Source organism: Aquimarina sp. MMG016 (assembly GCF_018100805.1).
Lineage (GTDB): Bacteria > Bacteroidota > Bacteroidia > Flavobacteriales > Flavobacteriaceae > Aquimarina.
Window position 1 is genome coordinate 1 of record NZ_JAGJEA010000007.1, and the last position, 115,343, is coordinate 115,343.

95 protein-coding genes, 2 tRNA genes and 1 other RNA gene (1 of these 98 running past the window's edge) are annotated in these 115,343 nt (G+C 32.7%); 47 read left to right on the plus strand and 51 right to left on the minus strand.

The window, feature by feature from the left end; translation table 11 throughout:
- Positions 1–82 precede the first annotated feature (82 nt).
- Positions 83–709 carry a hemolysin III family protein gene (locus tag J8M14_RS14230; RefSeq protein WP_211075482.1) on the plus strand — a complete coding sequence of 209 codons (627 nt, stop codon included), beginning with the start codon at positions 83–85 and terminating at the stop codon, positions 707–709.
- Positions 710–724: 15 nt separating this feature from the next.
- Here J8M14_RS14230 and J8M14_RS14235 read toward each other — a convergent pair whose 3' ends face one another.
- Genes J8M14_RS14235 through J8M14_RS14245 form a run of 3 tightly spaced genes read right to left on the minus strand, consistent with a single transcriptional unit; the run spans position 725 to position 2,565 of the window.
- The gene (locus J8M14_RS14235) at positions 725–1,153 is read right to left on the minus strand and encodes a DUF4268 domain-containing protein (protein WP_211075483.1); all 429 of its coding nucleotides are present in this window, start codon (positions 1,151–1,153) and stop codon (positions 725–727) included.
- A 3-nt stretch (positions 1,154–1,156) separates the two neighbouring features.
- Positions 1,157–1,834: a ZIP family metal transporter gene (locus J8M14_RS14240; RefSeq protein WP_211075484.1), complete on the minus strand. Its 678-nt coding sequence runs from the start codon at positions 1,832–1,834 to the stop codon at positions 1,157–1,159.
- Entirely contained in the window at positions 1,834–2,565 is a 732-nt protein-coding gene (locus tag J8M14_RS14245) for a class I SAM-dependent methyltransferase (RefSeq protein ID WP_211075485.1), read from the minus strand. The genes J8M14_RS14240 and J8M14_RS14245 overlap by 1 nt, the downstream gene beginning before the upstream one ends.
- A gap of 167 nt (positions 2,566–2,732) precedes the next feature.
- On the opposite strand from J8M14_RS14245, the gene J8M14_RS14250 reads away from it, so the two are divergent.
- The 4 genes from J8M14_RS14250 (at position 2,733) to J8M14_RS14265 (ending at position 8,664) form a co-directional block, all read left to right on the plus strand.
- Entirely contained in the window at positions 2,733–3,884 is a 1,152-nt protein-coding gene (locus J8M14_RS14250) for a class I SAM-dependent RNA methyltransferase (protein ID WP_211075650.1), read from the plus strand.
- Positions 3,885–4,180: 296 nt separating this feature from the next.
- Complete coding sequence (locus J8M14_RS14255) at positions 4,181–7,453, plus strand: glycosyl hydrolase (RefSeq protein ID WP_211075486.1); 3,273 nt, start codon at positions 4,181–4,183, stop codon at positions 7,451–7,453.
- A gap of 26 nt (positions 7,454–7,479) precedes the next feature.
- Entirely contained in the window at positions 7,480–7,674 is a 195-nt protein-coding gene (locus J8M14_RS14260; protein WP_211075487.1) for an SDR family NAD(P)-dependent oxidoreductase, read from the plus strand.
- A 132-nt stretch (positions 7,675–7,806) separates the two neighbouring features.
- Entirely contained in the window at positions 7,807–8,664 is an 858-nt protein-coding gene (locus J8M14_RS14265) for a dienelactone hydrolase family protein (RefSeq protein WP_211075488.1), read from the plus strand.
- Between the two features lie 52 nt (positions 8,665–8,716).
- Here the strand turns inward: J8M14_RS14265 and J8M14_RS14270 are convergent, their stop codons facing one another.
- The 3 genes from J8M14_RS14270 to rlmD are packed head-to-tail and all read right to left on the minus strand — an operon-like array spanning position 8,717 to position 11,327.
- Positions 8,717–9,421, minus strand: coding sequence for a DUF6048 family protein (locus J8M14_RS14270; protein WP_247672650.1), 705 nt, complete (start codon positions 9,419–9,421; stop codon positions 8,717–8,719).
- On the minus strand, positions 9,393–9,914 hold the full coding sequence (locus J8M14_RS14275) for a DUF6452 family protein (protein ID WP_211075490.1): 522 nt from the start codon (positions 9,912–9,914) through the stop codon (positions 9,393–9,395). Before J8M14_RS14275 ends, J8M14_RS14270 begins: the two co-directional genes overlap by 29 nt.
- A gap of 3 nt (positions 9,915–9,917) precedes the next feature.
- Positions 9,918–11,327, minus strand: a complete 1,410-nt coding sequence (rlmD, locus tag J8M14_RS14280; protein WP_211075491.1) for a 23S rRNA (uracil(1939)-C(5))-methyltransferase RlmD — start codon at positions 11,325–11,327, stop codon at positions 9,918–9,920.
- 117 nt (positions 11,328–11,444) lie between these two features.
- Here rlmD and J8M14_RS14285 point away from each other — a divergent pair, with 117 nt between their 5' ends.
- The 3 genes from J8M14_RS14285 (at position 11,445) to rocD (ending at position 13,892) form a co-directional block, all read left to right on the plus strand.
- Positions 11,445–12,005, plus strand: coding sequence for an RNA polymerase sigma factor (locus J8M14_RS14285; protein WP_211075492.1), 561 nt, complete (start codon positions 11,445–11,447; stop codon positions 12,003–12,005).
- On the plus strand, positions 11,998–12,378 hold the full coding sequence (locus J8M14_RS14290) for a DUF6768 family protein (protein ID WP_211075493.1): 381 nt from the start codon (positions 11,998–12,000) through the stop codon (positions 12,376–12,378). The genes J8M14_RS14285 and J8M14_RS14290 overlap by 8 nt, the downstream gene beginning before the upstream one ends.
- A 236-nt stretch (positions 12,379–12,614) precedes the next feature.
- Entirely contained in the window at positions 12,615–13,892 is a 1,278-nt protein-coding gene (gene rocD / locus J8M14_RS14295) for an ornithine--oxo-acid transaminase (RefSeq protein WP_211075494.1), read from the plus strand.
- Positions 13,893–13,997: 105 nt separating this feature from the next.
- Here the strand turns inward: rocD and J8M14_RS14300 are convergent, their stop codons facing one another.
- Positions 13,998–14,906, minus strand: a complete 909-nt coding sequence (locus tag J8M14_RS14300; RefSeq protein ID WP_211075495.1) for a Brp/Blh family beta-carotene 15,15'-dioxygenase — start codon at positions 14,904–14,906, stop codon at positions 13,998–14,000.
- Between the two features lie 81 nt (positions 14,907–14,987).
- On the opposite strand from J8M14_RS14300, the gene J8M14_RS14305 reads away from it, so the two are divergent.
- Positions 14,988–15,731 carry a bacteriorhodopsin-like gene (locus J8M14_RS14305; protein ID WP_211075496.1) on the plus strand — a complete coding sequence of 248 codons (744 nt, stop codon included), beginning with the start codon at positions 14,988–14,990 and terminating at the stop codon, positions 15,729–15,731.
- 236 nt (positions 15,732–15,967) lie between these two features.
- Here the strand turns inward: J8M14_RS14305 and J8M14_RS14310 are convergent, their stop codons facing one another.
- The 3 genes from J8M14_RS14310 to J8M14_RS14325 form a co-directional block, all read right to left on the minus strand.
- Positions 15,968–16,282: a CCC motif membrane protein gene (locus J8M14_RS14310; protein WP_211075497.1), complete on the minus strand. Its 315-nt coding sequence runs from the start codon at positions 16,280–16,282 to the stop codon at positions 15,968–15,970.
- Positions 16,283–16,656: 374 nt separating this feature from the next.
- A complete protein-coding gene (locus tag J8M14_RS14320; RefSeq protein ID WP_211075499.1) occupies positions 16,657–16,995 on the minus strand; it encodes a CCC motif membrane protein in 339 nt (112 codons plus the stop codon).
- A gap of 16 nt (positions 16,996–17,011) precedes the next feature.
- Entirely contained in the window at positions 17,012–17,293 is a 282-nt protein-coding gene (locus tag J8M14_RS14325; protein WP_247672651.1) for a DUF2752 domain-containing protein, read from the minus strand.
- Between the two features lie 94 nt (positions 17,294–17,387).
- Between J8M14_RS14325 and J8M14_RS14330 the strand changes: the two genes are divergently transcribed.
- Together J8M14_RS14330 and J8M14_RS14335 are read left to right on the plus strand one after the other, a co-directional pair.
- Positions 17,388–17,600 carry a hypothetical protein gene (locus J8M14_RS14330; protein WP_211075500.1) on the plus strand — a complete coding sequence of 71 codons (213 nt, stop codon included), beginning with the start codon at positions 17,388–17,390 and terminating at the stop codon, positions 17,598–17,600.
- A complete protein-coding gene (locus tag J8M14_RS14335) occupies positions 17,597–18,145 on the plus strand; it encodes a DNA mismatch repair protein MutS (protein WP_211075501.1) in 549 nt (182 codons plus the stop codon). The genes J8M14_RS14330 and J8M14_RS14335 overlap by 4 nt, the downstream gene beginning before the upstream one ends.
- Here J8M14_RS14335 and J8M14_RS14340 read toward each other — a convergent pair whose 3' ends face one another.
- The gene (locus J8M14_RS14340; protein WP_211075502.1) at positions 18,146–18,679 is read right to left on the minus strand and encodes a hypothetical protein; all 534 of its coding nucleotides are present in this window, start codon (positions 18,677–18,679) and stop codon (positions 18,146–18,148) included.
- Positions 18,680–18,694: 15 nt separating this feature from the next.
- Positions 18,695–19,807: a hypothetical protein gene (locus J8M14_RS14345; protein WP_211075503.1), complete on the minus strand. Its 1,113-nt coding sequence runs from the start codon at positions 19,805–19,807 to the stop codon at positions 18,695–18,697.
- Positions 19,808–20,063: 256 nt separating this feature from the next.
- Here J8M14_RS14345 and J8M14_RS14350 point away from each other — a divergent pair, with 256 nt between their 5' ends.
- Complete coding sequence (locus tag J8M14_RS14350) at positions 20,064–21,212, plus strand: cysteine desulfurase family protein (RefSeq protein WP_211075504.1); 1,149 nt, start codon at positions 20,064–20,066, stop codon at positions 21,210–21,212.
- Here J8M14_RS14350 and J8M14_RS14355 read toward each other — a convergent pair whose 3' ends face one another.
- Positions 21,213–23,702 carry a carboxypeptidase-like regulatory domain-containing protein gene (locus tag J8M14_RS14355; protein WP_211075505.1) on the minus strand — a complete coding sequence of 830 codons (2,490 nt, stop codon included), beginning with the start codon at positions 23,700–23,702 and terminating at the stop codon, positions 21,213–21,215.
- 13 nt (positions 23,703–23,715) lie between these two features.
- On the minus strand, positions 23,716–25,404 hold the full coding sequence (locus tag J8M14_RS14360) for a M23 family metallopeptidase (protein WP_211075506.1): 1,689 nt from the start codon (positions 25,402–25,404) through the stop codon (positions 23,716–23,718).
- 253 nt (positions 25,405–25,657) lie between these two features.
- On the opposite strand from J8M14_RS14360, the gene J8M14_RS14365 reads away from it, so the two are divergent.
- The 4 genes from J8M14_RS14365 to rny all read left to right on the plus strand — a co-directional run bounded on the left by J8M14_RS14365 (position 25,658) and on the right by rny (position 27,960).
- The gene (locus tag J8M14_RS14365; RefSeq protein ID WP_348772849.1) at positions 25,658–25,876 is read left to right on the plus strand and encodes a hypothetical protein; all 219 of its coding nucleotides are present in this window, start codon (positions 25,658–25,660) and stop codon (positions 25,874–25,876) included.
- 7 nt (positions 25,877–25,883) lie between these two features.
- Positions 25,884–26,174, plus strand: a complete 291-nt coding sequence (locus J8M14_RS14370) for a cell division protein ZapA (RefSeq protein WP_211075508.1) — start codon at positions 25,884–25,886, stop codon at positions 26,172–26,174.
- A 52-nt stretch (positions 26,175–26,226) separates the two neighbouring features.
- A non-coding RNA gene (gene ssrS / locus J8M14_RS14375) (6S RNA) lies at positions 26,227–26,333 on the plus strand.
- A gap of 58 nt (positions 26,334–26,391) precedes the next feature.
- Positions 26,392–27,960, plus strand: coding sequence for a ribonuclease Y (rny, locus tag J8M14_RS14380; protein WP_211075509.1), 1,569 nt, complete (start codon positions 26,392–26,394; stop codon positions 27,958–27,960).
- A 38-nt stretch (positions 27,961–27,998) separates the two neighbouring features.
- Here the strand turns inward: rny and J8M14_RS14385 are convergent, their stop codons facing one another.
- The 4 genes from J8M14_RS14385 to J8M14_RS14400 form a co-directional block, all read right to left on the minus strand.
- Complete coding sequence (locus J8M14_RS14385) at positions 27,999–28,385, minus strand: hypothetical protein (protein WP_211075510.1); 387 nt, start codon at positions 28,383–28,385, stop codon at positions 27,999–28,001.
- A gap of 125 nt (positions 28,386–28,510) precedes the next feature.
- Positions 28,511–28,888, minus strand: a complete 378-nt coding sequence (locus tag J8M14_RS14390) for a hypothetical protein (RefSeq protein ID WP_211075511.1) — start codon at positions 28,886–28,888, stop codon at positions 28,511–28,513.
- A 235-nt stretch (positions 28,889–29,123) separates the two neighbouring features.
- Positions 29,124–29,501 carry a hypothetical protein gene (locus tag J8M14_RS14395; protein ID WP_211075512.1) on the minus strand — a complete coding sequence of 126 codons (378 nt, stop codon included), beginning with the start codon at positions 29,499–29,501 and terminating at the stop codon, positions 29,124–29,126.
- Between the two features lie 142 nt (positions 29,502–29,643).
- Positions 29,644–32,202, minus strand: a complete 2,559-nt coding sequence (locus J8M14_RS14400) for an ATP-dependent Clp protease ATP-binding subunit (RefSeq protein ID WP_211075513.1) — start codon at positions 32,200–32,202, stop codon at positions 29,644–29,646.
- Positions 32,203–32,579: 377 nt separating this feature from the next.
- Here J8M14_RS14400 and gyrA point away from each other — a divergent pair, with 377 nt between their 5' ends.
- Positions 32,580–35,126 carry a DNA gyrase subunit A gene (gene gyrA, locus J8M14_RS14405; RefSeq protein WP_211075514.1) on the plus strand — a complete coding sequence of 849 codons (2,547 nt, stop codon included), beginning with the start codon at positions 32,580–32,582 and terminating at the stop codon, positions 35,124–35,126.
- Positions 35,127–35,148: 22 nt separating this feature from the next.
- Positions 35,149–36,438 carry a tetratricopeptide repeat protein gene (locus J8M14_RS14410; RefSeq protein ID WP_247672652.1) on the plus strand — a complete coding sequence of 430 codons (1,290 nt, stop codon included), beginning with the start codon at positions 35,149–35,151 and terminating at the stop codon, positions 36,436–36,438.
- 75 nt (positions 36,439–36,513) lie between these two features.
- On the opposite strand, the gene J8M14_RS14415 is transcribed toward J8M14_RS14410, so the two are convergent.
- A complete protein-coding gene (locus J8M14_RS14415; RefSeq protein ID WP_211075515.1) occupies positions 36,514–36,921 on the minus strand; it encodes a glyoxalase in 408 nt (135 codons plus the stop codon).
- 279 nt (positions 36,922–37,200) lie between these two features.
- On the opposite strand from J8M14_RS14415, the gene J8M14_RS14420 reads away from it, so the two are divergent.
- The 6 genes from J8M14_RS14420 to J8M14_RS14445 all read left to right on the plus strand — a co-directional run bounded on the left by J8M14_RS14420 (position 37,201) and on the right by J8M14_RS14445 (position 44,331).
- Positions 37,201–38,091 carry a DUF72 domain-containing protein gene (locus J8M14_RS14420; protein ID WP_211075516.1) on the plus strand — a complete coding sequence of 297 codons (891 nt, stop codon included), beginning with the start codon at positions 37,201–37,203 and terminating at the stop codon, positions 38,089–38,091.
- Positions 38,092–38,286: 195 nt separating this feature from the next.
- Positions 38,287–38,664 (plus strand): hypothetical protein, encoded by a 378-nt coding sequence (locus J8M14_RS14425; protein ID WP_211075517.1) that lies wholly within the window; start codon positions 38,287–38,289, stop codon positions 38,662–38,664.
- A 67-nt stretch (positions 38,665–38,731) separates the two neighbouring features.
- On the plus strand, positions 38,732–39,841 hold the full coding sequence (locus J8M14_RS14430) for a DEAD/DEAH box helicase (RefSeq protein ID WP_211075518.1): 1,110 nt from the start codon (positions 38,732–38,734) through the stop codon (positions 39,839–39,841).
- Positions 39,842–39,963: 122 nt separating this feature from the next.
- Complete coding sequence (locus J8M14_RS14435; protein WP_247672653.1) at positions 39,964–42,444, plus strand: ATP-dependent Clp protease ATP-binding subunit; 2,481 nt, start codon at positions 39,964–39,966, stop codon at positions 42,442–42,444.
- A 63-nt stretch (positions 42,445–42,507) separates the two neighbouring features.
- Positions 42,508–42,960: a hypothetical protein gene (locus J8M14_RS14440; protein ID WP_211075519.1), complete on the plus strand. Its 453-nt coding sequence runs from the start codon at positions 42,508–42,510 to the stop codon at positions 42,958–42,960.
- Positions 42,961–42,978: 18 nt separating this feature from the next.
- On the plus strand, positions 42,979–44,331 hold the full coding sequence (locus tag J8M14_RS14445; protein ID WP_211075520.1) for a DUF5458 family protein: 1,353 nt from the start codon (positions 42,979–42,981) through the stop codon (positions 44,329–44,331).
- Positions 44,332–44,386: 55 nt separating this feature from the next.
- Here the strand turns inward: J8M14_RS14445 and J8M14_RS14450 are convergent, their stop codons facing one another.
- From J8M14_RS14450 to J8M14_RS14520, 15 genes are all read right to left on the minus strand, one after another.
- Entirely contained in the window at positions 44,387–44,761 is a 375-nt protein-coding gene (locus J8M14_RS14450; RefSeq protein ID WP_211075521.1) for a response regulator, read from the minus strand.
- Entirely contained in the window at positions 44,758–46,962 is a 2,205-nt protein-coding gene (locus J8M14_RS14455) for an ATP-binding protein (RefSeq protein ID WP_211075522.1), read from the minus strand. Before J8M14_RS14455 ends, J8M14_RS14450 begins: the two co-directional genes overlap by 4 nt.
- 450 nt (positions 46,963–47,412) lie before the next feature.
- A complete protein-coding gene (locus J8M14_RS14460) occupies positions 47,413–47,973 on the minus strand; it encodes a LemA family protein (RefSeq protein WP_211075523.1) in 561 nt (186 codons plus the stop codon).
- A 9-nt stretch (positions 47,974–47,982) separates the two neighbouring features.
- On the minus strand, positions 47,983–49,062 hold the full coding sequence (locus J8M14_RS14465; RefSeq protein WP_211075524.1) for a hypothetical protein: 1,080 nt from the start codon (positions 49,060–49,062) through the stop codon (positions 47,983–47,985).
- A gap of 67 nt (positions 49,063–49,129) precedes the next feature.
- On the minus strand, positions 49,130–49,615 hold the full coding sequence (locus J8M14_RS14470; RefSeq protein ID WP_211075525.1) for a hypothetical protein: 486 nt from the start codon (positions 49,613–49,615) through the stop codon (positions 49,130–49,132).
- A gap of 2 nt (positions 49,616–49,617) precedes the next feature.
- A complete protein-coding gene (locus tag J8M14_RS14475; protein WP_211075526.1) occupies positions 49,618–50,442 on the minus strand; it encodes a hypothetical protein in 825 nt (274 codons plus the stop codon).
- A gap of 13 nt (positions 50,443–50,455) precedes the next feature.
- A complete protein-coding gene (locus J8M14_RS14480) occupies positions 50,456–53,065 on the minus strand; it encodes an OmpA family protein (protein ID WP_211075527.1) in 2,610 nt (869 codons plus the stop codon).
- Positions 53,066–53,076: 11 nt separating this feature from the next.
- Positions 53,077–53,568 (minus strand): DUF4280 domain-containing protein, encoded by a 492-nt coding sequence (locus tag J8M14_RS14485; protein ID WP_211075528.1) that lies wholly within the window; start codon positions 53,566–53,568, stop codon positions 53,077–53,079.
- An 11-nt stretch (positions 53,569–53,579) separates the two neighbouring features.
- Entirely contained in the window at positions 53,580–54,290 is a 711-nt protein-coding gene (locus J8M14_RS14490) for a hypothetical protein (RefSeq protein WP_211075529.1), read from the minus strand.
- 271 nt (positions 54,291–54,561) lie between these two features.
- A complete protein-coding gene (locus J8M14_RS14495; RefSeq protein WP_211075530.1) occupies positions 54,562–56,343 on the minus strand; it encodes a phage baseplate assembly protein V in 1,782 nt (593 codons plus the stop codon).
- Between the two features lie 603 nt (positions 56,344–56,946).
- Positions 56,947–57,348 carry a type VI secretion system tube protein TssD gene (gene tssD / locus J8M14_RS14500; RefSeq protein ID WP_211075531.1) on the minus strand — a complete coding sequence of 134 codons (402 nt, stop codon included), beginning with the start codon at positions 57,346–57,348 and terminating at the stop codon, positions 56,947–56,949.
- Between the two features lie 175 nt (positions 57,349–57,523).
- Positions 57,524–57,910: a type VI secretion system tube protein TssD gene (gene tssD, locus J8M14_RS14505; protein ID WP_211075532.1), complete on the minus strand. Its 387-nt coding sequence runs from the start codon at positions 57,908–57,910 to the stop codon at positions 57,524–57,526.
- A 256-nt stretch (positions 57,911–58,166) separates the two neighbouring features.
- On the minus strand, positions 58,167–59,036 hold the full coding sequence (locus J8M14_RS14510; RefSeq protein ID WP_211075533.1) for a TssN family type VI secretion system protein: 870 nt from the start codon (positions 59,034–59,036) through the stop codon (positions 58,167–58,169).
- Positions 59,033–59,959, minus strand: a complete 927-nt coding sequence (locus J8M14_RS14515; RefSeq protein ID WP_211075534.1) for a hypothetical protein — start codon at positions 59,957–59,959, stop codon at positions 59,033–59,035. The genes J8M14_RS14510 and J8M14_RS14515 overlap by 4 nt, the downstream gene beginning before the upstream one ends.
- Positions 59,960–59,983: 24 nt before the next feature.
- Positions 59,984–60,616, minus strand: a complete 633-nt coding sequence (locus J8M14_RS14520) for a C40 family peptidase (protein WP_211075535.1) — start codon at positions 60,614–60,616, stop codon at positions 59,984–59,986.
- Positions 60,617–60,814: 198 nt separating this feature from the next.
- On the opposite strand from J8M14_RS14520, the gene J8M14_RS14525 reads away from it, so the two are divergent.
- The 5 genes from J8M14_RS14525 to tssO are packed head-to-tail and all read left to right on the plus strand — an operon-like array spanning position 60,815 to position 65,825.
- Positions 60,815–61,246 (plus strand): GPW/gp25 family protein, encoded by a 432-nt coding sequence (locus J8M14_RS14525; protein ID WP_211075536.1) that lies wholly within the window; start codon positions 60,815–60,817, stop codon positions 61,244–61,246.
- 9 nt (positions 61,247–61,255) lie between these two features.
- The gene (locus tag J8M14_RS14530) at positions 61,256–63,091 is read left to right on the plus strand and encodes a type VI secretion system baseplate subunit TssF (RefSeq protein WP_211075537.1); all 1,836 of its coding nucleotides are present in this window, start codon (positions 61,256–61,258) and stop codon (positions 63,089–63,091) included.
- A 31-nt stretch (positions 63,092–63,122) separates the two neighbouring features.
- Positions 63,123–64,109, plus strand: a complete 987-nt coding sequence (locus tag J8M14_RS14535; RefSeq protein ID WP_211075538.1) for a PKD domain-containing protein — start codon at positions 63,123–63,125, stop codon at positions 64,107–64,109.
- Between the two features lie 25 nt (positions 64,110–64,134).
- Positions 64,135–65,292, plus strand: coding sequence for a hypothetical protein (locus J8M14_RS14540; protein ID WP_211075539.1), 1,158 nt, complete (start codon positions 64,135–64,137; stop codon positions 65,290–65,292).
- A 29-nt stretch (positions 65,293–65,321) separates the two neighbouring features.
- Positions 65,322–65,825, plus strand: coding sequence for a type VI secretion system TssO (gene tssO, locus J8M14_RS14545; protein ID WP_211075540.1), 504 nt, complete (start codon positions 65,322–65,324; stop codon positions 65,823–65,825).
- 79 nt (positions 65,826–65,904) lie between these two features.
- Here the strand turns inward: tssO and J8M14_RS14550 are convergent, their stop codons facing one another.
- Together J8M14_RS14550 and J8M14_RS14555 are read right to left on the minus strand one after the other, a co-directional pair.
- Positions 65,905–67,707: a PDZ domain-containing protein gene (locus tag J8M14_RS14550; protein WP_211075541.1), complete on the minus strand. Its 1,803-nt coding sequence runs from the start codon at positions 67,705–67,707 to the stop codon at positions 65,905–65,907.
- A gap of 587 nt (positions 67,708–68,294) precedes the next feature.
- A tRNA-Ser gene (locus J8M14_RS14555) sits at positions 68,295–68,379 on the minus strand.
- A 171-nt stretch (positions 68,380–68,550) separates the two neighbouring features.
- Between J8M14_RS14555 and J8M14_RS14560 the strand changes: the two genes are divergently transcribed.
- The gene (locus J8M14_RS14560; RefSeq protein ID WP_211075542.1) at positions 68,551–69,624 is read left to right on the plus strand and encodes a M28 family metallopeptidase; all 1,074 of its coding nucleotides are present in this window, start codon (positions 68,551–68,553) and stop codon (positions 69,622–69,624) included.
- Positions 69,625–69,689: 65 nt separating this feature from the next.
- On the opposite strand, the gene J8M14_RS14565 is transcribed toward J8M14_RS14560, so the two are convergent.
- The 4 genes from J8M14_RS14565 to J8M14_RS14580 all read right to left on the minus strand — a co-directional run bounded on the left by J8M14_RS14565 (position 69,690) and on the right by J8M14_RS14580 (position 74,066).
- Positions 69,690–69,765 (minus strand) — tRNA-His (locus tag J8M14_RS14565).
- A gap of 58 nt (positions 69,766–69,823) precedes the next feature.
- Positions 69,824–70,540: a bacillithiol biosynthesis deacetylase BshB1 gene (gene bshB1 / locus J8M14_RS14570; protein WP_211075543.1), complete on the minus strand. Its 717-nt coding sequence runs from the start codon at positions 70,538–70,540 to the stop codon at positions 69,824–69,826.
- A gap of 4 nt (positions 70,541–70,544) precedes the next feature.
- Positions 70,545–71,714, minus strand: a complete 1,170-nt coding sequence (locus J8M14_RS14575) for a PLP-dependent aspartate aminotransferase family protein (RefSeq protein ID WP_211075544.1) — start codon at positions 71,712–71,714, stop codon at positions 70,545–70,547.
- A 117-nt stretch (positions 71,715–71,831) separates the two neighbouring features.
- A complete protein-coding gene (locus tag J8M14_RS14580) occupies positions 71,832–74,066 on the minus strand; it encodes a response regulator (protein ID WP_211075545.1) in 2,235 nt (744 codons plus the stop codon).
- A gap of 275 nt (positions 74,067–74,341) precedes the next feature.
- On the opposite strand from J8M14_RS14580, the gene J8M14_RS14585 reads away from it, so the two are divergent.
- The 5 genes from J8M14_RS14585 (at position 74,342) to J8M14_RS14605 (ending at position 76,678) form a co-directional block, all read left to right on the plus strand.
- Positions 74,342–74,980 carry a peroxiredoxin gene (locus J8M14_RS14585; RefSeq protein WP_211075546.1) on the plus strand — a complete coding sequence of 213 codons (639 nt, stop codon included), beginning with the start codon at positions 74,342–74,344 and terminating at the stop codon, positions 74,978–74,980.
- A gap of 79 nt (positions 74,981–75,059) precedes the next feature.
- Positions 75,060–75,374: a thioredoxin family protein gene (locus J8M14_RS14590; protein WP_211075547.1), complete on the plus strand. Its 315-nt coding sequence runs from the start codon at positions 75,060–75,062 to the stop codon at positions 75,372–75,374.
- Positions 75,355–75,612, plus strand: a complete 258-nt coding sequence (locus J8M14_RS14595) for a hypothetical protein (RefSeq protein WP_211075548.1) — start codon at positions 75,355–75,357, stop codon at positions 75,610–75,612. The genes J8M14_RS14590 and J8M14_RS14595 overlap by 20 nt, the downstream gene beginning before the upstream one ends.
- 190 nt (positions 75,613–75,802) lie before the next feature.
- Positions 75,803–76,303 (plus strand): thiol peroxidase, encoded by a 501-nt coding sequence (tpx, locus tag J8M14_RS14600; protein ID WP_211075549.1) that lies wholly within the window; start codon positions 75,803–75,805, stop codon positions 76,301–76,303.
- A 6-nt stretch (positions 76,304–76,309) separates the two neighbouring features.
- A complete protein-coding gene (locus tag J8M14_RS14605) occupies positions 76,310–76,678 on the plus strand; it encodes a diacylglycerol kinase family protein (protein ID WP_211075550.1) in 369 nt (122 codons plus the stop codon).
- A 52-nt stretch (positions 76,679–76,730) separates the two neighbouring features.
- Here J8M14_RS14605 and J8M14_RS14610 read toward each other — a convergent pair whose 3' ends face one another.
- Positions 76,731–77,855, minus strand: a complete 1,125-nt coding sequence (locus J8M14_RS14610) for a hypothetical protein (RefSeq protein WP_211075551.1) — start codon at positions 77,853–77,855, stop codon at positions 76,731–76,733.
- Between the two features lie 322 nt (positions 77,856–78,177).
- On the opposite strand from J8M14_RS14610, the gene J8M14_RS14615 reads away from it, so the two are divergent.
- From J8M14_RS14615 to ribB, 4 genes are all read left to right on the plus strand, one after another.
- Entirely contained in the window at positions 78,178–80,643 is a 2,466-nt protein-coding gene (locus J8M14_RS14615) for a DNA translocase FtsK (protein WP_211075552.1), read from the plus strand.
- Between the two features lie 48 nt (positions 80,644–80,691).
- Complete coding sequence (locus J8M14_RS14620; protein WP_211075553.1) at positions 80,692–81,321, plus strand: outer membrane lipoprotein carrier protein LolA; 630 nt, start codon at positions 80,692–80,694, stop codon at positions 81,319–81,321.
- A gap of 72 nt (positions 81,322–81,393) precedes the next feature.
- A complete protein-coding gene (locus tag J8M14_RS14625) occupies positions 81,394–83,226 on the plus strand; it encodes an LptF/LptG family permease (protein WP_211075554.1) in 1,833 nt (610 codons plus the stop codon).
- Positions 83,227–83,295: 69 nt separating this feature from the next.
- Positions 83,296–84,447 carry a 3,4-dihydroxy-2-butanone-4-phosphate synthase gene (gene ribB, locus J8M14_RS14630; protein ID WP_211075555.1) on the plus strand — a complete coding sequence of 384 codons (1,152 nt, stop codon included), beginning with the start codon at positions 83,296–83,298 and terminating at the stop codon, positions 84,445–84,447.
- Positions 84,448–84,457: 10 nt separating this feature from the next.
- Here ribB and J8M14_RS14635 read toward each other — a convergent pair whose 3' ends face one another.
- From J8M14_RS14635 to J8M14_RS14645, 3 genes are all read right to left on the minus strand, one after another.
- Entirely contained in the window at positions 84,458–85,648 is a 1,191-nt protein-coding gene (locus J8M14_RS14635; protein WP_211075556.1) for a DegT/DnrJ/EryC1/StrS family aminotransferase, read from the minus strand.
- 83 nt (positions 85,649–85,731) lie between these two features.
- Entirely contained in the window at positions 85,732–86,187 is a 456-nt protein-coding gene (locus J8M14_RS14640; RefSeq protein ID WP_211075557.1) for a thioredoxin family protein, read from the minus strand.
- A 159-nt stretch (positions 86,188–86,346) separates the two neighbouring features.
- Positions 86,347–86,979, minus strand: a complete 633-nt coding sequence (locus tag J8M14_RS14645) for an NAD(P)H-dependent oxidoreductase (protein ID WP_211075558.1) — start codon at positions 86,977–86,979, stop codon at positions 86,347–86,349.
- A gap of 90 nt (positions 86,980–87,069) precedes the next feature.
- Here J8M14_RS14645 and J8M14_RS14650 point away from each other — a divergent pair, with 90 nt between their 5' ends.
- Positions 87,070–87,456, plus strand: a complete 387-nt coding sequence (locus tag J8M14_RS14650) for an acyl-CoA thioesterase (RefSeq protein ID WP_211075559.1) — start codon at positions 87,070–87,072, stop codon at positions 87,454–87,456.
- A gap of 1 nt (position 87,457) precedes the next feature.
- Here the strand turns inward: J8M14_RS14650 and nhaC are convergent, their stop codons facing one another.
- A complete protein-coding gene (gene nhaC, locus J8M14_RS14655) occupies positions 87,458–88,942 on the minus strand; it encodes a Na+/H+ antiporter NhaC (RefSeq protein ID WP_211075560.1) in 1,485 nt (494 codons plus the stop codon).
- Positions 88,943–89,626: 684 nt separating this feature from the next.
- On the opposite strand from nhaC, the gene J8M14_RS14660 reads away from it, so the two are divergent.
- Positions 89,627–90,259, plus strand: coding sequence for a CPBP family intramembrane glutamic endopeptidase (locus tag J8M14_RS14660; RefSeq protein ID WP_211075561.1), 633 nt, complete (start codon positions 89,627–89,629; stop codon positions 90,257–90,259).
- On the opposite strand, the gene J8M14_RS14665 is transcribed toward J8M14_RS14660, so the two are convergent.
- The 3 genes from J8M14_RS14665 to J8M14_RS14675 are packed head-to-tail and all read right to left on the minus strand — an operon-like array spanning position 90,256 to position 92,123.
- Entirely contained in the window at positions 90,256–90,828 is a 573-nt protein-coding gene (locus tag J8M14_RS14665; protein WP_211075654.1) for a non-canonical purine NTP diphosphatase, read from the minus strand. The genes J8M14_RS14660 and J8M14_RS14665 overlap by 4 nt on opposite strands.
- Positions 90,829–90,850: 22 nt before the next feature.
- Entirely contained in the window at positions 90,851–91,375 is a 525-nt protein-coding gene (locus J8M14_RS14670) for an HAD-IIIA family hydrolase (protein ID WP_211075562.1), read from the minus strand.
- Positions 91,359–92,123 (minus strand): DUF2520 domain-containing protein, encoded by a 765-nt coding sequence (locus J8M14_RS14675; protein WP_211075563.1) that lies wholly within the window; start codon positions 92,121–92,123, stop codon positions 91,359–91,361. The genes J8M14_RS14670 and J8M14_RS14675 overlap by 17 nt, the downstream gene beginning before the upstream one ends.
- A 140-nt stretch (positions 92,124–92,263) precedes the next feature.
- On the opposite strand from J8M14_RS14675, the gene ccsA reads away from it, so the two are divergent.
- Positions 92,264–95,446, plus strand: coding sequence for a cytochrome c biogenesis protein CcsA (ccsA, locus tag J8M14_RS14680; RefSeq protein ID WP_211075564.1), 3,183 nt, complete (start codon positions 92,264–92,266; stop codon positions 95,444–95,446).
- A gap of 204 nt (positions 95,447–95,650) precedes the next feature.
- On the opposite strand, the gene J8M14_RS14685 is transcribed toward ccsA, so the two are convergent.
- A complete protein-coding gene (locus J8M14_RS14685) occupies positions 95,651–98,308 on the minus strand; it encodes a glycoside hydrolase family 3 C-terminal domain-containing protein (RefSeq protein WP_211075565.1) in 2,658 nt (885 codons plus the stop codon).
- Positions 98,309–98,721: 413 nt separating this feature from the next.
- Entirely contained in the window at positions 98,722–99,615 is an 894-nt protein-coding gene (locus J8M14_RS14690) for a hypothetical protein (protein WP_211075566.1), read from the minus strand.
- Positions 99,616–99,787: 172 nt separating this feature from the next.
- Here J8M14_RS14690 and J8M14_RS14695 point away from each other — a divergent pair, with 172 nt between their 5' ends.
- From J8M14_RS14695 to J8M14_RS14715, 5 genes are all read left to right on the plus strand, one after another.
- Positions 99,788–103,912 carry a hybrid sensor histidine kinase/response regulator transcription factor gene (locus J8M14_RS14695; RefSeq protein WP_211075567.1) on the plus strand — a complete coding sequence of 1,375 codons (4,125 nt, stop codon included), beginning with the start codon at positions 99,788–99,790 and terminating at the stop codon, positions 103,910–103,912.
- A gap of 224 nt (positions 103,913–104,136) precedes the next feature.
- Positions 104,137–107,223, plus strand: coding sequence for a SusC/RagA family TonB-linked outer membrane protein (locus tag J8M14_RS14700; RefSeq protein WP_211075568.1), 3,087 nt, complete (start codon positions 104,137–104,139; stop codon positions 107,221–107,223).
- Positions 107,224–107,240: 17 nt separating this feature from the next.
- Positions 107,241–108,785 carry a RagB/SusD family nutrient uptake outer membrane protein gene (locus J8M14_RS14705; protein WP_211075569.1) on the plus strand — a complete coding sequence of 515 codons (1,545 nt, stop codon included), beginning with the start codon at positions 107,241–107,243 and terminating at the stop codon, positions 108,783–108,785.
- A 125-nt stretch (positions 108,786–108,910) separates the two neighbouring features.
- Positions 108,911–112,237, plus strand: coding sequence for an FG-GAP-like repeat-containing protein (locus tag J8M14_RS14710; RefSeq protein WP_211075570.1), 3,327 nt, complete (start codon positions 108,911–108,913; stop codon positions 112,235–112,237).
- A 214-nt stretch (positions 112,238–112,451) separates the two neighbouring features.
- Positions 112,452–114,911 carry a glycoside hydrolase family 3 protein gene (locus J8M14_RS14715; RefSeq protein WP_211075571.1) on the plus strand — a complete coding sequence of 820 codons (2,460 nt, stop codon included), beginning with the start codon at positions 112,452–112,454 and terminating at the stop codon, positions 114,909–114,911.
- A 179-nt stretch (positions 114,912–115,090) separates the two neighbouring features.
- Here the strand turns inward: J8M14_RS14715 and J8M14_RS14720 are convergent, their stop codons facing one another.
- Positions 115,091–115,343, minus strand: the end of a protein-coding gene (locus J8M14_RS14720) for a hypothetical protein (protein ID WP_211075572.1). 350 nt of this gene lie beyond the right edge of the window; only the last 253 of its 603 coding nucleotides appear in the window; its start codon lies off the right edge, out of view; its stop codon occupies positions 115,091–115,093.

Genomic DNA, 115,343 nt, shown 5'->3' on the forward strand with positions numbered 1-115,343 from the left:
TTGAAACGACTTTTTATAATTCTTAAGTACTCGAATACCAGGGATATTTCTTTTTACATATCCTTTCCTATTTTTGTAACATATGAAAATACAAACACCAACAGAAGAACGCTGGAATTGGTTGAGTCATGGATTTGGACTTATCCTTTCTGTTTTAGGACTTTTTTTGCTACTAGCTTATGATTCAAATAAAACACCTTATAGTACTTTTGGGATAGTGTTATACTCAGTTTCATTAATTATATTATATTTTGCTTCTTCTGCATATCATTATAGTAATAATCTTAATCTTAAAAAGAAATTTAGAATTCTTGACCATGTCTGTATCTATTTATTGATAGCAGGAACATACAGTCCTGTTACACTAATAGGTTTACTACATAGTAAAGGTTGGGTACTATTCTTTACAGTATGGTCTATAGCAGCTTTTGGTACAGTTCTTAAACTTTTTTTTACAGGCAAATTTGAGATATTATCAGTTATTCTTTATTTAGTTATGGGGTGGTTAATTGTATTAGATATCAATAGATTAACTGATGTGGTAAGTTATGAAGGAATCACTTATTTAATGTTAGGAGGTGCGGCATATACTTTTGGGATTATATTTTATGCTTTTCACAAGCTTAGATTTCATCATGTGATTTGGCATATTTTTGTATTAGCAGGAAGCATTTTTCATTATATATTTATTTTTAAATATATAATTTGATAAATGACTTTTATTTTAGTCATCAATATAGTCTTTGTATTCTAAAAAAAATAATTCTAGTTTATCCATCTGTTCATATAAAAAATCCATTGTTTCTTGCCAGGTATTTTTGTTATGAATACTTACTCCTTCTAATTCTGTGTAAAGCCTGGATATGATTTTGCCATTTTCTAGCTCATAATATTGATCGTATATTACCTCTTGTAAATATTCTGTAGTAAGAATGGTTTTTAGGCTAACAAACTTGTCGAAGTAATACCCTTTTATCACTTCGTCATTAGGTTCTATGTCTATAGAAACCTGAGCTTTTTTGGTGGTAAAAGTAAATTTAAGGGTGACATCTTTAATTTTAGTATTGTAAAGCAACCATTTTCTTGGATAATCTTTTCCAAAACTGGTCCAAAACTCTTGACGTATTTTTTTTGACTCTTCTTTACTAAACATCTTTTAGATTACATAAGCTATCGCAGTAGCTGCTAGAATGACAAGTAGTTTAGAAATATTAAATTTATGCCCTTCATTACTTTCGAATAAGATCGTTGTGGAAACGTGAAGGAAAATACCTATAACTAGAGCAGTTATTTCTTTGTAGTATTCTTGAACAGCTGTAAAATTTTCGGAAATAAAAGTACCTAATGGAGTCATTAGAGCAAATACTATTAGTAAAAGAACTATGAACCGTCTTTTGATTTTGGTATTTAACAAAAAAGTAGTTAAAATCATAGCTACTGGGATTTTATGTATAATAATCCCTAATAGTATCCCATCGGTGTGATGTATAGGAAAACCTTCTAAAACTGCGTGTAAACCTAAACTTATAAAAAGTAGAGTTGGGATTTGGCTAGTTTCTTTGTCTAAATGGATATGGCCGTGTTCAGCTCCTTTAGAGAAGTATTCCAATACTTTTTGTAGCAAAATACCAATCATAATCCATACTCCAGTTCGTCTGGCAAAAAGATTATCTTCAAATACTTCTGGTAAAAGATCAAAAATTGTTATAGCAAGCAGAAAGGCACCACTAAATGCTAATAATAGTTTTAAGTTTTTTTGGTTAGAAGGGTTGAAAATGAAAACAACCAAAGCTCCAATGCAAACAGCCGATATAGATAGAATATAATTATGCACTATTTAAAAATTAATATCAGTCTTGGTGAAGTTTTTTTATTGAATTTTTGTAATTGATAGTTTCCAAAAATGTCTAGAAGATTTACTTCAGCTTTTTTAAAATAATTTTCAAAATCTGAGAGCGTTATGGCTTTAACTCGTTCAGTAAAAAAGAAATCTTCGTTATCATCTTTAAATTTAATTTCTTTTAGAATATAACCATCTTCCACGTATCTCTTTATAAAAAATGTAATCCCACCAACTTCTTTAACTTCTTCAGGAATTAAGTTATCTATGACGTAATCAACATTCATAAAGTCAATCACACCAAAACCTTGTTCATTAAGGTTAGCTTTTATAGCTTTTATAGTGCTCAGGTTATCTTCTTCTTTATCAAAGTAGCCAAAGCTAGTAAACAGATTAAAAACCGCAGAAAACTTCTCAGAATATGGTTTACACATATCATGAACTTTAAACCTTAATGTTTCGTTTTCAAATTGAGAAGCATAGTCAATGCTGTTTTTTGACAGATCTACACCAGTCACATCATAACCTAAAGAGTTTAGGTATATACTATGTCTGCCTTTTCCACATGCTAAATCTAATATTTTTTCATGTGTTTGGAGACTAAGATAACTAGTAAGGTTGTCCATGAAATTTTTCGCCTCAGTATGGTCTCTATCTTTGTATAGTATATGATAATATGGAGTATCGAACCACGATGCATACCACATTGTTGAATCTTTTAGCATAGGGCGCAAAATTAATGTATTTTTGCGGTTTAATCCCAAACGATGAGATTAATTCCAGAGGGTTTGTCTCAAAAAAATAGATAACTTTCTCAAGATGGTAAAATATCTTAGTTTTTTGAGTAGTTAATTAATTTAGAATTTTTAGAATAGTGAGTAATTCATTTAAAATGGTGGCCAAAACCTTTTTTGGTTTTGAAGAAATCCTGGCAAAGGAACTAAGAAACTTAGGCGCAGAGAGGGTAAGTGTAGGTAATCGTATGGTCAGTTTTTATGGCGATACTGGTTTTATGTATAAAGCTAATCTATGTCTTAGAACTGCTCTGAAAATTCTGAAGCCTATTACTTCTAAAAAGATTAGAAACGAAAAGGATTTGTACGACTTCATTCAGGGCATTAGATGGAAAGATTATTTAGATGCAGATGATACTTTTGCAATTTATGCAACCGTAAACTCTACTATTTTTAATCACTCCAGATTTGTTTCACTAAAAGCTAAAGATGCTATTGTAGATAAATTCAGAAAAGAACTAGGACGACGACCAAATGTAGATACCGAGTATCCGGATTTAACTATTAATATTCATATTCAGCAGGATTTGTGCACAGTATCTTTAGATAGTTCTGGTGGTTCATTACATCACCGAGGATATCGAACTGCAACAAACATTGCTCCAATTAATGAGGTATTAGCAGCTGGTTTGGTAATGCTTTCGGGGTGGGATGGGCAATGTGATTTTTTAGACCCTATGTGTGGTAGTGGGACTATAGCTATTGAAGCTGCTATGATTGCATGCAACATACCTGCTAATCTTAATCGTAAAGAGTTTGCTTTCGAGAAATGGTTAGATTGGGACATGGATTTGTTTGAAAAAATAGAAGAAGCCAGTTTAAATAAAACCAGAGATTTTCATCATTCGATTATCGGAATGGATAAAGCACCTTCTGCAGTTCGTAAAGCATTGAAGAATGTAGAGAATGCAAACCTTATTGATTTTGTAAAAATTAAAGAAGGTAATTTCTTTGAAAGTACAAAAGAAACAGAAGAGAAACTCCATATGGTATTTAATCCTCCATATGGCGAACGGCTTCAGTTGGACGTAGAAGAGTTTTATTCACAAATTGGAGATACCTTAAAACAAAGCTATCCTGGAACCAATGCCTGGTTTATTACTTCTAATCTCGAAGGGTTGAAATATGTTGGACTTCGACCTTCCAGAAAAATAAAAGTATTTAACGGTAAATTAGAATCAAGATTAGTTAAATACGAGATGTATGAAGGAAGTAAAAAGGCGAAGTTTCAAAGTAAAAAAGAAAGTTAATTTGTGAAGGCTTTACACAATTGACTATGGTTTGTATTATAGTATAATCTATTCGACCCTGCCGTATTTTTATTTCATTCTGGAATTGTTCCGGTTTCAGAAGTAACTAATACAAGTACTTTTTTCATCTAGAATTTCCTAAAATAAGGGAAACCAATAAATAATCTCTCCAGTAAAGTTTGTAGTTTACAAGTTAAGAAAAGAACGCTCATAGTTTATAGTTTTCTTAAGAGTAAAAGTACAGTTATTTCTATATTTTTTACTTGTATTTAAAATTACTAATCAACTACATCAACATGAAAACCAAACACACACAAATCTTTTTCATAACAATTTTATTAATATGTATGTATCCTGCTTTTGGGCAGAGATCCAAATCAAAACAGGAAGTGAAGTCGGTACTTTCAGATTCCGTTTTCACAGGGCTAAAACTTCGTAATATAGGACCTGCATTTATGTCTGGACGAATAGCCGATATTGCAATTGACCCGGAAAATGAAAGTATCTGGTATGTTGCTATAGGATCGGGAGGAGTTTGGAAAACTACAAACGCCGGAACCACTTGGAACTCCATTTTTGATGATCAAACTTCATATTCTATAGGTTGTGTGACGATTGACCCGAATAACAGGAATACTATTTGGGTAGGAACCGGTGAAAATGTTGGAGGTCGGCACGTAGGATATGGTGATGGTATATATAGAAGTAAGGATGGAGGTGGTACCTGGGAAAATATGGGGCTAAAAAAATCTGAACATATTTCTAAAATTATAATTCATCCGGAAAACTCTAACGTTATTTGGGTGGCGGTACAAGGGCCTCTATGGAAAAAAGGCGGAGAAAGAGGATTGTACAAATCCGTTGATGGAAGAAAAACTTGGAAAAAAACTTTGGGAGATGATCAATGGGTAGGAGTTACTGATCTTCAAATTGATCCCAGGGATCCTAATAGATTATACGCAGCTACCTGGCAACGACATCGTACTGTAGCAGCATATATGGGTGGTGGTCCCGGATCAGGACTGCATCGTAGTACAGATGGAGGAGAAACCTGGGAACTGTTAAAAAACGGTCTGCCAAAATCTTGGATGGGAAAGATTGGGTTAGCCATTTCTCCACAACAACCTGATATTCTATATGCAGCAATCGAGTTAGATCGAAGAACAGGAGCCGTATACAGATCTGCTGATCGAGGAACTACCTGGAAAAAACAGTCTGATGCAGTTTCTGGGGCAACTGGGCCTCATTATTATCAGGAACTCTATGCTTCTCCACACCATTTTGAACGTTTGTATTTGGTAGATGTACGCATGCAAATTTCTGAGGATGGAGGTAAAACCTTTAAGCGAATGAAAGAGGAGCATAAACATTCGGATAATCACGCTATTGCTTTTAAGAAAAATGATCCTAATTATTTGTTGGTAGGTACAGATGGTGGGTTATATGAAACCTTTGACCTAACTCAGAATTGGAGATTTATTGACAATCTACCTGTAACGCAATTCTATAAACTTGCCGTGGATGATACCGAACCTTTTTATAATATCTATGGAGGAACACAAGATAACAGTACACAAGGAGGACCTTCTCGGACAGATAATGTACACGGAATCCAAAATTCGGACTGGAAAATAGTCCTTAACTGGGATGGTCATCAACCAGCAACCGAACCTGGTAATCCAGATATTATGTATGCCGAAAGACAAGAAGGAAACTTATCTAGAATAGACTTAACAACAGGAGAAGTAATTGATATTCAACCACAGCCAGGAGTTGATGAAGATTTTGAACGCTTTAATTGGGATGCGCCAATTTTGGTAAGTGTTCATGATCCAAAACGTATCTATTTTGCTTCACAGCGTCTTTGGCGATCTGATAACAGAGGTGATAAATGGACTGCTATCTCTGGAGATCTAACCAAAAATCAGGAGCGAATAGAACTACCTATTATGGGTAATAAACAGTCCTGGGATGCACCATGGGACTTCCTGGCAATGTCTAATTATAATACGATTACCTCAATTGCAGAATCTCCCAAACAAGATGGTGTGCTATATGTAGGAACTGATGATGGAATTATCCAAAGAACAGAAGATGGAGGCGCCAATTGGTTTAGAATTGATGTAGGGACACTGCCTAATGTACCTGCCACTGCGTTTATAAATGATATCAAAGCAGATCTTTTTGATGCTAATACAGTATATGTGGCTCTGGATAATCATAAATATGGAGATTTTAATCCTTATTTATTAAAGAGTACTGATAAAGGAAGGACTTGGAAATCCATTAAGGGTAACTTACCAAACAGAAGTTTAGTGTGGCGACTGGTTCAGGATCACGTTCAACCTAATTTATTATTCGTTGCTACCGAATTTGGTATTTATTTCTCTACTAATGGGGGTGATAAATGGATAAAACTAAAAGGTGATGTGCCAACTATCTCTTTTAGGGATTTGACAATTCAACGAAGGGAAAATGATTTGGTGGCAGCTTCTTTTGGCCGTGGATTCTTTGTGTTAGATGATTATAGTGCCTTAAGGAGTGTAACTGAAGCCAAGTTAAAAGAAGAGGCAGTGCTATTTCCTACCCGAGATGCCTGGTGGTATATCCCAAGACCTGATATCGATTTTGATGATCAAAAAGGGAGTTTAGGAGCATCACATTATGTAGCACCTAATCCAGATTTTGGAGCCGTATTTACCTATTATCTTAAGGACGGCCTGAAGACAAATATGGAAGAACGAAAAAAGGCTGAGGAGAAAAACAAAGGAAAAGACATTGCTTTTCCGGGTTGGGATAAAGTAGAAAATGAGCGAACCGAGGTCAAACCGCAAATTATTATTGCAATTACAAATAGTAATGGTAAGACTATAAGAAGAATCAGTGGACCTATACAATCCGGATTTCACCGAGTTGCCTGGGATCTTAAATATCCAGCACCTGATGCCATTACCTTAGAAAAAAATGAAAACTCTTTTGGCTCACCTGAAGGTTTTATGGCTTCCCCCGGAACCTATAAGGCTACATTATCCAAATTGATGGACGGAAAAATAACTCCATTATCAGAGCCAATTACTTTTCAGGTAAAGCAGATGCGTAAAGGAGCATTGCCTGGAGTTACTCCTGATAGGGTAGTTGAATTCTGGAGAGATTATGAAGCTGCTGTTGGTAAAGTGTCCGAATTGGATTTGAGAATGAACAAAGCCGGTAAAAAAATTAAAGCTATGAAACGGGCGCTGGCAAATGCTCAGATTAGCCCGGGAGATATGGATGTTAGGCTAAATAATATTAAAAAACGCATGGATGCACTGAGTACGGAATTTTATGGCAATCGTTCCAAACAGCAGGTAGGAGAGAAAACCAAACCTACTATTAGCGATCGAATGTTTGCAATTTACAGAGGAGTACAACGCTCTACATATGGCCCTACAGATACTCATGTACAAACTATGGATATTATAAATTCTCAGTTAGCAACAACCAACACTAAGTTTAATGGGATACAAAATGAAATAAATACGCTTATAAAAGCTCTTAATGAAGCGGGTGCTCCTTATGTAGAGGACTAATTGTTTATTCTAAAAATTATACTCTTATGATCAGAAATATATTAATTACAGGAACTTCAACCGGTGTAGGTTTTGAAAGTGCCATTCTTTTTGCCAAAAACAATTTCAAGGTATATGCAACTATGCGAAATCTCAGCAAAGCTGATGCTTTAAAAAAGAAAATTGAGGAAGAGAGTTTATCAATTGAGATCCTTCCTCTGGATGTTACTCTTTACTTATAAATTTAAAAGTCAAGAGGTACAATCCCAAAACGATAAATCAACTATTTCTTGATCAAAGAGGTTTAGTTAGCATAGCTTTTGATTACCTTTAATGTAGTAAATCTGAAAATCCTAAACTTAAAACTAACTTTTATGAAAACTCACACACATCACATCCTAATGGCTTTTTCTCTTTTACTTTTGATTGGTTGTAAAGAAAATAAGTCCGATAAAACTAAAGAAGTAACAGAAGAAGTAGAAGAAATCGTAGAAAAACCTTTTCGACTTAAAACAGAAGAAGTCACGTATAAGGCGGATACCATATCTATGAAAGGATATTTGGCTTATAACGAAAATGCCACTGACAAAAGCCCTGGAATTATTGTAATTCATGAGTGGTGGGGACATAATGAGTATGTACGTCAGCGAGCGGATATGTTGGCAGAACTTGGGTATGTAGCTTTGGCCATAGATATGTATGGAGATGGTAAATTAGCAGTACATCCTGATGATGCAGGTAAATTTGCTATGAGCGTTATGGGTAATATTGATAGTGCCACGGCACGTTTTAATGCAGCAATGACATTGCTAAAATCACAAACCTCTGTAGATGCCGATAAAATTGCTGCTATGGGATATTGTTTTGGAGGAAGTGTTGCACTAACCATGGCAAATAAAGGATTAGATCTGGATGCAGTGGCTGCTTTTCATAGCGGAGTACAATTGCCTGTAATGCCAACTAAGGATATCAAAGCAAAGATATTAGTATGTAATGGTGCTGTGGATCCGTTTATTCCTGCAGCATCCGTTGAAGCTTATAAAAAGGCAATGGATAGTGTCAAAGCTGATTATAAGTATATAGCCTACGAGGGAGCAACACATTCTTTTACCAGTAAAATAGCAGATTCTATTGGTAAAAAATTCAACCTTCCTCTTGCTTATCAAAAAGAAGCAGATGAAAAATCTTGGGCGGAACTGCAAAAAATGCTTGCAGATACGTTTTTAAAATAATAGGGTTAAAATATCAGATATTTTAAAAATTAGGAAAGGTGGTACTGTGTTATCACCTTTTCTTTTTATAAAAAGGAATCAAGTAACTTATTGAATAATTATAACCGATTCCAAATTCACTAAAATCGTTGTTTCTTCCAAAACCTGGAATGAATAAGTTATCGAATCCATCTGGTTTTTCTTCATTTGTCATATTTCTTATAGAAACACTAGCACCAAGGTATAGATTTTTGATCAGTTCTACTTTTAAACCAAATACTAGTTCTACCCAGCCGGCTGTTAAATCTTTAGACTTTTTAGAGTCTGTTATTTCATTAGTTGGAAAATAATCGGTAGAAGTAAAAACTCTATAACTATTTAAAGTCTGATCAAAAGTAGAGAATCCATAACGTAAGCCCGCATAGATACTATTTTGCATTCCGTACCAGTTTTGATAGGCATTATAATCAAAACCAAGCCTTATATAGCTACCAGAACCTTTTACATTAATATTTGGCTCTTTTCTTATAAGCGATTCGTTGCCTAACTCTGCTGCAATAAAAAACTTTTTATATATTCTATAATCCGCAACTACTTCAAAACCAGAATAATCATCATTGACAGCAGTTCGTACAAACCTTGCAAGATCGACACCCAAACGAATTCCATATTTTTCTGATGGAGGTAGGGTATCTATTGCATTTACCTTTGCATTTTCCTGTCCATTAATAAAACAGGAAAATAAAATACTAATGAAAAATATATACGTGCGCGGCATTCTCATTGTTTACTTCTAGTTGTTGAATTCTTATATCTTTTATCCAGTTACCCTCTCCATCTTCATTTGTTAACGTCCTGGTTAACGTATTGTAAATAACCCTAAAGCCACAGGCGGTACTTACATATTCTTCTGATATTGTATATTGAAAACTAACTGTATCTGTATTGGCGATAATATCAGGGTCTTCACTATTGGCATTTATAGTAAACTCGAATTCGGTTATCGATTCTGTAGTTTTTAAAGGAATTGCAATAGAGTCTTGAGTTATGGCATCCAGAAAATTTTCGGTAATGTCACTGTCTGTTGATTTAACTCTTAGATCGGTTGGACTTTTAAAAGTTATTCCATCGTTATTATCAATAAACCGTATGATCAATAATGGAGTGGTAGGTGTGTTTTCTGCACAGATATCATCACGTTCACAGCTGGATATAGCATGTAACATAATTAGTGTAGCGGCAAAAAATAATAAACTTTTAGTTACTTTCATACATTACCTTTTTTCTAATAGCACCACGTTCTCAACATGATAAGTCTGCGGAAACATGTCCACAGGTTGCACTTTGGTTACCTTATACTTCTCATCTAATAACGCTAAATCACGAGCTTGTGTTGCACTATTACAACTAACATATACAATTCTATTAGGCAAAATATTTAATAATTGTCCTACTACATCTTTATGCATTCCATCCCTTGGAGGGTCAGTAATGATTACTTCTGGCTGGCCGTGTTTTGCAATAAAATCTTTGGTAAAGACCTTTTTCATATCACCAACATAGAATTCTACATTGTCAATTGTATTGTTTTTTGCATTTTTCTTAGCATCTTCAATAGCTTCAGGAACTGCTTCTACACCTATAACTTTTTTTGCTTTTTTAGCAACAAATTGAGCAATCGTCCCTGTACCTGTATAAAGGTCATAAACTAATTCGTTTCCAGTAAGGTTCGCAAAATCACGCGTTACTTTATATAATTCGTATGCTTGTTTAGAATTGGTTTGGTAAAATGATTTTGCATTTATTCTAAAACGTAAACCTTCCATTTCCTCTTCAATATAGTCCTTTCCTATATAACAGATTACTTCTTGATCATAAATAGTATCATTACCTTTTGGGTTAACTACATACTGAAGTGAAGTAATTTCAGGAAATTCTGAGCCTATAAAATCTAATAATAAAGTTCTTTGTTCTACATCCTCATAGAAGAACTGTACAAGAACCATAATTTCTCCAGTAGAAGAAATTCGTATCATCAATGTTCGAAGAAAACCATCTTGGTTTCTCGCATTATAAAATGAAAGATTATTTACAGTAGCAAATTCCTTTACTTTATTTCTGATAGCATTACTGGGATCTTCCTGAAGATGGCATTTATCAATGTCCAGAATTTTATCCCACATTCCCGGAATATGGAAGCCTAAAGCATTTCTATTGTCAATATCAGCATCACTTTTAATTTCTTCAGGTGTTAACCATCTACTATCACTAAAAGAAAATTCCATTTTGTTTCTATAGAAAAATTGATCTTCAGATCCTACTATAGGGTGTACATCCGGTAATTCAATTTTACCAAGTCGGGTAAGGTTATTAACTACTTCTTGTTGTTTATAGGCTAGTTGGTGTTTATAGTCCATAAATTGCCATTTACAACCTCCACAAGTTCCAAAATGTTTACATACAGGATCTACTCGTTTTTCAGAATACTTATGAAAAATAGTAGCAGAGCCTTCGTAATAGGCCTTGCGTTTTTTTGTAGTTTGTATATCTGCTATGTCACCAGGAACTGCATTGTTTATTAAAATAACTTTTCCATCAGGAGCTTTGGCAATACTCTTTCCCTTTGCACCTGCATCTATAACTTCAATTTTTTCAAAGATTTGTCTTCGATTTTTTCTTGCCATAGCGCAAAAATAAGAATAGAAAGCATATACTTATTAATTATTCAGCATATCTTATAAAAAAGAAATAAAAAAAATGAACCTAATTAATATTTCTACGTCTATATTATAAAGGTTACCATGACAAGCACCAATAAAACATTTGATTCTTTGTTGGTATTACAATGCCAATCCGGTGATAAGAAGGCTGCTGCAATTCTTGTTAAAAGATGGCATGAAAAATTATGCACACAAGCAAATTGGTATATTAAGGATAAAGAGATTTCTAAGGATATTGCGCAAGATAGTTGGAGTACAATTTTGCAAAAAATTAATAACCTAAAAGATAGTAACAGTTTTGGGAGTTGGGCTTTGGCTATTGTTACTAGAAAATCAATTGATTGGTTACGAAAAAATAAAAAAGAGCGAGATAATTTAAATTCTTATCGCAAAGAACTCAATCAGAACTTGGTTAAGAATGAAGTTTATGATGAATCTGAGCATAAAAGGGTCTTATTAAAGAAGTCTATTGAAAAACTACCGGGTGACCAGCAAATGGTGCTTCATCTTTTTTATGTCGAAGAATATAACATTAAACAAATAGCTGAGATAACAAGTATTTCTACAGGGACTGTGAAATCTCGTTTGTTTACCGCTAGAGAAAAACTGAAGTTAATTTTAAAAACTAAAAATCATGAATAATAAAATAGAAGATATTGATCGATTAATAAAAGAAACACTAACCCAAGAAGAAGCAAAGTTTTATGACGAATTGGATGAGCAAAACATCTTAGAGATGATAGGAGGACTTTATAAAACAAAAAACAGATGGATTATCATTATGATGAACATAGTAAATGTTATTTCGTTTGGATTTTTTATTTATTGTGTGGTACAATTTCTTAATACTGATAATACGAATGAGCTCATAAAATGGAGTGGAGCAGGTTTTTTATCTATAATGACAGCATCAATGCTAAAGTTGTACTCTTGGTTACAAATAGATAAGAATGCACTATTGAGAGAAATAAAAAGGCTAGAATTACAGATTTCATCAATAGCTGGAAAAATATGATAAATGATTTGAGAATTTGTTTTTCAAAATTCTTAAACCTTAGTAAAATGCACCTATTATTTTGAATAATTAAAAATAGAATCGTTTAAAGACTCGAAAATTAAATAATCAATAAAGATTTAGTAATTTTGTGACTCTCTTAGGGATGATTTCTCTCCCACGCTGAATTTTCGAGTCTTTTCGAAAGGATAAAGGTACAGAAGGAATGGTTATTTTATCAATTTAAATTATTAAAAATGGCTGTTTTAGAAAAATTAACTTCTCAACAAGCAATCGATCTAGAAAACAAGTATGGAGCTCATAACTATCATCCTTTACCTGTAGTTTTAAATAAAGGAGAAGGTGTATATGTGTGGGATGTAGAAGGAAAGAAATATTATGATTTTTTAAGCGCATATTCTGCAGTTAACCAAGGACATTGTCATCCTAAAATAGTAGGAGCAATGATGGAGCAAGCACAAACATTGACCTTAACTTCTCGTGCATTTTATAATGATAAGTTAGGAGAATACGAAAAGTTTGCCACAGAGTATTTTGGGTTTGACAAACTCCTTCCCATGAATACAGGAGCAGAGGCTGTAGAAACAGCGTTGAAACTTTGCAGAAAATGGGCATATGAAAAGAAGGGTATTTCAGAAAACGAAGCAGAGATTATAGTATGTGAGAATAACTTTCACGGAAGAACGACCACTATTATATCTTTCTCTAATGATCCTGTTGCCAGAAAAAACTTTGGCCCATATACAGCAGGATTTATCAAAATCGAATATGATAATCTACAGGCTCTTGAAGATGCTTTAGAAAACGGTAAAAATGTTGCAGGTTTCTTAGTAGAGCCAATTCAGGGAGAAGCAGGAGTTTATGTTCCTTCTGATGGTTATTTAGCTAAAGCTAAAGCGCTTTGCGAAAAGCATAACGTACTCTTTATTGCTGATGAAGTACAAACAGGTGTTGCCAGAACAGGTAGATTATTAGCTACTTGTGGAAATTGTTCTTGTTCGGATAAAAATTGTTCAGATACACCTGATGTTAAACCAGATGTTTTGATATTAGGTAAAGCATTAAGTGGTGGAGCGTATCCCGTTTCTGCAGTATTAGCCGATGATCATATTATGGAAGTAATCAAACCAGGAAATCATGGAAGTACTTTTGGAGGAAACCCAGTTGCCGCGGCAGTGGCAGTTGCCGCTCTTGAAGTTGTAAGAGATGAAAAACTAGCCGAAAATGCTTATGAACTAGGAGAATTGTTTAGATCAGAATTGAACAAGTATATCGAAAGCTCAAAAATTGTTAAGCTTGTAAGAGGAAAAGGACTACTGAATGCTATAGTAATCAATGATGATGAGGAAAGTGAAACTGCTTGGAATATTTGTGTAGCCTTAAAAGAAAATGGTCTTTTGGCTAAACCAACTCATGGAAATATCATTCGTTTTGCTCCACCTCTGGTTATGAATAGAGAGCAATTATTAGATTGTGTAGATATTATTACTAAGACTTTGAAAGGTTTTGAGTAATGAGATGTTCATGAATTAACATTGTCAATCAGTTGATCTAAAACAGGTTGATAGTTAAAATATAGATAGAACCTTCGAAGCTAGCTTCGAAGGTTTTTTTGATGTTTACTGTTTTTTGAATTTAGCCATTACCAGTACGTGCGGAAAGGTAATAGCGGCTATTAAAATAAAAAATATTGATAAAAACAGATGATTTTGATCATCAAAAACGAAATACAAAATAGACAGCCCAATTATTGATATTAACCAATATGGGAAGGAGGATTTTAAATATTTATAGAAATTTTTCTTTTTGTAGTCACCATATAGATAGTAGACCTGGTCTGCTAAAGAAGGTATACTATGCCAAAAGATAAAGTAAATAGCGAAAGCCCACAGTAGTGATGCTGTATGAAATACTATAAAAAACAGAAATAGATAAAACACTTCTTCTAATGGATTAGACTTTATCTTAGCATATATGTTTTCTTTAATGCTTATTATCAAAAAACATATGCTAGAAAATATAAGAATATATAAATAAAGATTCTTTGTAAAAGAAATACCAGTAATATTATTGATAATAATGGTAACTTCTTGACTATTATTGAAAAAGAGCATAAAAAGAATTATAAGACCATAAGTAGTATACATAATCCTACTGGTAAAGCTCTTATTATATATTTTAGAACTCCAATGCTGTTCTCCAAAATGATATGCACTAAAAAATATAAATAGGAATAACGCAAAAACTGGTACAAAATAAAAGCTAAGTATACTTAAAGTTACTATAGAAGAATAACTAATTAAAATTTTATAAAGTTTGGTTTTTTGAGAACTATTAGAAAGCTCTGAAGCTTTTTGAATGAGCTTAATATCATTGGTACCGTGTAAAATTCCTAGGGATAGGATTAAAATATATGCAAAAATATCTTCGATATTATCTTGAAAGTAGACGGCAAACCACAGAGAAAAAAAAGTAGCTATTAACATAAAACTTTTCAAATTCGTAAAAAAAAGGACGTTTTTTTTCATAATGTTTAATAAAGTTATCCTAAAGTTAAACAATTTTTGTTTAATGTTTATTAAATTTGATTAAACAAAATTATAATTGTTATGAAAAGTATATTTATGTCAATCCCTTTGATCCCCGAAATTGCAACGGATGATTACGTAGGTTTTACCTTTTTTGTTGGTTGCATGGCTATGATGGCCGCATCGGTTTTTTTCTTTTTTTCTATGAATAGTTATGATAGAAAATGGAGAACTTCAATTCTGATTTCAGGATTAATTACTTTTATTGCAGCTGTACATTATTGGTATATGCGTGATTATTGGTATGATCATGGATCATCACCTACGTTTTTCCGTTATGTAGACTGGATATTAACAGTGCCTCTTATGTGCGTGGAGTTTTATCTTATTCTTAAAATTGCTGGTGCTAAAAAATCACTAATGTGGCGACTAATTATTTTATCTGTAATTATGTTAGTAACCGGATACTTTGGAGAAGCAGTATACAGAGATCAAGCTTGGTTATGGGGGCTAATTTCTGGAATTGCTTATTTTGTTATAGTGTATGATATTTGGTTGGGTCGTGCAAAAAAACTAGCCGAAGAAGCTGGAGGACCGGTTCTCCAAGCACATAAGACATTATGTTGGTTTGTACTTGTTGGTTGGGCGATTTATCCAATTGGATATATGGCAGGAACACCTGGATGGTATGAAAGTATATTTGGCGGTTTAGCTATGGATGTCATCTATAATATAGGTGATGCTGTAAACAAAATTGGTTTTGGATTAGTTGTATATAACTTAGCAGTAAATGCATCTTCAAAGTCAGAAGGAGCTATATCTTAGTTTAATTTAGTTAATAAAAAGGAGGTCTTCTAAGCCTCCTTTTTTTATTCTCTACTGAGTAAATACCCAAAATCTTGATTTGCTAGCGAATATTAAAAGTTTGAAATCGTGTTCCTATAAAATGACAGTCGGCTTACCTTGGAGAAATTTACTTCTTTTATAAAATTTCTTAAAACTTTAGTATTCTTAGTGTAATTTATGTTTCTATTAAAAATATTTATGGCAAGTTGTTTTTATTAATATCCTCCCTCCATAATTTCTGACCAAGGTAACATAGCCCCAATGAATATAAAGTAGATAATCATTAGTAAAAATAATAACGCACTAAGTACTACACCAATTATTGCACATATTTTTCCTGCCTTCACATTTTCGTATCCTGTATACATTTCAGGATTAGCATTATATAATGTGGTAGCATTTTTAGATAATACTAAGGCTATGATTCCAAAAATAAGCCCAAAGATTCCATAACAAAAGCATGAGACAATGGATAAAATCCCAAATACAAGTATTAAAGTAGCATTGGGTAGTTGTTCTTTAGTTTCCATAAAGGTGTATTAGATTTTAATAATAAAGTTGGTAATAATAAGTATAATATTCAGGATATAAAAATATTGTAGAGTTTTCGCTCCATTCTTGAATTTGAAAATAAGATGAGCAATTAAAAAGCTCATCATAAATAGCATAGGGATAAGAGCTGGATACATCAAGAAGGATTCTGCTAAATTTCCTTTGAGAAGTAAAACAAAACTTCGTTGTAATCCGCAACCAAGACAATTCATACCCAACATTTGTTTTGAGGGGCATTGCATAAGGTTGGATTCAATAAAATCAATAAAACTTTCCAATTTTTAGAAGTGATGTAAACAAAAACTGCCTGAAAATAGTATTTCAGACAGTTATATTTTGCTTAAATATATATTTAGTTACCAGACACTCCTTCATTGAATCCTCTAGAAAACTCTTCAATCATTTGTTGGTATCCTTCTGTACCCACGGTAGCAAGAACCCATATTGAGTAAATAGTTGCAATACTACTAAGTATTAAACCTATGATGGCTAATATCTTTCCAGTTTTAACATTATTGTATCCATCATATAATTCAGGGTTTTCTGTATATAAGGTAGTCGCTTTTTTTGCTAATACTAAGGCAATAATTGCGAAAATTAATCCTATAAAACCTGAGCAACAGCATCCTACAAGAGATAAAATACCAAATACTAAAATAAGGGTTGAATTGGGTAACGTTTGTTTTTCCATAATAAAAATTGATTAGTTAAAAAAATATTTTCATTTTAATAAAATAGCTTATAATTATAGTAAGCACAGTAATAATCATCAATGCTAGTTTAATTGTCCAATCATGTTTAAATGACACAAAGAAATTAAACCCTATAAATATCAATAAAAATAATAGAGGATAAATAGCAGGATACATATAAAAAGCTGCTACAAACTCTCCCTTTAATATTAGCGCCGCAGAACGCTGCATGCCACAACCCAGGCAATCTACACCAAATAGTTTTTTGTTTAAACAAGGAAGCATATATTTTTCCAAAGAGAGATTGTTTTCTGATTATATTACGCAATATACATAATTAAGTTATTTATAACATTTCGAATTAAAAAATCTGATTTATTACTTTTACAGCATGAAACAAGGAAGAATAAAAAAAGTTATCGGCATACTATTGATTTGTATTGGAGCTATAGCTCTAGTGACAGAAATAGGAACTCAGACAAAAAATTATTATATACAGAGTGTCGGAATAATTTGTTTAATGTTAGGATTGTTTTGGGTAAATACCACATTGGCATCTAGATCAAGAATAGAGAGTAAAACATATATTGAAGAAGAAGAATGATTAAAGTTGGTGACACGGTTTCAGTATTAGATGAGCCAATAACAGGTAAGGTAATTTCTGTTGAAAATGATGGAGTAACTATTGAGACTGAGGATGGTTTTGATATGCAATTTCTTATACGCGAAGTAGTAAAAATACAGTCTGGTGAGATGATATTACCTTCTTATGAAGAGGTTCATAAGAACCTTCAGGAGAAAGAGGTTTTTAAAAAGAAACCTAAGAGACCGGTTCCAAGACCAAAGGAAAGAAATTTACCACCTATGGAGGTAGATTTACATATCCATAAATTAGTAAAATCAACCAAAGGGATGACCAATCATGAGATGGTTACTTTACAACTGGATACAGCTAAACGACAATTGGATTTTGCAATCCACAAACGAATTCCAAAAGTAGTTTTCATTCATGGAGTAGGGCAAGGTGTTCTAAAAGAAGAACTCAAATACTTATTTGGTAGATACGATAATGTCAGGATCTCTGATGCAGATTATAAAAAATACGGTTTAGGCGCTATGGAAATTTATATTATACAGAATCCTAAGTAATTAATTTGTAATAATTATTTCCTCGCTACCTAATAATAAATTTTCCTTTCTGATAATTCCTCTTTCGCCTACAAATGTTACATTCTTTAATGTTACGGTCCTGGTAAATCTATCTTGACCATCTGTAGAGGGCGGTAATGCTGTATAACTTATTTCCAAAGATCCATTCGTACTTATTAGTTCTTCGGTCACACTAATATTACTTGGTGGAATACTGCTACAAAAGTAGTCTTGTCCATTAATAGGAGAATTAAATTGTCTATAAATTAATTGATTAGAACTGCTTAATGTGAATATAGTAGGTTCGTCCACCGAAATATCATCAGTTTGAGGAGTAATATCAAAGGAAGTGCTTGTAAAATTTACTGATAAAGATCGATTAATATCATCATCAATTTTGTAAAACACAAAATTATTACCATTTGAGCAGCTTTCTAGGTCTGCCAGAAAATCAATATTATCCTGAATAACATCTCCCTCGCTACAACTTAGAATAAGCATCAATAATATAATATAACTATATAGTTTAATCATGTTTAACCTTAAAATTTAATTCTCCTCATCTGTTATAGAAATAGTAACTTCTTTATTACCAAATGAAAATATATTGTTCTGCAGATTGCTATTATTGGCATTAAACATTAAGTCAGTAAAGCTTACCGTAGATCTAAAAGTAGTTATGACTGTATTGCTTAAGCTTGGATTTAAATCAACAAATGGAATATTTTCATCATTAGGATTTGGGTCTGTGTCTAAATAATCAGGAATCATATCCATATCATTATCATCATTTCTTGGATCATTATCACCATTGCTATCTTCATTAATAGTTAGAACCCCATCATCATCATCATCATTATCCAAGTAGTTAAATATTCCGTCTCCATCATAGTCATCATCTCTTGGGTTTCCATTTTCATCAATATCTTCATTAATAGTTAGAACTTTGTCTCCATCGTCGTCATTATCTAAGTAATCTGGAATATTATCTCCATCAGTATCCCTGGGGTTGTCGGTATCGGGATCATCATCAGGAAACTCTATACTAGTAAGAATATTATCATTATCATCATCCTGATCTTTGAAATTAGGAATTCCATCATTGTCGGTGTCAAACCCAGCTTCTATAAGACCATTTACGTTTCCTGTGGAGGCATTATTTCGATCATCATCCAGATAATTAGGAACTCCATCTCCATCAGGGTCTGCTGTAGGATCAATGCCACCCGATTCTACTATTGGATCTACACCATCATTATCATCTTCTTCTATAATTTGTACAATTATCTCAGCGTTACCTTGTACGCTAACAAATTCTTCGGTAACAATGATATTGCTTGGTGGTATACTATTACAAAAATAATTATTATCAATAGCAACGTTAAACTGTCTGTATATAAGTTTATTGTTATCGTCTAACTGAATTATTATAGGACTAGCTGTCTCTTTTGTTTCAGAAAAAGTATCATCGATAAAATTAAATGAAATAGCCTCATTGTTACTGGTATTAATTTTAAAGAATACAAATTCATTTTCTTTAGATCCTTCACAAAGTTGTAAGGTAGCATCGTCAAATTCAAAACTAGTAACAATGATATCTCCATCATCACAAGAGGATAATGATATAATGAGAAAGAATAATAATATTTTAAATGATTTCAAATCCTGGTTTTTTTAAGATTTTGATTCGTTTTAATTCTAAAGACGAAACAAAAATACAAATGTTCATTTTTACACTTAATTTTAAAGAATTTCAGACAAAAGTACAGCAATTGAAAGATTATAGAGTAACGTGTGGAAAATAATTTTATTTGAACTAGCTTTGCGAATGCAAAAAATGAAGATATAGCAAATATTAAAGCTTATTTTTGCAGAAATATTCGTTTTACTCATATTTATCACAAATTATTTTGATTTTATGCAAAAGGTATATTTTGATAGTGCAGCTACTACACAGTTACGACCTGAAGTTATAGAAAAAATGGCCTTAGTTTTGGCAGAGGACTATGGAAACCCTTCTTCAACTCACGGATTTGGGCGTTCTGCAAAGAATCATATAGAACAAACCCGTAAGAATATAGCTAAATATTTAGGTGTAAAAGCCTCGGAGATTATTTTTACTTCTGGGGGTACTGAAGCGGATAATTTAGTGATTAATAGTGCTGTTAGGGATTTAAAAGTGAAACATATTATTACTTCGCGTATTGAACATCATGCTGTTTTACACACTGTTCAGGAAATTGAAACACATCATAAAATTAGGGTGAGTTATGTAGATATAGACAACAAAGGTTCTATAGATTATGAGCATCTTGCCTCTTTATTAGGTGATTCTGATGAAAAGGCTTTAGTAAGCCTGATGCATATTAATAATGAGGTGGGAACGATCTTAGATATTCAACGAGTAGGTGATTTATGCAAAGAACATAATGCTCTTTTTCATAGCGATATGGTACAATCTGTGGGACACTATGATGTGAATCTTAATGAATTAAATGTAGACTTTACTGCAGTAAGTGCTCATAAGTTTCATGGGCCTAAGGGAGTAGGTTTTGCATATATCCGTAAAAACTCGGGACTGAAACCTTTAATTTTTGGAGGAGAACAGGAGAGGGGATATCGTGCCGGAACAGAAGCTGTGCATAATATAGTCGGTATGGATGAGGCGCTACGATTGGCGTATGAAAATCTGGAACAAGAAAAAGCATATGTTTCTGACCTTAAGCTTTATTTTGTAGATCAACTGAAAGAAAAAATCGAAGGTGTAAAATTTAACGCCAATTGCTGTGAGATTGGACATAGCACTTATACACTAATCAACGCTTGTTTACCAATATCAGAAGATAAAGCTGGAATCTTATTATTTCATCTTGATATTAATGGAATTGCCTGTTCTAAAGGTAGTGCTTGCCAGAGTGGTAGTAGTAAAGGTTCTCATGTGCTTACAGAAATTTTACCAGAAGAGGATCTAGCTAAACCTTCGATAAGATTTTCTTTTTCTAAGTTTAATACCAAAGAAGAGATTGATTATGTAATTGACGTTCTGAAGAAGTTCATTGAAGGTTGATTAAAACTTCATTCCGACCCTCACATTAAAAATTCTAGGTGTCAATAAGTTAGGGATGGCAAACTGTAACTGACTGGCAGCATCTCTCACAAAAGTATTAGTGATAGAGTTTCTGTTGTCAAAAACATTGAAAATTTCAAACCCTAAATTTAGTTCTCTAAAATTATTTAAGAAATGCCCTTCTCGCATTCGTTTGTTTTGATCTACCACAATATATGATACCCCTAAATCTGCTCTACGGTAATCTCTAAGACGTCGATCCCTAAAGTTATCTCCTCTACTATCCTGTAGATATGGATCCGCAGAACTAGGAGTTCCACCCGGCACACCGGTTTGGTATAACATGTTAAGATACATTTTTAGATTAGGCATTGTAGGCACATAATCCTGAAATAATACTCCAATCTTAAGACGTTGATCTGTAGGTCGCGCAATATAACCACGGTTGTCAAGATTTTCTTTAGTTTGTAGAATACCTAGGCTAACCCAACTTTCCGTACCGGGAACAAACTCTCCATTAAGCCTCATATCTAATCCTGTAGCATAGGCTTCTGCATTATTATTAGCTCGATATCTTATCCTAACATTTTCTACTGTATATGTATTTACATCTGTGAGCTTTTTATAATATAATTCTGTGGTGAGACTAAAGGGTCTTTCCCATAAATCAAAACTATAATCATTACCCAACACAGCATGTATGGATTGTTGAGCTTTTACTTCAGGTCTAACTACACCATTTAGATCTCTTAATTCTCTATAAAAAGGTGGTTGGTGATAAAATCCACCCGAAAGACGGAATATCATATCTGAGTTCCAATTAGGCTTAATAGCAAATTGAGCTCTGGGGCTAAAAACTATGTTTGATTGGCTTTGGAGCCCGTCTCCGGATACAGTCCAGTTCTGAGACCTAATACCTACATTTGCCCAGATTTCGTTTTCATTATAATTAGAACGGAAACTATACTGAGCATATCCTGAGATTCTATCAATTTTTACATTATTTCTTGCTCTGACACTATTAAATGGAACAATTGGACTGGCAAAGGGAGCGTATGGTTGCTCGTTTACAAATTCATCTCTTAATGGACGAATAGAAAAACCTACAGAGTCTAGAATCTCATACTCTTGTATACGATCTCTAATATCTTCTGAGGTATACTTAATACCCCAATCCAATTGGTGCTTGTCTTCAATATAGGTTCCTTTATGTTCTGCATTAAATATAAGAGCATCAAGGTCATTCCTGGCGTGGGTAAGTTGAGAACCTACTCCTCGGTTAAATTCTACATCACCTAAATCTCCGCTACCAATATCTGTGTTTACCGTCCCTAAAAAATACTCTGCAAGAATATCAAAATGTTCCTGTTCCTGAGTATGGTATCCAGAGGCGATGAATTTTAGGGTAAGGTTTTCATTAGCTTGATAAGTTCCCTTTAACGCTCCGAAGTATGTTTCATATTTGTCTACTTCCTGACCTTCATAAAATATGGTCAATGCAATAGGATTTGTGAAAGTACCAAAGTTTGTTCGACGAGTCAGTGGCTCATAATCATAATTGTTAATTGCTATGTTACCTAAAAAACCTAATTCGAATTTTTTGGAAAAATTGTAAGAGATATACGTTTGTACATCAGTAAATCTAGGTCTAAAATTGGTTTCTGTTTCTTTTGCATTGACAAGGAGGCTATTGTCTCTATATCGAACACCGATAATTCCCGATAGTTTTTTGTCCTTAGTGATACCGCTTGCAGAAACACTTCCGCCAAGTAAGCTCAGATCTGCCGTGGCTCCAAATCGGGTAGGTCTTCTATAGGTAATGTCTAAAACTGAAGATAATTTATCTCCATATTTAGCTTGAAAACCACCAGCAGAAAAATCTACGTTTCTTACTAAATCTGTATTTACAAAACTTAATCCTTCTTGCTGACCAGACCTGATTAGAAAAGGCCGGTATACTTCAATTTCATTTACGTATACTAAATTTTCGTCATAATTACCTCCTCTAACTGAATATTGGGTACTCAATTCATTATTAGAACTAACACCAGGTAAACTTTTTAATAATCCTTCTACTCCAGGATTAGCGGAAGGAGTTGTTCTTATTGTTTCCGGATCCAATGTAGTGATTCCTTCTACGATTTTTCGTTCACGACCTGTGATAACTACCTCACTAATTTGCTCAATGTTAGTATTTAGAACAGGGTTAAATTCATACTCCTGATTTTCATCTAGCTTGATAGTAAATATTACATCCTTCAACCCTACGTGAGATATTTTAATACTTACTTCTCTATTGGCAGGAATAGAAAGCTCATAAACACCATTTTTGTCAGTTTGAGTTCCTGAATTTTCATAAGACACATATGCATCTGAAACTGGGATTTTAGCCTCGTCTAAAACCACACCTTTTATAATGGCGTTTTGGGCTAAAGCAGAAAAACTAATTAAGAATGAACAAAGGAACAGGAAAGCTAGGTTATTTTTCAAAAAAGATACTGTTTTAAGGTTTTCTAAAGAATGTTGTTTCAAAAGTAGTATTATTTCCTACTTTATCTAACACGATAAGCTTAAATTTATTTTCTGAGTCTGTTATAATTTTATCTTCAAAGTCATAAACTAACATTCCCGTCTTATAATCATACTCCATTAGGATAAACTTTCCATTTATAGTAGCTCGATAAGAATCAATACCTGACTCTGAGTCATTGATTTTTACCTTTAGATGGGTGGCTTTAGATATCCATTTTTTATCCGAAAAATTTACAGGGATAACAGCTGGCTTGTTTGTATCACTAAATAAAGAATATGTACCGAAGGTTCTGGTTCTGGTAGAAAAACGGTTTCCTTTTTTGTAGGTTCTAGAATAATAAGGTTCTTTTTTGTAGTTAATCCTTCCTATATATAATTTTCTTTTATCCTCTTCACTATAATTAGATACGTCAAAAGATAGTGTAAGATTTTTATGCAGAGGAACCTCATCTTTATGAAGCTTTATAGTGTCTCCGGTCACTTCAATGTTAAGAAAAGTATCTTCATAAAGGCTTCCTTTTGGAATTAAGATATCAAATATTCCATAATTGTATATGTTGTTTTCATTGTATTTGGCCAGATTTTGAGTTGTTAAGGTTTTAGGTTTAGAAAATTCTTCTACATATTTTCCTTGGACCGGAATGGTAATAGTTGTGGTATTATCTTTAATGTCTTTGACGAAGACTTTTATGCTATAAGAAAGGCTGTCTTCTATGGTAAAAATACCATTATCAATAGTGTTTTTAAAAATGGATAAAGGGTTGTTTTTTTCCACAAAAAGTTTGGTAATTCTACTTTTATTAGTTTTGTAATATGAATAATCAATAAGTCGATTGATGTAACGTGTTTCTGAAAAAGAAAAACGATTCATTTCTACTTCAAGGTTTCTATTACTATTAATCTCTGTGAGTATTTTATAGATACCATTTTTGTTTTCGGCTAAATTTTGTCGATCTATAGTAGATATACCGACACCTATTTTTCCATAAGCTTCGATTTTCTCTGTTTTAAAATTACCATCTTCTTGTGGGATAAGTCTGAGTTTGGTTTTGGATTGACTTCCGTTTACGTGAGTGTCTTTATCTAAAGTATAAATCCAAGCACTGTTAATTGTTGGTTTTCGGGTATCCGCTACCTGCATCCCAAAAGCCATAGGGTTCATAGGTCTCGCTCTGGTATCTCTTATTTCAAAATGTAAATGAGGACCGCCACTACCTCCAGAGTTACCACTATATCCAATGATGTCTCCTTGGTTTACAGTTAAGGTCCCGGTCTTAGGAAAAAGTTCTATCTCATAAGATTCTTTGGCATATTGTCTTTTCTTAACATAGGCTTCAATTTCTGGAGAAAATTTTTGTAGATGAGCATATACCGAACTATATCCATTAGGATGTTTTATATAAATTGCTTTTCCATATCCAAAATGCGAAATTTTAATTCTGCTAACGATTCCGGAAGCGGATGCATAAACATTTAGACCTTCTTGTCCTTTAGTTTTTATATCCAGTCCAGAGTGAAAATGATTAGATCGCAATTCGCCAAAAGTTCCCGAGGCTACCAGCGGAATATCTAAGGGGTGAATAAAATAATCTTTTGGGATGCTTTTTTGGCTATATCCAAAAGTAAAACTAAACACTAAAAATATTGTAATTATTCGCATAGATCGTAAATGTAAATATTTAACACATAAAAATAAAGTGATGATTCTTTAAAAAGTAAATGCCTATAAATTAATTACTTGGTTGGTAAGTTTTTGGTAGTTTAAAATTAGTTTAAAAACTATTGGGTTTTTTCGATTGGTATGTTAACTTTGTGTAACGAAGTATTGTGTAAAATTTATAATGGGTGATTTAATTGAAATTGTTGATTCTCTTGAAAATAGGATAAGCAAGTTGCTTCACAAATATGAAAAAGTGAAACATCAAAATGCAGTTCTTAAGGAAAAGATTCAGGAATTAGAATCGAATTCAGAGCTTCAGTCTAATCAATTAAAGCATTGGGAAGAAAAATTCAGTGCGCTCAAAAATGCAAATGCAATGCTCGGCAGTGACGAATACAAAAGGGAAACCAAGCTCAAAATAAATGCTTTAATAAGGGAAATAGATATGTGCATCGCACAGCTCTCTGAATAAGTGGAATATGGCAGATAAGCTTAAAATTAAATTATCAGTTGCGGATCGTGTATATCCATTGACCATTAATCCGGATCAGGAAGAAGGTTTGCGAAAAGCAGCAAAAAAGATAGATGCCATGATAAAACAGTTTGAGCAAAGTTATGCCGTTAGAGATAAGCAAGATGTATTGGCAATGTGTGCTTTACAGTTTGCTGCACAAGTAGAACAAACGGTTATAGATAAAAATGATGATATGGTAACTGTAGCAAGCAGGCTTACTGCGTTAAGCGATTTGTTACAAGATCATATGTCATAGCGTTCTTTAAAATAAATAAGGTTACTGCCTGCACTAGTTGTTATTTTGATAAACTCAACAAGAATTAATTAAAAAGGGTGAGTTTAAGTTGTAAAAGCGCGCCGCCTTGAGCGGATTCTTGAGCAATTTGTTAGCCCTAAACCTGTTTTTACAGAGTTTATACAGAACCTTGATACTAGTGCAGGCTTTTTTTATATACAAATACTAACTAGGGATTATGGATAATAATATTATATTTTTGATTGTTGCAGCAGTGGGGGGGCTAGTGATAGGGTTTATCATAGCTAAGATTCTAGAGCGTAATAAAGCTTCAGAAATGATCAAGAATGCTAAAAAAACTTCATCGAGTATCATTAGAGATGCTAAAAGTGAAGGAGAAACTATTAAGAAGGATAAAATACTTCAGGCTAAAGAAAAGTTTATTGAACTTAAATCTGAGCACGAAAAAGTAATTTTATCTCGTGATAAGAAGATGGCAGAGGCTGAGAAAAGAACCCGAGATAAAGAATCGCAGGTTTCTAATGAGTTGTCTAAGAATAAAAAGCTGAATACAGAATTAGAAGAAAAAATTAAAGAGACTAACCATCGTCAGGAATATCTTGAAAAGAAGCAAACAGAACTTAAGAAATTACATAAAAGTCAAGTTCAGCAGTTGGAGGTAATTTCAGGTTTATCAGCAGAAGAAGCTAAAGAACAATTAGTAGAGTCTTTAAAAGAGCAGGCCAAAACTGATTCTATGGCGTTGATACAAGATACCATAGAAGAAGCTAAATTGACTGCTCAGCAAGAAGCTAAGAAAGTAATCATTAATACAATTCAGAGAATAGGAACTGAGGAAGCAGTAGAAAATTGTGTTTCAGTTTTTAATATTGAAAGCGATGATGTAAAGGGTCGAATAATTGGTAGAGAAGGAAGAAATATTAGAGCAATAGAGGCAGCTACTGGTGTTGAAATTATAGTCGACGATACTCCGGAGGCTATTATTTTATCTTGTTTTGATTCCGTTAGAAGAGAAGTTGCACGTTTGTCATTACATAAATTAGTTACAGATGGGCGAATTCACCCAGCTCGTATCGAAGAAATTGTAAAGAAAACCAGAAAACAAATTAATGAAGAAATCATAGAGGTTGGTAAACGTACTGTAATTGATTTAGGGATTCATGGATTGCATCCGGAATTGATTAAAACGGTTGGTAGGATGAAGTATCGTTCTTCTTATGGTCAGAACTTGCTTCAGCACTCCAGAGAAGTCGCTAAATTATGTGGTGTAATGGCTTCAGAATTAGGGTTAAATCCAAAATTAGCTAAAAGAGCAGGGTTACTTCATGATATCGGAAAAGTGCCAGATACTGAAACAGAAGTGCCACATGCTATCTTAGGAATGCAATGGGCAGAAAAATATGGTGAAAAGCCTGAAGTGTGTAACGCTATTGGGGCTCACCATGATGAGGTAGAAATGACTTCTTTAATTTCTCCAATTGTTCAGGTGTGTGATGCTATTAGTGGTGCTAGACCAGGTGCACGTCGTCAGGTGTTAGATTCTTATATTCAAAGATTAAAAGACCTGGAAGATATTGCATTTGGATTTAATGGGGTTAAGAAAGCTTATGCCATACAGGCAGGAAGAGAACTCCGTGTTATTGTAGAAAGTGAAAAAGTAAACGATGATAGAGCTGCAAGTCTTTCTTTTGAAATTTCTCAAAAAATACAAACCGATATGACGTATCCGGGTCAGGTAAAAGTCACTGTTATTAGAGAAACACGAGCTGTAAATATTGCTAAATAAATAGATGTTTATTAAAAATAATGAAAAGGGAGGATTTATTATTCTTCCTTTTTTTTATGTCTTGATAATAAAAAATCTTTCCAGGTTAAGGCATCTTCTATTAATGTGAAATGTTTTAAATCTTTACCATAAAAAGAACTTTCTATTTCACACAATGATTTCTGTTTTTGGTTTTTTGATACGATAGCCATTCCTATAAGGTTTTTGATTTTAGTAGTTTCGTGGTATACAGTGGGGTTTACCGAATAAGAGTTAATCCTGTGTGATATATAAATAAAATGTTTATCACCAAAGTGCTCCTCAACAAAATCTAGTAATATTTTATTGTGTTCTGGCATAACTACGAAGCCTTCAGAAATTGTATTGATGAGGTAATCATCATGGATTTCAACTTTGGCAAAACCCAAGTCATAGTGTTTATTCATTTTTATATTTAATTACTATATCTAAATACATCTATGGTTTTGAATATATAGAAAAAGTAAGATCTAAATTAGAAGATTATTAGAGGCGTTTTGTAAGCTTTTTGAACCCTATAAAAGAAGGTTTATTAAACAGTATGTTTTTTTAGTACTTTATTTTTCCATGTTAAAGCATCTTCCATTGTATCAAAATGTTGTAATGCTTTATTTGTAAATACTTTTTCGATTTTTGATTGCTTTTTTTGTCTATTGTTTGAGGATACAATTGCAAATCCTAATAAATTGGGGATCTTATTACTTTCAAAATATGTCATAGGGTCTATCGCATAAGAATTAATACGATGAGTAATATATACAAAGAATTTATTTTCGAAATGTTTTTGTGCTACAAAATTCAATTCTGAAATATGTTCAGGAACGACCGTTATTCCTTCATTTATTATAACCACTATGTAATCTTCATATATTTCTGCAGTACAGTAATCAAAATTGTATGAGGTAATCATTAAGTACTTTTTTACAATATATTATATAATTAAGGGGTTAGGTTTGTTTTTCTAATTTACAAATATTTAACATATAAAAAAAATGTTAAAAAAAGCTGTTTGTTTTGTTTAGATGTATTTAATGTAATTGGGGTAATTAATTTGTTGATAATTAAGTATTACATTTATTTTCAGGAGTATTTTTTTTGTATTTATACTTGACTACTTAAATACTAATGAATTGCGTGGTAATGATTTAATAGGTGTATCTCTTAATGATTTCATTTTTCCATTCTAATGCTGATTTAAGTGTAGAAAAGAGTTTAAATTCTTTTTTGAAGAACGATTTTTCAAGCTGTATTTGAATTTCTTGAAGAGGGTTTTTGGATATGACAGCAACTCCAACGAGGTTTGGGATTTTTGCTATTTCATGATGTACCGCAGGGTTTACCGAATACGAGTTTACTCTGTTTGAAATATAGAAAAACGGTTTGTCTTTATAATATTTTTCTACTGCGAGTGATAAAAGGTTCTTGTATTGAGGGATAACAGTTATTCCTTCAGACATAACTGTTAATACATAATCTTCGTGGATTTCGGCTTTGCAAAAACTTAGGTTAAAAGAGGTAATCATAAAGTATTATGTATGAATTAATAGATAATACTTGTATAATATACAAAACAATTGAGTCTTTTCTAATAGGTTTTCGAATTTTAACTAAAAAAGACCGCTATCTTATAGATAGCGGTCTTTTTTTTATAATATGTGGTAAAATTTAAGATTCTGTAGATTCTTCAGCTTTTTTGATATTGATAGTCAGTTCTTCGGCATCATCATCTATATCCATGTAAATACTATCTCCTTCCTGAAGCTGTGCATTGATAATTTCTTCGGCTAAAGCATCTTCAATATATTTCTGAATAGCTCTTTTTAAAGGCCTAGCACCATATTGTTTGTCAAAACCTTTTTCGGTAATGTAATCTTTAGCTTTTTCGCTTAATGATAAATCGTATCCAAGACCTTTAATACGACCATATAATTTATCTAATTCGATATCAATAATTTTATGGATATCTTCTCTTTCTAGAGCATTAAATACAACTACATCATCAACTCTATTCAAGAATTCCGGAGCAAAAGCTTTCTTTAGAGCGTTTTCTATAACACCTTTTGCGTAATCCTCTGCTTGAGTTTTTTTAGCAGATGTTCCGAATCCAACTCCTTGTCCAAAATCTTTGAGTTTGCGAGCACCAATATTAGATGTCATAATTATGATTGCATTTCTGAAATCAATTTTACGACCTAGACTATCTGTTAAATATCCATCATCTAATACCTGTAACATCATGTTAAACACATCTGGATGTGCTTTTTCAATTTCATCAAGTAGAATAACCGCATATGGTTTTCTTCTTACTTTTTCTGTAAGTTGACCACCTTCTTCATATCCTACATATCCCGGAGGTGCACCAATTAATCTTGAAACCGCAAACTTTTCCATATATTCACTCATATCAATTCTGATAAGAGTATCTTCACTGTCAAAAAGTTCTCTGGCCAGTACCTTAGCCAGCTGAGTTTTTCCAACACCAGTTTGTCCAAGAAATATAAATGACCCAATGGGTTTGTTAGGATCTTTTAATCCTGCTCTATTTCGTTGAATAGCTTTTACAACTTTACCAACAGCTTCATCCTGACCAATAACTTTACCTTTAATAAGGTTAGGTAATTCTGCTAGTTTATTACTTTCTGTTTGGGCAATACGATTAACAGGTATACCGGTCATCATTGAAACTACATCTGCTACATTTTCTTCGTCAACAATTTCTTTATGAAGTTTGGACTCTTTTTCCCATTGTTCTTGAGCAACGCTTAATTCTTTTTCAAGATTTTTTTCATCATCTCTAAGCTTTGCTGCTTCTTCATACTTTTGTTTTTTAACTACACTATTCTTAAGTTCTCTTACTTCTTCTAGTTTTTTCTCTAGGTCTAGAATCTTTTTAGGAACATCAATGTTAGTAATATGAACTCTTGAGCCAGCTTCATCTAATGCATCTATAGCCTTGTCCGGTAAGAAGCGATCGGTCATGTATCTATTAGTTAATTTTACACAAGCCTTAATAGCCTCGTCAGTGTAACTTACATTATGATGCTCTTCATATTTTTCCTTAATGTTGTTAAGAATTTCTATAGTTTCCTCAATGTTTGTAGGTTCTACTATTACTTTCTGAAAACGTCTTTCTAAGGCTCCATCTTTTTCAATGTATTGTCTATATTCATCAAGCGTGGTGGCACCAATACATTGTATTTCTCCTCTTGCTAAAGCAGGTTTGAACATGTTAGAAGCATCTAAGCTTCCTGTTGCTCCACCAGCTCCTACAATAGTATGAATTTCATCAATGAAAAGAATAATGTCATCGTTTTTTTCTAGCTCATTCATGACGGCTTTCATCCGCTCTTCAAACTGTCCTCGGTATTTTGTCCCAGCAACCAAACTTGCTAGATCTAATGTTACAACACGCTTATCAAAAAGTATTCTAGATACTTTTCTTTTCACGATTCTTAGTGCAAGGCCTTCTGCTATAGCAGATTTACCGACTCCTGGTTCTCCTATTAGAAGAGGGTTGTTTTTCTTTCTTCTACTTAGAATCTGAGAAACACGTTCTATTTCTTTTGATCTACCTACAACAGGGTCAAGTTTCCCTTCTTCAGCCATTGCGGTAAGATCTCTTCCGAAATTATCTAAAACAGGAGTTTTAGATTTCTTATTTGCCTTACTTCCTCCTGTAGGAGAATTAAAAGGATTTTCCTTTGAAGCATCTCCGCTCAAATCATCATCATCTTCAGAAAATGATTCGGCTTTTGGGCTTTCTATATATTCTTCTTCGTTAGCTATCATAAACTTAAATTGGTCCTTAACGTTATCGTAATCCACTTTTAATTTATTTAAAAGTTTAGTAGTTGGGTCGTTTTCGTTTCTTAAAATACATAATAATAAGTGAGCAGTATTTATAGAAGAGCTTTGAAACAATTTTGCTTCCAGAAATGTAGTTTTCAGGGCTCTTTCTGCTTGCCTAGTTAAATGTAAGTTCTTTTTTTCGTTAGAAGCAATTGCAACATTAGGGTTTGCGGGGCTAAGAATTTCAACTTTTCTTCTTAAGTTCGTTAGATCTATATCTAAGGCATCAAGGATACTAATTGCTTTTCCACTTCCATCTCGCAATAAACCAAGCATAAGATGCTCCGTACCGATAAAGTCATGACCTAATCTGAGAGCTTCTTCTTTACTGTAGGCAATTACATCTTTTACTCTTGGTGAAAAATTATCATCCATAAATTAGCTTCTTTCTTTTTCTTTTTAACTAAAATAGTAATTTTTGAAATTACATTTGCAAAAACTATTCCTTTTAACCATCATTAACAATAAAATAAGGTGTTTAACCCTTTTTGTCATACTTCGAACATTATATCTGACATAATTTTTGTATCATAAGGTTGTAGAGGAGATTTAAGAATACAATTGTTTTCCGAGTAAATAGACAAAAAAAGGTTTAATAATCAAAATGGAAGTCAGCAGACTTATTAACTATATCACCGCCTTAAGTTGTTAATAAATTACGTATATTACAATAGTATTTGGTTGTTAAAACCGTCTTAATTTACGTAAATTAGCGCGTTTATTAAATCAAATTTTGAATTAAATAATTGTTTATGGCTGAAGGAGAAAAGCTAATACCTATTAATATAGAAGATGAGATGAAGTCTGCGTACATCGATTATTCGATGTCAGTCATTGTGTCACGTGCCTTACCGGATGTAAGAGATGGTCTTAAGCCAGTACACAGACGTGTTCTATATGGTATGTATGAGTTAGGCGTAAGAGCTAGTAGTGCTCATAAAAAGTCTGCAAGAATTGTTGGGGAAGTTCTTGGTAAATATCACCCTCATGGTGATACTTCTGTATATGATACCATGGTGCGTATGGCTCAGGAATGGAGTCTTCGTTACATGTTGGTAGATGGTCAAGGTAACTTTGGGTCTGTAGATGGAGATAGCCCTGCAGCAATGCGTTATACAGAGGCTAGAATGCGTAAAATATCTGAGGATATGTTAGCTGATATCGATAAAGATACTGTTGATCATACCCTTAATTTTGATGATACATTACAGGAACCTACTGTCTTGCCTACTAGAGTACCTGGGTTATTGATCAATGGTGCTTCTGGTATTGCAGTTGGTATGGCGACTAATATGCCTCCTCATAATCTTAGTGAAGTAGTAGATGGTACTATAGCTTACATTAATGATAATGATATTGAAATAGATGGTTTGATGGAGCATATTAAAGCTCCTGATTTCCCTACAGGTGGTATTATTTATGGTTATGATGGTGTAAGGGAAGCTTTCAAAACCGGACGTGGTAGAATTGTGATGCGCGGTAAGGCTTCTTTTGAAGAAGTTAATGGTAGAGAGTGTATAATTGTTACGGAAATTCCTTATCAGGTGAATAAAGCAGATATGATTAAAAAGACTGCTGACCTGGTTAATGATAAAAAGATTGATGGTATTTCTACTATTAGAGATGAGTCTGATAGAAAAGGGATGCGTATTGTTTATGTTCTAAAAAGGGATGCAATCCCAAATATAGTTCTTAATCTTCTTTATAAGTATACTGCACTTCAATCTTCTTTTAGTGTTAATAATATTGCGCTTGTTAACGGAAGACCACAATTACTTAATGTAAAAGAGATGATCCATTATTTTGTGGAGCATAGACATGAAGTAGTTGTTAGACGTACTAAATTTGAACTTAAAAAAGCAGAAGAAAGAGCACACATTCTAGAAGGGCTAATCATTGCTTCTGATAATATAGATGAAGTTATTGCACTGATACGGGCATCTGCTAATGCTGATGAAGCACGTCAGAAATTAATAGAACGTTTCAAGCTTAGTGAAATTCAGGCAAAAGCAATCGTAGAGATGCGTTTGCGTCAGCTAACGGGCTTAGAGCAGGATAAATTACGTGCCGAGTATGAAGAATTGATGAAAACCATAGAAGATTTAAAAGACATTCTTGATAAAAAAGAGCGTCGTATGGATATCATCAAAGAAGAGCTTATTGAGGTTAAAGAGAAGTATGGTGATGCACGTCGTTCTCAGATAGAGTATGCTGGTGGAGATCTAAGTATAGAGGATATGATCCCTAATGAAAAAGTAGTAATTACTATTTCTCACGCTGGCTATATAAAAAGAACTCCTCTTAATGAATACAAGAAACAAAATAGAGGAGGAGTAGGGCAGAAAGCTAGTACCACACGTAATGAAGACTTTTTGGAGCATTTATTTGTAGGTACCAACCACCAATATATGTTATTCTTTACCCAAAAAGGAAAATGTTTCTGGATGAGAGTTTATGAAATTCCTGAAGGTAGCAAGTCTTCAAAAGGTAGAGCGATACAAAATCTTATCAATATAGAGAATGATGATAAGGTAAAAGCATTTATCTGTACTCAGGATCTAAAGGATGAAGAATATATAAATGATCATTATGTCATTATGGCAACCAAAAAGGGTCAGGTCAAAAAGACTTCTTTGGAGCAGTATTCTAGACCTAGAACCAATGGTATTAATGCAATTACTATCAAAGATGGTGATGAATTGCTCGAAGCTAAATTAACCGACGGAAAGAGTCAGGTTATGTTGGCAGTTAAATCTGGTAAGGCAATTCGTTTCGAAGAAGAAAAAACAAGACCAATGGGTCGGGGGGCATCTGGTGTTAGAGGTATCCGCTTAGCAGATGATAATGACGAAGTTATTGGTATGGTTGCTGTAAATGATATGGAAAGTAATATCTTAGTGGTTTCGGAGAATGGTTTTGGAAAACGTTCTAAACTAGAAGATTATAGAATTACTAATCGAGGAGGTAAAGGTGTAAAAACCATTTCAGTTACTAGTAAAACTGGAAACCTTGTTGCCATTAAAAATGTAACTGATGCTGATGATCTAATGATTATTAATAAATCTGGTGTGGCAATTAGATTGTCAGTAGAGGACTTAAGAGTTATGGGGCGTGCAACACAAGGTGTACGACTTATTAATCTTAAAGGAAAAGACGCTATTGCGGCAGTTGCCAAAGTAATGCATGATGAAGATGATGTAGAAGGCGATCTGGAAAATGAAGAAAACATGAATGATTCTGTGACAGACGCTGACAATGCGTCAGATGGCACGGTTGTTGATAAAGACACGAATGAATAAATTAAATCCCATAAATACTCAAATGATGAAGACTAAAATGATCATAGCATTATTCCTTGCGGTTAGTGCTATCGGATTTTCTCAAGATGCTCAAAAAGATGCTAAGAAGGCATTAAAAGCTGCCTCTAAGGCTTTAAAATCAGGTGATCTTGCTGTTGCAGGAGATGCTTTAAAAGCTGCAGAAGGACAATTAGAAGCATCTGATAAAAAGATGAAAGCGCAATATTATTACCTGAAAGGACAAGTGGTGTCAGCTTCTTCTGATAAGTCTCTAGAAAAACTAGAAGTTGCAGCTACTTCTTATGCAAAAGCAATAGAAATTGGCGGTGGAAGTTCTAAATATACTCCGGATGCTACTCAAAAACTACAAGTACTTCGTCAGTCTCTTGTAGAAAATGCAATAGCTGATCAAAATGCTCAGAATTATAAAGGAGCTTCTGAAAAATTATATTTAGGTTACAAAACTAACAAACAGGATACTGTATATCTTTATTATGCAGCAGGTAATGCTGTAAATGGTAAGGATTATGATACTGCACTTAAGTATTATAATGAATTAATGGATATTAACTTTACTGGTGTCGAGGAGCAATATTTTGCTACTAACAAAGAAAATGGAGAAGTTGAGAAATTTGATTCAAAGCAGTTAAGAGACCTTTCCATTAAGGCAAAAACTCATATCAAACCCGAAACTAAAAATTCTGAATCTAAAAAAGCGGAAGTGGCAAAAAATATTGCCTTGATCTATATTACCCAAGGTAAGGATGAAGAAGCGATGAAAGCTATGGAAGCTGCTAAGAAAGAAAATCCTAATGATTCTTCTTTATTGCAATCAGAAGCAGATATGTTCTACAAACTTGGCAATATTGCTAAGTATAAAGAAATTATGGAACAGATTGTTGCTAACGATCCTGAAAACCCAGATTTATTATATAATTTAGGTGTAAGTGCATCACGTCTTGGAGATAATGATCAAGCTATTGGTTATTACAAAAAAGCTTTAGAGCTTAAGCCGGACTATGCATCTGCACAAATCAATATAGCTGCTATTATTCTAAGTGGTGAAACTGCACTTAACGAAGAAATGAATAGCCTAGGTACGTCAAATGCTGATTATAAGAGATTTGATGAGTTGAAAAAACAAAAGCAGGAATTGTATAAACAAGCTGTTCCTTATCTAGAAGGAGCGTTAAAAACTACTCCGGATAATGTAGAGGCAGTTCGTACACTAATGCAGATTTTTTATCAGTTAGATGACCCTAAAGCTGATGAAATGAAAAGTAAACTAAAAGCTTTAGAAGGAGGTAACTAAAGACCTTTCCTAATAAATATATAAGAAAACCGGAAACATCTATTGTTTCCGGTTTTTTATTGTTTTGTGATGAATTTAAAAAGCTAATTCTCTTTGTAGCAGTTGTATGTTACTTTGAAGTCTCTCCTTAACAATATTCATCATTCTTTTGTTTAGATCAGAAGAATTTATGATATAAATCGAATATTCTTCTACGGTAAATTGACCAATGATCATTCCTTTTAAGCTATTTCTAAACTTCATATCTTTTTGGATAGCATTCTCAATAAAAAACATTTGTTTTTCCAGAGTAAGGTCGTAAAAAGTGTTTTTTCTTTTTTTGATGTAATTTCTAAACACTTCAATTAGTAAATCATTTTGTAATTTCACAATTGGCCTGATGGTTTTATTCTGAAACTGTTCATCAGAAGACATGTTTTCAGAAACCCGGGCACTTAAAATCTGTGGACGTAATGCCAATAAACTTGATTCCCTGTTTTCCATAATAAAGAGTGTTTACTAAAATTACTTAATTGTTTGATCCAAAATTTATAACCTCCATATAGTTTTTAACTATTTATGAACAAGAAAGTTCATTGTGTCTATGTATATATTTCATTCTATTTTATCTAAAGTACTATTCTTTTGTTATTATATTATTAAGGTAAGTATATATCATATTATTAAGATAAAGGAGATTTGTAATCTTTACTGATGGATTATAGCCTGGTCTTCGTTTTGTTTACCTTATAATATATTATATTTATGTAAACATTATCGTATATGAAATTTGGCAAAGTAGACCATCCTGAATTAGTAGATTTTGTATTACCTATTGATCACCCCGATACGGAACAAGTTTTGAAAAAAACTAATACAAAGAATTTTTCGGTATATGTAGGTTGTGCTAAATGGAATAAGCAAGATCTTAAAGGTTTTTATCCTAGAGGCACCAAAGATGAATTAGAGTATTATTCAAGACAGTTCAATAGTATAGAACTCAATGCAACTTTTTACAGAATTTTTTCGGAAGATCAATTTAAAAAATGGTATGATAAAACGCCAGATGGTTTTAAGTTTTTCCCTAAACTGGTGCAAAATATTTCACACCTTAAAAGGTTAAATGATGATGTGCAACCTTATGTGGATGAATATTTATCTAATGTTATTCATTTAAAAGAAAAACTGGGGACTATTTTTTTACAGATGCACAGCAATTTTGCACCAAAGAATTTTGATAGAGTCATTAAATTTGTAGAACATTGGCCAAAGGAGATCAGATTGGCAATTGAGTTCAGGCATACAGATTGGTTTAATGATGAAACGGTGGCTAATGAACTTTATGATTTATTAGAGTATAATAGAGTTGCTAATATCATTACAGATTCAGCCGGAAGAAGAGACTTATTACATATGCGGTTAACCAATGATGAGGCTTTTGTACGATATGTTGGTGCCAATCATGAATCTGATTATTCTAGATTAGATGATTGGGTAAAAAGGTTAGGAGAGTGGAAAAAACACGGAATCAATCATATTCATTTTTTTGTACATCAAAACATTGAGAAAGAATCTCCATTACTTTCAAAATATTTTATTGAAAAATTGAATAAAGAGCTGAATATATCGCTTACTCTTCCTAACCATGGGTATAGTGGTCTGGAGCTTTTTTAAATCGAGATAAAAGATTATTGAAGTAGAATTAGTGATTTAAATGTTAAAAAAACAATTTTATTTGGTTTTTTAACGATGTTTTATGTATCTTGTCGATGTTTTTAAAATACAACCTTATAAAAGCTTTATGAGCTTAATAAGAAAAGGTTTCTTTGAGAAACTAAAATTAAAAGCATAACCATAATCCCCTAGAATATGACTAAACTTCTACACTACACCTCACTACTTTTAATGTTTTTTGGATCTACTGTGTTATATTCGCAGAGTAACTCTGTGTCTGATGAAAATAACACTTCCTATTCTTTAGATTTACATATTGATCACAAAGAACATCATGTTTCTCACAAGAAAGTTTTTTCTTACAATTTTTTTAATGTAACAAACACCCACTTTCTACTTCATGATGACCAGGAACACGCTCATAAACTAACTGAGATGGATATCATTTCATCTGATGAAGGATTTGATTTTAATTGTTCTGGTGGTTTTTGTATGAATAAATCTCATTATCATAAAAGAGGATTAACACCAAAGAAGCAACTTTTTGGATATTTTATGAGTATCGCTTGCTAAGAATCTTACGTTTTATTTGATTATGTATGAATGTATTCAGTTACTTTTGTACAAAATCAATTAGACGATGACTTTTTTAGAACTTGGGGTATCAAAAGATTTAAATAAAGGCCTTTCTGCTTTAGGAATTAATACTCCTACCAAGATTCAGGAGCAGGCAATACCTGTACTTATTAATAATCAAATAGATTTTATTGGTCAGGCACAGACTGGTACAGGAAAAACTGCAGCCTTTGGTGTACCATTACTTTCTCATATAGACCCAGCTAAAAAAGAGGTTCAAGCTTTAATCCTTGCTCCTACCAGAGAGCTAGGCCAACAAATAGCAAAACAACTTTTTAAATTCACCAAATACACAGAAAAGATTTTTACAGAATCTGTATATGGAGGAGAAAAAATTGAAAAACAGATCTCCAGGCTTAATCGTCCAACCCATATTGTAGTTGCTACTCCCGGAAGATTAATAGATTTGATAGAACGAAAAGCGGTTGATATTTCTAAGATCAAAACCATTGTAATGGATGAGGCTGATGAAATGTTAAGCATGGGATTTAAGAAAGACCTTACTACTATCTTAAGTAAAACTAAGGGATATAGGAATATCTGGCTTTTTTCTGCAACAATGCCATCTTCATTAAATGAGATCATTAATACCTATGTCAGTCGAGAAGCTATTAGAGTTACTATTGACAGGAATGATGCAGTTAATAAATTGATTGATCACCATTTTGTGATAGGTGATGATGTCAACAAATTAGATACCTTAACTTACTTCTTGAAATCTCAAAAAAACGGTAGAGGTATTATTTTTACCAAAACTAAAGTGGCAGCCAGAACATTATCTAAGCAGTTAATAGCAAAGAATTATGAAGTAGGTTTGCTTGAGGGTGAAATGACTCAAAAGGAACGAGACAAAGTGATGAGAGCTTTTAAGAAAAAGGATTTACAATTATTGGTTTCTACTGATGTAGCTGCAAGAGGAATTGATGTGGCTAATTTAGCTTTTGTGGTTCATTATCAATTACCAGATCAGATTGAGTATTATACGCATAGAAGTGGTAGGACCGCCAGGGCTGGAAAAACAGGAGTGTCATTAGCATTAATTGTTAAACAAGAGCTCTCAATTATCAGAGATCTTGAGAAACAATTAGGTATTAGATTTAGTCAGATTAGATAGAGGAATTATTCGTCTAATATGGATAAAATCAAAAAAACTGCAATTCTGCGTTAGTTTACCTTATTATTTTTGCTAATTAGTTTGTTATTTGTTTACTTTATGTTTTACGAAAAATTAACTTCATGCAAATCTTAGATTACACATTATCACCAACCGTTTATAGTGCGATTCATATAGCGCAATCTATAGCAAAAGAATACCATAATGATAAGTATAATGCGGCGCATTTACTTAAAGCTTTACTCCATAAAGATGCAGGGTTAAGAGATTTTTTTAGTCAAATTGATGGCGATATCTATTATTATGAAGAGTGGTCAGAGGTTAGGATTGAGGCACTACCTAGAGGTGTTAACATACCGGATGATATTCAAGGAGATAAATCTATTGAAGCAGTTTTTAATGAAGCAGATACGGTAAAACTGAAATTAGGAGAAGATGAAATCACCACTAAAGCTATATTAGTTTCATTATGTACACCAGGAGTAGGATTTTCATATGAACAATTAAAAACATTACCGCTCAAAGCAGACGAACTTCTGATAGCTGCCAACCAAGGAAAACCAGCTTCATCAGGAAGTGGAGCAAAAAAAGCATCAAGCTCTGGAGGAATAAAAAGTGTAGATTCCGGAATTTTAGATCAATATTGTATTGATAAAACGTTTGCTGCAAAAAATAATCAGCTAGAAGATGTTTTCGGTCGTGATGCAGAAGTAAAAATGATTACAGAAATATTAGGAAGACATTCTAAGCCTAATGTTTTAATTGTAGGTGAACCGGGAGTAGGAAAAACAGTTTTATTAGACAGTTTTGCTGAAGCAGTAACTAATGGCAATGTACCCGCATCTTTGACAAATGCTCAGATATATGAATTGGATTTTATAAATCTTGTATCTGGAGCTAGTTATAAAAGTGAAGTAGAGGATAGGTTCAAAAAAATAATAGCAGCAGTAAAAGAGTTCGAAAGGCCAATTTTGTTGATTGATGAACTTAATAACCTTACCAATAAAGATAGTGGGAACCAAGGATTGGTTAACATACTAAAATCTGAACTTGCAAAAGGCGAAGTTACTTTCATTGCCACAGCAACTAATGATGCATTTAGAAAACATATCGAAACAGATGAAGGATTATCTAGAAGATTTGAGCAAGTTGCCCTAGAGGAACCTTCAGAAAAAGATACACTAAAGATGATATCTAATACTATCGATAAGTATAAAGAACATCACAGTCTTGCTATTGATGATGATACTATTTCTGAGGCGATTAGACTTTCTAAAAGATATAATAAAGATAGAAGCTTGCCAGATGCTGCTATAGATTTGATAGACCGAACTATGTCTGCCTCTAGATATATGATTGAAACTACTGGCGATCAGATTAAGGGATTGTTAGAAGACATAAAAGTTGTAAAAGATAAGGAAGGAATTGATGATGATGAGAAGAATGAGGATGTTCAATGGCTTTATGATAACCTAAAAAATAAATTTAGTTACCTTTTATTTACTGAGCTTGGCGAAGAAGATACCTTATCTGGATCTGAAAGTTGGGAAAAAGGCTTAGAAAAAATAGCAAGTATTTTAGAACGTTTTCTGAAGAAGTCTTCAGAAGATAAAACTGAGATAGATAAAAATGATGTATCTGCTACCATCGCTAATAAAACAGGAATTCCTGTAGGGAAACTGCAAGCAGATGAAAAAGAGCGTCTCCTAAATATGGAAGATCATATTAAAAAGAGAGTGATAGGTCAGGATCATGCTATTAAAACGATTACAGAGGCTGTTCAGGAATCTAGATCGGGGTTAAGTAAGCCAGGGTTACCAACAGGGTCTTTCTTTTTTACAGGTCCAACAGGAACAGGAAAAACAGAATTGGCTAAATCTTTAGCTGAATTTTTATTTCAAACTGAAGAAGCGATTATTCGGTTTGATATGTCTGAGTTCAAAGAAGAACATTCCGCGGCATTACTTTATGGAGCTCCTCCGGGATATGTAGGTTATGAAGAAGGAGGTTTATTAGTAAATAAAATAAGACAAAGACCTTATTCTATTGTTCTTTTTGACGAAATAGAAAAGGCTCATCCATCGGTATTTGACATATTTTTGCAGATTTTGGATGAAGGTAAATTAAATGATCGTCTCGGAAAAACAGGAGATTTCTCCAATGCAGTCATTTTATTTACTTCTAATATAGGGAGTGATCACGTAGTGAAATCATTTACAGACGGAATTATCCCTAAGTCTTCTGATCTTTTAGAGTTGATGTCAGCACATTTTAGACCAGAATTTTTAGGGCGTTTAACAGAAATTATCCCTTTTGCACCGATTACAAAAGAAAATGTGGTCAAAATATTTAATATTCAATTAAAAGACTTACATAAAGCATTAGCTAAGCAAGAAGTTACTTTAGAACTTACTGAAGCAGCTCAGGAATTCCTTGCGTATAAAGGCTTTACACCAAAATATGGAGCGAGACCATTAAGAGGTGTTATCAGAACAGATCTTAGAGCTCCGTTGTCTAAGAAGTTAATTACAGGAGAAATAGGAAAAGGATCTAAAGTACATTTAGATGTAAAGGAAGAAAAAATGCAGTGGTCATACCAATAAAAGTTATGAACTGAAATAAAATTTAGTATATTTATCATAAACAAATCAATTTAGTATAGTAATATGAGCGATAGTAGTTATGGTTTAGGAGGAACAGAAGTAAAAACGGATGCGAGTGAAGCAATTTTGGAGATTGGACAAAATAAAACACTTCTTGTTCAAAAACTAACACAAGATCAGCCAATCAAACCGGTAATAGTTAATGGCTTAACTTCTGTAGAAAGTGTATTCGAAAATTATAAACCACAGGTTGATGTGGAATTTGAAGATTCAGATGGTGTAGAAAGTAAAGAGTCGTTGAAGTTTAATAATTTAGGTGATTTTGGTAAAAAGGGAATTATCAATCAAAGTAAATATTTGAATGATTTAGATACCGAAAAGGATCAATACCTTAAAGTTGTAAAACAGCTTAAGTCTAATAAGATTTTAAAAACTGCATTAGCTGATCCTGATGCTAAAGAAGCATTGTTAAGATCCATTCAATCATTAATGGCAGAATTGCAACAAAAAGGTTAAAAAAGAAATATATTTTAGATGGCAGCAGGTAAACAAGCTCAAGAGAGTATCAAGATAGAAAATCCTGAAAAGGAATTAAGAATTAATGAAGAGAAATTAGCTAGATATGGTGGTTTTGATTTGTTAGAAGCGTGCATTGACGATGTGCAGAACATGAATCCAGATCGTAAAGCGCGTAAAAAAATCTTTCTTACTGAATCTTCAAAAAAACTAGAAAGAGATAGACTTCTAAAAACTTTAGAAATCTGGAATAATATATTGTCCTCTTCTGATGACATTCCAGCTATGGTAGAAGAGTCTGAAAAAAGATCTGAGATTGCTGGTAAATCATTGGAGAAAAATTTGGGAGCCGCTTTGGAGCAAACAAGAGAGCTAGAGCAATCTTATAGGTCTGTAGCGTTATTCTATAAAAATACAGAGTCTTCCAAAGTTAAAAATATCAATATCATGAATGCTGAATTAGAGCAACTTAAAGATTTGGATAATACCAGGTTTATTGATGCTATTCAGGAAGAATTGGTACAAGGGTATGACAGGTTGGATCTTAGAGATAATTACGGTTTATTAGTTATTCCAGGGTATTTAGGTTCTAATAAAGTTGTAGAGAAATGGGCGAAAATTGCCCATGAGAATAAAGTAATGATGGTTACAGATTTTGAACATTTAGATGAGCCAGATGATGTAATGGAAATGTTTGAAGCGGCTAATTTAACTGGTGGCGATAAGTACAGATCTAATGTTATTATGGCCTGTAATTGGTTAGTTGGTAGAGGTAAGCATGATGAAGTAGGAGAAGAAGACGACCTATATGTTCCTCCATCTAGTGCTTTAGCAGGTAAGGTATATAGAACTCTGATGTCTCAGGTTACTGCGGGTAAAAAGCATGGTGGTATGAATGAAGTGGATGGAGTTCGTTTTGATCTAAAGAAAAGTGAGATTGCTCAGCTAGAGAAATTAGGATTAGTGCCTATGGTTAATGAATATGGTAAGGTAATGGCATTCTCAGCTAAAACTTTATTTAATGGAGATAACTTAGGGTTGCAAACATATTCTGTAGTTCGTGTATTTGATTATATAACCAAAGTCTTAATGGATTTCTTAAACCGTAGAGCTTTTGAAAACTTTAATGCAAGAACTCGTAAAGAACTAATGGGACAAATTGTTAAGTTCTTGGATAGTGTTACTGGTCCGGATCAGTTAATAGAGGATTTCTCAATTAAACGTTTTGAGCAAGATCCAAATCAAAAGGATAGAGTATTTCTTGATATACACATGAAACCATATTTCCCGGCTAAAAACTTTATGATCAAAATGGATGGTCAAAAAGGAGATGATGGAACGGATTGGGATTCTGATTATGAACAACAATAAGTTAATTCTTACTGTATAATATTGGAAAGAGCGTTATTAAACGCTCTTTTTTGCTTTATGAAATACTAGTATTAATACTAGAAATTGCGTTCAATAGTTTCTGGAAATTTACAGGTTTTGGGAAATATTTGTCAAAACCTACATTAATGAATCTTTGTTCATCTCCCGGCATTGCATAGGCCGTAACAGCATAAACCGGTATTCCTTGTAGAATATCCATTTTGCGAAATCTTTGTAATAATTCACAACCATCCATCTGATTTAATCCCAGATTGATATCTACAAGAATAAGATCTAAATGAACGTCGTTTACAATCTTTAAAGCTTGTACTGGTGTATTAGCAATGAATACGGTAGACGCATTTTTAGAAAGCATCTTATCCATTACTATTGCATTTATTTTGTTATCTTCTACGTATAGTATATTCATAAACTTTTGGGTATTATAATAATAAATTCAGTTCCCTTCCCTAATTCACTTTTTACTTTTATTTTCCCTCCAAGTATTTCAATATATCGTTTTGATAAACTTAATCCAACACCGGTACCTTCATATTTACGACTTAAACCTATACTTTCTTGCATAAAAGGAGTAAAGATTTTATCGATATTTTCTTTTTTTATGCCAATTCCGGTATCTTTTACCGAAATATAAATATTATTTTTAGATTGTTTGGTACTAACTTTAATAATAATTTCCCCTTTTTCAGTATACTTAATGGCATTATTAATAATATTATTTAATGCTGGCCTGAATAGGTTTTCATCAATGCTAGCAATCGGGCAACTTTCATCTAACATTAATGAATAACTAAGGTCTTTAGCATCAGCCATATGTTTATAGTTTCTATATGAAGTTTCTACAGTATAATTCATGTCAATTTCTTCAAAAGACATATTTTGTTGTAAAGCTTCTATTTCACTAAAATTAGATAAATTATCCATGGTCTCTAATAATCTATTTTTACTCTCTTCCAGATAATTTAATAGTTTATTATGTTCCTTTTTATCCGTTTCTCGAAGTAAAAGTTGACTTATAGTCATTATACCATTAAGAGGAGTTCTAATTTCATGACTAAAATTGGATAATATGTTTGATTTTAAAGTACTCAACTCTTGCTCTTTGATGTGAGCATCCTGAATCGCTAATTCTGCTAACTTTTGTTCTGTAATATCGTGGAAACTAACCAGAATTGAATTTACTTTATAGTCATTGTCGAATATTGGAGCGTACTTTGTTTCGAGCCATTGTGTAGCGCCTTGATTTGTAACACGTTCCACTTCTGCTTTTATAGTATTTCCTTTAAGTACTTCATTAAATGAATTAGCGAATACATTTTTGAAATTTAGAGGCATAACATCGATAAACATGCAAGGTGTCTCATTTGGGTCGATATTAAAATCTCTTTTAATAATTTTTGAGGACTTTTTGTCTGTCATAAGTATCCTACCTTCTTTATCTAATAGAATAGTGTATACAAAACCATTATTTACCATGGCTTGTAATCTGTTTTTACTCTCTGATATTATCTTTTTATCGAGCTTCTTTTGATGAACATCAATCAAATTTCCTATCATTCGAGTAGTCTTACCGGCTTTGTTCTTTTTTCTAAAACCATAGATTTCATAATGTCTGTATTCGCCACTCAGGTGTTTTAATCGATAATAATTAAAATAATGTGACCCTTTTTTATCAAGATTATCTAGATGTCTTTTTAAGGCTTTATCCACATCATCAGGGTGTATCATCCCTCTAAAAGTCTCTTCTGGAACAAAATCTTGCTCTAATGGTAAACCTAGCATTTTTCTAAAATCCACACTGTAAAAAACTACGTTGTCTTTTATCATATGATCAAATAGTCCGGACTTTATACCTTTCAAAGCTAAATTTTTAGTTTCTTCATTCTGTTTAAGTTTCTCTATATAATGATGACGATCAGTAACATCCGCGATTGTACCATTTACAAAAACTACCTCACCTTTATGTATTACGGGATGAGCAACAACTTTTACCCACTTTTCATTTCCTTTTTCGGTTATTATTTTTTCTGTATACTCATACGGTTTTTTGCTCTTGATCAAAGTACTAAGGTAATTTTCTACCCGTGCTCTATTCTCTTTAGGATAATAACTAGCACCTTTATCACGTGTTAGAGGAGTATTAGGATCTAATTCTTTGATGAGGTAACATCCTTTTGACCAATACATTTCCTTAGTTTTTGGATTAAAATACCAGGCTCCGGTTTTGGTTAATTTTGAAATAGTAATAAGTGCTCGATGTTCTTTGTATTCTTCTGTGGTATCAATACCCGCTGCATAGATTAAATTATTATGATAGGTTAGATCAAACTTTAATGCTAAAACACCATTTTTTTCTGTAGAAAAACTAAAGCTTTCACTTAGAATAGTATTATTGTCTGATAAATTAGAAACAGTTTTTTTGAAGATGGGCACATCTTCATCAATAATAAAATCTACTATATTTTTTCGCTTTTGCTTATCATTCTGAAGAGGAAAAAGAATTTCACATCTACGGTTATAAGAGATAACTTTCCCGTCTCTTTTGAAAACAAGAAGGAATAGTAAGGTCTTTTCAGCTAATACACCGAGCTGTTCAAGGGAAAGAGGCATAAATCATTGTTAGTCTAACTTAAAGTTACAAAATGATTTGGAAATAAAGGAGTAGTAATTCTAAGAATTAAATTAATATCTGAAAATTGGGGAAATTATTTCTTTTGCTTATTACTTTTTTCTTTTAACAAGTGCGTGGTCAGTTTAGATAATTCTGTTGAATGAATAATACAAAAAAGTAAAAGAGAAAAATATATAACCAACCAAATGATTAATAGTTTAATTCCTGATACTTCTGCAAAAAAAAGTGTGATCATTATAATGAATCCCAATATCCAACTAACTCCTAATGATAAAAAGATTATGGTATTCAGTTTTTTTTGAAAGCTCAATTTTCTATATAATCTAGAGACAAAAGCAAATACTAACATAACTAAGGGCACACCAAAAGCAGCCCACATCACCATAAGCATTGGATTGGCTTCTACAGTCTTGAAAATTTCATAGAACCTAAAACTGAACTCCATCGTATTTTTTTTCTTCTTCGGAAATTGCCAAAAGGGATCGATTTTTATAACCAAGTAGTTTAGAGATTATGATATTAGGAAATTCATGAATCCCTATATTATACATATTTACACTTTCATTAAATAACTCTCTTCGATCTGAGATATGATCTTCGATTTGTGACACTCTTTCTTGCAGATTGATAAAGGAATTATTTGCTTTTAGATCTGGATAATTTTCTGAGAGTACCATGATTCTGGAAATACCTTTAGATAACTCATTATAAGCTTTTACTTTTTTTTCCTGATCTGTAGTATTTAGATAATTAGTTCGTAGCTTGGTAAGCTCATTCAAAGTTTCTTTTTCAAAACTCATATATTCTTTAACGGTACTAATCAGATTTGGTATTTCTTCAGCACGTTGTTTTAGTAATATATCTATATTGGCAAATGCCTTATCGATATTAAATTTTAGCATTACTAACTTGTTATAAATACGAATCAATACGCTAAAAAAGCCAACTACGACTAAAACGATAATTATTATTCCAATTAATTTTTCCATAGTCTTAATTCAATTTTTTTTCAGATTAAAAATGCCTTCCATTGACTCAAAGCTAAGTGTTATTATATTATCATCATAATCAACCTTTAGCATTAATATCATCGCAATTAAGGCTACAATAGTTACTAGATAGGTAATAAATGATTTTCTTAAAGGATTAAATTTATTCCAGATATTTATAGTATCAATAGGGGATAAGGTGAATATATCCTTGATAGGTTCTTTTTCAATAATTACTTTTTGGTGCTGATTATTAGCTTTTCCTATTAAAAGTACGTCAATGTCCTGAGTTAATATATGTTGTGTATATCTTTTGCCATTACTGGTATAATAATCTTTTTCAGGTAAATTGATAAGTTCAATTTCTTCAGCATTAATTTCTACAGACCCAGTGTCATCTTTAAGTATAAAAGAGTTGCAGACAGTCTCATAATGAATCGTAGAATAGGTATTCTTTCCGTCGCTATTTTTTGATATAGATTCTATTCTATAGGTATACCCAATACATTCTTTTTTCTTAATTCTTGAGATTAAGGGTTCTGTCATTATCGTTTTTCCTTCAACTTCTACTAATCCCATAGCCATAGATCTAATTTTGGATGTAGGAAGAGTAGCTTGTAGTCTTAGAAATTTGTCTGTTTCATTAGGAAAAAACATTCTGTTGATAACTGCATATACTATGATAAGAAAAAATGCATATGGTCCAGATGCCATAAATAAGATACCAAACAATATTACAGCAGGTATGATTAGAATCCTTTGCCAAAGTGGTCTCTTACTTTTTGAATTTTTTAAATCGGATATAGTGCCTTTGATACCTCTATTGATCATACTCGAAATCCCTAACACAAAGGTGAAAAGGAAAATACATAAAAATGTGGTAAGTACATAAGATCTTGAAATACCTGCTACTATAATAATGATAGCTGGTAATAAGGCAAAGAACAACCATTTAGGTCTGTATTTAATATCTAATACAGAAATTAGCACTGTGTAAAAAATGGCAATACAAGCACAAAAAAACGCTAGAAAAAATACTAAAGGCCATGCTACTGGATCAAATAAAAAGGAAAAATCTTCTGAGGTCAAATGTAAGGTAATTGGTTTTTTTGTGAATTTTCAAAAATGAATTTTTACGCTTATAATCTTAAAATAATTAAAAAACAATAAGTTTATTACCCTTCAATGCTTCACTATAGAAAGTGTTTTGTGGAATATTTTTATATTGTTTTGTGTAATTTAATATCATATTACGATCAGGTGTCGTCCATTTATGTTCCTCTCCATAATCATTCTCGAATATTTTTATTGATGGACCATATAACTCATTTAATTTGTTGCTGTATTTTGTTATTTCACTTATTCCACTCATTTTAATTGTATACCCAACTATTTTTCCTTCTTGAGAAAACACATAGGTTGTTTCTCCAAAAATTAAAGGGTGGATAAAATCTGATTCATTTAATGTGTAATATGCAAAATTATGATCTCCTTCCTTTGGGAAAGATGAAAGCAAATCTTCTGATTGTCCAATACATTTTTCTAAAGAAATACCAGTATTGGAACAACTGATCAATGTATTAGAAAAGATCAACCCCACAGAAGTCAAAAGGGTGTTGTTTATAAAAGTCCTACGATTCATTTTTAAATTATGCTAAAGCCCTTTTCTTTGGTGCGCATATGTAATTTAATGTCAAATTCTATATTTTCTTGCTGTTCAGGATTTGAGCTCTTATATTGTAAAGCCATTCCTCCATCTAATCGCAATAATCTAACAAGTTTTCCATATCCTATTATATCTAATTTTAGTTCAGCAGGATTTAGAGGAAGTACCTCTAATTTTTGATTAAAAAGGCTAAAAGCGCCATCCCTAAAACTTTTCTTACGTTCTTCAGAAAAGTAGAAAGCTTGTTCTTGAAGTTTCATTTTTTCTTGAGATAATTCTAAAAATTTAGAAGCATTGTGTGAACGTAATACAGCGTGTATTTGTGTATAATAAGAAATTACTTGTTGAAGCAAGTCTTTTTCATCCATTTTTAAGAGGTCTATAGAGTTTTGCCATCCATCTAGTTCAAAGGGCAGATTTACCTCAATTTCTGTTGTAATTTCAAAAGAGGGATAATTTACATTTTCACTCAGACCATTCCAAGGTTGTTTTAACCTTGGATGAAATTTAGCACGAGTTTCTTTCCATCTATCTAATTCTCCTTCTGCATGATAAAAATCCAACGACATATATTCTTCTTCAGTAATACTTTGCTTGTTATGTCTTGGCATAATTTTCCCTACAATTTTATGCGTTCCACTTTTCAAAAGAGCATGGTTAATAGGTATATCTCCTGTTACTCCTCCAGGTCCTTCAGAACTTTTGCCAAAATTGGAAAATACTGGGACATCATTCACATAGATCTCACCTGCGCAACCCATACGTTGGTATATTGAATAATATGGTTTTTTAAAGTCTTGCATTATTTGATAATAATTAAGTTAGATATTTTTTAGAGAAAGGCATTTCTTCTGGTGGTGTGACTTGATGTTCCATTTCTATTGAAGGGGAAAGCCACCATCCAACTTCAGCTTTGATATAGCCAGTTATTTTAACTCCAGAAAATTTTAAAGTGGGCTTAACAAATACACCGTTATCATCGCTATCAAACTCTAATTCCCCACCAAAATAGCCTTCACCTTTTATTGCTGCGGTAAAATTTATTATAGGTTTGGCTTGAGCTACACTTGATGATCCAAAACCTACCTGTAATATAAATTCAATTTCTGCTCCTAATTCTCCTCCTATTGTGGTTTTACCACTAAAATCCGCTCCATTAATAGTATCGAATTTTATGGCTTCAACAGAAAAGTTTAATCTACCGATAATGGCTAATGTAAAAGTTAATCCAGTGCCTAGTTCAGCTAATCCTCCTCTAACCTTAGAAGCAAGATTGGCTACAGCAGGGTTTCCTGCAGAACCTACCAGAATAGCTACTGCTATTAAATCAATTTCTGCTCTAGCTCCAATTAGTGGTTTAAATGATAAACTTAGCTCTCCAGTAACTGCTATTTTTTTGGTTTTTTCTTCTCTTTTTAAATACCAGACAATTGCACCTACAAATTTTGGATATAGTATATTGAGTGATATTGGAATTGCGGTTCTTTTAGCAACACCGATAGCGAGGTTTACAGCATTTTGAATAAGATTAGCCGCAGTTGATACAGATTTAGCAAATGGCTCTATTTTTCCTTTAAACTCATTAGAAAAACTTTTTTTATGCTGACCACCATTCCATTCTACACCTAATTTTACAGCGATACCAATAGGGAGTCTACCTTGCTTACCTATTAGGTATCTTGCATAACCATCTTGTCGGTTTTTTTCAAAGTGTTGAGCAAAACTTCCTCCGGCTCTTTCCATATTGGTTGAACGTCTATTAGAGACTTCCATTGCAATTTCAATAGCCAATTCCCACTTTATATCTGGGTATGCTTTTATTATTAAAGTTGGGTTATTTTTATCTGCATAATAGCGGCAGCTATTGATATAATATTTATAATTATTAGTATTAGCATTAATAGGCCAGAAGTAATTAAAGGCTTCAAGGTATGTAAGTGCTTGTTTTCCATTAGGAGCAAAGGTTGAATAGACAACTTGTTGAATAGGGGCCGTTCCACTTTTTTCGATGACACCAGTTCCATTTCTATCCATAGTTAGTTCCTTGATTCTTACCATAGTATCATGTCCTAGATTGGTATCTTCCCTAAGACATTTATCGGTGTTGTAACTATCAATATTTATGGTTATGGTATGATTTTTATCCTTACTAGGAGCAATAGTGTCAAAATTTATAGTGCTAAAACTTCCATTAAGCACTTTAAACTCTACAGTGACCCTCCTGTTTTGCTGATGTTGCTCTTCGGTTAAATTCTCTCCTGGAATTAATAATCTCCTCTTTCCGTAACCTATTGCATTTATATTTTCTTTATTAACACCTTTGTTGACTAGGTATTCAACAGCTGCATTTGCACGTCTTTGGGATAAAGCATCATTATGTTCATGAGTATATCTAATATCGCAGTGTGCTCCTAGGTTTACTCTGGTATAGGGGTCATCTAATAAAATGTTAGCAATACCATCCAGAATGGATGCAGCATCTGATCTTATATCCGCTTTATCTAAATCAAAATGAACAGACTGAGAAAATAGAGACTCTGTTTTATTACCTTCTAAAGCATCTCCTTCATTAAAAACTGGTATTTCACCAGTACCATCATCGTCTATACCAATTTTTACAAATTTACAGAGTTCATAGCGTTCTACATTTACTGGGTTTTCTCCAACAGTAAGAGGCTTTGCATTCATATGGTTTCCAACAGATCTTGTTGAAATTTCATCTTTAAAACGTAAATAACGGGCATGTATGTCCTGACCTCTATTGTCTACTATAGTTTTACTCCTCCCGGCAATTTTAATTTTTATGTAAAACTCTTCATTATTGCTTGTGTTCCATCCAGTTCCTGCTCTCCAAGTATAGGTATTGTCTATGTTTAAATTAACCTCTCCATTAATACATTGTACATTAGTAATTGTGTGCACTTTTTCGTCATCTCCCAATTGGCGGTTGTATATTTCTACTACGAGAATAGAACCGTTTAAGCCTTCAGTTTGTACATTTAACCATACATCATCTCCATATTTAATAGGAGAGTTTCTTATATCACTTCCTCCTTTAGAAGTACTCCAAGTAGTACTAATTATTTTTGGGTCTGCAATGCCATTTAGTTTTATTTGAGCCGGATATGTATTGGTTGGTTCTGTTGTAAATGCTTCAATAACATACTCCTGAGGTCCACAATATTTTGGCTTGATAGAGATTTCCCTTATATCACCAATCAAACCTTGTTGATCTGCAATGGAAAACGGGGTGTTATTATCGGCTTTTATGATCCACTTTGCATGCCCTGTTAATGCCTCTGGAGTCTCAGGATAATATTTAGCATGTAATTCTATGGCCTCATTAGCTCTTACTGCAAAATTCTGAGGAGATTGTTCTTGCCCCTGATCATCTATATATACTACTTTTTCAATTCCTATTGGCATATCAGTATTTTTTAAGTAATAATGATTTCTTCTTCGTTAGGCTGTTCTTGATTGATACTATTGATATTCACTATCGGATTTATTTGCTGTTGAGTATCAGTATCTGCATTACCTGAATCACTTGAGCTACCTGCTGCGGTTTGTCCATGATTGATAATACTAATACATGGGCTTCCTGATATTGGACAAGTAGCTTTACTGTCCTCAAGAAGGATTTTGCCTCCATTACTGAACTCTACGTTTTCATAAAAACCATCCCATTTAGTAATAACAATTTGACAAGGTTTAAAACTACTACCTGTAGGCTGTAATTTACATTGTCCAAAAGTGTTTTTCTCAAAAGTGGCCCCTCCTAACTCCATTGTCGTTGCAATTAATTTGTTAGATCCTTGGGGATCATTAGCATAATACTTTTGATGTGATAAAACTTTAAGTTTATCAGGAAAGTCTCCAAACTGACATTTGCACATTGCACTTTGTATAACAACATATTTCTGACTCATAAGTTTTACTTTTATTTTTTAAATAATTTTCCCCAAAAACCTGTTTGTGATGTTTTTTCCTCTTTTTCAACCAACATAGAATTTCGTTTGGTAGTTAATTTTTCTAGTAAAAACATTTTTATCAACACCTTTTTAGGTTGCTTGAATTTAGTTTCAAATTCAGCTTCAATTCCTTCAATAATAGCTGTGTCTTTTTCTAATAAGTAAACCAAATTACAACTTCCTTTAAGAGCTTTTTCTTTTTTATTATGTTTTTTATAATAAGGAGAATCAAATCCATGTTCTATATCTCGAGCACAACGTTCATCATGAATAATTCCTTTTGTTTTTATCCTAATATCTTTTTCGTTTATTTCTATCTTACTCTTTGCTTTATATTTTATTGGACTTGGAGATGTATTTGCTACATAATAATATTTGCTTTCATCTATAAATAAATCTTCCGAATAAAATTTATAAAGTGAATCAAAGTATATATTTAAAAACCAATCTTTTTGTATTTTAGAAAAAAGAGCTTCCTCGTTTTTGATTATTTTTTCTGTTTGATTTATGTATTTATCCACAATATCGCCCTTGAAGAACTCTTTTATTTTTTCTTTTTTCTTATTCCAACGATCTAAAATTTCAATATGGTTTAAAACTTTTTGAAGTTTTCCTTGACTAGAAGTGCTTATATCCATAGGGTATAAAACCTTACTAACTTCAAAAGCCAATTCATCCATAAAATTATTTGGTTCTGTGTTATTAATAAAAATCTTCTCTTCTCTTTCTATTCTATATGAGTATATAAAACTTTCTATATCACCAGTAAATTGTATAGTAAGTTTATATTTTAGTTCATTTTTGGATGTGCCATTATCAAAAAGTACAGAACAGCCATACTTACCATTAAATTCTTGAGGATTAACTTTAAGATAATAATCATTAAAAACGTTATTTACACTCACCTTTTTGTTACTCCATTTTTATGATTAGGAAATGATTTTATACTTTTTAAAAAAGTTTTACTTTTTCCTTACTCTGAACATCTACTGTTTTTCCTGATGTAAGTGTTAAGTTTTGTTTGTTACTACTTAATGTTATTTCATCAGAAACGTTTACCTGCTTTTTAGAATCTATTGATAAATTTTCTTCTATAATAACAGTATTGTTTTTGGTCATCACATTGTAATTGTCAGAAATACTTTTTGTAAAATCTTTTCCTGCTGTCATTTCTATATTTTCTTCAGCACTAATTTTAATATTTTTAGCATTAAAAGTCATAGTTTCACCAGCAGTAACACTTATATTGTTTTTTACAGTATCAATTTCCACGGTATTACCGTTCTTGTCAGAAATCGTAATAAATTCCCCTCCTTTAGCATCATTTAGTTCTATAGTATGACCACTTCTAGTTCTTATGGCTTTTACATCATTAGATTGCGTTTGCCAACTAGAAGGATTAGCACCACCATTATATAATGTTCCAATCACATAAGGTCTTTCGGCATTAGCGCCTTCGAAACCGATTAAAACTTCTTCGTCTACCTCTGGGATAAAATGAAATCCTTTATCTCCACCGGCATGTGGAGTTACAACACGAAGCCAAGGAGTCAATTCTCCTGCTTCCTTTTGCCAAGGAAATTCTACTCGAATTCTACTTAACCCATCTGGATCACTATTTTCTCTTACAATAGCAACCTGTGTATCACTTTTAGGAAAAGCTTTAATATCAGTGTTAGGGTAAGCATTTATATCAGCTGTTACACCTTCGAATTTATTTTGGTACTTTCCATTTTCAGTACTGGTGTGAGAGATACGGGTAATTCTGAAAGTACCGTAGTCAGAGTCTCCTTTAATTTTAATAACTTTTCCTAAGTTTACACCAGGGTTATCACTAATTCCTTTGGCAACTACTTGTTTAATTTCATTAGCTTTTTTCTGTTGTTCTACAAGATGATCTAGTCTTGGTTTAAGTTGAGGATCATCATAGGAGTTTAGATATATCGCAGTTTCTTTAGAGAAAATTTCGTCACTCTTATTGCTCGTAAAACCATTATATCCATTTGTTCCTGAACTTACCTGAGATGTAGATTTATTGTGTTGACCATTGGTAAGATAGTCATTAGTAAAGTATTTATATTTATTCGATACGGGATTCAGGTTAATAGAAAATTCCTGTAAGTCATGACCATAAGTCAGCGTAACTTCTCCTTCATCTTCTGGTTTTCCAAAAATCAGAGCTTTGCCATCATAATAAAACCATTCGCTATACTGTGCAGCCAATCTACTTGAATACTCATAAGCACTTTCATTATGTTGCACACTATAATGTAACGTATCTGAATTTGAAGGGTTAAATACGGTTTCTAGCTTAGATTGATCATAACCTTGAAATGTTTTACTAAGAATAGATCCTAAATCTTCATCTATATGAGAAGCATGATTAGGTCCATCATCTGCAATAATACTACAACTATGGGCTTGGATGGTAATTAGATCACCGTTTTGTTGATGAAATCCTTTTGTACTATTTACAGAGGTGACGATACCTTTAAATTCTAGTTCTTTATAACCAGAGAATCCTCCTAAAGATGAAACCTGTACTGTAATAATTTGTCCAAGATAATTTTTGCTTTCTGAAGCTATATCTTGTAATAGATCTTCGAGAACATCCATTCGACATACTAATTCTAATGTATGATGAGCATCAATTTCTTGATGTAACATTAATTTTTTATAAGCAGTTATTTTGGTGCCTCCAATGAAAATTTGAGTTTTAGATTGTAATGCCATAGTTTTGTGCTTTTTTTAGAATAACTGTTTTTCTGAATAAATTATAAATTTATTTTCTTTAGTGAGATGCTTAAGCATTTGATAGCTTATACAAGATAGTAATCTTTTTTTATTTTACGTATTTCGCAATTGTTAACATCTATAATAGATTATCAATTGGTAACGAAAACACTTTTTAATGTTCACAGTATAGATGGTAATGAAATAAAGTTTTTTACAAACTTTATTTTTTGACATCACAAGATTAAAAACTTTTTAATATAGAAATTATTACATCTATATAAATTTATAATTTATTTGTGATGTTAAGTTATCTGATTTATTTGATATGCTCGACTTCTTAATATGAATAATTTAAGAAGTGCATTCTGATCAAAAACTATGGAGGAAGTCAATCAAAAAGGATTACACTTAAATTTTATAAGTGTATTTTTATTTTAATAAGTTTACATTTTTGTTATTACAATTTAACACAACCTCGAGTATGATCAGCTTTAATTAAAATTATGAATACAATAAATCATAAAATAAATCCAACAATGTCATAGGTAAAGCTTCTTTTAAGTAAAGAAGCTTTAGTTTTTTGTTATCTTAAAAGTTGTGCTAAGCACTTACTTTAGATGGCCAATTATTTTTGAAAGTAGTGCCTTTGATTTTAATTTCTTTTGCAGATAATACTAAATGTATTTGTAAAGGTTGTGCACTTTCTGCATTAAAATGTTCGGTGTACTCAATGCAATATGCATCTGTGAATTCTACATTTTTTAAACTAGATATATTGTCTCTTCGAAAAAAGGTGATTTTTCCTTTCTTGGTAATTGTTGGAGAGATCATCCATTCTAAGTAATCTGTCTTTGCTGTAGACTCGATAAGTAATGTGATTTGCCCACCTGTTGGTGTTGCGCAAGGACGTCCTGTGTAATCTGTATCTTGTCTGAAAGAGAAAGAACAATCTAATATGTTAGAAGTTTCTCCATCAAGCTCTAATGTTGCTAAAAAAGACATAGCTATATGTTTTTATAATTATGTTTTACTGATTTGACCAAAAATACATATTGTCAATTTTTGTATTCACAAACTTTACTATTGATCAATCAACTTATTGTATAGATTAAAAAAGGGAGTGAAAAACACTCCCTTTTTTTATGAAATCTGTAAAGATAAGAATGTTTTTACTGTCTTATACCCACTCATTAACGTGAGAAGCGGTACCAATACCAATTTCTCTTGCAGAAAATGTAACTGTTTCCGTCATAGGATTCTTTCCTGTAGAATCAAAATTTTCAACATACTTAACCAAATAAGCATTTTTGAAAGAAAGAGACTTAGATGTAGCTTCTGTGTCTCTCTTCATAAAAATAACTTCTCCATCTGTCATTTGAAAATTGTTGAAAGCTAAATCAGATAATATAGTTTCTGATGTTGATTCCACTGTTACTGTAAGTTTACCTCCACGAGTGATTGAAGATGGACGACCAGTAGCGTCAGTTTCTTGATGTAGACCATAGCTACTACTTAATACATTAAACTCAGATCCTCCAACTTTTAATTTTGCTTTAAAAGACATAATAATAAAATTTAAAAATTAATAATAATTATATAATAATAAACGTGACTTGCACGATGTAAATATAAATAAAAAATTGGAAATTAAAAGGTTGAGTGAATTTTTAAAATATTAGAAAAGTATTTTTGAAAGAAAAATATTACAATAAATAACTTATTTGTTTTCAATCAAGTGATGTTTGACTAAAAAAAATAAGATTTTAACGAAAATGTTAAAATCTTATTTTTTATTTTTTTTATGGGAAATTACACCAAAACTAAGCTCTTTTGCATATAATTACATCATCTTCTTTTATGTTATTACCTTCTACAGTTCGGGTAAAATCAATATGGTTTTGTGCTTTAAACCATTTTGGTTTAGTGTAGAAAACCCATCCATAGGGATTATTTTTATCATCAAGGAATTTTATTTCTCCTTCTGGATGTCTATCATTATAATCATTAATAAAGAAGTAGAATAATTTACCAAATTCCATTTTTTCAGGAGCTTTAAGCCTAAAGTTACTTAACTCTTCATGATTTTCACCTTTGTTAAACTCAAATGAAATTACCAATGGGTTTGTAAGCTCTTCCGCTTTTGGATCTTTCATTTTCTTGTCAATAGGGTAGAACCATTTCTTATATATTGGCATAGGGACAGAAATAGCATATTCATAAAGTTTTACCACCATAAATGGTGTAATAAAGAATATTGCAGATGCTAAGAAAATATACTTATATTCTGGTTTGTATAGTTCTACTACCATTATAAAGGCGAACAGCCCAAGTAAGGTAGTGACTATAGTATATAGGAATTCTGACCAAAAATCGGTAATGCTTTCTGATAAATCAGGGAAAAATTTTCTTAGTGCAAATACGTGCAAACATCCTAAAAGTAAGAATATAACCTGAAACCCAATAAAGCTATTAAGAGGGATGTCATTAAGTACTTTTTCATTACTTAATAACGCGGTAGCCGCAAAAAGTAGTAAAGTAACTAATATGTATAAAAAGAATTTCTTTTTGTTTTTGGTAAATAGTTTTTTTAAACCAGCAACAAAACCCATTAGTAATGCGCTAATAGCTATCATTACTATACCTAATTTTAAAGAATCCATGCTCACCGCAGAAAGTAAAATTAAATTCATATTATAGTTGTTAGACCCATTCTAGGACTGCTCACTTCATTTAACACAAAAGTACGCTCTTTGTCTGAATATGCCACATTAATTTCTGTTTCTATTTCCATAGGGACAAAAAAGTCACAAAAGATACTAATAAATTTTTTAGTAACTCCTCCTTCAACATACTTATCTATGTTTTCTTTTGTAACAGGGCCTATGATGATCTCAATACCGGGGTAATATATATTTGTTTCCCTAAGGTCTAAAACAAGATCAACACCTAATAATTGTTGTAAATCATTATCCTGTTTTTTGATGTCTTTTAAGTGTTTTTTTGTTTCTTTAATAGTAACTTTTTCCCCAATTATTTTCTCAAGACTTAAGGCAGTTAATTCCATATCGCCAGAAATTCTATGCGTATATGGTAATAGTTGCATTAATCTTATGCTATATTCATTAGGAATATCTTTCTGTAAATCCCAGAATTCTAATAAAAAGTTGTTTTTAAAATCTGAAAACTTGTTTATTAGGTTTCTTTCGTTTTGTTCAATATTAACCTTTTGGGTAAAAAACTCATTCTCTATTGGAGTAAAAAAATTACGAGCATCTTTTTCTTCTGTTTTATGCTTTTGTCGTAATTCTTTATACGTTATACTGCTTTTGGATTTTACAGGAGCATGAAACAATCCTTCTGGTAATGTATCATAAATCCCATTTCTTGCTAAGCTAAATTGAAGTTTATCTGTTTTGCTAGAGTGTGTGTCTAGTTTAAAATTAATTACATCTCTGCGGTATGAACGAGAAAAAGTACTTTGATTAAGAATGTCAATATCTGTGAGATCCAGATCTGAATTTTCTATAATCTCCGTAACAAAAACTTCTGCTTTAAGATTCTGATACGTATCAATTAGCTCATCGTATATTTTCTGTACCTCTTTGTTTTTCATTCGTTGCAGAAAGGTAAAGAATAATTATTGATTAGTCAGATTACTTAACGCTTCAGTAATACCAGGTTTTCTCCCAGCAGCTACAAACATTTTTTGCCAATGACGTTTTTTGAGATTACTTATCTGTACTCCATTTTTACCAGAAGTTCCTTTTCTAGCAGTAGAATGTACAAATTTATCATTACCAAGATAAACACCTACGTGAGTGATCTTAAAATGCTCATTACCTTTTTCATTAAAAAACAAAAGGTCACCTAACTTTAAAAATTCTTGACCAATAAATTTATCCGTATCTGGTGCATCATATTGTTTTTCTGCTGTTCTTTCTATAAGTTGATCAAAAACATCATGATAAAGATATTGAGAGAAAAAAGAACAGTCTATACCTTCTTTTGTTTCGCCTCCCATTCTATAAGGAGTGTCCATCCATTTATCAATGAACTCATATAAAGATACGGGTTGAATTTCTTTTGGAGAAACACTTAGTATGGTACCATATTTCTTCTGAATAGGTAAAATGGCGTTTTTCTGTGCTTGTGCAATAGAATCTCTTCTTGCTTGTGCTAATGCTTCTTGTTCTGCTTTTTTAGAGCCACCACAGCTCATAATCCCAATAAAAGCAATAAATAGAACAAAAGTTTTTAATATTGTATTCATTTGTGATAATAAATTTGAACAAAGATAAAAAACTTAGGGAGAAATCAATAGTTCAATTCAATGATAACATATAATTATTATAATAAAAATTATATATTCAATTTATCCCATAGTTTATTTAAGAAAGCTACTTTTTTAAATAAAATCTTTATTAAATTGCAATTTTCTTTGAGATCATCATTCTGAAAAATACGTTTAATGAATATATCATATTATAAACTTCCTTTAGAAACATCTAAAATCACGAGTAACAAAGAGTTAGACAAGTGTAGTATTATGCAATCTATAGTCGGCTTTATTCATCTTATTACTACGTCTTATTTTGGAGAATGTACATTTGATGAATCTTTCGGATGTTCTATTTGGAATGTGGATTTTGATAATCTTACCAGTACTAATAAGCTTAGAAATACGATAAGTGAATCGTTGGTGGAAAGCATTATTTATCAGGAAAAAAGATTAAAAAAAGTGAATGTGGAAGTTATGATAGAACAGGAGGAGTTTCAAAATAGAGGGAAATTAAATAGAATTAAAAAACGTGTGGATATAAAAGTGGTGGGTGTAGTAAGCCAAACTAATGAACCTTTTTCTTGTGTAGAAAGGTTTTATATAGCCCCACTTTCATTTTAAAAATATTTTATGAGTTCTGAAACTAAGATACAGATCAAAAATAGAATGATTAAAAAAGCTGCTTCTATTTGGGGAGTCCCTCCAAATGAGATAGAAAGTTCTTTTGATCCTGTAGTATCTCTACTGATTGGAGCGTGTGCTTCTGAGATAGAAAAAATTTCCGGAGAAATTAATAGTTCTCAAACTAGAGTAACGGAGCGACTTATTCAATTAATGACACCCGAGACTCTTTATGGAGCGAGACCTGCACATGCAATAGTGTATACAGAACCTGTGGAGAAAAGAATTACTATTACTCCTAACCATCTTTTATATCACAAAAAGAAAACGAGAACTCAAAACGCCGGGCAGGAATTGAAAAACATCTATTTTTCACCTGTTCAGGAAGGGGTTTTGGTTGATGCTGCGGTAACACATATGATATGTGGCAACCAATTATATGAGTTAGAAGGAAAAAGAAAGACTAGTAGTGTAATATCACAAAAAAATGGGTCATTAGCACCCGCTTCAGTTCTTTATTTAGGTATAAAAACTGAAGAAGATAATGTCAAATTAAATGATGCGTCTTTTTATTTTGAACTTCTGGATGTGCAAGAAAATGAATTGTTTTATCATCATTTAAAAAATGCAGAGTTTTATTTTGAAGATAAACCAATTGATATGTTGTCAGGGTATTTTAATAGTAATACTTCTGACAGAATACATTTGGAATCAATATTTGATTATAAGCCTAATAAAACTAGAAATATTGAAGATCAGGTTAAAAAGTTTTATAAAAAGCATTTTATTTCCGTTAAATCAAAGATTTCCCTAAAAACTAAGGCTAAAATTCCAGAAGATTTTTCTAAATTTATAGATATAGATCAACACGAAGAGTTAAAAGAACTTAATTGGATTAAAATAGAGTTCCCAAGGATTATTGATAATTCAATTTTGGATAGTGTTTATGCAACTTTTAATGCTTTTCCGGTCTTGAATAGAAAGTGGGAGAGTATTTCGTATCAGTTAAAAGACTATATAGATATTGTACCTGTTAGTACACAAGAACTTTTTCTTGATGTAAAGAAGATTTCAAGTACCTCAGGTAAGGTTTATAAATTGAGAGAAAATGACTCTTCTCAGGATCATAAAGGTACATTTGTTGTTCGAAGGGATAATATTAGTAAGCTAGATTCTAGAAAGGCTAGAGAATATTTGGTTCATTTGGTAGAATTGTTAAAAGACGAAAGTGCTTCTTTTTCCTTTTTTGGAAATGATTTTCTTCAATCAAATATTAATGAATTGAATCAAAATATTTCTCTTCTTGAAAAGAAGATTTCTGATATCAATAAAGCATCTGCAGATACTAATTATATATCGGTTAAGCCTTTTAAGAAAAGAGATACGTTACTTGTAGAATATTGGATAACTAATGGAGTAGAGGCTAATCAGATAAAACCGGGTAATACATTAAGTGTTTATCAGGGTAGTGATTTAAAACAAAAAGGAAGTGTGTTTTTGACGACTACCTTACAAGGTAAGAACAATCTGAGTATGGATGAAAGATTATATGCTTATCGCAGAGCATTATTGTCCAGAAACAGGATTGTAACTAGAGAGGATGTTAAAGCACTATGTTATGAGCTATGTAGTGATAGGGTAGAAGATATAAAAGTTAGAAAAGGTTTTAAAACAGATATTGAGGTTAACAAGGGGTTGGTTCCCTGTATTGAGGTGGTTATATACCCAAATAAAAAAGTAAAAACTTTGGATGAAGAATGGGAGGCTTTAAAAAGTAATATTTTATCTATTTTAGAGCAGCAATCTATAAATGTTTTTCCATATACTGTTAGAGTAATAAATTAATAGTAATTTAGATTTAGAAAATAGTTACGAGATGAAAGGATCAGACAACATGAAGAATTATCATATAGACAGAAGTGTAGTTCTGTTTTTTGTGATAACATTATTAATTTCGGCAACAGTGTTTGGGTTTAGATATGCCAATTACACGCCTTGTGAGATTATTGAATTTGATATTAATGCTAGAAATTATAGAGTAGGAGAGATTATTCGTTTTAAAGACAATACAAAAGGAGCAATAACCAGAGAGTGGCATTTTGGTGATAGTTCAAAAGCGGATGCTAGAGTTGCACCGTTTCATACCTATGAAAAACCAGGGGAATATGAAGTGAACTTGGTAATTAATGGGAAATGTAATAGCACAAGAATTGTTACTATTAAAGAAAAGGTATTTATTCTGGATTCTACCAAATTAGCAAAATTTGATGTCCCAAAATCTGTTAAAGTAGGTGAAGTACTTAAATTAAAAGATAAAACATTAAACGCAAGATCTTGGGAATGGAGGTTTGGTGAAACTGCAGAAATAAATTCTAAGAAGAAAAACCCTGTATATATTTATAATGAACCAGGCTTGAAGACTATTACATTGGTTGTTAATGGTGATGTGCGTTACAAAACACAGAAGAAAATAACTGTTCTTGCTAAAGAGAAGAAAAAAGAAAAAGTAGTAAGGCCTATTATCAGACCAAAAGAATCAAAATCTGGATTGAAACTTAAACCTTCTATTGGTGTTGAAGAAAATAAACCAAAAGAATTCAAAGCACCATTTATAAGTAAAAAAGCGTTTGAAGCTAAACTTTTAGAGGTGTATAAAAAAACAGCTACGGCTAATGACTTTAGTCCTTATCTGTGTGGTAATCTTGATCTGTCTGTTTTGGCAAATAAAAAACGCACTACATTTTTAGAACTTTGTGAAAGAATTAAAAGAAAAGGAGCGAAGGTAAAAGAGCTGGAAATAGTAAGAGCGGAGAATAATTGTATAAAGAATATAGTGATAAGATATTCTAAGTTAAAATTATAAGAGGTTATAAATAAGAAAGAATAATATGAGTTCTAATAATAAGAGTCATTATAGTGTGAATTGGATTGATGGGATGAAGATCAATAAAAATCATTTTATTGAATCTGAGAATGCCCTTGTTAATGTGTCCCAGCTGATTGCTTCTAAAGATATTAATTCGGTTAATTATGGTTTGTTACCCAATACCGAATCAGAAGAGGCGGTAGATATGGTATTTTCTATAGATGGTCAGGACACGATAAAAGTTCAACTTAATAGGTGTAAAGCAGTCACTCCTGGTGGAAGTATCATTAATATAACACCTGAAGTTTCCTCCTTTTTGGAGCAAAAAGGGAATATTATTAAAACCGAATATAAGCCTAATGAAGATGATGATGAGTGTTATATAGTCCTTACTGTTAATCCTTATGAGAGAGTTCCTATAGGTGATGCCGATCCTGATGAAGAGCCTCCTAGACATCCTAATGTATTACCTGAGTATGGTTTAGCTGTCTTAACGGCTGCCGAAGCTAATGAAAATGAATTTGGGAAACATCACATTACTGTAGGTAAAATTATATTTAATGAAGGAGTTCCAGCTTTAGCAGAAGATTTTATTCCTCCGTGTTCATCAATACAGAGTCATCAGGATTTAAAATATATTTATACGGAGATTCATACTTTTTTTAGTGCAATAGAAAAGTATTCAATGAATATTATTCAGAAAATATATCAGAAGAAGCAAACTAATGAGTTAGCTACTATGGTTCTGACTTTAGCCCAGAATACTCTTCAGCATTTGGGTGGTATGTTGCCTGATTATAGATTGTATGACCGTCATCAACCTCCGATAATTATGATAACCAAGCTAATGGCTTTAGCTAGGGTTATGAAAAATAGTATGGATATTTATGTGGGTACTGGAAAAGAAGAACTGTTAAATTATCTATCCGATTGGTGTGATCTTAATCAAGGCGCATTTGAAAATGTATTGGTTGAGATGATAGAAATAGAATATCAGCATACCGATATTAATAAATCATTACACCATGTTTCTGGTTTTACTAAATTAATGCTTTCTCTTTTTAAGAAATTAAATGAGTTAGATTATATTGGTAAGAAATCAGATTCTAATATATTTGTCAAAGAAGAAGTAATCGCAAAACAAGATGTCAAAAATAGACGAAGTTTCTTGTTAGACTAATTATTATACACACAAACTAAATTATATTTATGAAGCCAAAGAATAGTAAAGAAAGAAGGAATAGTATATTGAAATTTTCCTTATTGTTTCTTTTTACTACAGCATTAATCGTTACAGCATTTTATTTTGATTTTGACAGGGTACCTTTTAAGGAAAATGCCGTTTGGAGAGAACGCTCTGCTTTGATCGAAAAAGAAATGGAGTATCAGAAAAAGTTTTCTAAAGGTATGAAAGAGGTAAGATCTCTTATAGACTCTTTAGATGTTCCTGGTCAAAACTTACAATATTTAAATCAAGTGATTAGTTCTAAAATAGTTGATTTACAAAAAACAATTCCTAAGGAGGACTCCACGTATCGATATGATATGTATACTAATATTATAGATTCTTATGTTAATATTCATGACTTAAAAACTAAGTTAAGAGAGTTTGATGATGTGGATGAAAGAATAGAGGAGTATAAAGAAGAGCTTGAGAAAACAAGAAAAGAATTAAACGAAGCTAATCGCTATTTGGATGCAGTAAGACGTTAATTTCTTTTTTAAATTTTGATATATAAAAAAAGTGTATGAAATTATTTCATACACTTTTTTTATTGATTGTCTTTTGTTTTTATCTAGCTTTTAGCCATTCTTCTCGCTTTAATAGCGCTTTTTTATTGGGCTTTTCAAATTGGGTAACTTCTACTGAAGGATCTGCACCTAGTTTAACTATAGTTTTTAATTCTACCCCTAATCTTTCATATATAATGGTGGCTTTTTTACCAGGTTTATATTTTGCAATGGCTTGATTAAACTGGTTTTTATCAGAAAAAGATTGATTGTCTATAGCGACAATAATATCTCCTTTTTCTATACCTGCTTCGTAAGCTGGTGTTCCCTTTAAGACATATTTTGATACTTCAGCTCTACCATCTTCATTAAACTTAATATCTACTCCTAAATAAGCTTTTTTGGCATTGCTCTTTAAATTAATAGCTACAGATGAAAATAATTTTTTGAAATCCGGAATCTGACTATCAAAAATGTAATTTTCAAAGAAATCATCAGCAAAAGACTCTCCGGCATACTCTCTTAATGTAAAAAATAGATTTTCGATAGTGTATGGTATTTCATTTTTACCATATTTATTCCAAACCAATTTCATGTAGTCATCAAGATTTAGTTCGTCTTTATAATCTCTAAGAGAAAGATCTAATGCTAATCCTAGCATACTGCCGTAAGAATAATAAGAAACAAAAGTGTTTCTTCTGTTTACTGGATCAACCGATTTGGCGGCATCCACAAAGGGAGCCTGATAGCTCATTTCTATAGGGTTAAAATATTGTAGTGCTGGAGAATTCCAGACATAGTTATAGGTTCCGGTAAGTTTTTCTATGTATTCGTCTTGAGATATAATGCCTGCTCTACAAAGAATCAAATTTGTGTAATAACTTGTGAAACCTTCTGCAAACCATAATTCTCCAGACATATTTGCCTCTTCGAAATCAAAAGGTTCCAAAGAAATTGGGCGAATACGTTCAACATTCCAAGCATGAAAAAACTCGTGAGCAACAGTACCAATATTACCTTTCATTCCTCCTTCGTCTAGGCTTTTTGGAGAGGTAAGAACCGTAGAATTACGATGCTCCATGCCATCTCTTGAAACCTGTGGCATGTAACAAGCAAGGAAGGTGTATTCACCATAATCAAAATTTGGATAATCTCCAAACACAGCTTTTTCTTGTGCTACTATAGCTTTTATTTGTTCAAAATATTGATCAGTTTCTTCCTCTGTTCCTAAGTGTCTAATTGCTAAGCGAATAGTGTGTTCGGTGCCACGAGAATCTACTTTAAACTCTTTGATAGTGTGATCGCTGATTGCTACCGGACTATCCATAAAATACTGTAGATTTGGAGCTAAAAATTTATTTCCACCTAAAGGAATTAACTGTGTAGAAACTTTCCAATTTAGATCCTCCCTAGTAGTAAATGTTACTTGTACAGGACGTTCCTTTAATGTTGGGATGTACATGAACGTAGCAGGAATATTAAGAAGTGCGTGAGTTTCATCTATTTGTGCGTATGTTCCATCTCCTCGATTAGCAAATAGGGTATATGAAACGTTTAAAGTTCCGTCATGACCAGATACATCCCATTGATGGGGATTAGGTCTTGTAACAGTAACGTCTTTTCCTTTACTATCAGTAATCGTTACATTATATACATTTTTTGCAAATTCATGTAAAGCGTAGCGGCCAGGTGATGTTCTACTCATTCTTAATGAAATGGTACCACCGTCTAAATTAGTGAAAACTGCTTTTACTTCTGCTTCATGATGCACTGCATTCTGAAAAGAGATTTCATATTCATTTCTGACTTGGCTAAACCCAATATGAGTTAATAGGAGTAAAAAGATAATTTGTAATGATTTCATGTATATCTATTTTTATAAATCTATCGGCTATAATTTATTTATTATAGTTGAAATTCTTAAATAAGGAAAGTTCTTAGTATTTCTTTGGGGCATCACTAAGATCAAAATCAATGCCAAGATCTTAGAGAAGTCAAAAATACAACAAACTCTTAATAACGCAAATGTTGCGAGTAAAATTAATAGATAAATTATAGATCTAATAGGTTGTTGTGAGGCAGGTAAATATTAAAACTATAAATATCGAAGGTTTTTTTTTAGGCGAAAAGTTTATAGTTTGTTAGTTTAATATACTGTAAGTCATATGGTTGTAGTGTTGTCTTGAATAGGTTTATTTGTTTTCTTACTTTTTATATCAATACTAAAGTGTTTTTCAGATAGTGATCTTAATAATGGTTGGGGTAAAATGTAATTTAGGATACTATTTCCATTGGTGGAGACTTAATGAATTTCAATGGAATATGTGTAGCTTGTACTAAATAGATTGTTGTATTTTATTATAGCTTTTATATGGCCTAGGATTTTAAACTAAAAAAGCTTGAATCGGCACAAAATAAAAACCCGAAATTTTTATTTCGGGTTTCTTTTTGCGGAGAAAGAGGGATTCGAACCCCCGGAGGTGTGACCCTCGCCGGTTTTCAAGACCGGTGCATTCGACCACTCTGCCATTTCTCCAGTGTTTGGTCTCATCAGGTATTCCCTGAATGCGGGTGCAAATATAAAACCTTTTTTAATTCTAAAAAGAATTATTTTAAAATAATTTTGTAATATTTCAGCAAAGAAAAAAATCATTAAACCATGTTGGTCTAAATGAGTATATTGTAGAGCGTTTTTAATATTTAAAGTATGAAAAATTTTTTATTGATTTTTGGTTTTATAGCGGTTTATTCGTGTGGTGGTTCATATAAAACCTCAAGTTCTGATAAAAAATCTGAAGACAAAATTTCTGTATCAAAAGTGAAAATTAGCAAGTCTGATCTAACCAAGTATGGAAAAAGTATTACTTCTAAAGAATTGAAAGATTATTTATATGTTTTTGCTGGTGATGATTTTGAAGGTAGAGATACTGGAGAGCCAGGTCAGAAAAAAGCAGCAGAATACTTAAAAAAGCAATACAAAAAATTAGGTATCCCTTCTCCATTAGGTGATGATAATTATTTTCAAGAGATTCCGGAGAGTTATTTTAGAGGAGGGATTAAAGCTTCAGAAAATGTATTGGCGTATATTAAAGGAACAGAAAAACCAGAGGAAATTGTTGTTTTATCAGCTCATTATGACCACGTGGGTGTAGATGCAAAGGGTAATGTTTATAATGGTGCAGATGATGATGGTTCTGGAACGGTAAGCTTATTAGAAATAGCAGAAGCTTTTGTTAAAGCTAAGAAGGATGGAGTGGGGCCTAAGAGGTCGATTTTGTTTTTGCATGTTACTGGTGAGGAAAAAGGATTGTACGGATCTAGATTTTATACAGAAAACCCTATTTTTCCTTTAGAGAATACTGTAACGGATCTTAATATTGATATGATTGGTAGAATAGATGAGAAGCATGAAGGAGAAGAAATGAATAATTATGTATACCTAATTGGAAGTGATCGACTAAGTACAGAACTTCATGTCATAAGTGAGGAGGTCAATGCTAAATACACTAAATTAGATTTAGATTATACTTATAATGCAAAGAATGACCCTAATCGTTTTTATTTTAGAAGTGATCACTACAACTTTGCTAAGCATAATATTCCTATCATATTTTATTTTAACGGGGTTCATGAAGATTATCATCAGGTTACAGATACTCCTGATAAAATAGAATATGATTTAATGGCTAAAAGAGCACAATTAGTTTTTTATACCGCTTGGGAGATAGCTAATAAAGAGGATAGATTAATCGTTGATGGGGTGGAGGAAGACGGAGAGTAGTTTTAAAGAATGAAATGTATTGTATAAAAAAAAGACCTTGTATATCAAGGTCTTTTCTATTTTAAGGGTGGAAGACGGGATTCGAACCCGCGACCCTTGGTACCACAAACCAATGCTCTAACCAGCTGAGCTACAACCACCATTTAATTTCGGCTGCAAAAATAAGGTATTTATATGTTTCTACAAACATTTTTTTATATTAAATTAAATCAAAAATGGAATCCACTGCTACATAGCGTTCTACAGTATAGCCTTCAGCGTGTTCTACATTGATAATTCTTCCTAAATCTGCTGCACGATATTTAATACTATCCAGAAAATTTTTACTTGATATTGGAGTAGAAGGTTCTTGGTTGCTGGAGTCATAAAATTGTGAAGCGTATGCCATTACACTTTCTACCTTTTTTTCGATGAATCCGCTAATATCAATTACGACATCTGGTTCAATGTTTTTCCATTGTATATAGTGATAAACATATTTAGGTCTCCAGGCTTCTTGTGCTTTTCCATTGACAAAAGTTTCAATCTTTCTGAGTCCTGATAAAAAACAAGCATCGCTTGTCAATTTACTTCCCTTTCCATGATCTATATGGCGATCAGTAATGGCATTGCATAAAACTATTTCTGGTTTGTATTTTCTGATGATTTTAATGATCTCTAATTGATGCTTTTCATCGTTAACAAAGAAACCATCTTTGAATCCTAAATTTTCTCTAACTGAAACTCCAAGTATTTCTGCTGCTTTATTAGCTTCTTGATCTCTAATTTCAGGAGTCCCTCTGGTTCCTAGTTCACCTCTGGTAAGATCCAGAATTCCAACTTTTTTGCCTCTATGAACTTCTTTAGCAATAGTTCCGGAACAGCTCAACTCAACATCATCAGGATGAGCTCCTACGGCAAGAATATCCAATTTCATATTTTTAATGCTCTAATTGTAAAACTTTAATTTTTTCTAATGCTTGTCGGATATCGCTTTTTAGATCACTAGTTTCCTCAATCCCAACACTAAATCTAAGTAATCCATTTTTTATGCCTTGTAAATCTCTTTCTTCTTCGCTTAATAAAGCGTGAGAAGTAAGGGTGGGAGATAGGATAGTACTTTCTACTCCTGCCAAGCTCATAGAGCTTTTAATTAACTTTAATTCTTTTTGAAATTTACTGGCGTCTAGTCCTTTTTTTAGCTCAAAGGATAGCATTCCACCAAAACCTTTCATTTGTTTTTTAGCCAATTCGTGATCAGGATGTGATTTTAACCCCGGATAGTAAACGGCGGCAATATCATCGTTTTTATGAAGCCATTTTGCAAGTTTCATCGCATTCTTATTTTGCCGTTTTACTCTAATACCTAATGTTTTTATACTTCTTTCCAGCATCCAGACCGTAAAATCACTTAAGCTGCCTCCGAAGTTTTTAGCTACTTGAAAAATTCGTTTTATAAGTTCTTCTGAAGAAATAACTGCTCCAGCAAGTATATCACTATGACCGCCTAAATATTTTGTAGCAGAATGAATAACAATGTCAATTCCTAATTCGATTGGATTTTGATTAACAGGAGAAGCAAATGTATTATCAATCATAGTGATAATATTTTTCTGTTTAGCTAAATCGGCAATAGCTTTAATATCAGTTATTGTTAATAATGGATTCGAAGGGGTTTCTATGTAAATAATTTTAGTATTTGGTTTTATTTTTTGTTCAAAACCATCTACTGCCTGAGAATCAACATAAGAATATTCAATACCGTGTTTCTCGAATTCCTCATTAACCAAATTTGCCGTACCTCCATAAAGTGTTCTTTGTAATACGATATGATCTCCTTTTGCTAAAAAAGCAAAAAGAGCAGTACTAATTGCTGCCATACCGCTGCCAAAAATTAAGGATGCTTCTCCCTTTTCTAATGCAGCAATCTTTTTACATAATGCTTCTTGATTAGGAGTATTAAAATAGCGCGGATAGCGTTTGATATCAACGTTCTCGAACGCATAAGAAGTGGATAGATAAATAGGAGAAATAGCTCCTTTAAATTGTTTGTCGTCAATTTCTCCTACATGTGTACATATCGTATTGAAACCTATTTTCTTTGAATTCATAATTAGTAAGATGATCTATAATTAGACCTCTAAATTAAGGTATTCCAAAGAATTCGGCTTTAGTTTGCCGGGTTAAATGTTTCTTAGCTATTCTTATTTGTAGAAATTTTAACAGATCTAAATTAGTTTTACTCTGGCGATATTTCTCATTATAGTCTGAAAAAATTGTTGGGTATCATAAGGTTTTATGATAACGTCATTCATACCAACAGAAAGTGCTTGCTCTCTTATTTCACCTTCTTCTACAGCAGTTAGAGCAATGATTGGGATATGTATATTAAAAGTCCTAATTACTTTTGTGGCGTCTAGTCCATTCATTTCCGGCATATTAATATCCATTAAAACTAGATCGAAATTTCCTTTTTTTAGCATATCAATAGCGTCCGATCCATTGCTAGCAACGTCACAGGTGTATCCTTTTTTCTTAAGGATGTTCTGGGTCACAATCTGATTTATTCTATTGTCATCAACTATAAGAACATTAAAATTGGTGGTTCCTATGCTTATGTTTTCTCCTTTGTTTGAAGCTATTTCCTCATCCTTGATTGCTTTTTCGTAAGATAGATCGAAATAAAATTCTGAGCCAACACCCTCTTCACTTTTAATATATATCTCGCTATTATGTAAGTGTATTAGTTTCTTTACTATGGCCAAACCTAAACCTGTGCCTTCATATTCTAGGTTTTGATTTTTTACCTGGGCAAAATTATCAAAGATTGTTTTTTGTTTGGTTTTAGGGATTCCTATTCCATCATCTTTAATGATAAAACGTAACTTATATGTATTATCTAAATATTCCAGGCATTTCACTTTTATCCAAATGTTTCCATTATTGGTGAATTTAAGCGCATTACCAATTAAATTAATCAATATTTGAGACAATCGAACAGAATCTCCTATTAACGTAGTTTTTATTTGTTTGTCAATATTAATGTGTACGGTATTGTTGTTGTTTTTTTGTTTTGAGTGCAAAGAATTAACAATTCCTTCGATTAAGGATCTAATATCAAACGATACTTTTTCTAGCTTAACCTCTTTAGTCTCTATTTTACTAAGTTGTAATACGTCGTTAATTAGTGCTAACAAATAATCTCCTGAAAATTTTAGGGATTCCAGATACTCTGCCTTTTTCTTTTCTTCAGGGTTTTCCATTAAGAGGGAAGTAAGTCCTATTACGCCATATAAAGGAGTTCTAAGTTCGTGACTAACGGTAGATATGAATTGCGATTTTAAAGTAGATACCTGCTCTGCTGTTTCTTTTGCATTTACAAGTTCTTTATTCTTTTCAATAAGAACACTATTAAGATTTTTCTTTTGTATGTTATTTTTATAAGAACTTATCAAAAATGCTAAAGAAATTAATATAAGTACTACTCCAAGAATGATACTAATTTGCCACTTGATGAATTCTGAATCTCTTTCCGCTTTTTCTTCTTTGGCTTGTTTTATCTGTTCATCCTTAAGTTCTACATCAAATTTCACACTTGCTTTCTGTAGTACAATTTCTTTTTTTATCTCCTTGGCAATAAGTAAGTTTTTTATGTATTCTTCATTATCAACATAAGCTTCTTTGTATTTTTGTTGTTGATAATCAAGCTCGGACTTGGTTTTGTACGCTTTTGATAACTCCTCATGAAATGTGGATATCAACTCATTATCATTATTCTTGTTTGTTGTCTCTCTGGTTGCAAATTCTATAGCTTTTTTTAAAGATTCCGTGGCTTCTTGATATTGCTCGTTCCGAACATAGTATTTTCCTAATAACCTATTAAGTTTTGTTTTATGTAAACTGGTAGATTTATTAGTTATTAAATCTTCTGCCGGAGAGAGATTTTGGTATGCAGTTTCATAATCATTTATAGAAATATAGTATTCTCCAAGATTTAATAAAGGTTTTATCATTCTTGAAGTGTCTTTCAGTTTAATTGCAGACTTATAAGATTTGTCGTAGAATTCTAAACCTTTAACTCTATAATCATTACGTTTTATATATAAGTTGGCAATTTTATTATGAAGATCGGTCTCTAATTCTTTGCTTTTAGAGATCTGAGAATGTGTTAATGCTTTTAGATAATTATCTAATGCTTTACCATCATCTTCATTGATCTCATAAATTTTGGCAATTATATTAAAGATATATCCTTGGCTTCTACCATCATCATTAAATACAGCATTTTGTAATGCTACTTTTGCAATTTCTATAGACTCTTCGTATTTATATTGCTTTAATAAACTTTCTGCTTTTTCAATATATACTTGTATACTATCCGAAGAAAGCGAAGATTGTGCTTGTGTATTTGGGGCTAAATACACTAGAAATAAAATAGTTATGTAGTATAAAAGATTTCTCAATCTATGCTGTTTTTTAGACTAAATCCATGGACGAAAATACGAAAATAGATTTAACAAAATGTAAATCATCCTGTAAAAAGTGTAATTTATCCGTAATTATTGTAAGGTATTTTTCCTATTTGTAAGAATATTGATTAAAATGTAGGTGTTTGTGCAACATTAGAAAAAACTATTAGCGTATAAGTAATTAAAATTAATAAGGTCTATTAGTACAATCTGGAAATGTATATTTGCGCTGTTAAAAATAATAATGTTTAAATTTTAAAAAGAAAAAAATGGCATTTGTAGGTAAAAAATTCCCAAATCTTGATGTTGACGCAATGAACGATATGGGCGATACATTCAAGCTTAACGTTTTGGAAGAGGCTAAAAATAAAAATAAAAAAGTATTACTTTTCTGGTATCCAAAAGACTTTACTTTTGTTTGTCCGACAGAATTACATGCTTTTCAGGAAGCTTTAGCTGAATTCGAGAAGAGAAATACAATTGTTATAGGAGCTTCTTGTGATACTCCAGAAGTTCATTTTGCTTGGTTAAATACTTCTAAGGATAATGGAGGTATTGAAGGAGTAACATATCCAATTCTTGCGGATTCTAACCGTAACCTTTCTAACACATTAGGAATTCTTGATATTACTAATGAGACATATAATGAAGAAACAGGTGTTGTAACAGTTGAAGGTGATAACGTAACATACAGAGCGACATATTTGATTGATGAAGAAGGGACTGTTTTTCATGAAGGAATCAACCATATGCCAGTAGGAAGAAATGTAGCAGAATTTTTGAGATTAATAGATGCTTATGCTCACGTTCAGAAGAATGGTGAAGTTTGTCCGGCTAACTGGGAAGAAGGAAAAGAGGCTATGAATGCTAATAGAGAAGGAGTAGCATCTTATCTGGCATCTAACTAATATTCAAAATAATTTAAGTTTCTCCGATATGTATTACTATCGGAGAAATTCTTATCTAAGATTTTAACTCAAAATAATTATGATTCAAGAATTAGCAGAAGATAACCTTTCTCAATTAGTGGAAAGTAATGATACGGTTGTAGTACAATATTCAGCATCGTGGTGCGGTAATTGTCGGATTATGAAACCAAAATTCAAAAAATTGGCTTCAGAAAACGATTCCACAACATTTGTTGTCGTAGATGCTGAAAAATATCCAGAATCCAGAAAAATGGCAACCGTAGATAACCTCCCTACTTTTGCTACCTTTAAAAATGGTTCTTTTGTAGGACAAGTGCAGACTAATAAATTTGATGTTTTAAAAGAATTAGTAAATGAAGTTACCAGTAATTAAACATCTTACCAATTTCATCGAAGAGAATGATGAAGATTTTGTGGTTGAAACTATAGAAACTTTAGAAGCTTTAACAGAAATACCTTCTCTAAAAGATGAAGAACTTGATGTAATCGGAGAGTTGATTTCTAATATGTACGGTGCATTAGAAGTAGATAAAATGGTGAAGGCCGGAACTTCTAAAAAAGAAGCTCTTAATAATTTTATGCAACGTGTTTTAGGGTCTATTGATACTTAGTTCTTAAGATTCCTTGATAATATTTAAAAAGCGGTTATTTTTAAAAGAATGACCGCTTTTTTAGTTTCTAACTTTTTGGGCTAGCGTTTTTATAATTATTCAACCTTAAATATTTTTTTATTTCTCCACTTATATGTAAACTTGAAGAACTAAATATAATTTTATTTAATCAATACAAAAATCACTTAAAATGGCTTCAATAACTCTAAAAGGAAATACAATTCATACTAATGGTAATTTACCAGAAATTGGACAAAAAGCACCTGACTTTGAATTAGTAAATACAGATTTGTCAACTTCGAAATTATCAGATTATAAGGGATCTAGAGTAGTGCTAAATGTTTTTCCTTCTTTAGATACCGGAATATGTGCAGCATCTGTAAGACAATTTAATAAAGAGGCTAGTGGGCTTTCTAATACAAAGGTTTTATGTATATCTCGGGATTTACCATTTGCTCAAGCAAGATTTTGTGGGGCAGAAGGGCTAAACGATGTCATAAATCATTCCGATTTTAAAGATGGAAAATTTGGTAAAGATTATGGTTTAGAGATAGTAGACGGACCAATGCAAGGATTACATTCCAGAGCTGTGATTGTTCTGGATGAAGAAGGAACTGTTACTTATACCGAACAAATACCAGAAATTGTTCAGGAACCTAATTATGCAGAAGCATTAAAAGTATTGTCATAGGACATAATGAGTAAGGTCTCTAAATTTATTATTGGCAGACTCCGGGGCTGTGGCTACGCTATTAAAGGAGCATTGTTGCTCATCAGAACAGAACCTAGTATTCAGGTTCAGGTTGGCATTACCATTGTAATGACTGTGGCAGGATTTTATTTGAATATTACCAAAACAGAATGGATGCTGCAAATTTTTGCTATCGGATTGATTATGAGTGTAGAAGGCGTTAATACGGCAATTGAAGCGATTGCAGATTTTGTTCATCCTGATTTTCACGATAAAATTGGGTTTATAAAAGATGTCGCAGCAGGAGCAGTGTTTATTGCAGCAATTACAGCCGTAATTATTGGATTAATTATTTACGTACCATACTTCTTATAAAAAAGCTATCTAATTTTTTAGATAGCTTTTAATATGATATTTAAATATTAAACTATTTAATTTCTATAAAAGTCGTTTTACATGGTTCTACCTGTATCTTTCCTCTACCTAATATCAGGAAATCGTTTCTGTTATTTCCTATAGAATTTTTGACTTTTATAAAGAAAGGATAATTTTGTGATTTGATGTTATTAAAATATCCTTTAGATCCTGCTATAATAGATATTTCTCTATAATCTCCATAAACTCCATCTTTTTGTTTTCTCTGAAGACTTACAACAATGTCCTTACCTGTTTTATTAATGAAGCCATAATTTCCAAATCCTTTTGAGCAGTCAAACTCCCTGTTGTTGTTAATGCTTCCATAATTATCAATATTAGTAAATATATCTGGATTCTGAGTTTGCATTGGTTGTCTTAAATTTGATTGCGCAGGATTGCCTGTTGATGTAGATTGAAGTTGATTTGGACTATAGTTTCGATTATAATTTGGATCATAATTTTGATTGTAATCACGTAGCTGATTTGAATTTGCATTATAAGAATTCTCTACAGGATTTTGCCGATATCTATCAGCAGTGTTAGCATTGTATTGATAGGTGTTTGGATTGGTTGCTTGTCTATTATATTGATTTGGTATTGGAGCATTTTGGTTCGCTTGATGCATTTGTTGAGCGTTTCCGTATGTTACCGATGGCTGATAGTTAGAAATATTAGGGTTGCCATTGGTGTGGTTAGGCGTATTTGCAAATTGCCGATTTGCGTTATTGGCTTGCATATTTTGGAAATTATTTGATTTGCCAAGGTTCCCTTGTTGTGGGGTAACAGCAGTTCCAGAGGTAAAATTATTATTAGGAGTTACCTGTTGATAGTTGGGCTGAGTTGATACTTGAGGAGCTCTATATCCCTGATTACTGTTTCTAAAATTTTGAGTTCTACTATTAGCATTACCTTGAAAACTTTCTGCCTGTTGCTTCTTAACACTTTTTAGGTCTTCTGCCCTAAAAACAAAATTGTAACCATCTTTTGTTTGTATCGATAAGTTTTGATTGTAATTAAATTCTGTAATCTTACCTATGATAACACTTCCGTTTTTTAAAGTGATAACATCGTTAACATCTTGAGACCACGTAATGGATGATAGGATCAGCGTAAAAGATAAAAGTAAATTTTTCATAACATTTTTGTTTTTGTGTAATTAGATTTATGTGTATATGATGTAGTTAACAGGTTCTGATTGTAAAATAGAACTGTTAATTGGTGAACGTTATTTTTTTGAATGGTAAGTTGGCGAAACTAAAGAGTAAATTACTTTTTTGTTGGTTATAAGTTAATAATTTTCAGCTTATTAAAAAGTTAATTACTTATTAAAATCACTTCTAAAACTGTTATAATATTCAGTCTTGTTTTTAATTTTAATAATAGATGAAAAGAAAATTTTTTAGTCATTTCTACGTTCCAATATAGATATTCGTATTTTTGCGATAAGACATATAAATATGGCTAAAAAAAAGGCAACAACTAAAAGGAAAACCAATACAAAGACCAAAACTTCTTTAAAAGAAAAGTTTAACTTATCAAGACAGCAAAAAGTTGTTTTGGGTAGTTTTCTGTTTTTTTTGGGAATAGGTTTATTCTTTGCTTTTATTTCATTTTTTTATAATTGGAAAGTGGATCAAAGTGAGGTTTCCCAGTTTTATAATAGAACAATTTCTGTAAAGAATTGGTTGAGTAAATTTGGTGCTTCAGTTAGTCATTTCTTTATTTATAAAGGTTTTGGTATTGCTTCATTGATTATTCCTGTTCTGACTTCGCTGACCGGTATTTATCTTTTCTTTGATTTAAGCAGAAAAAAACTTGCAGGGTTTTGGTTCTGGGGGATTTTAGTGATGACCTGGATTTCTGTAGTACTTGGTTTTGTTGAAAAAGAAGGAGGTTTGCTGGCAGGAGTAATTGGATATGAAACTAATGACTTTCTGAGAGATTATATTGGTTTTATAGGTACAGTTTTGGTATTGACATTTTTTGCAATTGTATATATAGTAGTAAGATTAAGATATACTCCCGAAAAAATTTCAGATTCTCTAAAAAATACGCAGAAAGCTATCGTAAAAGATTACGAATCTGCGACAAAAATTAATGGCTCCAAAAATGGAAAAACTGTAACTTCTGACGCCAAAAGAGAAAAAACAACACCGGTTAAAACTAATACCACAATTGAGCTTTCTAAAACAAAAGAACCGGAAAAAACACCTACTTCTAACACACAGACATTAGATGTACAGCCTACAATCAATGATTTTTATGGTGATCCAATTAACAGGTCTAATGATATTCCTGAGAAGTTGATTATCAAGTCAGAGGATAATCCTGAGGATATTGCGATGGAAGTTGAAACTACCAAAGAAGAAGAGGTAGTTAAAAAAATAAGTAATAAATTGGTTAAAGATTTTGGTGAGTTTGATCCAAAGTTAGAATTAGGTAGATATAAGTTTCCAACAATTGATTTACTTAAAGATTACACAGGCCAAGTAGGAGGGATTACTATTGATCAGGGAGAGCTAGAAGAAAATAAAAATCGAATTGTAGAGACTCTGAAAAATTACAAGATTGAGATTGCTCAGATTAAAGCTACGGTTGGGCCAACAGTTACTTTATACGAAATAGTACCTGAAGCGGGAATTCGTATTTCTAAAATTAAAAATCTAGAAGATGATATAGCTCTTTCATTAGCAGCGCTTGGAATTAGAATTATTGCTCCAATACCAGGTAAAGGGACAATTGGTATTGAAGTACCAAATAAGAAATCAACGATTGTTTCCATGAGATCAGCAATTTCATCTTCCAAATTTCAGAATGCGGAAATGGAGTTACCACTGTCCTTGGGTAAAACAATTTCTAATGAAACTTTTGTAGTTGATTTGGCAAAAATGCCCCACTTGTTGATGGCTGGTGCTACGGGGCAGGGTAAATCTGTAGGTCTGAATGCTATTTTGACTTCTTTATTATACAAGAAACATCCTGCAGAAGTTAAATTTGTTTTAGTAGATCCTAAGAAAGTCGAACTTACATTATTTAATAAAATAGAACGTCATTATTTGGCTAAACTTCCAGACACTGAAGAAGCTATTATTACAGATAATACCAAGGTTATTAATACAGTAAATTCATTATGTATTGAGATGGATGCCCGATATGATTTACTGAAAAATGCAATGGTTCGTAATATTAAAGAGTATAATACTAAATTCAAGGCCAGAAAATTAAATCCCGAAAATGGACATCGGTTTTTACCATATATTGTACTTGTTATTGATGAGTTTGCAGATTTGATTATGACTGCTGGAAAGGAGATAGAAACTCCTATTGCCAGATTAGCACAGCTTGCTCGTGCTATCGGTATTCATTTGATTATTGCTACGCAACGACCATCAGTTAATGTGATAACAGGTATGATCAAGGCTAATTTCCCGGCCAGGATCGCTTTTAGAGTAACTTCTAAAATTGATTCGCGAACTATTTTAGATACAGGAGGAGCAGATCAATTAATTGGTCGTGGAGATATGTTGTATACACAAGGTAATGATTTAATCAGAATTCAATGTGCTTTTGTGGACACTCCCGAAGTAGAAAGAATTACAGAATATATAGGAAGCCAAAAAGCATATCCAGATGCGCATTTGTTACCAGAGTATTCAGGTGAAGAAAGTGGCACAAGTCTTGATATAAATATAAGCGACCGAGATAAATTATTTAATGAGGCTGCAGAAGTAATTGTAACAGCGCAACAAGGTTCAGCGTCTTTGTTACAACGAAAACTGAAACTTGGTTATAACCGAGCCGGTAGGTTAATTGATCAGTTAGAAGCTGCAGGTATAGTTGGTCCTTTTGAAGGAAGTAAGGCTCGTCAAGTCTTGGTTACGGATTTGGTAGCACTTCAACAGTTATTAGCTGATGAAAAATAATATTTCTGTTTAAATAAAAATTAATAGTAAAGAATTTAAAATAAACGAATGAAAAAAATTGCCCTACTAATATTTGCATTTTGTATTACGAGTACTCAGGCCCAGAGTGCTAAGGAACTTTTGGATGAGGTTTCTAAAAAAGTAAAAAGCTACGATAATATTGTTATTGGTTTTAAATATGCTTTAAACAATCCTGCTGAGAATGTTTCTCAGGAAACCAGAGGAGATGTTACCCTAAAAGGAAATAAGTATCTGTTAAATTTAATGGGCACTCAGCAGATCTTTGATGGAAAGAAATTACATGTTATCATTCCTGAAGATGAGGAAATTAATATTTCATCTTTAACAGAAGATGATAACAGTGTTACTCCAGCAAAGATGCTTACTTTTTATGAAGAAGGATATTCTTATAAGATGGATATTGTTCAGGATGTAAAAGGAAGAAAAATTCAGTTTGTAAAATTGACACCGATTGATACTAAAAGTGAATTAAAAGAAATTCTTCTTGGTATTGACAAACAAACCAAACATATCTATAAAATGATTTTAATACAGAATAATGGGACTAATGTTACGATAACGATAAATAGTTTTAAAACAAATCAACAATTATCTGAAACATTATTTGTATTTAATGAATCAAAATATGAAAATTATTATATCAATCGTTTAGATTAAATTTATATTTGAACAATTATATAATTTAATTACTGTCCCGAATAATCTCGGGACTTATTTATAAGTAAAGATTTGAAAATACTTGACAGATATATATTAACTTCATTTTTAAAGACATTTTTTCCGCTCTTTGTTATCATCATGTTTATTCTTTTGCTGCAGACGATATGGTTATTTATATCTGAATTAGCAGGTAAAGATTTAGATTTTTCTGTAATTCTTAAATTTTTGACTTTCGCCTTGCCAAGGTTAATACCCATGGTACTTCCTCTTACCATTTTGTTGACATCAATAATGATTTTCGGAAATTTTGCTGAGAATTATGAGTTTGCAGCGATGAAATCCTCAGGAATTTCATTGCAAAGAGCTATGAGAACTTTAGCTATTTTTATGTTTTTTGTTGGCATAGGTGCTTTTTTGTTTGCTAATACTGTTATGCCATCATCAGAACGGAGGTTTATAAATCTAAGAAAGAATATTTTTCAAGTCAAACCAGCAATGGTTATTACTCCTAATCAGTTTAATGATTTGGGTGATATAAATATTAAAGTTGGAGAAAAATATGGAGATAATGGTCAGTATCTCAAAGACATAATAATACATAAGAAATCACCAAGAGCCGGTAATTATACGGTGATCAAAGCAGTAGATGGAGAATTAAAAGGTAGTATAGATTCTGATCTTGTGACTTTAATACTTAATGATGGTAATTATTATGATGAAATCCAGCAGAAGTCACCTAAAAGAAGAAAAAAGCTACCATTTGCCAAAGCGCATTTTAAGCAGTATGTTCTTAATATGGATTTGTCTGCATTGGATAATGTAGATATGGATGCTCAGAATAGTAAAAAAGGATATAATATGCTTAATATATCTGATCTGCAAAGTCAGATAGATACTTTTTCTTCAAAACTTAATAGTGAGATCAGGAATTTAAGGGATGATGTAAATAAACGGAGTGGTTTTAATGAATTAAACCGAAACTTAAAAATTGACTCTGTGCCTGTTAAAGTTAACGATAGTTTAGATTTTATTGAGACTTTTAATACCAAACAGAAGTTGCAAATCTACAGCCTGGCATTTTCTAATACAGATGGAATTTTAAGAAAAATAGAAACAAATATAAAAAGAGAAAGGGATACCAGAAGAGCTCTGAATAAATATGAGATGTCATTACATGACAAATATGCTTTGGGTATTGCTTGCGTACTTTTATTCTTTGTCGGAGCTCCTCTTGGAGCAATTATCAGAAAAGGAGGGCTAGGATTACCTATCGTAGTTGGGGTGTTATTGTTTTTAACTTATCATTTTATAGGAATTTTTGCTAAAAATGGAGCAGAAGAAGGAGGGGTGCCGCCTTATGTAGGTTCGTGGTTATCTACTTTCATTATTTTTCCATTAAGTATTTTCCTTACCTATAGAGCCACTACAGATCAAGGATTCTTTAGTCTTGATAATTTTGTACAGCCAATTAGAGATTTCTTTGAAAAGAAGAAAGCTAAGAAAACTATAGATAAGACTATTGAAGAAGAGATAAAAATTAGAGAGTTTACAGAAGCTGAAGTCGTTGGAATCAAAAAGCTCTATTCTGATTTTAATGAAAACTCAATTTTAGCAATTGTTATATTTAGTTTTCTGATAGTAATTAATATTGTGATTTCGATTATTTCCGCAGAATCAAATGATAGTCAAATAATGCTAATGATCTTTAATATAATTTCTGTAGTCTCCTTTTTAATATTTTTCTTTATCTCTTTCAGAATTTGGTTAAGATTTCAGAAAATCACTAAAGAGGATAAAAAATCAAATGGTATTGTATTTCTTTTGTTTGGCTTACCACTTTATTTTGTTAGCTATTTCTTTTACAAAAAATCAATGAAAGAAGATATAGCTAAGATCAGATAATCTACTATTATTGTTCTCCAAAAGAATTATATAAATTACCTTTGCACTCAAATTCACAATTATTTTATTATGTCACAGGTTACCGAAACCAAAAACAAGATTAAGTTAGATACCATTCAGGAAGCAATTGATGATATCAGGCAAGGTAAGGTAATCATCGTTGTAGATGATGAGGATCGAGAAAATGAAGGTGATTTTGTAGCTGCTGCAGAAAAAGTCACTCCGGAGATGATCAACTTTATGGCTACTCATGGTCGTGGATTGATTTGTACACCACTAACAGAACAGCGCTGCGAGGATCTAAAGCTTAATATGATGGTAGGTAATAATACCGATCCTATGGAAACAGCTTTTACTATTTCTGTAGATTTAAAAGGTAATGGTGTTACCACAGGTATATCTGCTAGTGACCGTGCAAAAACAGTTTTGGCATTAACAGATCACGAAACTAAATCTTTTGAATTGGCGAGACCGGGACATATTTTTCCTCTTAAAGCTAAAGAAGGTGGAGTGCTGAGAAGAACAGGTCATACAGAAGCAGCTATTGATTTTGCAAGATTGGCAGGACTACAACCTGCTGGAGTTATTGTAGAAATCATGAATGAAGATGGTACAATGGCTCGTCTTCCTCAATTAGTTGAGGTTGCAAAGAAATTTGATTTAAAATTAGTTTCTATTGAAGATTTGGTAGCATATCGTATGCAGCATGATTCTTTGATTGAAAAGAAAGAAGATTTTGATATTGTTACTCGCTTCGGAAACTATAGGTTAAGAGCTTATAAACAAACGACCAATAATCAGATTCATATAGCATTAACAAAAGGGAATTGGACAGAGAATGAACCGGTTCTAACAAGGGTTAATTCTACATTATTTAATAATGATATTCTAGGAACCTTAACAAATAATGCAGATAAGCGATTAGATGCAATGTTTCAGAGAATTAATACAGAAGGTAAAGGAGCTATTCTTTTTATTAATCAAGAGAGTCAATCTTTAAACCTGTTAGGTCGATTGGCTGGTTTAAAAGAAATTCAGAATGGTAAAGATGTAATCAAAGCTCCTAAAATAGTTATGGATACTAAAGATTTTGGTATAGGAGCACAGATTCTACACGACCTTAATATTCATAAACTTCGTTTAGTTTCTAATTCAGTTCAACAAAAACGTGTTGGAATGATAGGATATGGTCTCGAAATAGTTGAGTATGTAGAATACTAATTCTATGTGCTTATAAAATACTTTTAATAGCCTCAACCATGTTTGAGGCTCTTTTTTTGACCTCGTCTTCAGTCCAACCTACTTTGATTAAGCAAGAAATAGTTCTACTCATCCACGCATCACTATCTGGAAAAGATCTATTGTTTTTACGTAATCCAGATTGTATTTCTTCAGAGAATTTGGATAAGGATTTAACTTCCAGTAGATGTTTCCACTTTTTATAATAATGCCAATTATTGTCGTACCAATAAAAACAAGCGTCTACACCTTGTTTTCCTAAGGCTTGATGTGCCTTTTTTGCTAGCTCTTCATTGGGTAAAAATATGTTTAGAAAAGCATAACTTTCGACTCCTTTTTCAGGGACTCTTCTGAAAGTAACTTCAGGAATTGATGTCAGAGCTTCACGAAGTATTGTATAATTCTTTTCCTGTATTAATAGGGTATGATCTAGTTTTCTTAGTTGTGCAATACCTACAGCGGCGTTTAATTCAGAAATTCTAAAATTATATCCTAGAAATGGATGAGTTTCTGCCCCACGGTCATTACCAATATGATCATGACCATGATCTTGATATTTATGAGCGCGATCAGCATATGTTTCAGAATTAGTGATCAATCCACCACCTTCTCCACAAGTTACAGTTTTTACATAGTCAAAAGAGAAACAGCCCAGATCCCCATAACTTCCCAGGGGTTTACCACTATAAGTTCCACCGATAGCCTGACAAGCATCTTCTAATAGGATGAGGTTGTGTTTATTACAAATAGTCTTAAGTGCATCAAGATCAGCCATCGAGCCACACATGTGTACAGGCATCACCACTTTAGTTTTTTTGGTGATTGCTGCTTCAACGGCTTTTGGATCCAAAGTGAGTGTGTCATCGATATCACAAAGAATAGGAACTGCTCCAACAGATAAAATTGCTTCAAAACTGGCTACAAAAGTAAAGGTTGGCATAATCACTTCGTCACCAGCACCAATACCAGCAGAAGCTAAAGCAACCGTAAGTGCAGAGGTACCACTAGATACTACCTGGGCATATTTGGTTTGCATTCTGGTAGCAAGGTCCTTTTCGAGCTCTAAAGCTTTATGATGACCATTTCGATTACCATCAAAACCATAACGCATTAAAACTCCATTGTCTAATACATCCTGAACTTCTTTTTTTTCTTCGGCTCCAAATAATTCAAATCCCGGCATATCTGTGTGATTAAATTAAAAAACTCTTTCCGGCAAATGTACCGAAAAGAGTTCTGAATTAGATATCTATATTTTATCTTTTTCTAGTAATTGTTAGAGGTTGTTTCTAGTAAACTAAAAAATCTTTCAGGGTCTCTTAGTGAAGCTCTATAACCACCTTCTTCAGCAACAATGTTACCTTCATGATTCACCACGACCATAAAAGGGAAAGTTTTTTCCTTATTATATTTTTTTAATAATTTTTTGTTGGCCTTCAGTAATTTTTTACTGATCAGATCTTCGTTTTTTGGTATATCAACCTTTTGCAAAATAAATTTATCTGTAAACTGTTCAAATTTTATAGTCTCGATTACTTCCGTTCTAAAATCTCTACACGCCACACTCCAATCTCTTCCTGTGAAATATAATAAAATAGGTTTGTTTCGATCCTTGGATACTCTTTTAGCAACATCAAAATCCGTAAACCAGCTCAATTCGTTTTGCTGTGCGTAGCAGTTATAAGACAATATTATCAATAGTGGTACTATCAATTTTTTCATTTCACATATTATTTCGGGTAATGCAAAAATATGTAAAAATTACTAAATTCTTAGTTTAGCTGTAATTTACAAGTTTAAAATTAGGGAATAGTCAATTTAATTAATATAAAATTGATAATACCGTATTGTATTTAAGGGTTATTTAAGTTTTATAAGCACTTAAGACAATTCAATTACCGTGTCACTAATAGGGCGCCTTACTTTTTTTAATTCTGCAAACATGTCGTCTTTTGCTCTAAACCCAACAGGAAGTACTAATACAGATGTTAGTCCGAGTTTATCGAGTTTAAGAATTTTGTCATACTTAGCAGGAATGAACCCTTCCATAGGACATGCATCTATTTTTTCCGTGGCACATACGGTGAGCAAATTTCCTAAAGCCAAGTAAGCTTGTTTAGCAGCCCAATTAGATATTTCTTCTTCAGGTTTATTCTTAAAAGAATCGACTAATTGCTCTCTAAAGGGTTTTAGGATTTCTTCAGAAGTATTTCTTGTAGCTTTTACATTATTAAAATGCTTAACAATATATTCTTCTCCAATAACATTTTCGATGCAAAATATTAATAGATGTGATGCATCTGCCACTTGTTGTTGATTCCAAGAATGTTCAACAAGCTCTTGTTGTATATTTTTATCCTTAAGAACTATTAGTTTTAAGGGTTGTAAGCCATAAGAAGTAGCTGTAAGATTAAAAGCTTCTGTAAGTGTATCTATTTTTTCCTGAGGAAGAATTTTTGTATTATCAAATTTCTTGGTAGCATATCGCCAACGTAAACTTTCTATAATATTCATTCAAAGTTTTTTTTGTTATACTACAAAGATACTACGATAAGATTTACCTTTGAGTAGTAAATTGATAAGAAAAAACTATATCACGATTGTATGAAACATATAGATGAATTGATCAAGAAATCAGAAACTCGAATTTTTAAAGCTGTATTTCCAAATACTACAAATCATTATGAAACATTGTTTGGAGGAACTGCATTACAATTAATGGATGAGGTTTCTTTTATCTGTGCAACTCGTTTTAGCCGAAAAAAGGTTGTTACCATTTCTACAGACAAAATAGATTTTGAAAAACCAATTCCCGAAGGCACTATCATTGAATTAGTAGCCAAAGTTACTAAAGTTGGTAGAACCAGTTGCCTAGTTAAGGTTGATATCTATAAAGAAGATATGTATAGCTACGATCGAGAAATAGCAGTTTCAGGTCATTTTAAATTTGTTGCAATCGATAACAATAAAAGCCCAATACCAATTGTCTAGATTAGTTACTGGTTAGTTGCTTTATTTTTATTCTAAAAGCTGCAAATATTAGTGTCATAAACGGACTCATCCAATTAAAAATTGCAAAAAAGAAATAATCTACAACGGGTACTCCTAAAACACCACTTTGGTACGCTCCACAAGTATTCCAGGGAACTAAAACTGAAGTCACAGTTCCTGAATCTTCAAGCGTTCGACTAAGATTTTCTGGTGCAAGCCCCTTTTCTTTAAATGCATTAGCATACATTCTACCAGGTACCACGATAGCAAGGTATTGATCCGATGCAGTGACATTTAATGCCAAACAGCTTACTACTGTACTTGCAAATAGACCGAAAACAGTATCAAATAAATTTAATAAAGCTTTACTAATTCTAGACAAGGCACCAATGGCATCCATAACACCTCCAAATACCATAGCACATACAATCAACCAAATAGTACCTAGCATTCCTGACATTCCTCCAGCAGAAAACAGGTCGTTAAGTTGTGCATTGGTAGTTTCTACGGAAGTATCGACAGTCATTGCCTTCATAACACCAATATATGCTGAATTAAAAGTCAGTTCTGTGCTGCCAGCAATATTAGTAACAATTTCCGGCTGAGCAATAATCGCTGCTATAGCTCCTAAAAGTGTACCTGCTAATAGAGCAATTAATGGGGGTGTTTTTTTAATAATTAAGACAATAACTAAGATGGGAACAATAAATAACCAAGGAGTAATATTAAAAGCATTATTAATAGCATTTAGTTGTTCGCTAATCTCTGGAGTTCCTGAAGTATCAATTGTAAATCCAATTATTATAAATATAATTAGTGTAATAATTATGGTTGGTACCGTAGTATATGTCATGTATTTTATATGTGCGAATAGTTCTCCGCCTGCCATAGCAGGTGCTAAATTAGTAGTATCTGATAAAGGAGACATTTTATCTCCAAAGTATGCTCCAGAAATTACAGCTCCAGCAGTCATTCCCAATGAAATACCTAATGTGTCACCAATTCCAATAAGAGCAATACCAACTGTTGCAGAAGTCGTCCAAGAACTACCGGTTGCTATAGAAATAATTGCACAAATGATTATACAAGCTGCTAAAAATATGGTGGGGTTAAGGATTTGTAATCCATAGTAAATCATTGTTGGAATAATACCGCTGATTAGCCAGGTTCCTGCAAGTGATCCTACCATCAATAATATAAGTAAAGCACCAGTAGTAGACTTAACATTCTTTGCTACTTCTTCCATCATTTGTTTATAGGAAACTTTATTATAAAATCCTACAATTGCTGCTACCGCTGCACCTAAAAGTAAAATAAACTGATTACTACCACTCAAAGCATCATCACCAAAGGCGAAAGAAACATTATAAAATAGCATTCCTACCAATATGATAACAGGTAAGAGTGCTTCCCAAATGTTTAATTCCTTGTTTTCAATAATTTCTTCGTTTTCTGGGGTAGAAGGAGTGATGTTTTGACTTTTCATTATTAAATTAAAGATTTATGGATGTAATGTTACGATATTAATAAAATCTATGCAACGTCTTATGAAGTTTTAATCTTCTCAAAAACTACGAAATCATTCACAAACATCATTTAATCGATTAAAAATGCATTTAATCGATTATATGCGTTTTTGTTTTAAGAGTAAATTGATAAAAGATGCCAGTAAGAAGTACTTTTGATATGAACAAAAAGAGTAAGGAGAAAATTGGAATTGTTGTTTAAGTTTTTTTTGCCCCTCAAGTAGAACTTAGTTTTTCTATAATTAAGTTCACCCCAATCACATAAAGGCCTCTTACCCCAGGAGGCTTTTTTATATTTCATGATTTCATCAGTATAGTTTTTAAATAAGTTTGGTAAGGTGTTTTGATAAAAAATTAGTGATTTTGTGTTTTTTATCGATTTTATTTGTTTTTAATCGATAAAATTAATATTTTTGAATTGTTGTTTTGTAGGATGTTTGTTTTTCAGTCTTACTTTTGAACCGGTAAAGAAAAAAAATTGATTGTTCTTATCATACTGAGTTAGCCCCCAGAAATAAATTATTTTTTTTGCCCCAAATCTATTACCCCATTAATTGATGAGCCTCTCCCCAAGAGGCTTTTCTTTTGTTAAAAAAATTAAACTACTCGAATTTTATTCTGAAATTAGTCAAAAACTAAATTTAATGTATTCAGTTTTATATAGAAGTACGGAGTTATTTCTTTTATTTGTTTTACTCCCTATAAGTTTTTTGATAGATTATCCGATACTGATCAAAGTAATTTTGATTGTCATTGGGTTTATTTATATTTTAGTTCTTCTTAAACGTCAAGGTTTGCTTAAGTTGCGCTTACCTGATAAAACTTATTGGAAACCTTTTTGGCAGGAAACAATTATTAAGTTAGCTATCGTGATGGTAGTAACTGGTTTGTACGTTTTTTTTATTGCACCAGACAAGTTGTTCTCTGTTTTGCTTAAAAAACCAGAACTGTGGTTAATTATTTTATTTATCTATACTTTTCTATCGGTATGGCCTCAGGAAATCATTTATAGAACTTTTTTTTATGACCGATATGAGAAGCTCATCAAAAATAAGTGGTTGTTTATTTTTATCAACGCTGTTCTTTTTTCTTTGGCACACCTTTTTCTAAAAAGCTTTCTAGTGCAATTATTAACATTTGTTGGCGGGTTGCTATTTGCATATACTTTTAGTAAGACCAAATCAACAACATTGGTTTCAATCGAACATGCGATTTATGGTAATTGGTTATTTACTGTTGGGATGGGAGAGATGCTAGCTTTTCCGGGAGTAGATTAATTGTTTAGAAACTTAATTAATTGCTGGACAGCTTTGCCCCGATGGCCTATTCTATTTTTTTCTGCTAAAGAAAGTTCGGCAAATGTTTTTGTATATCCCTTTGGAAGAAAAATAGGATCATAGCCAAAACCTCCGTCACCTTGTTTGTCTTGGGTAATTGTGCCTTTACAAATTCCTGTAAATGTTTTTAACTCGTTATTTAATTCTAAAGCGATAACTGTTTTAAATTGTGCATCACGATTTACTTGTCCCTTTAACTCTTGGAGTAACTTGTTCATATTATTATCTGCGTCTTTTTCTGGACCTGCATATCTGGCAGAATATACTCCGGGATCCCCGTTGATTGCTTCAACTTCTAAACCTGTGTCATCAGCAAAGCATTCATAACCATATTTTTCTTTGATGTATTGTGCTTTTTGGATCGCATTTCCTTCAATAGTATCAGAAGTCTCTGGGATATCTTCTGTACAATTAATATCCGAAAGACTTAGTAATTGAATATGAGAAGGCATCAACACCTGAACTTCTTTTAGTTTATTAAGGTTGTTAGTAGCAAAAACAAGTTTTATCATTGTGATTAATTGGATTTAATTATGCTTCAGCATCAAAATCAGAGATCCATTTTCCTTGAACTTTTAATACTTGTTCAATTACATCTCTTACACACCCTTTTCCGCCTTTTTTAAAGGAAACGTATTTAGAGATCTCTTTTACTTCAGCAGCAGCATCTTGTGGACAAGTTGGTAAACCTACCATTTCCATTACTGGAAGATCAGGAATATCATCTCCCATGTATAATACATTTTCAGTTTTGATATTATAAATATCCAGATACTCATCAAGTTGTTCTACCTTGTGGTGTGCGCCCAGGTAAATATCAGTTATGCCTAACCCTTTTAATCGTTTACGAACACCTTCATTTTTACCTCCAGAAATGATACAAACATTAAAACCTTGTTGAACAGCAGTTTTTAAAGCATATCCATCTTTTATATTCATAGTTCTTAGTAATTCACCATTGGTATTAATAATTACGGTGCCATCTGTTAATACTCCGTCAACATCAAAAATAAATGTAGTGATATGTTGCAGGTATTCTTTATAACTTTTTTCCATGTTTAGATTGTATCGCTTTTGTAAGGGTTTGATATAATTCTTTTTGTTGAGTATTATTTAAAATATGTAAATGCCTATCAATAGTAGTGATATCGTTTCGAATCGCTGGGCCGGTTTGAGCTTGATCAGGATTTATATTGGTTATTTTTTTTGCAGTTTCCTGAATTAAAGGATGTAAAATTTCAAAAGGGACTTTATGCTCTTCACAAATATCATTACCAACAGAAAATAGATAATTAGTGAAATTGTTTACAAAAACAGCAGAAATGTGCAGTATATTTCTCTGCTCTGATGATATTTGATATATCTTTTCAGATAGAGAAGAAGCGAGTTTGTTTAGTAAAACTAAGTCCTTTTCTTCTTCGGCTTCCAAACAAAATGGGATTTTGCTAAAATCGACCACTTTGTCTTTACTAAAAGTTTGTAAAGGATAAAAAACACCTCTTCGATTATTATTTTTTATAGTTTTCAAAGGAACACTACCCGAGGTATGTACAACTAAACAGTCATTAAATGGTAATTTTGAAGAAATTTCCTCAATGGCGTCATCACTTACTGCTAAAATGTAAACATCAACTTTAACAAGATCATTAAGGTCCTGAGTAATAATTTTAGAGTCCTGTTCAGGGTTAAGTAATATTCCTTTTCGATTATAACATTGTACAACTTCAATGGATTTTTGAGCACCCAAAGCAGTGTACATATGTTTTGCTACATTGCCAGAACCAAGAATTATAACGCTAATCATTCGGCTAAAATAAGGAAGAAACAACTAAAAAATGAACAATATCTATACTTCTGTTAAATACATTAAATCAAACCCCAATATTAAGGTAAAATCCTACTAAAAACACTAAATTTGCCGAGCTAAAAAAAGTAATGATTGTTATGCAAAAAAAGCTTGCAAGTATTTTGTTCTCCACACGATTAATGGCTATTTTATTTATTGTTTTTGCCGCATCCATGGGGGTTGGGACTTTTCTGGAAGATGCTTATGGAACAACAGCAGCCAGAATATGGATTTATAATACCTGGTGGTTTGAAGCAATTATGGTTTTTTTTGCTATTAATTTCTGTGGAAATATATTCAGGTACCAATTATATAAAAAAGAAAAGTGGGCTACACTTTTACTTCATTTGTCGTTCATCTTAATTATTCTTGGTGCTTTTATTACCAGATACATTAGTTATGAGGGAGTAATGCCAATTAGGGAAGGGGAGACTACATCAACGTTTCTTTCAGAAAAAACTTATATCACTATATTTTTAGATGGAGAGATTGATGGAGAACCACGCAGAAGAATTATCTCGGAAGATTTAGAACTTGCCGAAGCTACTAATAATAGCTTTACCATAAATACAGACTATAATCAACAACCTATTACTATTCAGTATAAAGATTATATTATGGGAGCCGAAATGGGTTTGGTGGAAAACGAGTCAGGAAAAAACTATCTTAAGATTGTTGAAGCCGGAGATGGTAATAGACACGATCATTTTCTGGAAGAAGGTGAGATTTCTAATATTCATAATGTACTATTTGCTTTTAATGAGTCAACTAAGGGGGCAATAAATATTACATATAAAAATGATGAATACTTCATAGAATCACCTTTTGATGGTTCATTTATGCGAATGGCTGATCAGTTTCAAGGACAATTGGTTAAAGACAGTATTCAGACACTAATGCTTAGGTCTTTATATCAAACAGCCGGAATGCAATTTGTGATACCAGATCCTGTGATGACAGGAAAATATGATGTAGTTCCTATCGAAGTTAAGGATAAAGGACAGCAAGATGCTTTGATTTTTGACGTAACCACCAATGGAGAAACTAAAGAAGTGAAACTGCTGGGAGGTAAGGGATATGATAATAACATGACCAAAATCGAATTAGGAGGCTTGGACATGTATTTTGCTTATGGCTCTAAACGATTAGAATTACCATTTGCTCTGAAGTTAAATGATTTTATTGCCGAGAAACAACCTGGAACAGAGAAGGTTTACAAATCTTTTATGAGTAAAGTTGATATTGTGGAAGAAAATACTACTCCACGTCCTTATGATATTTATATGAATCACGTACTCGATCATAAAGGGTATCGATTTTTTCAGGCTTCTTTTGACCCTGATGAAAAAGGAACGGTATTATCAGTAAACCATGATCGCTGGGGAACCTTGATTACTTATGCAGGGTATATGTTATTGTATTTAGGGTTGATGCTGATTTTATTTACCAGAGGTTCTCGTTTTAAAGACTTAGAACAAATGCTGAATAAAGTCAAAATTAAGAAAAAAGAATTGACAGTCTTGTTGGCATTGGTGGTTTCTACTTTTTCATTTGCACAAGAATTACCCAACCATACCACAGATCATATACAAACGTTACCAAGTAAAAAACGGCTAGATTCTGTTATTAAAGCCAATGTTGTAAGTAAAGAACATGCTGCTAATTTTGGGAGTATTGTAATCCAGGATGAACGAGGCAGAATGAAACCTGTGAATACATTTTCATCAGAATTACTTCGTAAACTTAGTAAAAAAGATACTTATGAGGGGTTGACAGCAGATCAGGTATTTGTATCTATGGTGGAGAATCCATTTATTTGGTACAGCGTTCCGATTATAGAAATCCAAAAGGAAAATGATAGCATCCGAAAAATTCTGGGAGTTCCTAAAACTGAAAGAAGAGTATCTTTAATTGACCTTGTAGAGCCTGATGGTTCATATAAGTTAGATCCATATTTAGAAAAAGCGAGTAGTACAAATACGCCAAGTAGTTTTGAGAAGGATTTTCTAAAAACCCACGAAAAGTTTTATTTGCTAAATCAGGCTTTAGGAGGTGGAATACTTAGAATATTTCCTGTTCCTAATGATGAAGGGAATAAGTGGGTTTCTGTTCCACAATTGAACGAAGTGAAGTTCACAGGAATGGATTCGGTATATACAAGGCAAATTATACCCATCTACAGGCAATCTCTTCAAGAGGCAAGGAAATCAGGGGATTATAGTAAACCTGATACGTATGTAAAAAGTATTAAGGATTTTCAGAAAAAGTTTGGTAGTGAAGTATTACCAACTGATAAAAAAGTTAAAGCAGAGATATTACTCAATAAATATGATATTTTTAAAACCTTATATCGATATTATCTATTTATAGGGCTGTATCTTATCATAGTGATTATTTTAGAAATTCTTATAGGTGTATCCAAACCTTTACGAGTTTTAATCAATAGCGGAATCGGAATAGCTATCTTTTTATTTATTATTCATACTTCTGGTTTAATTATTCGATGGTATGTGTCAGGACACGCTCCTTGGAGTGATGCTTATGAATCTATGATCTACGTAGCCTGGGCTACGGTAGCATTAGGATTGGCTTTTGGTCGTAAGAGTAATTTAACAATCGCAGCCACAATATTTGTAGCATCGATTATATTGTTTTTTGCGCATCAAAACTGGACAGATCCTGCCATTGCTAATTTACAACCCGTTTTAGATTCATATTGGGTGCTAATCCATGTATCTATCATTGTGGGTAGTTATGGGCCGTTCTTTGTGGGTGCTATTTTAGGAATATTAGCTCTGCTACTTATGATATTGACTACACAATCCAATAAGAAGCGAATGGATCTTACGATCAAAGAGCTTACAATTATCAATGAGATGGCATTAACTATAGGATTGGTAATGCTAACCATAGGTAATTTTTTAGGAGGAATGTGGGCAAATGAAAGCTGGGGAAGATATTGGGGTTGGGATCCAAAAGAAACCTGGGCTCTGGTAAGTATTATGGTATATGCGTTTGTGATTCATATGCGATTGGTTCCTGGGCTTAGAGGAAGATGGTTTTTTAACCTGATGTCAGTTGTTGCAGTAGCTTCAATAATAATGACATATTTTGGAGTTAATTTTTATCTAAAAGGATTACATTCCTATGCAAGTGGGGATAAGGTGATTACACCAAATTTTGTGTTTTATTCTATTGGTTTTGTTATCATCCTAGGCGCTTTTTCGTATTGGCGATATTCTATACATTATAAAAAGAGGAAAGAAATAATTAACAAATAGAATAGAAAAATAAAAATATGTTAAAACTTATAAAACTATTCTAGCAGCTATGATAAACCACCGGCAATATAGAATTATTATAAAATAACACGAGAAACCCTAAACTCAATCTATAGTAGATTTAGGAAGGAATACTTTTTTTTGAGTTATTTATTGTTTAGTTCTAAAGATTTGAAACTTAACTTGGTCACAATTTAAATATCTTTAGATTTCAGTAGTTTTTCCTTTTATGGTTATTTTTTTTACAACTACAGAACCTTTTTCAATTCTATTATTTGAGGGTTGAGCTCCACCAACGGAGATTTGGTATTCCCCAGGCTGTATTAGTTTTCTACCTTTATCGTTTACAATACTTAATTGTTCCTTATTGACCTTAAATGTCAATGTTTTCTTTTCTCTTGGGTTAAAAGATACTCTTTCAAATGCGGCCAACGTTTTATGCGGATTAAATTCATCTGCATTGGGATTTTCAATATAAAGCTGTATGACTTCTTCACCAGCCAAATTCCCTGTATTTTGAATATCAACCTTTACTGTAAAATTATTACCCGCTTCCATATGTTCAGGAATCACAAAATTGCTATATTCGAATGTAGTATAACTAAGACCATACCCAAATTCGTATAAAGATTTCTTTTTGAAATAGCGGTAAGTCTTACCTCTCATATCGTAATTACTAAATTCAGGGATGTCGTTTATATCTTTGTAAAATGTAACAGGTAATCTTCCAGATGGGTTATAATCACCAAAAATAACATCGGCAATAGCTGTTCCCCCAGCTTGACCTGGGTACCATGCCTCAATAATTGCTGGAATATTTTCATTCTCCCAATTAATAGATAACGCACTGCCATTAAGTAACACCAAAATTGTTGGTTTTCCCAAAGCTTTGATCTTTTTGATTAACGCTGTTTGGGTTTTGGGTAATTTAGTATGTACACGATCTCCACCAGAAAAACCATCTACTTTCACCTTCATTTCCTCACCTTCTAATAAGGGGCTAATACCCATACACATAATTATCGCATCTGCATCCTGGGCAATAGCAATAGCTTCTTTTTCGAGGTGATCTTTTGGTGATTCCCATAACAAACGCATAATAGCGTGCTCGGTATTATCTTGAATACATTCAAAACGAATATTATATTGCTTACCCGCCTCCAATTTTACATATTCATAAATTTTCTTTGGATGATGCACATCCTGTCTTTGCATTAATAATGTATCATCCAAAAATAGTTTCATAGAAGAAAAAGCTTCGCCTCCAAGTGCGTAATTACCAGTCTTATCAACAGAAAGTATTCCTGACCATCGTACTGAGTAGGAATCATAATTCATATCATCAAAAGGGGGCGTTGTTTTAAAGGTGAAATCTATAGTTTTATCAATGCGGGTGTGTTTTGGAGTACCCTGAAATGAAATATTATCAAAGTATTCGCCTTTTAGTCCCTTTACTTGTAAGGAGTTGTCTGTAAATAATACAGTATCTGGCATCACCTCAAAAACAGGAAGCCCTTCAGCCAATTTACAGCCTACAGCATAGGATACTTCGGCATTAGGTAATTTTTGTTTGATACCTTCTAGCGGTGTTATAGGTTGGGTCGGGTATCCATTGTAATTCCCCAGTAAAACCTCTAAGTCGTTTGCATTAGAGCCAATAACTGCTATTTTGTTTATTTTATTTTTATCTAAAGGAAGTGTATTGTTTTCGTTTTTAAGAAGTACCATCGATTTTCGTGCAGTTTCCAGGGCAGCAAGTCGATGCTTTTTAGAATCTACTACTTCGTAGGGTATATTTTCATATTTAACTGCACCTTCAGGTGCCATTAGACCTAATTTTAATCGAGCAACCATTAATCTTTCTAGCGATACATCTAATTCCGCTTCGGTAATCAAACCATCTCTTACTGCCTCTACCAATGCAGGATAAGAATCACCACAATTCAAATCGGTTCCAGCCTTTACTGCCATAGCAGAAGCTTCTTTAGCATCAGCACTTATTTTGTGAGCGTTTTTTTCGTAAAAATCTTTAATGGCCCAGCAATCCGAAACGATATACCCATCAAACCCCCAATCATTTCGCAATAAACTACTTAATTCTTGATTCCCGCAGCAGGGTTCTCCTTTATAAGCATTATAAGCACACATTATGGAATATACTTTAGCTTCTTTGACTACTTTCTCAAAATGCGGGCTGTAAGTATTTAAAAAATCCTGCGGACTTGGTACTGCATTAAATTGGTGTCGATCAGCTTCGGGTCCACTATGTACGGCAAAGTGTTTTGCGGTAGCAACAAGTTTTAAATAATTGGGATCATCCCCTTGTAAACCTTTAATAAAACGAACTGCCATTTCTCCAGCCAAATAAGGGTCTTCACCATAAGTTTCCATACCGCGTCCCCATCTTGGATCTCGGAAAATATTGATATTAGGTGTCCAATATGTTAGACCTTGGTAAATGCCTCTTTTGCCTCTTGATGCGAATTCGTGATGTTTTGCACGAGCTTCATCAGAAATTATTTCGGATATTTTTGACATTTGATCTTTGTCAAATGTGGCAGCCAAACCTATGGCTTGAGGAAATACAGTTGCTCTTCCAGCTCTACCCACCCCATGAAGACATTCGTTCCACCAGTTATACTCAGGAATACCCAAATGGTCAATCGCTGGGGATTGGTAACTCATTTGAGATACTTTTTCTTCAAGAGTCATGGCTGCAACAAGTTCTTTTGCTTTTTGCTCAAAATCAATGGCTTCCTGGTTATTTTCTTGAATTTGAACATTGTTTGAACTATGCTCAGAACATCCAGATAGTATTAATAAACTTAGTAAGAGTACCCAAATTGTATTTTTTACATTCATTTTGATTTTGTTTTAGACTGTGATTTTAGAAACACAGTTATATTTTGTTAATCGTTGAAAATTTGATTTCACTTTTAATTGTAACATCAATCTACTATACAATAATTACCTGTGACCATAATTTATGTTTACGGATTATATATTATCTTAATTCAAAGGTATTCTGAGGGAACTTGACCACAAAATTGGTTTGTAGCAATAATTATAAATTTTGATGCATTACCAAAGTTTTCTTTTTTTACTAAGGTTATAATTATCACTAGTCCCTAACGATCTTGGATAGGGTATTTTTTTGTTTTACTTGTATCAGAAAAAAAGCCATGAAGCTAAGCAATAATACTCTTGCTTGTTCATGGCGTTATAATATGGCTAATCTATATTTTAAAATAACATCTATCTCATGCAAATGCCTATTATGGACATACTCCAATATTATCTAAGTAAAAGGTACCTGCAACATCATCCCCTGAGCTTATCTGCAAAGCAAAACGAATGTATTCTCCTGAAGGCGTAAATGGTGCAAAATCTGGTATCCCTAAGGCACCATCAGCATTACCGGTAAATCCAGCTGTTGCAGTTGCAAAATCCACACGAAGCTCCTCCCATCCAGTACCACTATGAATGACTGTAACTTCGGCTTCCCGTTCAGTTTCATTATTAGGGTCTTGTTGAACGGCAAATTTCACTGGGACTTCTATGTTTGACCAAAAATTTAGCCTAACGACTTTATCGTCATTGCTGAAATTTGCAGTACTTAACATTTGAATTCCAACTCCATCAAAATTTCCTCCACCATCTTGTATTATTTGCAATACGTTTGAGACTTCTGGGTTTGCTCCAGAAGGGTCTGGATTTTCCACAACTTCTACTTCAGCTCCATTAAATCCAAATTGGAATGAGCTTCCGCCACCATCATCCCAGGTAACTGGTGTGCTAAAAATTGGCACGCAAGGGTCTGCTGGGGGTACCAATTCAAACTGCTCTTCTGTGATCTTATCATTAGGAGCGATAGCCCTTATTGTAACAAAAAATGTTTCGTCTGATTCTGGGTAAATAAAGGTGAGTGATTCTTGTATTCCAATTAATGTTGCAGGTTCAGCAGGAAGCCCGGATAACACCTCAAATGCTGTTGCTCCTTTTGCAGTAGGACTTATAGTAACCGAAAAGGGTGGTGTCATATTATTGAATATAAGGTTCGCTTGAACATCAGTAGGAGCAGGTCCTTCTACTAACACAGCATCAAAATCATTTTCTCTATCACAAGAAATTAAAGAAATAAGTATCATTCCTAAAATAAAACGTCGCATAAGCAATAATTTTTAATAATTTAGTTGATACAATATAGTTCATTACTTCTATGAATAAATAGATAGACACTTGTTTAGAGCTTGTTTGCAACATTTGAAGCTTAAAATGCTACAAATTTTATTTTATCTAAGGTTAAAATCTTTTTTCTTAGGTTTTAAATTCAACATACATATGATGAAATTTAAAAAGAATTTTTCTAAGCTCTTAAAACTGGTGCTTCTATTTATTTTTTATATAAATACAATAACAATTCAATCCCAGATTAATTTTGAGTCTCTTAAGTTTAATTTAGTTAAGGAAAATATATTTCAACGTCCAATAACCAGTATGGTAATAGATAGTTACGGTTTTATGTGGATAGGAACCGATGGTGCTGGATTATACAAGTTTAATGGATTTTCTTATACATATTATGGGCACGATTTAAAAGATTCCAATAGTATTAACAGTAATTCTATAAGTTCACTGTTTATTGATGCTTCTGGGCAATTATGGATAGGAACTAATGCTGGTTTGTGTGCTTATAATAATCAAAAAAATTCTTTTAAGAGATTTGAAATCAAAGTAGAAACTGAGACAGATGATAGCTACCCCAATATTTTATGTTTTGCTCAATACAAAGATAAATTCCTGGTAGGAACCATTAATGGAGGTATAAAAGAGATAGATGTTGAAAACGGATTGATAAAAAGTTATGGTTTAAAGGGGGTATCTGTAAATGATTTAAAATTTTCAACAAAAGGAGATCTCTATGTAGCTACAGAAGAAGGGTTGAAATTAGAATTTATTCATGATAAAGGGAAATTTGAAAGTATTCCTTTACCTAATAGTGGCACTTTAGAAAATATTACAAAATTACATTTAGATCAACGAGAAAACCTTTGGGTTGGTACTTTGAAAAGTGGTGTTTTTAAAAGCGATTTAAAAAAAACTCGGATATCATTTGATACCTTAGATATAGCACCGCAAAGAATTATGGACATTGCTAGTGGTATGGATCACGTTTTTATTTCTATTGAAAATGAAGGTTTAGTCATTTTGGATATGAACGGGAAAGAAGTGAAACATTATCGTTATGATCCACAAGATAGCAGTAGCATTGCATCTGATTCAGCTTGGTCATTATTATTAGATAATGAAAATAGGCTTTGGCTTGGATATTATGAAAATGGTTTAGGTTTTTTTGATAAATATCATAACAAATTTAAATCCATACAACGACAAGATATTAGTAATGGATTTCAAATCAATAATATAAAAGCATTTGCAAAAACAGATGATGGTAAAATTTGGATAGCTCAAAATAACAAAATTGATATTTTAAACACAAAATCCGGTGATATTGTCAATGTTTATGGAAAATCTACAACAGAGTACAGAGGTCTTAAAAAAGAAATTTATATCGAAGGTATTTTTGTTGATAGTAAAGGAAACACTTGGATAGCAACATGGGGTCATGGTATTTTTTTACTAAAAAAGGGAGGCAAGACTTTTCAGAATTTTACAATGGAAAATACCGCTGGCGTGCTTTTAACGGATAAGATCAGATGTTTTACAGAAGATGAACTCGGAAATGTTTGGATTGGTTCTCATTTGGGAGGGGTATATTATTTTAATTCGAAAAAAGAAAAAATAGAAATACCTATAGTAGATTCTGTTGAAAACTCTAAGATTATCAAAAAGGATATCAAAGTAATTTTTCATGACAGTTTTGGAGCAATATGGGTAGGAACTTCTTCGGGGCTTTACAGTATAGAAAATAAAAAAGAAAAAGGATATATCGTTATTTGGCATAGCAATGCTCTTTCTTCCAAGTTTGGAGATCACCCAAGCTCTCAACGAATATTAGATATTTATGAAACTCAGGATGGAACTATATGGTATGGGACTAATGGAGGATTATTTTACTTAAATAGAGAAAAACAAGATTTTGAGCGTTTAGAGTTACCAGACTACAATCTTACTTATGTAAATGCCATATTTGAACCTGTAAAAAGCGAACTTTGGGTAAGTAGCAAAATGGGAATATTAAAAATAAAGCGTGATACAAATGAAGTTGTGCAGTTTACTAGCGATGATGGATTACTCGAAAATTTTCTGATTGATCGTGGGGTGATTATGGATGATAACGATAGGTTTTATTTAGGTACTAAAAATGGAGTAAATGTTATCGAACCCAATGATATCAGGTATAACCCTTATTTGGTAAAGCCGTACCTAAAAGATGTTAGGATATTCAATAAAAAAACAAATCAAAAAGAAAAATGCGCTTATTTTGATGCAACTAAAGAAACTAATGTTGTAACACTACAGCCTAATCAAACAATATTAACTATTGATTATGCAGCAATAAGTTATACCAGGCCTGAAAAAAACAAATATGCTTATTTTTTAGAAGGTTTTGAAAATACATGGAACTATGTAGGCTCAAAAACTAGTGTAACTTATACAAATCTAGATTCTGGTGATTATACCTTTAAACTTAAAGCATCAAATAATGACAATAAATGGGATGAGGCTTCGGCTATTTTAAAGATTAAAGTGTTACCTCCTTGGTGGAAAACCATCTGGGCTTATTTAGTTTTTCTTCTTCTATTGTCGCTTTTAGTGTTCTTGACCATGCATTTATACAGAAAACGAGTCAATGAAAGAAATATCTTTAGGCTTGAAAGAGAACGTAGAAAACAGAAGGAAGAATTACAAAAACAAAAGCTACAGTTTTTTACAAATATTTCTCATGAATTTAGAACACCCCTTACCTTAATTATCAATCCTATAAAAGAGTTAATAGAATTAGACGAAGCACATTTTTCAAAAACAGTGCGTAAAAAGCATCTTATTATTCATAAAAATGCTGAGCGACTATCAAGATTGATTAATGAACTGATGGACTTTAGAAAGTTACAATCCAATAAACTTCGATTAAGAACTAATCAGTTTAATCTTATAGACCAAGCTAAAAGGATACTTAGTTTTTTTAATGAAGAGTCAAAAAGAAGATCGATACGATTGGATTTAAAATATGAAAACACAAATCTAGATGTATGGGCCGATAGCGGAATGTTAGATAAAGTTTTCTTTAACTTATTATCCAATGCTTTTAAAGTTACACCAAACCAAGGACGAATACAGTTAAGTATCTTTTCCGGGAATAAAAAAATCTTACCATTAGTTAGTAAAGAAACACCTATTCCTGTTATAGAAATCTATATAAAAGACAATGGTCCGGGAATAGATCAAAAAGACTATAAAAAAATATTCAAAAGATTTTACCAAATTAGTGAATTGAATAAGTCATACTACGGAAGCACAGGTGTTGGTCTAGAAATGGTAAAAAGTTTTATTGAACTTCACAAGGGGGTGATAGAAGTTGAAAGCGAATTAGGAAAAGGATCTATTTTTAAAATATTTATTCCGTATGGAAAAGAATTTTTTGGAAGTACCGAAGATCCTTCCGTAAAAAAAGATAAACAAATTGAATTAGACGAATTAGAACCTGAATCAAAACCAGAAATCTATAAAATTGAAGAAATCTTATCTAAAAAGGAGCTAAAAAAGAAATTACTAATTGTAGAGGATAATATAGACCTTCAAGATTATCTTATCTCTATCCTAGAACAAGATTATGAATTGCTTTTAGCATCTGATGGTCAAGAAGGTTGGTTTAAAACCATGGAACATCGTCCTGATATCATTATAACCGATATTATTATGCCTCTTATGGATGGTGTGGAGTTTAGTAAGAAAGTAAAAAACAATCCAGACTTGAATCAAATACCGATTGTGATACTTACAGCTAAAGATTTGACAAAAGATAGAATCAAGGGTATGGAAGCAGGAGCTGAAGCATATCTTGTCAAGCCTTTTGATAAAAAAGAGCTTAAAGTGGTTTTAGAACAGTTGCTTTTAAAAAAAGAGCATTTATTGGAACAGTATGCAAATGCACCTCTTAATAACAATGAAAAAAAAGAAAAGGATCTAGATAATGACTTTATACAAAAAGCGGTTAGTTTTATTCAAGAAAATATTGAAGACCCTTCTTTGAATGTTGAAAAATTGTCGTCACACCTTTGCCTGAGTCGTAGTCAGGTTTATCGAAAAACAAAAAATCTTACCGGTTTATCACCAGTTGAGTTTATAAGGAGAGTGCGTTTGGAAAAATCCAGAACACTTTTTCAAAACAATAAGAACATTAACGTTAGTGAAGTAGCTCACAAAGTAGGTTTTTTGTCTGCTTCCTATTTTACAGTTTGTTATAAAAAGCAATACGGTGAACTTCCAAAAACTAGAGGATAAGCTAATGATTATGGTTTAACCTTTTCTAAATAACTGTGTGTATACAAATGATATTTTCACTCTATAATGCTGTAGTATAAGAAAAGCAACTTCAAATACAACATATGCAATATTTATTGCATCATATAAATTACTTTAAACCTTCACGTAAATTTAACTTGCGGTTAAACTAATCTTCACATTGTCTAAATATCACTTTGGGAACGATTAAAATTCAATCTGAAATGAAATCTATATTAATTGGAAAAATGAAATTAAAGTACTTATGTGTTGTTTTCTTTTTGATTATAACAAATCAGGTTATGGGGCAAAGTGTAACTGGAACAGTCTCCTTTGATGATGGTCGCCCTATCCCGGGAGTGAACGTTGTTGTAAAAGGTAAATCGCAAGGCGCTATTACAGACTTTGATGGCAAATATGCGATTAATCAACTGAACAATAATGATGTTTTGGTGTTTTCTTCTATTGGTTTACAAACCAAGGAAGTTTCCTATACAGGCCAAAAAGAAATAAATGTTGTATTAATTGAAGACTTAGTAAGTCTTGATGAAGTAGTTATTGTGAATTATGGTAAACAAAGGAATACTCCGGTTTCGGTTGTTAGTTCAGAAGCATTAAGCGAGTTTCCTGCTACAGATCTTGGTCAAGCTCTACAGGGTAGAGCAGCAGGTGTTACCATAACAAATGGAGGCTCTCCGGGATCACAAACCTTGGTGCAAATACGTGGTATTAATACATTTGGAGATGGTACACCACTTTTTGTAGTAGATGGGGTTTTTACTAACAGTATTAATAATCTTGATCTAGCCAGTATAGCAAAGGTAGATATATTGAAAGATGCTGCTTCTCTGGCAGTATATGGATCAAGAGGAACCAATGGTGTAGTTCTCATAACTACTAAAAAAGGTAAAGTGGGGAAAGCATCTTTTAAATTAGAGGCATCTTCCGGTATTCAAGAATTTAATAGGAGATATGATGTATTGAATACCGAGCAGTATATCCAGTTTCTTCGTGAGATTAATGCATTGGTAGGGCAAAATGGAGGACCAGACTTTCCGATAGGAAGAGTTAATAACGATCCATCATTTAATGGAAATGGAGTGGATACGGATTGGCAAGAAGCCTATTTTCAATCAGCACCTATGTATAATATAAATTTTAATGTAAATGGAGGTAGCGAAAAAGCAAAATTTAATTTAGGTTTTTCTCGATTGGATCAAGATGGGGTTTTTATAGATACCGGTTTTAATAGGACAACACTTAACCTCAATACTGATGCTAATATTGCTGATTGGTTAGATATTGGACAAACTCTAGCTTTATCCTATAATAGAACAATATCACCCGAGCGGGCTGGAGGTAGAGACCCTTTTCAAAATATTATAGGTCAGGCACCTTATATTCCAGTAATTACAGAAAATGGCCTTTTTGGAGGCACTAACTCTGATGATCTCAATGATTCTAGAAATCAAGTTAGAGTGCAAAATTCTCAAGATAATTTAACTAGATTTTCATCTGCTCTTGGTAGTTTGTTTGTTAATATTAAGATCGCAAACGGGCTTACTTTTAGATCGCAATTTGGTATAAACGCAAATTTATTACTACAAGATGCCCAAAGAAGAGCATTTGAAGAAGATGGGGGCAGATTCTCAAATCCAATCAATTTTATTAATAAAACCAGACAAACTTTATCACAAACCGTATTTACCAATACTTTGGCTTTTGATAGAGATTTTGATAAACATTCCGTAAACGCCTCAGCAGTACTAGAGCAAACACGAATAAGATTAGAATCGGTGTCAGTATCTGATAATAATGAAGTATCTTCAGAAATTCCGGAAGTTTTCTCTCCAAATGCAAGAGCAACATCTTTTTCGGTTCCCGAAAATTTAAATTCTGTACTTTTCTTAGGAGGCTATGAATTTGATGGTAGATATTCTTTAAGTGGTTCAGCAAGACGAGATGTTTCTTCAAGATTTTCTCCGGAAAATGCATCTCAGTGGTTCTTTTCAGGAGCTTTGGGATGGGATGTCTCAAATGAGCCATGGTTCAACATGAAAGCAGTTAACAGTTTCAAGCTTAGAGCAAGTTATGGTGAAACTGGAAATAATAGAACGGGTAATGCTGTAAATCAATTTTTACCGACCTTAGGTCTAAATCTTCCCTCCTCGATAGGAGATGAAACCTCACCTGGTATTAGCCCTAATAATGCCGCAAATCCCGATCTGCGTTGGGAGACCCAAATTAAACAAAACTATGGGGTGAGTACAGCTTTTTTGTATGACCAGATTCAATTTGGAGTAGATTATTTTAAGAATAGAAGTGAAGATTTATTGATCCCAGTAGAATTACCATCTTCCGCAGGAATTCCTGGGAATCCACAAACAGGCTCCACAGTGATTAGAAATATTGGTGTGGTTGATGTAAAAGGTATTGAGTTTACCTTAGGATATAATGATTATAAAGGTGATTTTAAATGGAATCTTTGGGCTAATGTTACAAAGTCTGAAAGTATAGTCGAAAGTCTTGGTACATCTGCAGAGCCTATTGAAAGAGCAATTTTAAACCCTCCATTTGCTCAACGATTAAATAGATTAGCGGTAAATGAAGCTCCATTCCACTTTTATGGTTTGGTTGCAGATGGTGTATTCTCTACTCAAGAGCAAATAGATGCAGAATTACCCAATAATGCTAGTGCAGCAGTTCCTGTTCAACCGGGAGATGTGCGGTTCCTGGATCTAAATGGAGATGGGTTAATTAGTTTAGAAGATCAGGATGTTATTGGAAATCCAAATCCTGATTTTACGTACGCAATTAATCTTAGAGCAGAATATAAAGGGTGGGATTTTGATGTGCTTTTTAATGGTGTAGAGGGAGTAGATATTCTTAATAGTAATATCTATTATCTAGAAGGCTTGGATAATGGATTGAATTATGGAACTCAGATACTACGAAGATGGCAGAATCCTGGGGATATAACGGACGTCCCGAGATTTAGATTTGGCGATAATATCAATAATTCAATTTCTACTCGATATATAGAAGATGGTTCGTATCTTAGAGTAAGAAATGTAACGATCGGATATAGTTTACAAAATGACTTGCTAGGTAAGTTAGCTAAAGGATTTATTAAAAAGATAAGATTGTATGTGCAAGGTCAGAACTTATATACATTTACAAACTATACAGGACTAGATCCAGAAATAGCTCCTTTTTATAATGCTCAAGGCCTAGTCGATGGTTTGGGTATTGATAGAAGTGCTCAACCTCGACCGATTACGGTGTTGAGTGGAATTCAAATAGAATTTTAAAAATAAATTTGAGAAAGATGAAAAAAATTAGTAATTATTTGTTGAAAAGCACTGCATTACTTTGCATAATTTTATTTGCAGCTTGCGATGAAGATGTGCCTGTAGAAAACACAAATGCATTAAATCCCGAAATCTTCTTTGAATCAGCATCTCAGATTGAAGCAGCGGTTAATGCTAGTTACAATCAGTTTCAGAATCTTTATCAACGCGTTGGTTATATTTTTCCTGATACAATGTCAGATGAGGTGGTGTCTAGTGGTGATCCAAATTTTGCGCCTTTTAATAGGTTCGAATTTAATCCAACCCTTGGTAATATCGCACTATATTGGACGGCTTGTTTTAATGGTATTGGAGCCTGTAATTTTGTTATTGGTAATGAAGGGAGAATGAGAACTAACTCAGCCACAAGTGATTTTACAGAGAATGATGTGGATGATGCATTAGGTCAAGCTTATTTTTTAAGAGCATTATATTATTATCATTTGGTAAAACGTTTTGGGGGGGTACCACTAAAAGTAAATTTAGCCAATGCACTTGATGATGAACCACGTGCTACTTCTGATCAAGTTTATGATCAAATGATAGCAGATTTGAAATTGTCTGCTCAACTTACTTTTCCTAAAGGAACTACAGAGGTCGGTAGGGTTACGCAAGAAGCAGCATATGCATTTTTAGGTAAAATCTATTTGCATCGTGAAATGTATACAGAAGCACAACAAGCATTTAATAATGTCACCAATCATAGCTTACTGCCATTGGAACAGTATCGTGATAACTTCAGCGAATCTGGAGAGCACAATGATGAATCTATGTTTGAAGTGGGATACAATGGTGAAGTAGGAACCGAACAGGAACGTTGGGCGCAAACAGGTATAGGGACTTCTGAGGTAACTTTTCGTTCTCAAGACTATACAGGATGGGCTAATGCAAGACCATCGGCTAAGGTAATTGCAGAATTTGAAGACGATGATCCAAGATTAGACTTAGCCATACTTCAAGATGATACGAATACTTATGGTACGGGAGATACCTTTCAATTTCCTTGTCCTGGATGTGTAGGTGGTCCAGTATGGTATAAGTTTTCACAACTATACGATGATCAAGATGTCTCAGAAAACAGTGGAGTAAATGTTAGGATTATGCGATATGCAGATGTTGTTTTGATGCAAGCCGAGGTAGAAATGAACTTGGGTAATATTACAGCTGCCGTAGACTTTTTAAACCAGATTCGAGATCGTGCAGGTATGCCTAGATACGGTACTGCTATTATGGATGGACGAGGTTTTCCGGTAAATACTCCTGAACAAATATTCAATGCTATTGTTCATGAAAGATTTGTAGAACTTTGTGGCGAACAACAACGTTTTGATGATTTAGTAAGGTGGGATCTAGATGATCAAGAACTTTCGATTTTCCCTGATGAGAATTTCAATAACCCTGATCCTAACCTTCGAACTATAAGGAACTATGATCCAAATGTTCATAGAATAATGCCTATACCCCAAAACGAAATAGATAGTAATTCGCAAATTGGACCAGGAGACCAGAATCCTGGGTATTAACAGTATATGGTTAATCAATTAGATTTATAGAAGTTGGTAGGTGAAAATTACATTTTCACCCACTTTCTTTACTAATAGTCTATAAACAAAGTATTTTTAGACAGAATAGGTAAAAGGAATAACGTATGTCGAGAGTTTTTGTAGTATTGCTAAGCGTGATTTTGTTTTTTGGTTGCGGTAAGAATACCAATGGTGACAAAACAGATCAAAGTAAGAAATCGAGCAATAAGATTTTTAGTAAACTTTCTGCCAAATCCACAGGAATAAACTTTGAAAACCGACTTACCGAAAACGATACCCTTAACTACTTTACTTACCCATATATTTACATGGGAGGTGGGGTTTCTGCTGGCGATATAAATAACGATGGTTTGACCGATCTTTTTTTTACGGGAAACATGGTTGATAATAAACTCTATGTAAATACAGGAAATCTTACATTCAAAGATATTACTCTGAAATCTGGTATAAAAGGAGATAAACGATGGTATACTGGAACAACCATGGCCGATATTAATGGAGACGGATTATTGGATATTTACTGTCTGGTAGCAGGGCAGTCAGGAAACAAACAAAATCAACTTTTTATTAATAATGGGGATAATACCTTTACTGAAAAAGCAAAAGATTTTGGGTTGAATGACGCAGGAAATAGTGTTGATGCTACTTTCTTTGATTTTGATAATGATGGTGATTTAGATGTATTTGTAGCTAACTATCCGATCACTCCTTTCGAATACAACAGTTATCATTATCAAATGCGAATGGATAGAGTCACCGATTTGGAAACGGATAATTTATACAGAAACGATAATGGATATTTTACAAAAATTACGGAACCTTCTGGAGTGAAACTGTATAGTCTTTCTTTAAGTGTTACAGCATCTGATCTGAATCAGGATGGGTGGACAGATCTTTATGTTTCCAATGATTTTGGTACTCCTGACTGTTTATATATCAACCAAAAAGATGGCACTTTCAAGAATGAAATCAAGAATGCAACGGCTCATACTTCCTTTTATGGAATGGGAGTAGATATTGCAGATTTTAATAATGATGGATTGCTTGATATTGTTCAAATGGATATGGACGCGGCTTCTAATCGAAGATCCAAAGCTAATATGGCCAGTATGAACCCTGAACTATTTGCAAATATTGAACGTGTAGGATTTCAATATCAATGTATGCAGAATACGCTTCAGTTAAATACAGGGTTCAACCACCAGGGTGTCCCAAAACTTAAAGATATTTCACGTTTGGCCGGTATTTCATCTACGGATTGGAGTTGGGCTCCATTAATGGCAGATTTTGATAACGATGGCTTTAAAGATTTGTTTATTACCAATGGTACACGCAGAGAAATCAATAACAAGGATTATTTCGAAAGCTTAGCTGGAGAAAAAAAACATAAAGATAGTCTATTAATCAAGAGTCTTCGTATCCCCTCTGAACCTATAGATAACTTTATTTTCAAAAATAATGGGGATCTCACATTTTCAAAAAATAATTCGGAATGGGGAATAGAAGACAAAGGCTTTTCTAATGGTGCAGTTTATGTAGATTTGGATAATGATGGTGATTTAGAACTGATCACCAATAATATAGACCAAAAAGTTTCTGTTTTTGAGAATCTTAGTGCCGAGATCAATAATCACCTTACGCTAACGTTTAAAGGAAGTTCAAAGAATAAATATGGTATAGGAACCAAGGTTCACATATATCATAACAATTCTCTTCAAGTTCAGGAAGTTTCCCTAAGTCGAGGATTTCAGTCTTCTGTGGCACCTAAAATTCATTTTGGACTTGGTAAAGATGAAGTGGTAGATAGTCTTATTGTGATATGGCCAAATCAAAAGAAGCAAAAATTAGTAAAGGTTGCCAAAAATTCTAGCATAGAACTTAATTTTGAATCTGCAAAGGAGAATATTCAAAAACAAGGTGTTGCTAATACCTTATTTGAAAGCTATACAGATGCTTTGGCTCTTTATAAGCATAAAGAAAATACCTATGATGATTTTAAAAATGAAATTCTTTTGCCACATAAAACTTCCCAATTTGGTCCGGGTTTAGCGGTTGGTGATTTAAATGGTGATGGCTTGGAAGATTTTTATATTGGAGCTGCATCAAAATATCCTGGAGGTATGTTTTTCCAAAAAAGCGATGGTAGCTTCGAACAACAAAAACTAAAGATCTTATTACAGGATAGAATGCATGAAGATATAGGTTCTCTAATCTTTGATGCTGACAACGATGGTGACAACGATCTATACATCGTTAGTGGAGGTAATGAATTTGAACCAAATTCTTCAATACTTCAAGATAGACTTTATATCAATCAAGGAAAAGGAAATTTTGTAAAAAGTAAAGATGCCTTACCAATAATTTATGAGAGTGGTAGTAGGGTCTATGCCTGTGATTATGATAAAGATGGAGATCAAGATTTATTCGTTGGAGGGAGATTGGTTCCTGGAAATTATCCTTATCCTGCTAAAAGTTATATCCTGGAAAACAGAAGTGAATTGGGGATAGCTAAATTTGTTAATATTACTCAAAAAGTTGTTCCAACATTCAATAAGCTTGGTTTAGTAACAGCTGCTCAATGGTTAGATTTTGATAATGATGGATGGAAAGATTTGGCGGTTACTGGAGAATGGATGAAGTTAAAAGTTTTTAAGAATATAGCTGGAGAAACCTTCAAAGAAGTAACCAATGAACTCGATTTGGCAAATACCACAGGCTGGTGGTTTAGTCTAAAAGCAGACGACATTGATAATGACGGTGATATAGATCTAATTGCCGGTAATCTGGGAGAGAATTATAAGTATAAGGCCAATGGTAATGAAACTTTTGATGTCTTCTTAAATGATTTTGATGGAAATAAGACAAATGATATTGTCTTAAGTTATTATAATGAAGGAGAGCAGTTTCCCGTAAGAGGAAGAGAATGTAGTTCACAACAGATCCCTTCAATCAAAAAGAAATTTAAGAATTACGATGCGTTTTCTAAGGCTACCTTATTGGATATTTATGGAGAAAAAAAATTAGAGAGTGGTATTCACTACAAGATATCTTCTTTTAAAAGTGCTGTTTTTCTTAATGAAAAAGGAAAATTTATAAGAAAAGATTTGCCTCTAAGAGCGCAAATAGCACCTACAAATCAAATTCTAATTGCCGATTTGGATTCAGATGGTATAAAAGATATGATTTTAGGGGGTAATCTTTATGCTTCAGAAGTAGAAACACCAAGAGCTGATGCAGGTCATGGAACTTTTTTAAAAGGCACTAATGACAATAAGTTTGAAGCACTATCTTCTAAGGAGACCGGACTTTTTATAGATGGAGATGTAAAAGATATGTCCACTATAACTGTAAAAGGAAAGACTTATATACTAGTAGCTAAGAATAATGACTTTTTAAAGTTTATCAAGATAAATTCAAAAGTGTTGCTTTGATAATTTTGTTGAGCATCTTAAGTACACTTAGTTATGTTATTGATGCTTTTTTGATTTTTAATATCATTATTTTATAGATATCACTTTATAAAAAAAAACAAATTTTAAACTATTCTTAATTGCTCATTCAAGTTTAATATAAATCACAAATAATATTATTTTCAATATGTATACTATCAGGCCTTTTAACGTATTTGTATCCTTACTGTGTATTATGTCTATATTGGTTTTAGGTTGTGCTCAAGAAAAAGATACTAGAGATGGAGAAAAATCTTCAAAACTTGAAAATCCCCAAGATTGGCCTAGCATCAAACCGTTACCATTAGATCCAGAGATTGAAGCGAAAATAGATGAATTACTACCAAAGCTAACGGTAGAGCAAAAAGTAGGTCAGGTTATTCAGGCGGATAGCGAATCTATCACCCCGGAAGAGGTTAAAAAATACCGTTTGGGTTCTGTATTAAGTGGCGGAAACTCAGCGCCTGGATCATTACCGTATGCAAATACAAAAACGTGGTTGGCCAAGGCTGATGAATATTATAACGCATCTATTGATCCAGAGGGTGTTGAGGTTGCTATACCGTGTATATGGGGTATCGATGCGGTACATGGTCATGCAAATCTAAGTGGAGCAATAGTTTTTCCGCATAATATTGGTCTTGGTGCAATGAACAATCCTGACTTAATGGAGAAAATTGCATCAGTCACTGCTCATGAGCTTACTGTGTCTGGTCATGATTGGACTTTTGCCCCTACTTTAGCCATACCTACAGATGTACGATGGGGCAGGAGCTATGAAGGGTTTTCTGAACATGAAGATATTGTAAAGTCATATGCAGACCGTATCGTTTATGGACTGCAGGGGCGTAGAGGTGATGCTGATTTTATGGGAGATAGCCGGGTTATATCTTCTGCGAAACACTTTCTTGGTGATGGTGCTACTGAAAATGGTGTAGATCAAGGTAATGCCCTTATTAGTATAGAAGAATTACGTGATGTACATGCTGCAGGATATTATAGTGCTATCCCTGCAGGTGTACAAACCATAATGGCTTCTTTTTCAAGCTGGCAGAACAGAAAATTACATGGTGATAAAGAGCTGTTGACTGATGTTTTAAAAGGACGGCTTGGTTTCAACGGTTTTGTGGTAGGTGATTGGAATGGTCACGGCCAGGTTCTGGGATGTACAAATACAGATTGTCCTCAATCTCTCAATGCTGGTGTAGATATGTATATGGCACCTGACAGTTGGAAGGGTTTGTATGAAAGTACGTTGAAACATGTAAAGAATGGAACGATTCCAATGTCACGTTTGAATGATGCAGTACGACGTATCCTAAGAGTGAAAATTGCTTCGGGTATTTTTACGAAAGGTGCACCTAGTACACGAAAAAATGCTGGAGATGCAAGTCTTTTAGGACTACCTGAAAATAGAGATATCGCTCGACAAGCTGTTCGTGAGTCAATGGTTTTGCTGAAAAACAACAATCGTACTTTACCTATTGATCCTAAGAAAACTATTTTGGTAATTGGTGATGGAGCTGATAGTATTTCTAAGTCGTGTGGTGGTTGGACATTGTCCTGGCAGGGAAAAGGCCATACTAATGATGAGTTTCCTAATGGTGATTCTATTCTTGATGGTATTAAGAAAGCGGTAGACTCAGCCGGTGGTAAAGTAATTTATTCAGCCACTGGAGATACAGGTATAGCAGCCGATGTTGTAATTGCTATATATGGAGAAGATCCATATGCAGAGTTTCAAGGTGACAGAGAAAATCTTGACTTTATTCCCAATGGTTTTGATGTAAATAAATTAGCAGAATTTCAAAGCAAAGATATTCCTGTTGTATCCGTATTTCTATCTGGTCGTCCACTATGGTGTAATCCTGAAATAAATCAGTCTGATGCTTTTATCGCTGCCTGGTTGCCTGGTAGTGAAGGAGGGGGTATTTCGGATTTATTGTTTCAAAGCGATCCATCCTTTGATTTTACAGGTCGTCTGTCATTTTCCTGGCCTACAAATGCTGTAGTATCAGAAGATAATGAACCATTGTTTAAGTTAGGTTATGGTCTTTCTTATGATAGTGATGTAACGGTGAATCAGCTTTCTGAAAATTCAGGCTTAGAAAATAGTATGGTAGTGTCTACAGGTGAGTTTTTTAGTAAAGGTTCTCCTATTGCACCTTGGGGGTTATGGTTAAGCTCTGGAGAGTTAGTTAAACAAATTGCAAGTTTTCCCACATCTGTTGGTGGGTTAATAATTAGTAAAACTGATCATGAGGCACAAGAAGATGCGTTGAGAATAAAATGGACTAAATCAGATCATGATCAAATGCGAGTTAGTACGGCTTCACCAAGCGATATGTCTCGTCAGGCAAATGGTGCAATGGAACTAGCTTTCTCTGCTAAATCATTTAAGGCAAAAGACGCAGTTGTCCAAATTGGGATGTGTAGTAAAGACTCTTTTTGTGATAAAACCCTTAATATCAGTATTGCTGATGATCATTGGCAAGAATATCGAATAAGTTTAAGTTGTTTTGATAATCTTGGTGTAGATATGTCTAAGATAAGCTCTGCATTAATGATTACCGCAGGAGAAGGTGTGGATATTGGGCTTAGTAATATTCGTTTAGAATCAGATATTGATGCTAAACCTGGATGCGATGGTAAGTAGAATTTATGGACTTGTTTATAATAAAGAAGCTTATAATATTATATAGATTTAAATCTGTTTTAGATTTGCGTAATTATCAAGAACGTTTATATTTAAAACAAAAAGCAAATAATATAACTAAATAAAAAAGGGTTGCGATGAGCAACCCTTTTTTTTATGATAAATTACTATAAGAAATGTTACTTAGCTTTTTTAATAATATATTTAGCCATTTCCTTAGCTAGTTTAGCGTAGCTCTCAGCAATTCTTATTCCAGAGTTATAGTCACCACCACCAAAAGTAGCTCCTGGCATATTTTTATACGCTACTGAACAAAGAACATTATCCGGGTTAGCAGTTTCATATACTGTAATGGTAGCATTTACTTTAGAAGGCTGTTTCATTACACCAACATTATATCCTGGGTAGATCCAAGTGGTCTTAACAAGCATA

Excerpts from the sequence above, each read along its gene's own strand:
- J8M14_RS14490 (WP_211075529.1), bottom strand. The coding sequence starts at position 54,290 with ATGGATGAATTGGCTTTTGAAGTTAGTAAGGTTTTATACCCTATGGAT.
- J8M14_RS14385 (WP_211075510.1), bottom strand. The coding sequence starts at position 28,385 with ATGAATAAACACTATGACTTGGGTTTTGCCAAAGTTGAAATCCATGAT.
- J8M14_RS14470 (WP_211075525.1), bottom strand. The coding sequence starts at position 49,615 with ATGAATCGTAGGACTTTTATAAACAACACCCTTTTGACTTCTGTGGGG.
- J8M14_RS14690 (WP_211075566.1), bottom strand. The coding sequence starts at position 99,615 with ATGCGACGTTTTATTTTAGGAATGATACTTATTTCTTTAATTTCTTGT.
- J8M14_RS14370 (WP_211075508.1), top strand. The coding sequence starts at position 25,884 with ATGGCAGATAAGCTTAAAATTAAATTATCAGTTGCGGATCGTGTATAT.
- J8M14_RS14270 (WP_247672650.1), bottom strand. The coding sequence starts at position 9,421 with ATGCCGCGCACGTATATATTTTTCATTAGTATTTTATTTTCCTGTTTT.
- J8M14_RS14275 (WP_211075490.1), bottom strand. The coding sequence starts at position 9,914 with ATGAAAGTAACTAAAAGTTTATTATTTTTTGCCGCTACACTAATTATG.
- rlmD (WP_211075491.1), bottom strand. The coding sequence starts at position 11,327 with ATGGCAAGAAAAAATCGAAGACAAATCTTTGAAAAAATTGAAGTTATA.
- tssD (WP_211075531.1), bottom strand. The coding sequence starts at position 57,348 with ATGTCTTTTTTAGCAACATTAGAGCTTGATGGAGAAACTTCTAACATA.
- J8M14_RS14455 (WP_211075522.1), bottom strand. The coding sequence starts at position 46,962 with ATGCCTCTTTCCCTTGAACAGCTCGGTGTATTAGCTGAAAAGACCTTA.
- J8M14_RS14260 (WP_211075487.1), top strand. The coding sequence starts at position 7,480 with ATGATCAGAAATATATTAATTACAGGAACTTCAACCGGTGTAGGTTTT.
- J8M14_RS14330 (WP_211075500.1), top strand. The coding sequence starts at position 17,388 with ATGAAACAAGGAAGAATAAAAAAAGTTATCGGCATACTATTGATTTGT.
- ribB (WP_211075555.1), top strand. The coding sequence starts at position 83,296 with ATGTCACAGGTTACCGAAACCAAAAACAAGATTAAGTTAGATACCATT.
- J8M14_RS14310 (WP_211075497.1), bottom strand. The coding sequence starts at position 16,282 with ATGGAAACTAAAGAACAACTACCCAATGCTACTTTAATACTTGTATTT.
- J8M14_RS14390 (WP_211075511.1), bottom strand. The coding sequence starts at position 28,888 with ATGATTACCTCATACAATTTTGATTACTGTACTGCAGAAATATATGAA.
- J8M14_RS14715 (WP_211075571.1), top strand. The coding sequence starts at position 112,452 with ATGTCTATATTGGTTTTAGGTTGTGCTCAAGAAAAAGATACTAGAGAT.
- J8M14_RS14540 (WP_211075539.1), top strand. The coding sequence starts at position 64,135 with ATGAGTTCTAATAATAAGAGTCATTATAGTGTGAATTGGATTGATGGG.
- J8M14_RS14660 (WP_211075561.1), top strand. The coding sequence starts at position 89,627 with ATGTATTCAGTTTTATATAGAAGTACGGAGTTATTTCTTTTATTTGTT.
- tssD (WP_211075532.1), bottom strand. The coding sequence starts at position 57,910 with ATGTCTTTTAAAGCAAAATTAAAAGTTGGAGGATCTGAGTTTAATGTA.
- J8M14_RS14400 (WP_211075513.1), bottom strand. The coding sequence starts at position 32,202 with ATGGATGATAATTTTTCACCAAGAGTAAAAGATGTAATTGCCTACAGT.
- rocD (WP_211075494.1), top strand. The coding sequence starts at position 12,615 with ATGGCTGTTTTAGAAAAATTAACTTCTCAACAAGCAATCGATCTAGAA.
- J8M14_RS14395 (WP_211075512.1), bottom strand. The coding sequence starts at position 29,501 with ATGATTACCTCTTTTAACCTAAGTTTTTGCAAAGCCGAAATCCACGAA.
- J8M14_RS14430 (WP_211075518.1), top strand. The coding sequence starts at position 38,732 with ATGACTTTTTTAGAACTTGGGGTATCAAAAGATTTAAATAAAGGCCTT.
- J8M14_RS14480 (WP_211075527.1), bottom strand. The coding sequence starts at position 53,065 with ATGCCAATAGGAATTGAAAAAGTAGTATATATAGATGATCAGGGGCAA.
- J8M14_RS14320 (WP_211075499.1), bottom strand. The coding sequence starts at position 16,995 with ATGGAAAAACAAACGTTACCCAATTCAACCCTTATTTTAGTATTTGGT.
- J8M14_RS14495 (WP_211075530.1), bottom strand. The coding sequence starts at position 56,343 with ATGGCATTACAATCTAAAACTCAAATTTTCATTGGAGGCACCAAAATA.
- J8M14_RS14640 (WP_211075557.1), bottom strand. The coding sequence starts at position 86,187 with ATGAAAAAATTGATAGTACCACTATTGATAATATTGTCTTATAACTGC.
- J8M14_RS14675 (WP_211075563.1), bottom strand. The coding sequence starts at position 92,123 with ATGATTAGCGTTATAATTCTTGGTTCTGGCAATGTAGCAAAACATATG.
- J8M14_RS14520 (WP_211075535.1), bottom strand. The coding sequence starts at position 60,616 with ATGAATACAATATTAAAAACTTTTGTTCTATTTATTGCTTTTATTGGG.
- J8M14_RS14445 (WP_211075520.1), top strand. The coding sequence starts at position 42,979 with ATGGCAGCAGGTAAACAAGCTCAAGAGAGTATCAAGATAGAAAATCCT.
- J8M14_RS14305 (WP_211075496.1), top strand. The coding sequence starts at position 14,988 with ATGAAAAGTATATTTATGTCAATCCCTTTGATCCCCGAAATTGCAACG.
- J8M14_RS14485 (WP_211075528.1), bottom strand. The coding sequence starts at position 53,568 with ATGAGTCAGAAATATGTTGTTATACAAAGTGCAATGTGCAAATGTCAG.
- nhaC (WP_211075560.1), bottom strand. The coding sequence starts at position 88,942 with ATGAAAAGTCAAAACATCACTCCTTCTACCCCAGAAAACGAAGAAATT.
- J8M14_RS14560 (WP_211075542.1), top strand. The coding sequence starts at position 68,551 with ATGAAAAATTTTTTATTGATTTTTGGTTTTATAGCGGTTTATTCGTGT.
- J8M14_RS14335 (WP_211075501.1), top strand. The coding sequence starts at position 17,597 with ATGATTAAAGTTGGTGACACGGTTTCAGTATTAGATGAGCCAATAACA.
- J8M14_RS14710 (WP_211075570.1), top strand. The coding sequence starts at position 108,911 with ATGTCGAGAGTTTTTGTAGTATTGCTAAGCGTGATTTTGTTTTTTGGT.
- J8M14_RS14300 (WP_211075495.1), bottom strand. The coding sequence starts at position 14,906 with ATGAAAAAAAACGTCCTTTTTTTTACGAATTTGAAAAGTTTTATGTTA.
- J8M14_RS14250 (WP_211075650.1), top strand. The coding sequence starts at position 2,733 with ATGGTGGCCAAAACCTTTTTTGGTTTTGAAGAAATCCTGGCAAAGGAA.
- J8M14_RS14475 (WP_211075526.1), bottom strand. The coding sequence starts at position 50,442 with ATGCAAGACTTTAAAAAACCATATTATTCAATATACCAACGTATGGGT.
- J8M14_RS14415 (WP_211075515.1), bottom strand. The coding sequence starts at position 36,921 with ATGGAAAACAGGGAATCAAGTTTATTGGCATTACGTCCACAGATTTTA.
- bshB1 (WP_211075543.1), bottom strand. The coding sequence starts at position 70,540 with ATGAAATTGGATATTCTTGCCGTAGGAGCTCATCCTGATGATGTTGAG.
- J8M14_RS14670 (WP_211075562.1), bottom strand. The coding sequence starts at position 91,375 with ATGGAAAAAAGTTATAAAGAATACCTGCAACATATCACTACATTTATT.
- J8M14_RS14440 (WP_211075519.1), top strand. The coding sequence starts at position 42,508 with ATGAGCGATAGTAGTTATGGTTTAGGAGGAACAGAAGTAAAAACGGAT.
- J8M14_RS14610 (WP_211075551.1), bottom strand. The coding sequence starts at position 77,855 with ATGAAAAATTTACTTTTATCTTTTACGCTGATCCTATCATCCATTACG.
- J8M14_RS14685 (WP_211075565.1), bottom strand. The coding sequence starts at position 98,308 with ATGAATGTAAAAAATACAATTTGGGTACTCTTACTAAGTTTATTAATA.
- J8M14_RS14245 (WP_211075485.1), bottom strand. The coding sequence starts at position 2,565 with ATGCTAAAAGATTCAACAATGTGGTATGCATCGTGGTTCGATACTCCA.
- J8M14_RS14635 (WP_211075556.1), bottom strand. The coding sequence starts at position 85,648 with ATGCCGGGATTTGAATTATTTGGAGCCGAAGAAAAAAAAGAAGTTCAG.
- rny (WP_211075509.1), top strand. The coding sequence starts at position 26,392 with ATGGATAATAATATTATATTTTTGATTGTTGCAGCAGTGGGGGGGCTA.
- J8M14_RS14435 (WP_247672653.1), top strand. The coding sequence starts at position 39,964 with ATGCAAATCTTAGATTACACATTATCACCAACCGTTTATAGTGCGATT.
- J8M14_RS14695 (WP_211075567.1), top strand. The coding sequence starts at position 99,788 with ATGATGAAATTTAAAAAGAATTTTTCTAAGCTCTTAAAACTGGTGCTT.
- J8M14_RS14575 (WP_211075544.1), bottom strand. The coding sequence starts at position 71,714 with ATGAATTCAAAGAAAATAGGTTTCAATACGATATGTACACATGTAGGA.
- J8M14_RS14590 (WP_211075547.1), top strand. The coding sequence starts at position 75,060 with ATGATTCAAGAATTAGCAGAAGATAACCTTTCTCAATTAGTGGAAAGT.
- J8M14_RS14510 (WP_211075533.1), bottom strand. The coding sequence starts at position 59,036 with ATGAATTTAATTTTACTTTCTGCGGTGAGCATGGATTCTTTAAAATTA.
- J8M14_RS14700 (WP_211075568.1), top strand. The coding sequence starts at position 104,137 with ATGAAATCTATATTAATTGGAAAAATGAAATTAAAGTACTTATGTGTT.
- J8M14_RS14650 (WP_211075559.1), top strand. The coding sequence starts at position 87,070 with ATGAAACATATAGATGAATTGATCAAGAAATCAGAAACTCGAATTTTT.
- J8M14_RS14235 (WP_211075483.1), bottom strand. The coding sequence starts at position 1,153 with ATGTTTAGTAAAGAAGAGTCAAAAAAAATACGTCAAGAGTTTTGGACC.
- J8M14_RS14605 (WP_211075550.1), top strand. The coding sequence starts at position 76,310 with ATGAGTAAGGTCTCTAAATTTATTATTGGCAGACTCCGGGGCTGTGGC.
- J8M14_RS14255 (WP_211075486.1), top strand. The coding sequence starts at position 4,181 with ATGAAAACCAAACACACACAAATCTTTTTCATAACAATTTTATTAATA.
- J8M14_RS14525 (WP_211075536.1), top strand. The coding sequence starts at position 60,815 with ATGAATATATCATATTATAAACTTCCTTTAGAAACATCTAAAATCACG.
- J8M14_RS14705 (WP_211075569.1), top strand. The coding sequence starts at position 107,241 with ATGAAAAAAATTAGTAATTATTTGTTGAAAAGCACTGCATTACTTTGC.
- J8M14_RS14530 (WP_211075537.1), top strand. The coding sequence starts at position 61,256 with ATGAGTTCTGAAACTAAGATACAGATCAAAAATAGAATGATTAAAAAA.
- J8M14_RS14645 (WP_211075558.1), bottom strand. The coding sequence starts at position 86,979 with ATGAATATTATAGAAAGTTTACGTTGGCGATATGCTACCAAGAAATTT.
- J8M14_RS14350 (WP_211075504.1), top strand. The coding sequence starts at position 20,064 with ATGCAAAAGGTATATTTTGATAGTGCAGCTACTACACAGTTACGACCT.
- J8M14_RS14615 (WP_211075552.1), top strand. The coding sequence starts at position 78,178 with ATGGCTAAAAAAAAGGCAACAACTAAAAGGAAAACCAATACAAAGACC.
- gyrA (WP_211075514.1), top strand. The coding sequence starts at position 32,580 with ATGGCTGAAGGAGAAAAGCTAATACCTATTAATATAGAAGATGAGATG.
- ccsA (WP_211075564.1), top strand. The coding sequence starts at position 92,264 with ATGCAAAAAAAGCTTGCAAGTATTTTGTTCTCCACACGATTAATGGCT.
- tpx (WP_211075549.1), top strand. The coding sequence starts at position 75,803 with ATGGCTTCAATAACTCTAAAAGGAAATACAATTCATACTAATGGTAAT.
- J8M14_RS14290 (WP_211075493.1), top strand. The coding sequence starts at position 11,998 with ATGAATAATAAAATAGAAGATATTGATCGATTAATAAAAGAAACACTA.
- J8M14_RS14620 (WP_211075553.1), top strand. The coding sequence starts at position 80,692 with ATGAAAAAAATTGCCCTACTAATATTTGCATTTTGTATTACGAGTACT.
- J8M14_RS14515 (WP_211075534.1), bottom strand. The coding sequence starts at position 59,959 with ATGAAAAACAAAGAGGTACAGAAAATATACGATGAGCTAATTGATACG.
- J8M14_RS14420 (WP_211075516.1), top strand. The coding sequence starts at position 37,201 with ATGAAATTTGGCAAAGTAGACCATCCTGAATTAGTAGATTTTGTATTA.
- J8M14_RS14585 (WP_211075546.1), top strand. The coding sequence starts at position 74,342 with ATGGCATTTGTAGGTAAAAAATTCCCAAATCTTGATGTTGACGCAATG.
- J8M14_RS14595 (WP_211075548.1), top strand. The coding sequence starts at position 75,355 with ATGAAGTTACCAGTAATTAAACATCTTACCAATTTCATCGAAGAGAAT.
- J8M14_RS14265 (WP_211075488.1), top strand. The coding sequence starts at position 7,807 with ATGAAAACTCACACACATCACATCCTAATGGCTTTTTCTCTTTTACTT.
- J8M14_RS14285 (WP_211075492.1), top strand. The coding sequence starts at position 11,445 with ATGACAAGCACCAATAAAACATTTGATTCTTTGTTGGTATTACAATGC.
- J8M14_RS14450 (WP_211075521.1), bottom strand. The coding sequence starts at position 44,761 with ATGAATATACTATACGTAGAAGATAACAAAATAAATGCAATAGTAATG.
- tssO (WP_211075540.1), top strand. The coding sequence starts at position 65,322 with ATGAAGCCAAAGAATAGTAAAGAAAGAAGGAATAGTATATTGAAATTT.
- J8M14_RS14460 (WP_211075523.1), bottom strand. The coding sequence starts at position 47,973 with ATGGAAAAATTAATTGGAATAATAATTATCGTTTTAGTCGTAGTTGGC.
- J8M14_RS14340 (WP_211075502.1), bottom strand. The coding sequence starts at position 18,679 with ATGATTAAACTATATAGTTATATTATATTATTGATGCTTATTCTAAGT.
- J8M14_RS14535 (WP_211075538.1), top strand. The coding sequence starts at position 63,123 with ATGAAAGGATCAGACAACATGAAGAATTATCATATAGACAGAAGTGTA.
- J8M14_RS14425 (WP_211075517.1), top strand. The coding sequence starts at position 38,287 with ATGACTAAACTTCTACACTACACCTCACTACTTTTAATGTTTTTTGGA.
- J8M14_RS14410 (WP_247672652.1), top strand. The coding sequence starts at position 35,149 with ATGATGAAGACTAAAATGATCATAGCATTATTCCTTGCGGTTAGTGCT.
- J8M14_RS14550 (WP_211075541.1), bottom strand. The coding sequence starts at position 67,707 with ATGAAATCATTACAAATTATCTTTTTACTCCTATTAACTCATATTGGG.
- J8M14_RS14230 (WP_211075482.1), top strand. The coding sequence starts at position 83 with ATGAAAATACAAACACCAACAGAAGAACGCTGGAATTGGTTGAGTCAT.
- J8M14_RS14360 (WP_211075506.1), bottom strand. The coding sequence starts at position 25,404 with ATGCGAATAATTACAATATTTTTAGTGTTTAGTTTTACTTTTGGATAT.